The following is a 115,343-nucleotide window of genomic DNA, read 5'->3' as shown; positions in this document are numbered from 1 at the left end:
CAGTCAGGAATAATCCATCTGTTTCCGTAATCCCTTCGTATTCCGTAGGATAATTAATAGATGAAGTGAAAATCAAATGCTTGAACCTGAAGTTATCATCATCTTCTGGTATTAGCTTACGTAAACACGCTTTGAGCAGGCTGCCAATCTCCTCTGACAGATCAATAACGCGTCTTGAAGTTTTATCATCATCTGAACACTCTAAGGAATGGGTGTAGATTACCCGGTTACCGGGAAAACGCAGCGAATATTCCATAATCTCGTTTGCTGCCAGCAGCAGCTTCTCTTTTGGACTGCAGGCTTCATCTCGTAAGATTGACAATACCGTAAGGATATTTTGAATATAGAATTCCTTAACCAGGTTGAGCATTTCGTCTTTACTTCGGAAATAATAATTGATGGCACTCACATTAACATCCGCTTCTTTGGCAATGGTGCGGATCGCGATATTACAGCTTTTGTTCTTCCCCATCAGATACAGCGCGCGGTCCAGGATACGTTCTTCAATATTTTTCAGCTCTCTCATATGATCCCCTCCATTACTTCTCTCTTAGCCATTATACTTTCACGGCTATCTGGCAGCAATTACGGCTTGTCGTTGAAATACAAAAGAAACCCAGAGTCTTTAAAAGACCTGGGTTTCTCCACGCTGCAGAAATTCATCAATCATCGTCTTGTATTTATCAAGACTGTACACGTTATACATCCGGGAAGTAAGCGCGCGGGTGTTTCCGAAGAAAAAGCGCTCAAACTGTCTTTGCCTGCCGCCGAAGGGGCCGATAGCCAGTTCCCAGCTTAGCCGGAAGAGCGAAATCCGGTCACAGGCTGATGAATCCTGTCCTTTAAGATAGAGACGGATAAAGCCGCCGGCATCAGATCCCAGGTCTGTCTCGGAAGGAAGCATCACCAGATTACTGGAGCTGATGTCCTGGAGCATACCCAGCATCTCCTGATAAAAAGAGGAATACTGCATCGTAGCCGCAATCAGCGGCTTGTGGGCCGGCACATAATAACCCTTGGCATCCGGTTCTGCCATCATTTCGGAAGCCAGGCGAAGAGCTTTTAAATTCTCAAGCATGGTCAAAATCCGGGATATCCGCTCCATCGTTACCGCTTCGAGAGCGATATTCTGTTCATCTGACAATTTAGAGATCAGGCCGAGCAGAAATTCCGTCTTGGCAATGTAGCGTGTAAGCACCTGATGGCCGGCATGGCTGTGAAAATTCCCTTCGCTGAACAGCCGCTCTCCAATCTCTTGATTCCCTAAGTAAAAGATACGGTTGCGTGGGATGAAGACGTGATCGAAGATCACCATGGCGTCCATTTCTTCAAATCTGCTGCTCAGCGGATGATCATATTGAGATGAGCCTGAGTAACTCTCACGGCAAATGAAGGTCATCCCTTCCAGATCATTGGGAACGGCAAAAGCAAAGGCATATGGATTATCCTGTTCCATCATGGAAGGGAGAGGTGAAGGGATCACCAGTATTTCATCACAGGTTGCTGCCTGCGTAGCCATCATAAAAGCACCGTTTACCACAATTCCGTTCTCCTTGCGCTCGACAACTTTAGCTGTAATGGAATCCTCCACCTCGTCCACCACTTCGGACAACCGGCTGGCAAACGGCTGAATGAATGCGTGGGATAAGGTAATGTCCTGGCTGCGGCAGTACTCATAGTACTTTTTAAGATTATTTTCATATTCCGGATTGTATTCTTGTAACAGATGCGCAGCGGTATATAAAGACATCAGCGTCGTGTTCATATAATCGGGTGATCTCCCTAAAAACCCGTGGTGCTTCCCAGCCCACAATTCCATCATGATCCTCCGGCGGACCAGGTCTTCCTTGCTTCTCGGGGCCAGGAAGGAAAGTCCGTAGCGCTCCCCATCCGTCCCGCTTTGAAAGGTCATTTGTTCGATGGTTTTCTGCTGATGCTGCATATCATACATTTCAGCTTGGGTCTTCATTAATCCGTTGAAGGCGGGATGGCTGGATAAAGGCCTTTGGATGGTTTTACCCTGGTACCATATTTTGATCTGCTGGCGGTCGATACGCTCGATATATTCCTTGCCGCTCTTAACTGCCATGGCCCACCACCCCATTCATGAACATTCAACGGTTTAGCCAAATTGACTAATACAGTTTCTGTAAAATATGTGGTGGTGTTAAAAGCAGTACATTGTCCTTGTTCAAACATTTACTTTTCTTCATCTATTTCAACGACTTGAGTAAGTTCTTTAGCGGACAATACTCAGACAGCCGCAGGGTAGCGGAGAGTATTGGTTGTTGCACATTTTGCAGGATTTCTCTATGACTGTTGCTGGCTGCGGTACAATGTTGCATTATTTGCACAAATTCCGGTGTAGAGAGCCAGTTAGCGCTGGATTTGTTGCATTTCGTGCAGGATTTCAGCATAGGCCGCTTGTAGGGGGCGGGATTGTTGCATTTCGTGCATGATTTTTTTAAAAAAGTTACTGGCTGTTGAGCATGGGGACCCAATTAAAAAGACTCTATCACTTGACGATAGAGTCTTTCTTTAATATTCATTTCAGACAAATCAGTGGCCCATGCCGTGGCTATTGGTTGTCACTTTTGTGGTCTGAAGTGCAGTGATTTCCTCGGCGCTTGCGGCAGTCAAAATGGTTAATGAGCTAATCAGCAATACGGTTGTCAATAACAAAAGCTTCTTTTTCATAATTTTCATCATTGAACTCCCCTTCTAGAATATTTCGCATTATTGCATGATACTCTTGTAGCTGTGAAATATTGGCCTCAGCTCTAACAAGTTCATAAAAAGCAATAGCTTTTCTAAAGCCTGCTCTATCAAATAGTCTACCACTTAATACGATATTTTCCAGAGTTAGGGTTATTGCAATAGCTGACTTCTTCCGTTTAAACCAATAAATAGATAATAGATGAATATATTCTATGTAGTACCTAACATCTACAGCAGGTGAAGTATCATCAGGTTTCTCAACGTCACTCTGCAGTTCTTCCAATGCCCAGTCCACCTGGTAGTTGTATCTTAAAGCGGAGTCCAAGATATTTAGCAACCCAGCGGTCAATTCTTCCCTCGCACCCAGCTTTAAAAATTTCACGTATTCAGGCAATACCTCCTTCTTTCCCTCAAGTAAGTCAAGAACGAAGGCGTTTGCTCTAGCGGTATTTTTATAATATTCAATTTCTTCCAATGACTCTTCGTCAAAAAGCTGAACCCAGCTCAAATCTGAATACTTTTCTATACACTGTCGAGCACTTTTGTAATCGCCAAGTTTTTGAAGAGCAATGCCCTTCGCACAAAGACTAAACCCAAAGTAATAGACTATAGAACGCTTTAACCTCTGGGCCTCAAATCCTTTGGGGGCTGTAGCATGTATTACTGCGATCATTTCAATAAGCATGTCAGATATATCTATCATTGCTGTAAAATTGTCTAAGGTGAATGAAGCTTTTAGCATAGCTATTAAAGAGTCAGCATCCATACCGTCAAGTTCCAACAACTCCTATTTCACTCCTTACAAACCATTTTATAGAAATAATAAGTCTTTTCCATCCTTTGGTCAATTAATTTGTTGGCTCTTCAATTGCCATTCCCTCTTCTCAACCGAAAAAAACCTGCAATTTGCGCAGGTTTCAGAGAGTTCTATTATACAGACTGATGCATGGCGAAGTGTAAGGCCTGTTTAAAGATTGTTTGAAAGATTAAAAAGTGCCCTTTATTGGAGTGAAACCCAGATAAGGATTTTAAATATTCCATTTTCCATTATGCGATATTATTGCGTGGAAACCTCAAACTTCGTGCCAGCATCTCCGGCGAAAACAATCGTTCCTCCCGCAGGCAGCGTGGTCTGATCCTTGCCGCCGATGACACTGAAGTAGAGGCATGTCCCCATGTCATCATAAACGGCGAAGGAACCATTCGAGGATACGCTCACCTTAAGCATTTTGCCCTCGTCTTTGTCGCTTATCGTATACCACCTGGCGTATCCGCTAGGCGGAATCGTAACAGTTGACTTCTTAGCATAGTTTAATGGCTTCAAGTTGTCCTCGTTCACTAAGACGAATCCACCATGATTCAAGTACTCAACGCCGTCTTGTGTAAAAAACGTAAGATTTGAGAGATCCCGTCCGTTCGATCCCGGAATTTGCAATTCGGAGACAGCCGTATTCGGGCCGGTTATTCGCTTATCCAATACGTACCCCGGCAATTGGTTAGACAGGTTCAATTGGGTGGGCGGGAACATCAAATAACCGAGCGATGTATACTTCTCATTCAGTAAATAATATTTCTTGCCGTCGCGCTGCATCCATACTTCCCGGGTCTGCGCCGGAAGATCTCGGGGCTTGAGCTTCTCAGCGTTGTACATGGATATAGCTACCTGCCCAAGACCCGGCACCGAAGCGTATTGTCGAATCCATTCGTAAGTGCGTCCATTCTCCTCCGTCACAAAGCTGATCATCTCTTTTCCATCCGAACTATGGAACATGCCGTCCGCCGAATATTTGAGCATCCGGTTCGGATTAGCCGATGGCTGCTCCGAAGTGATGGACATGACACCGCCTGTGGATATTTTGATGTTCATTGTTGTACCAGTCGCGCCGTAGATTCCCGCATATTGCAACATGGACTCCGGCATATCAGCCTTTACCCGCACACCGTAAGATTTCTCTGGCTTGAATTCCGTAAGGGTCCCGTTCTCCTTCAGCGCCTGAAGCAGGATTTCGCTGGCCAGAAGCTGGTCGTATGTACTGCTTCCGCCGGAAGAGACGACAGCTGCCGCCATGTCCTGTTCGGGAAGCACAACGAGCGATGTGTGATAGAGAACCGTGTCCCCGCCTTTGGTCAGTGCCTTCATTCCGTATTCTCCGAAGGGATAGAGATCGACGCTGTCCCAGCCGAGACCGTATCCGATGGAGTTGTCCGCATCGTCAGGCCAGAGTGGCGTCTTGTACTCGTCTTGCGCTGCGGCCTCAGCCGATTTACCAGACAAGACCTCTTCCTTTTCCCCTGTGAAAACTTGTGAGAAACGAACCAAATCTTCCGCGGTGGAATAAATGCCTCCGGTTCCGATCACGTTGACCGTCTCGTTAGGAAGTTGTCCTGTATAGGTAGGATAATAGAGCCCCGCCATCTTCGCTTCGTCCGGAGAATCGAGCGGCGTCTTCGTATTAACCATACCTAGAGGTTCCGTAATATATCGACGGATATAAGAGGTGAAGTCCATGCCGCTGACGCGCTCGACCACAATCTGGGCAAGTGAAAAGCCGTCATTGCAGTACACTGAATAAGCACCCGGATCAGCCTTTAAGGTCTCACCGGCTAGTTGTTCCAGCAGTGTGTCGTAGGCGTAAGTATCTTTATCATTGAATAAAAAGGCGTTAGTATACGAGGAACCCTGTAAACCGGAGGAATGATTCAGCAACATACGCGGTGTAATCTGATTGTAACGTTCATCCTTCATCGTAAACTCGGGGACATACTGGACGACCGGTGTGTCGAGACCGATATTCCCTTGCTCGACCAGTTGCATAACGGCAACCGTGGTAAACATTTTACTGGTTGAGCCGATTCCGTACATCGTGTCTTTCGTGAGCGGCCTCTGTCCCTCCTCATCATTCTTGCCGGCTTGGCCGGATACGGTTATGCGGCCATGATCGATAAGGGCGTATTGCACGCTGTTCGTGTCGTACGTATTTGTGAGGAGAGTTGCTTTCTCCTGTGCAGCTTTCAGGGTGAGTTCCACAGGTGGCTTGTCGTTGCAGGCGGTTAACAGCAGAAGCAGACACAACAATAGCATAGCTACATTTATCCAACGGTTTCTTAGCATTTGAACTTTCCCTTCACGATAATTCTTCATTTATTGAATAAAGGAAAAACTAGTATAGTTTCGATTATCGGAACAGCTATAATCGCGGCGGCTATGATCTTACTGCGCGGATTGGCCATATTGATCGCCCAGCCGAAACCGTGATTGTTAGGAATCATCAACGCCGGATCTTCAGGATTCACGTAAAAGAGGCCGAGCCACTTCCAGTGTCTTTCCTCCAACGATGGAACGTCTCTTAGCTGATCCATACCCTTGATCCGTATGTAAAGTATTACGCCGATTAGTGCCACGAAAAGCAATGTGCAGAGCGCCATGCCGGAGAGAAAAAGCAGATTGCCCCTCCAGCCGTACAACGCTATGGCTTGCGCTACTCCATAGAATACAACCATTAGAAGTGAGGCTCCCCAAGCTAAGAGTGAATGGATTTTCTTGAGCTTCAACTGTTTTTGCAGCGAACCTTCCCGGTCCTGGGGATCCAGCGATGTTCTGGCACGGCTGATCAGTAGATTGCAGCAGACGAACACGGTGATATTCAGCGCTTGCACACTGTTCAGCATGAACACGGTCCACACGGATTTGTTGAAGTGGAAATTTCCGAGAATCAACAATTGCGGAATCGTATCCCATCTTGCAATAGCAAAGAAGATGCATAGCGCCATAACGGCAGCATTTGCCGAATACCACCAAGTGCGTAGCACCGGACTATGCATCCGGCTGAGTTTGAGACTTGCAGTGCGCTTCGTTTCCACGTCAACCTGCCAACCTCTGGCAGTCTTCAAGCGTTGCACGGACATCCGGCTGAGCCAAACTGCGAAGGATGAAGCAAACATTAAAAGCAAGATGGATGTTGTCAAAATCAGGAGACCCCGGGCCGGTTGATGGCGCAGCCATAACAAGCAAGCCCACCCGATGACGACCGCAAAACCACTGGTAAGCAAAGCGTAATTCCGGCGAATGGCACGGATGGATGGGTCATTCAGTACCTCTTCCGGCAGAGCAATGCCGAACAGAAAGGTCCTTAATCCGCGATAGGCCTGTAAGCTGAGCATCATAGTAATCATCAAATAACTGCCGAAAATAATAACCATCGGTTCTTGTGTCAATGTTGTTCCCCTCCGCGAATCCTGATTATATCCTGGTACACCGATCTGCTCTCTTGTGCGAATACCTCTTCCGCCATGCCCCGTACCGCAGCTGCAGCAGCAAGAGACCGCAGCTGCCGCCGGAGCTTCTCCGCGAACACCTCTGTCACACCAGGCATCCCGCCCGGCTGAACAATAACGCCCGTCTTCCTGTTCACTTGAAGCAAGCCCTCCTGCTTGAGCAAATTGTAGGCTTTATTGACGGTATGGAGATTGATCCCGAGGTCCTCGGCCAGGCTCCGAATCGACGGAAGCGAATCGCCGGGCTTCAGCTCGCCAGAGGCGATCCCTTCAACGATTTGGTCAACCAGTTGTGTATAGATGGGGGTTTCCGATTGCAGATCAAGCTCTATGAACACGAATAACCCTCCTTCTTTATATGTTATATTACATATATAACAAATATAATAATACTAATCAAGTTAAAGATGAAGATAATTCCATATTTTCTAGTATGGGTCCCTTTCTGGGTAGAAGGGATTGCGTATACACGCCAAAAAACAGCATCCTCTGTAACTGCAGAATGCTGTTCTTCAAGTGTTATATAATAAACTACAGTTCCTTCGTCATAAATCTGCTATTCGGGTCCGGGATATAATCTGCAAACGGCTCACAATACGTGAAGCCGAAATCTTCATACAGCTTGCGGGCGGGGATGAATGAATCCATGGAGCCAGTCTCGAGGCTGATCCGTTTGTATCCGCGTCTTACGGCTACTTCAATAATATGAGCAAGAATAGTTCTGGCTACACCTTTGCGCAAATGCTTCCTAGCGGTCCGCATGGATTTGAGCTCAGCATGCTCTTTGTTTAGTTCCTTGATCGCCCCGCAGCCCAGAAGCTCTTCATCCTCCCAAGCGCACCAGAAGGTAATTTCCGGCTGCTTCAACCCGTCCAGATTAAGGGCATGTATACTCTCTGGCGGAGAGTCCTCTGCCATTCCTTGCAGATGTTCTGCAATTAATCCAATCACTTGTGCCCTGCTCAAATCATCTACAAGAATCTTCACTGCAACCACTCCTAAGTTAATGTTAAGTATGAATTATACCTGTTATCCTACTGTATATCATATTACACCCATGGCAGGTTTTCTGACAAATCTATTATAATAACTGCAAATGAGGATGATTTAAGTACCACTCTACGCATTCTTTTGGCATACCAATGTTGACGATCCTCATTATCGTGCAAACTAGGTGGACACCAAAAAAGCCGCTACATTTAGCGGCTTTGATTGTAGTTTGTTTTTGACAACCTCAGCTATTGTTCCGCGTTCTGGAAATGACTGTTGATTACTCCCTTAATCCTTCTGACTCCCGCAGCAGAAGATTGTTCTTTTGTAATACGGAACGTTCCTAAGTTTGTGGTATCTTCTACATGAGGTCCTCCGCATACTTCCCGGCTCCACACCTTCCCTTCGTGATCCTGGATGGTATACACCTTAACGATATCCGGATATTTATCCCAAAAATTCCCTTCCACATTACTTTCTTTCGCTTCAAGCTTAGGCAGCTCCGAAATAGAGGTAACTGCTTTGGAGGAAATCGCCTCATTCACATACTTCTCCACCTCAGCTATTTGCTCGGGTGTAAGTTTGTCATCATGGTTGAAGTCAAACCGTAATCGTTCGGAAGTAATATTACTTCCTTGTTGGTGGACATGATCACCTAGCACTTCCCTTAAACCAGCAAGCAACAAATGAGATACCGTGTGCAGCGCGGTTGTTTCTATGGAATGTTCAGCTAAGCCACCTTTAAATTTACCCGCAGAAGCAGTTCTGCTCATTTCAGCATGTTTTTTTGCCGCCTCAGTATAAGACGCCTTGTCTTCCATGCTATATCCACTTTCTGTTAGGTACTCTTCCGTCAACTCCAAGGGAAATCCATAGGTTTCGTAAAAATAAAAGGCATCTGCACCCGTAACGTTACCCTTATTCTTCAGATGTTTCTGTATTTCAAATTCTCCCTGCTGTAACGTTCTATAGAAAAGATTCTCTTCCTTATTTACTATTTCGATGACTTTCCTTTTATTGCGGATTAAATCTTCATAAGCTGTAGCTTCATCTATATAAACTTCAGACAACTGCCCCACAAAGCTTCCTTGTATCCCTATTTTTTTACCTGCACGAATTGCCCTTCTTAATAGCCTTCTTGTTATATATCCTGCATCACTATTAGCTGGCTCCGCACCGTCATTAATGAGAAAAGTAGCTGCTCTCACATGATCCAGTATGATTCTAAAGGACTTTAAGTCGTCCGTATAGGATTTACCGCTTAGCTCCATCAATTTGTTCTTGGGGTTATGGAAGAAAGCCGTATTATAAATATCCTTGTCACCATTAAGAGCTGTTGCAACCCTTTCTAATCCGCCTCCATAATCCAGATTGGGATTTTTCATTTTTACAAATCCTGTGTCTCCTTTGGTATAACACATAAATACGTTGTTCCCAATTTCCAGGAATCTGTCGCTTTCAGAAGCAGGATGGTCCAGTGAATCACCGCCCGGTTCAAGATCATAGAACATTTCACTATCAGGCCCACCCGGTTCACCAACCGGCATATGGAGCGGACTTCCGGCCCGGCTCCACCAGTTTTCTTGTTCATCGTATAAGAATATTTTCCCGCCTCTAGATGCCCCGTATTGCCAGGGATCATCTTCAATGATAGGGTCTATCCCGACGGATCTGAATTTTGCTGACCAGAGCTCAATGGCTTCCGTATCTTTAGGTATATTCAGTTCATCACTTCCTGCGAAAGCACTGATATACAGCCTGCCCGGATCCATTCCTAATTCAATGATCTGCCAATGCCAAATAGCGTCGATTTGCTTCTGTCTATAGTTATGTTCGTTGGCTTTGAACTCCCACCGGCCTATCATTTCGAAAAATGTCAGATGCGACGTATCCCCTACTTCCTCAATATCCACTGTCCTTAAGCACTTCTGAATATTAGCAATCTCATTACCTGTCGGATGCTTTTCTCCCAATAAATAGGGAACCATAGGTTGCATGCCACTTCCTGTAAACAACGTTGAGGGATCATTTTCTGGTAACAAGCTGGCAGAAGGCACTTGGCTAGCCCCAATTCCTTTCATAAAATCTACATACGATTGTCTCAACTCATCTGGTGTCATTCTAATACCTCCATCCAATATTATTTATGCTTAAAACAAAAAAGCCCTAAGCTGACATGTTTCTTGTCAACTTAGGGCGAACGATTATGTCCGTGTTACCACCTAACTTCAGATTGCTCTGCGCTCTATCAGTACGGGATTTCTCCGATACTGTTTCCTGAATAACGGTGGAACTCCGTTGAAGCCTACTAAGATTCCTCTGTTCGGTCCACAGCTCCGAGACTGCTTCACTATTAGATCAATGAAGATTCGCACCAACCATCTTCTCTCTGTGAGATCCTTAATAGTTACTATTTCTCATCATAGCCTTTTCGTTTTAAGTTAAAGCAATGCTAGCACAATCCGCTTGCTTCGTCAATTAATGAGTTACCTGGAGCCGGCGTTTACCATCTGCTTAGCCTGCATACGACTGGCCTGTAACAAAGCATCACTGAGCTTCGCATCACTAACTGCCCGTGCCAGTGCAACGGTACCCACCATACTGCTTACCAATGCATAACCATTAGAGGGATCGATCTCAGCCATATTTATAATAAACGCGATGAAACGTTGCAGCTCTTGTGTGTATGCTTGCCTGATATCTGCCGATAGCTGGGAGATCTCCCCCGATAAAGCAGGTAAGATACAACCGGCTTCCGTCTGATCCCGATGCAGGGGGCTTAAGTAAAAATCAATGACGGCCTCAATCGGCGTCTGATTTTCGTTTTTGTTATGGTCTGCAATTCTCTGCAGCATTTCAATGGTGTCACTAATGGCGAAATGACAGGTCTCCATCACAAGCTGATCTTTATTTTCAAAATGGGAGTAAAATCCTCCGTGCGTCAGTCCAGCACCTTTCATAATATGCGGAAGACTGATATTCCGCACGCCGTGGGTGCGAAATGCTTTGGCTGCGCTGGTAATGATATGGTTCCGAACCTTGAGCTTGTGCCCTTTCGGATAAGGCATCCTGCTCCCTCCCCTTTGTATAAGTCTGTATCTATGAATGTCTTTTAAAATATTATAGTTATCATATTATTTAATGTCAATTGGTAATGGAGTGTTGACTCTTATAAAATATGATGACTATAATATATTATGATTAACATATTATAACTTGGAGGTACCCATCATGAACTCATTAGAAGCTGTAGATACCCTGGTTATTGGATCGGGGCCTGGCGGTTATGTAGCTGCATTACGTTCGTCACAACTGGGCATGACAACAGTCCTTGTGGAACGCCACCAGATCGGAGGGGTATGTACGCATGTAGGCTGTATTCCTTCCAAAGCGCTGATTGCTGAAGCGGAGCGTATTCATTTGCGCAGACACTGGTATGCTGTTGACGAAGCTTCTTCTTTTCAGGAGGCTCAGTTGTTTAAGCAAGCTGTGGTGGATAAGCAGTCTGGAGGGGTTCGGTTTTTGCTTAAATCGGCAGGTGTGACTCTTATTGAAGGAGAAGCCAGCTTGATAGATGCGAATACCGTTGAAATTCATCACAATGAACAGAATGAGCGCCGAATAGGCTTTAAGCATCTCATCCTGGCAACCGGTTCCCGTCCGATTGAAATCAGCGCTCTTCCTTTCGGCGGACGGATTCTTTCATCCACGGAGGCGCTATCGCTGGCCGACATTCCTAAGAGCCTCGTTGTAGTTGGCGGCGGTTATATTGGTGTGGAACTGGGGCAGATGTTTGCGAGATTTGGAACCACAGTTACGATACTCGAGGGGGGTGAACAGATTTTACCCGGATTTGAAGCAGAGCTTGTTGCACCTGTCGTTCGTCAACTGAAGAAGGACGGGATAACAATCCTAACGGAAGCTAAGGTTACAGGAGCAGACCCATTTACGAGTCACATTGATCTACAATATATGCGTCAGGATCAACACCATGTTGTTCAAGCTGAATATGCATTAATTACGGTTGGCAGGAAACCGAATACAGATGGAACCTTGGGTCTTGAAAAGATTGGTTTGTCCCCTACTCCGCAAGGCTTGATCGAGATTGACAAGCAGTGCAGAACATCCATTCCGAATATCTATGCCATTGGAGATATTGTTCAAGGCCCTGCCTTGGCCCATAAAGCTTCATATGAAGCAAAAATTGCAGCAGAAGCGATTGCGGGTAAACCCTCTGTCATCGACTACAAAGCTCTTCCGCTGGTTGTGTTTTCTCACCCGGAGATTACGAGCGTTGGTCTTAGCGAAACGGATTGTAAACACAAATCCATTCCTGTTATCGTTGGAAAATCTATTTTCTCTATTAACGGCCGTGCGCTGGCTCTGAAGGAAACCGAAGGATTTGTCAAAATTGTTGCTCATGCTGCGTCTGGACTTGTATTAGGTGCACAGATTGTAGGCGCTGAAGCATCTACGCTTATATCGGAGCTTTCCCTTGCGATTGAGATGGGAGCAACCGTAGAAGATATAGCCATGACCATCCACCCGCATCCAACGTTAGGTGAAATTGTCATGGAGGCTGCAGAACAGGCCCAACGGAGGCTATAACAAACGAAACTGATTTCAAAAGAAACTAAGCGTCCATTCCCCGGTATGTTGGCGAACAAAACGCAGCCGGACCTTTAGCCGGCTGCGTACAGCATCTTCAGCTTCGTGCCACGCACCATCAATAGAGCTCGCTGCTGGACTGGTCATCGAGCTGACTTCAAACGGGCTTCCTCTCGCGTGATATCATCTTCCCAAGAACGGTAGTAGTCAATTTTACCCCGCAGAATATCCAAAGTCTGTTGAATCGTTTGAACCTGCTCAATTAATTTCTGCTCATGCTCTTCTAGAAGTTCTCTGCGCTGCGGAATGCCATCATTGCCAAGTCGCATCATATCAGCGAACTGTTGCATAAGAGCGATCGGCATTCCTGTAGTCTTAAGTTTTGCGAGTAATATAATCCATTCAAAATCATGCTCCCGATATATCCGATGACCATTCCCGGCACGGGGGATGGGGTCCATCAGACCGATCCTTTCGTAATAACGGAGGGTATGTACGCTTAACCCCGTCATTTCAGCTGCCTGCTGAATGGTCAGTTCTTTACCGGTCATAACGAGTCCGCTCCTTTCAATATCTGTTTAATTGATCAAGCTGTTCTGAGCTAATTTGTAGCTTAAGTGCCCCCAAATTTTCTTCTAATTGCGTTAGACCGCTCGCAGCAACAATGGGAAGAGCTCTCGGGTGCTTGTGCAGCATCCAAGCAAGGATAAGCTGATTCGGTGTCGCTCCCAGCTCTCCAGCAACTTTCCTTAGAGTATCCAATCGGGTCATCTGATCTTCTCTCCGGTATGTATCAGGTAGGACAGCATCCTTTCTGTTGTATATGCCTCCAAGGAGGGGCGAATAAGCAAGGAGCGCAAAATTATCGTGTTGCCTGCAGTAAGCAAGTAAATCCTCATCCGTACTGACCTGCACTCCGAAATCCGCTTCCGCTCTAGGCTGCAAATACGTATATCGCTGCTGAATGCAGCAATAGGACGCCCATCCTTTTGACTTACTGATTGCCTTGGCTTCAAGGAGCCTGGACAGCCGGTAATTACTGCAGCCTATAGCCCTTACTTTGCCGGCTTTGACCAAGGAATCAAAGGTCTCCAAGGTTTCCTCGAGTGCAGTTTCGTTATCGTCAACATGAGCATAATATAAATCTACATAATCTGTACCAAGCCTCAGCAAGCTTTCGTCAACTCCCTTCTCTATCGCTTGGCGGCCTAAGCCTTCCATTTTTTCGCTTTTCGGCACTACCGGTTTCGCTCCCACTTTGGTGGCCAAAATGATCTGATGTCTGTTTTTTCTTTCTTTCATCCATTCGCCAAGCAAAGACTCGCTTTCTCCGCCAACACAGCCTTCGTTCCATATCGCATAATTATTGGCTGTATCCAGAAAGTTTCCACCTGCCTCAAAAAAATGATCCAGCAACTGGAATGAGGTTTTTTTGTCGGTTCGCGATCCAAAGTTCAGACAGCCCAAAGAATAAGCACTTACCAGCATTCCTGTATTTCCCAACGAAAAATGCTTCACACGATTTCCTCCCTTTAACAAACTGAATGAACTTTCGCTTGCTTGCATCGTACGTGACCAGTATAAGAGTTTAAGTGCACTCTAAGTCAATACTCCAAAACTTCGGATCTTTCGATACTAAGAACAGAATAACAGGCCAATGATCCTCAAGATCATTGGCCTGTGTGATGTAAATAAGCATTATAGTGAAGTATTGCCTGTTGTATTTACTATTTTCTGGAGACTTTCCTTAATTCGATGAGTAGCTTCGTTACCATGATAGGTGATCACTTTTTTAATATCCAGCTCTAGCAGCTTGGCAATCGACTTCAGCGCAGTAGAATGATCCAACGTGTAATAGTTGTCGAAGGGCAGGAGCTTATCATCCTTTGAGTTTAATGCATCGCCGGCAATTAACGTTTGCGTCGGGATATGATAGAGCGACATATGATCTGGCGTGTGTCCTGGGGTGAAAACGACTTGAATGTCACCGGCCAGGGGCAGAATGTCTCGATCCTTAAGTGCCGTATGAACGTGCACGGACGGTGCAAAAGTTCTACCTCTAACAAGCGGAATGGCTCCCGTCAAATAGGGTACAGTCTCCTCATGTGCGAGTACCGTCAACTCGTTCCCCCTGGCCTGAACTAGCTCCGGCAGACTGCCAATGTGATCGCTGTCTTGATGCGTAATGATGATATGCGTCAGCTGATCTAATCCAAAGCCTTCCCTTTCAAGCAACGTTCGAATCCTATCCAATTGCCCGGGAATGCCAGTATCCACAAGTACAAGATTCCGTTCATCCCACAACAATGTCGGATATACAATAAAAGATCCCATTTGAAGCTCTATTGCTTTAATTCCGGTATTCGGCCGAGACGTGGACATTCCTTCATCTTCCTTTCCTATAAGTAGGTATATTATATTCCTTATAGGAAGCCGCAAGTCAACACTATTTTCACTCTTGAAAGAAGTAGCAATGTTGCACATTTTGCAGGATTTTTTATAAATGTACTGGCAGTGAAGCATGGGACCCATCCCTCGGCGCAGCAGCACCTATTTACTTTGACCACGACAGCGCGCGGTTTGCGCTTGTTAAGGCCGAAGCACATGCACGTTACTTGGAACGGCAAAAACTGACGCAATTAATCGGGCAGTCCCTGAAAAGTATTCCCCCGTGTCAGCTTCTGACTCTGATCGGACCAACGGATCTGAACCGAACGGGAAGTGAAGATGTCTGGCCCGTCCGATACCTGAAAATGCAAGTGTGCTTCGCTGGAATTCCCTGAATTACCGAGATGTCCGACGAGATCTCCCTGTTTAACGGTATCCCCTTTTTTGACGGCTACACTGCCTTTCTTGAGATGTGCTGTGATGCTGTGCTCCCCGTTTCCATGATCAATGACCACAACATTCCCTTCCGGTTCTTCAGCGTTCATCACGCCCGGCGTGTTATCCGGGATGTCATTTTTGACTTCAACCACCTTGCCATCTGCTGCTGCATAGAGCGGTTCACCAAAAGCATAATAGTCCTCGTTGTCCTTTCCCTCTCCTTGATAGCTTGCATCATTCTGAGTGCGGATAATGTCGAGTGCGTAACGCTGGGTTTCATGAGCATAATGATAGTTGGATAACACATCATTCCCGCCCCAGAACACAAACCATTCGCCCTTCAGCGGAAACTGGAATTCAGTTTTGGTCAACGCCTTATCCGTTGCTTCATGTGTTTCAAGCGGCTGAATAAGGAGCCCCACAATCTGGTTATCTTCAGCAAAAGAGGCCTGAATCCCCTTAGTACCACTCTGATCCTTCCACGAACGATCAACCAGCTTGTTCAGTTTAACTTCCGTTACCTTGTTCCATGAAGTAACGCCTTCCATAAAGCTATCGGCAGTCGTCTTGAATTCGTCCAGCGTTATGATTTTCTGTAGCTCCGGACTCATCTGCTCGTAAATGTCCTCCTTCGGTCCATTCATTAAGGTATCCAAGAAATTATCAGGTGTAATCATTGCGTCCTCCCCGGCTACATTTGCAGCTTCCTCTGATGGTGCTGCAGTGGCTGTCTGTGTTACCGGTAATTGCTCTTGTGGTTCAGCTGATTCCGGGGTGCCGCAGGCAGACAACATTATACACATACCAAGCACTGCGGCAAGCCCCTTCCAGCTTTTCGAATATACTCTAGTCATTTCCCTGCACTCCTTTGTTAGAACGGTATTTTTCTAGTTCAGTGTACGAAATCAATCTTACCTGCCGTCTAACCTACTCTTACGTCTATCTTAACTTTGCGGCCTGTTATATCTCCAAAATTAAGCATCCGTTAAGGTTGCCGGCACGCTGTCAGCGTTTCAGAATGGTATGATACTTATAAAAAAGCTGGGAGGCTCTATTTCGTCATGGATGAAGTTTCAATCCTGCTTGTTGATGATGAACAGGCGATTCTGCATATGCTCCGAACGGTATTGCTCAAAGAACAATTCCTGGATATCGATACGGTCACTAGCGGTGAAGATGCGATTGCTGCATGTAAAAAGAAAACCTATCACTGCATCGTGCTGGACGTGATGCTTCCAGGCCGAAGCGGGCTGGAAATCTGCCCTTTCCTGCGTCAAATGACCGATGCCCCTATTCTCTTTCTGACTGCAAAAACAACTGATTACGACAAGCTGACCGGCTTCGCGGTTGGCGGAGACGATTATGTCGTTAAACCCTTTAACCCGCTGGAAGTAGTTGCACGGATCAAATCCCTGCTGAGACGATATTTGCCCAGACAGACGGAAGCAGAAAGACTGCCTCAGGAAGGCATCTATGATTTTGGGCGCTTTCAGGTCATGGAGCCAGCCGGTGAGCTCAGAGTAGAAGGTGAACTGGTGTATTGTCCTGCTCTGGTATACCAGTTACTGCTATTTTTTTGCAAACATCCGAATCGTATCTTTACCAAGTCAGAATTATATGAGCGGGTATGGGGATCGGAGGCCATTTCGGATGACAACACCGTTATGGTACATATTCACCGGATTCGCGAGCGTATTGAGGCTGATCCCTCCGCGCCTGAGCTGTTGGTGAACGTTCGCGGGCTAGGGTATAAGCTCATTCAGTCCGGCATGGGTCCTGGGCGATGAGTGTAAGACGCAGATTGATGACGAGATTCATTGGCTTGCTTGCGGGTACGGTGGTTCTGATCCTGGTTATCGGCGGAAGTATAGCTTACTGGGTCATTCAGCAGTTGAATGAGGCCAGCCTTGTTGAAGATTTTGCCACTGTCGGGCTCGACCAGCTAATCAGTACAGCTGATATTTTGCCGGACGGCAGTGTTAAGTATGATCCCGATCTGCTGAAGCGAATCGAAGAGAACAACGGCTGGCTTCAGATTCTCGATGAGCAGGGCCGTGTGCTGGATGCTTTCCATACCCCTCCCGATGTGCCGGATCACTATAAACCTGGAGAGCTTATATCCTATTGGCAAGGAAAAAAGCCCTTTCCCTTCGAGCTATATCTGCTTATCCGGGAACGGCAAGGGATCAATTTCACCCTGCTGTATGGAGAGAACAACCAGGCCGTAACCATGCTGGATCAAGCATATAACGGGGGCCGTTATGCCAATAACAAGCTTGAACTGGCGTCCGGACAGCAGGACATCATCCGCGCGGCGGATGCCTATCTTCAGATTTTGGACGAACAGGGACAGGAGATGGCTTCTTTCAACAAACCCGCAAGCGGCATCCCGGACAGCTACAGCATCCAGGACCTGATTCTGCGTACACGCTACCCCTCCCGGTATGGAATGACTACAGTGACCAGTTATGATGAGCAGAACCATTCCACCTGGATGCTGAGTGTTCCTCTTGCGGGCAATCCGGCGGGGAGCAACGTGAATCCCTTCGGGTTTATTTTTGGACCTGCCCTGATTGTACTTCTGGTATCCATTATCGGCTTGCTGATCCTCCTTGCTGTCTGGTATGCCAACCTGTTCGGTTATCCCATGCTCCATATGCTCCAATGGCTGCAGCGGCTGGAACGCGGACAATATGAGGAGCCGGCCGGCCCCCGCGGCAGGCCGCTTAGCCGGAAGAAGAACGGGAAATGGCGGCGGAACTATCGGGTATATACGGAAGTGTTACATTCTATACAGACGTTATCCGATACCCTGAAGCAGGATAAGGAACTCCGCAAACAGACCGACTCTCTGCGGGAGGAATGGATTGCTGGAATCACCCATGATTTAAAGACACCCCTATCCTCGCTCCAGGGTTATGCACACATGCTGGAAGCAGAGAAATACGAGTGGGCTTCTAATGAAGTACGCGAATTCGCTGGCATTATGCTGGACAAATCGATGTACATGGACAGGCTGGTAAGCGACCTGGCCATGACCTATCGTCTGCGCAGTGGCGGGTACCAGCCCCCTATTGAGTTAACGGATATCAATGCTCTGCTTCAGGATTTGGTACAGCGTGCTGAACGTAACCCGGCATATGGAGAGGGCCGCATTACGTTCCAGCCTGCCCCGGCTCAGGTACAGGGTTATGTACACATTCCCTCCTTTGAACGAATCGTTGATAATCTGACCGCCAACGCCCTGCTGCATAATCCGCCGGACACGCAGCTGATTGTAAGTGTGCAGCCAGGTAAAGAGGCAGGCGATTTCATCGTTCAATTTGCCGATAATGGACGCGGGATGGATCAGGAGACGGTGTGGAAGCTGTTCGAACGATACTATCGCGGCACAGATACAGGTGCGCCCGATGTCGGCTCAGGCCTGGGTATGGCGGTAACCAAAGGGCTGATCGAGGCCATGCAAGGGCGGATTGAGGTTCGCTCGAGCCCTGAAGAGGGAACGGAAATACGTTTGATATGGGATGTTCGTGCGAGGACTGGAACAGAATAATCCAAATGATATATTATTTGATATAATATGGCAAATAAGAACTGTATACCTTCTCAGTTGGCCATTGCACGACGATCTCCATCGGGGCGCTGCCGATCCTGGGTACAAAGCGTATCAAGTACCTGGAGGAAAATGCGGCCGCTGCTGATGAGCTGTCTACGTCCAAACACCTTTCTATTTTCGTGTCAACGTATTGTATGCTTGTTTCAACACCAGATATTTACCGATTGGAGCCTATGATTATGTGATTATGTTTCATTAATGCAGGACGGAAGCTCTCAACTATAATCAAAAACATCTATGGACATTTTGCGGAACATCTGGGAAACGATATTTGTGTCGGAGAAGACAGCATAATCCCCAATGTCCGGGGAAGTGCTTTCGTGGAGGATAATTCTTTTGGCACGCATGGATTCCTCGATCTCTGTGAGCAGGTCGGATGTTCGCCTTATATAGCCGCTAATGTCGGCTCCGGTACTCCCCGGGAGGTCAGCAAATGGATTGAATATATGACCTTCAGCAGCGACTCGCCTATGGCGGATTGGAGAAGGCAGAACGGCCGGGACAAGCTCTGCATCTCAGTGCCTCTGAACGGGCAGACGGCAGGATTCATGTCACTCTGGCTTACCTGTCCATGGATGAAGCTCAGCCAACCAATTGGAAGCTGGACGGTAAAAGTTTCTCGAATGCCTCCATCCACTGCATCAGTGGTGATATGAACAGTCATAATCAATTCGGGTAGCCGCCTCAGGTAGAAATCCAGGCGTTGCCGGACAGTAAGATACAGGATAATTCCCTGGAGCTTACCCTCCCTGCCTGCTGTGTTGCAGAGATTATTTTGGAATGAACTAAAGAAGAGCTAGACATGAGCTGTGCCTAAGCCATACTCCATAACTTAGGCTCAGTCTTTTCACGTTTTATTCTGATCCTTTAGGATTCGTGTGGTACTAACCAATAAGCAATTTATCCTCTGGATACCGATACTTCTGCTTTACACTTTTTTTGCGCCAATGCAGAGGTTTTTCATCTTGCTAATTGTAAATTTTAAATGAATGAAATATAATATTATTCATAAATTCATAATGAGGGGTCTGGCAAATGCCAAAAAAATTCAGCGAAATTGAAAAAACTCATATCAAACAAAAACTTCTTGAGTCTGCACGAAGCCTCTTTACCCGATATGGAATTAAGAAAACTAGTGTAGAGAAATTAACAAAAGGGGCAGGAATTGCAGTAGGTACCTTCTATGCCTTTTACCAGACTAAGGAAGAACTGTTTTTTGAGCTTCTGGAAGTTGAAGAAAGTAACATAAGGACCGTTCTTTTTAAGAAAACAGAAGAAAGACCTCTAAATAAAGAATCTTTTCAATTATTTTTGTTGGAGTCTTTCAAGCTCATGTCGGAAAATCCAATCATTCAGCAAATTTTATTGACTGATCAATTCGAAGCCTTGATTCGTAAAGTGCCTCCCGAACGATTAGAACGTAATTACAACCAAGATCAGGATTTCTTCTATCCGTTGATTCAGAAATGGCAAGCAGAAGGTTTGCTTAAAAAAAGTCCTCCCGAGCTAATCATTAGTATGATTCGTTCACTCGTATTGCTCTCTCTACACCGGCGGGAAATCGGGGAGAACGTGTATGAGGATACGCTTGAGATGCTTATATCTACTATTGCTGAGGGCTTATCCGTACGAGAGGAGCAAAATCCTAATGATTAAAGTGAAGGAACTATCATATACCTATCCAGGCAAAGACAGCCCTGTTTTAAAGGGGCTCAATTTTAACATCAGGAAAGGAGAAATTTTCGGTTTTTTAGGTCCATCAGGCGCCGGCAAAAGTACGACACAAAATATATTGATTGGCAAGCTAAAACAATATAGTGGTTCGGCTACCGTTTTAGATCAAGAAGTGAAATCGGTGGGTTCGGAATATTTTGAACGAATCGGCGTGGCATTTGAATTTCCCAATTTCTATAACCGTTTTACTGCCCTGGAGAATCTGAGACATTTCGGATCACTATACCGCGAGCGTTGTTCAGACCCTATGGATTTACTCCAGCAAGTAGGTTTGAAGGATGCTGCAAATATGAAAGTTGGAGATTTTTCAAAAGGAATGAAGATGAGACTGAATTATTGCCGTGCTGTGCAGAATAATCCGGACGTATTATTTCTGGATGAACCGACCTCCGGGCTGGATCCTACCAATGCCGATATGCTTAAAAAACTCATTAAACAGCGTAAAGACGCTGGGACGACAATCATTCTGACCACCCATAACATGCAGGCAGCTGAGCAAATATGCGACAGAGTTGCTTTTGTCGTGAACGGTGTAATCAAGTTAATTGACTCCCCAAAGAATCTGATGCTGCGAAGCGGAGAACGTAAACTCAGAATTGAATATCAGATGCAAGGAACAAAAAAAACGGCAGAGTTCCCTTTAACTAATATTGGGGATAACAAAGAATTCCTCTTGATTATTCGCTCATATCCCATTGTCACCATTCATTCCTTAGAGGCTACCTTGGATCAAATCTTTATGGATGTTACGGGGGAATGCTTAGTATGAGAATATGGAGATTATTTCTTTTTGATCTTCGCTTCCAATGGAAGCATGGACTGTATTTTGTATATTTCCTTGTATGTATGGTTTATATAGGAGGGCTCAGCATCGTTCCCGATGCTTACCTAGACAGCACATTGTTATTGCTTACTTTTTCAGATCCAAGCGCACTTGGTTTGATTCTGGCAGGAGGGATTCTGCTCTTGGAGAGAGATCAGGGTATTTTTGAGAATCTTTTTGTTACACCTGTTCATACGCTGGAGTACATTCTGGCCAAATGTTTTTCTTTAAGCTGCTTATCGCTTGCTGTCGCTTATGCTATACACCTGAGTTCTGCAGGATGGCCTGTGTCTGCGGTGCAATATGTTATAGCTATTGTTTTGACCTCTTCTTTTTTTACCTTAATCGGCTTAGCTGCGGCCATTAAAAGCCGTTCGATCAATAGCTTCATATTATTGTCCCAATTATACTCTCTCATCTTTATATTACCTGTACTGGGTTACTTGAATTTATTTATAACATCTCTCTATGCTATCCTGCCGGTTCAAGGAACGTTAATGCTTCTGCAAGGCGCCTCTCAACCTCTGGCCATATCAGATTTCTTATATGCGGTGTTTATCCTACTGTTTTGGATCGGTCTTGCAGTCTGGTGGGTCTATTCCCTAATACAAAGGACCGTGAGAAAACAGGACGGAGGTGGAAAATATGTTTAGGTATAGAACGATGCTCCGGCAAGATTCCCGAAATGCAATAAAAGATCCGATGCTTCTGCTCATTACGCTTGGTCCGCTTCTGCTTACCCTTGTTGTAAGATATGGCTTGCGTCCCTTAGCAGAGTGGATAGCTTTCCTCTCGTCCTTCGATCTTCTTTCCTACTCCAGTTTCATTACTGTTTTTCTAATGCTTCTTGTTCCTCAATTAGCGGGAATAGCAGCGGGCTTATTAATCCTGGATGAACGGGACGAACATTTGATTGGAATCTATGCAGTAACCCCCTTGATGAAAAGTGGGTATCTAGCTTACCGGCTGATTCTTCCGACCTCTATCAGCATAATCATGACAGCTGTTTTTCTACTTTTCAGCGGTGTTTCACGGTATGAACCAGCAAATATCGCAGTACTCCTGTTGCTCTTATTAGAGACACCTATCCTTGCAATGTTCTTGGCTACATTTGCGGCTAATAAAGTAGAAGGCCTTGCCTTATCCAAAATTATTGGACTAACTCTTCTGGGAGCAGTTTTCGCCTATTTTGTTCCTGCTCCCTGGCAGCTAATAGCAGGGGTGTTTCCAACATATTGGCCGGCTAAGCTATATCTTGAAGGCATAGCCGGTAATCCTTCTGCATCTACAATAACCGTGATTTTTATTGTAGGGCTCCTCTTTCACCTGCTGCTCTTACAGCAGATGTCTAAAGTTTTTTGGAAGAAAATTGAGCAATAAGTGTAAAGTTAAAAGCCGGTACCTAGGTCCTCAACCTGCTTCCTTCTTAGATTCCTCACCTTATTCGCAGATTTTGGGCTTATATTCCGAATAAGCATCCTTAAGATGAAAAGGCTTAAGCGGATTGTCATCGATAATTGCTTTTCACTTCGCCTGGAGAATGATCTGTTCCATATCAGTGAAGCTGCAGCCCGCAAACAAAGATGTTGTTAGCTCATGGAGGGGTTCAGCATGCTCAAAATCATCTTTATTTAGCTAGGAAAAAACGCTGGGGATCTTCCCCGTCGGCGGATACAGCCGGGGCAAAGTTCGTGAACTGTCTCTTCTCTTCGTCCTGCTCGTGTTTAAGCTTTAGAAGCTCCTTTGGATCCTGAGTTGTCATAGGCTAACCTCCTGAGAAATCAAGTCATGCGGTTTATCTGCACGATAGAAGTTTTCCCATGAACTCATGATGCTTATGCAGAAATTTCCGTAGTGGAAGGTTATCAGCTCTGCTGTTTGTGCAATATCCCCTGGAGTATCACCTCAATGGCCCAGAAGAACCTCTCCTTGGAGGCGGTATCCCCCGAGAATAAATCAGTCTTCAGACTATTCATCAACGGAAAACGAACCGGATCTGCTTCATTATAGTAACTCTGGGCGGTTTCCATCAACTCGCTTGCTCTCTTAGCCTTCTCCAACGCAACGGAAGACACGTACAAGAGCAACAGGTCCGTTCCCCAGGCAGCGGCCGTAGAGGTGATTCCACCCTTCTGCAGGACTGTAAGTAAATACTCATTCAGACGAAAAGCATGATTTCCAATAGGAATCGTCTGCAGAGACAGCTCAGCTAATCCGGGCTGCTCGATAAGCAGCTCTGCATAAGCATGGAGTGCTTGAAATAACTGCTCCTTCCAGTTATCGTCCGTAAGCTCCGGCAGGTTCAACTCACCGAGACCCAGGTCAAGCACATAAGAGCTCAATTCCTGCAGATTTTTAACATACACATACAGGGAGGAAGGTCCGGTGTCCAGTTGCTTCGCAACCTTCCTCATACTCATGCCGGAGGTCCCTTCCTGCTTCAACAGCTGATACGCGGTCTTGATAATAATTTCATGACTGAGGGGTTCTTTGGCTGGCCGGTTGCGGCGGCTCACAATTTCACGTTTAGGTTTCATCATACTTTCCTTATAACATGCCGGAAGCCAATAGTAAATACACCCGCGGAAGATAACATCAGCCTTGCTGCTCGTACAGGTCTTGATAAGATTGCATGAGTGCTGCAAACTTGGGAGCCGCATTCTCCGAGAAGCTCAGGATGAGATTTTCGTTAGACACATCTGCTTTCTCTGAGGCATACCTGAACATTTTCTCTTCATATTCTTCAATCGCCACTGGTGTCTGCTTGTTCCTTACTATGGCAAGGGCCAACTCCAGCGCATCCAGCATGGCAAGATTCACCCCTTCTCCGGCAAAAGGAGACATGACATGCGCTGCATCTCCAATCAACGTCACACCAGCATTCCGTTCCCAGCGAAACCCGACGGGCAGCATGTAGATCCGTCTGGGTACAACCGCATCTTCCGCATACCGGATATAATTCTTGAGCGGTTCACTCCAATCGTGAAACAGCTCAAGCAGCTTTGCCTTTATCTCCTGTGGCTTATCATTTCGAATTTGGTCTAACCAGTCCCGCTCTACCTTGAAGCTCGCATATACCTTGATCAGTCCGTTGCCGTTCAACTGGCCCAGAATCCCTTTGTGATCGTCCAGTGCGAACATCTTGCCACGTGCATTGAATGCGGCCAGATCCGGGTGATCGGCGGCAATAACGTTAAGCTCCAGCATAGTCAGACCTGAATATTCCACATCTGTATCCGTAAGCAGAGGACGAACGCGGGAAAAGGCACCGTCCGCACCAATTACAAGATCAGCCACAGCGATATGTCCATTCTCAAAATGAAGCTCTGTCTTCCCCTCGCCCAGAGACACAACCTTCTCCAGTTTATAGCCATACTGTATGGTAGACGGATCTAATTTGTTTAAAAGCAAGTCACAAAGCACCCCACGGTCAATCTCCGGGCGTCTCTGCCCTTCCGAGCTCTCTTCGTCGGCCACTTCGTCCAGGTATTGGGTCCCCATCTTATCCATGAGCCGGAAGTCTTCGCCCTCAAACCGTGCTGCCTGCAGAAAAGCTTCATATAATCCGGCTTCCTTCAAAGCGAGCTGCCCGGATTCTTCATGGATATCTAAGGAACCTCCGCGTTCATGGCTTAGATCCACATGCTCACGTTCGTAGATCGTCGAGGAAATAGCATGCTTTTGCAGAATCAGGGCAAGCGTTAGTCCCCCTGGTCCACCTCCAATAATTGCGATCCGGCGTTGTTCGGTAGAATTATTTGTTGTCATGTATAGACATCTCCTTCGTTTGAAAGTTAATAAGCGTATGAATTAGTTAAGGTGATACATTTATAACATAACGAACAGTGTTCGTCAAGAATATCGTTCGTTATTGATTGTGCGTCCCCCCCCCTTCTTCAACGCCCCGAAAGTGAGGCTGCAAATCTAAGTATCGAGGCGTCAGCAATGTCCAAGATGTGCTTTGTACCGACTCGTGTTTATCTGGCTTGGTTGCAATATTCAGACAGCAAGGAATACGAGAATACAATGTCGAATAAGAAACACATGTTGGTCAATTCTTGCTTGTTTACAGTAGCGGACACGAACACCAAACTTCGATGTTCAGCGTATTCTTTCTGAATATATTGACAGGTAGTCCTACTCTAAAAAAGTTGAGAAAGGAAGTGAACTAATGAATATTCGAAAAGCTACGATTGAAGAGCAGTTAACTCTGCAAAACTTACTTCAATTTTATATGTACGATTTTACTGAATACACTGAGGTCGATACTCTATCTAATGGTCTTTACCAAGAAATGCCAGATTTCAATTTGTATTGGAATGAGCCACAAAGCCGCCATCCTTTTTTAATAATGGTTAGTGATAAAATCGCTGGATTTGCCTTCGTGAAAAACAAAGAAACTGGTAAAGATATTCATATCCTGTCACATTTCTTTATATTGAGAAAGTACAGAATGAATGGATTGGGTACAGCGGCAGCCAAACAACTATTTACCCTCTTTAAAGGTAATTGGGAACTCTACCAACTTGAGAAGAATATACCAGCACAAAAATTTTGGCTACGGGTTATTTCTGAAATTACTGACGGCAATTTTGTAGATGAATTTGAGAATGGAAAAAGATATCAATTCTTTTCTGTATAGAAGCAAATAAGCATTTTTTATAAGCCCTTCCATGGGCGGCTTTCCTTTTATCGAAAAATCAAAATTCTAATCTAACATAGCCTAGAATAAAAAATAGAACCCTATAAGGGTTCTATCTTTTATTTATTTGATGTATTTTCTTATATAATTGTCTAAAAGAAGCTCCGCTTTATCCAATTGCTTGACTCCTTCTCCAACCTTATTGTAACCTGCTTTGAATTTGGAATGATTTATTTTGGTTGTCTTCAGACTGTCCCGCATTATAGTCATCCCCTCTAACTGGAGTTTTGCCCCTGCTAGATAATGGCTATGTATTTCTTTTATCTCCGCGTTATTCACTTTTAGGTACTTCAATCCGGATACAAACTTAGTATAGTTCGGTACTACAGTGTTATTTAATGACAGAAAAAATGTTTTTCTTGTTGAGTCTTTTATTCCTAAATCAATTAGCTCATTATACGAAGTGATAGCTTTATTTTCATACTTTCCTATAAGCTGCAATTGCTTGCTATACTCTTCTATATCCTTACTCATGATTTCTTCATGAGTAGGTTCCTTTATGACCACTGGACTTGTTGGTTCAGGAGTTGGTGCAGGAGTTGTTTCAGGTATAACGGTATAATCATCGACCACTTGAACAGTGAACACATAAGGTTCAAACTTTTCTCCAATATTGACAGTTAAGGTGGCAGTCCCTTTATTTAAGGCATGAAGTTCAGACACCCATTTCGTTTTCCGGATAACCTTTATAATATTCTCATCTGAAGAGACTGGAGTAAAATCATGGTCTGTAACGTCTCCATCTGTCCAGTCAGTGATGGCTATTTGGTATTCCTTCCACTCCCCAATTTTAATCTCCGTAGGCTTGGTCACTTTGACAATGTCGGTGATGTTCCGTGCAGCCGCACTTATATTACCAGCCCCTGATACGACCGATAATATAAGTGCTAATAATAGAGAATAAATCAAACTCTTTTGTTTCATAGATGCTTTCTCCCCGCTTGTATACACATAGTAAAGGCCTCAACCAATTTTGCCAGCATAGTTCCATGAGTAGGTTGCACGTAGCAAAAACAGAAAAGTTCTTTCCAAGCTTTATTATACAACTATCCTCTGCTTTGGAAATCCCATCCTCATGACATTTTTTTGTTTTTCCCTCTGCAATCAGTTATCATTATGTCAAAATCGTATAATCCACTAATGAGGTGTAGCCATGGATAAATTCGCCCTGGAGGTATTCTCTGATTTATCCGAAAGACTGAATTATAATCTGCCGGGTTTCCCTCTGTATGCTAAGAAAGGAGCGCTGCATCAATTCGACCGGTTCGCGGCCGCTTATCATTGGCATCCGGATCTGGAGTTCATTGTGGTGCTGGACGGGACAATGGATTTTTATGTGAACGGGCAAACGGTTCATCTCGATAAAGGGAATGGAATTTTCGTTAACAGTAAACGCCTCCACTATGGCTTCTCTGCTGCGAAGAGCGATTGTACTTTTCTGGTCATCGTCATTCATCCTGCACTTCTCGGCGAAAACACACTTGCAGGGAAAGCATATCTGGAAGAAAAATTCGGTTCCGGCACCGGCGATTTTTTACTGTTATCTTCTCAAACGTCTTGGCAGCATGAGATTCTGCTCGCGCTAACTGAGTTGTATGATGAGATGCATAGCCATGAAGGTAACCTGCTCCGCTTATTATCCCAGGCTGTGTCCATATGTGCGGGTATAGCTGATCATATACAGCAAGCACCGGGCAATCCGAATAATGAACAGATATGGATGACTATCCGTAAAATGACCGGGTATATTCACCAGCATTATGAATCTAAACTAACCATTGATGAGATTGCCGCCGCCGGTTCAGTATGCAGAAGCAGATGTTGTGAGCTATTCAAAAAGCATGTTGGCTGGTCACCCAATAATTATTTAACCCGCTATCGTCTTCAAAAAAGCTGTGAGATGCTGAAAGAGACAACGATGCCTGTGGGAGAGATCGCCATGGCCTGCGGGTTTCAAACGGCAAGTTATTTTTCGCATGTGTTCGGTAAACAATTAGGACAGATCCCGCAAGACTTCCGCAAGCAATCTGCTGCTGCCGGCAACGATTTCTAATCGCCGCCTTCTTTGCCGTCAACGTATTCTTGACTGATATAATAAGTGAACCGTTTATCCTGCTGTCTGGCTAGGTTGTCACCCCATTTAGAATGCACTATAGCCCGTATACCGAAAACAGGAATGGAAGCAACAGAATTCCTATAGCAACTTGAAAGATCATAAGCAGCACCCCCTTCTTATTTCTATTCTCAGAATAGTATAAAGAAGGGGGTGCTGCTCCCGAAATCGTTTGTAATTATATCAAAATCGTATATTGTTTCATATTAAAGATCTTCCGGCTTTATAAATTCCACCTCGGGATAGCTGTCGTTTGGACCCTGAAGCAGTTGTCCCCCTTCTCCTTTCAATTCCTTATTAAAGAAATCGAGAACATATTGATTTACGACGTCTGATCCTCTTTTACCATTGATATCTCCTGTGATTCCAGTCAGTTTGATCAGCTCAGAATAGAATTGAAGGTCCGTGAAATTGAAGTGTTGGGTACCCTCTATATAAATCGCAGGCCCTCCCTGATTAATCACATTTTTAATAATGTGCAGCTCTTCTTCAAGTTGTTTAGTGACTTCGTTATCCGGATTAGTATCCTTCTTAAAATCGGTTAACCAGTCTTTAAACACCCCCGATCTTATGAACATAAACGGCTTGTCTAGATCAGCTCTATTGTCCACTTCGATCAGTGACCCGTCCATATTGACTCCGGCCTTGATTCTAGGATCTAAATAAGTTGTGTTAAACGCTGTGGCCCCCCCGAAGGAATGCCCCATTACGCCTAGATGGTTTAGATCGATTTTTCCTTTAAATTGACTTTCGATTGCACCTGAATTTAGCCTTTCCATTTCGTTAATTACAAACTCCACATCTTTCGACCATATATTACCAATTATTCTGCGATCTTCTACGGTAGTCATCTTGGTGGTATAGTCCGTTACACGGCCATCCGGGAAAATAGTAGCAAAGGTGCTATACGTATGATCAATGGTGACCACGATATACCCGTGACTGGCGAGATTCTCGGCCTGTGATGCATGGAGAACCCGGCTGGTTCCCATACCGTGAGATAGCAGTACCACAGGATAAGGACTTGTAGAAGGCAATAGTTCTACATTTTCATAAGAGTTGGTTTTGCTATACTTCCAGTAATCGAAGACAAAGTCTGGAAGGTTTAATGAATTAGAATAGGTCTGGATATACTTTTTGAACATTTCTTTATCTTTTGGAAAAAGAGCTTCACTCTTCTTGTTGCTGCTATTTGCTGTAGGGTACCACACTTGAACCATTAGTTCCCTCTTATCGCTTGGATCTGCAGTTAAGACTTCATCTCTGTTCTGATCCGTAAAATGAAAGGCTTGAGTACCCACTTTCTCCGGACCTTCAAGCTTCGGCAAATGAAAGACTGGCAAATATGCAGACAAGCCGGCAGATATAACAAGCAGAATGACGATGATGGAAGATGAACTATATTTCAACAGCTTCCCTGCTTTTATATTCTCTATATTCCCTATCTTACCTAAATGTCTGAGTATAACGATGAGTATAAGCAGCGCCGTCATCATATATACCAAAAGCAACTGCCATCTGTATCCCTCTACCCATAATTGAACTGTCAATATAACGCTGCTTTCTATCCCCAATACCAGCCCTGTTGTCTTTGCACCTCTTCTTATAAACAATAGATCTGCGAGCAGTGTGAAACAGGATAGAACTAAAAGTATCTCGAATAATCTCATTTTACTCCCTCTCTTTCTACTTCTTCTTTCGCTAAAATGAAATCTTAACCAATGAAAGTGTACTCCCCGTGACGTCAATATGAACTGAATATGAACGTACAAAAGAGATGAATCCAAAGCTAAAAACCCTCAGCACGCTAGGGTCGCGTTCCTGAGGGTTCTTCCATTGTCCAATGTCTAATCATCCATTATAAGGGCGGCTGCACCAGTAACAGCTTCCCGAGCCGGATCACCGTTTGCTCATACCACTCTGGATGCTGCCGGATATGCTCGATACTTCGCTCATTGCCGACTGCCTCGAACACGGCTGCTTTGTCTGTCTTCTCATGATCGATTTCAAAGCGAACCGTATGTTTCCCGTTCGGGAGCTCCGGCAAGAATACATACTGATTACGATTATGATCGTTGTAATGGGTGAACCGATCGATAATAAAGGGTTCCCCTCCATCCACCGACACCTTCAATCTGCCAGAATCCGGCCCCCCGATATCGAATAACCCGATACGGGTTCCTTCGAACTGAACCGTGACCGCCTCTCCAGGATCGGCAGCCTGCCATAGGCCCGGGAACAACCAATTGTACTCGCGTACTACAGCAGATTCCTCGGGCGTCAGGTAAGACCATCCTGCAGTGAAATGGGTATTAGGCAGACTATCCGGTGACAGCATGGTCGCATACTCCCAAGGGTTAGCCGGAACCAACGGATGCCGGGGCAAGTGATGGACTTGCCTTCCCGGATGACTTCTGAGTTCGCGTATGATCTCAAATGACCGGGTGATCGTATCCGTGTATATCTGGTGTCCTTCGGGAATGGTCGGATGGATCGAATCATGCGTGAAAATAACAGCTCCGGGAACGGATAGGTCCTCCCTTGAGGTGAACACGAGCTTCCCCTCAGCTACCAGGCGGCAGACCTCTACGCCCAAGTGAATTGAAGGAATACCATAATAGTCAGCCACTTCCTCTTGCATGATAGCCCCTTTCTGGTATTCTCCCGACTGAAATCCGGCCACATCCCGCTCCTTCACCGTATACACAAACAGGATATCGGTAAACCGGCTCCGCTTGCGGATCTGGCGGACAATTCCTTCGATCCGTGCCTTGGATTCGGGATCTCCGCCATCGTTACCTACAAATTCAACGAATACCAGATCGGGATGATGACGCAGTACATCGGTCTCCAGACGGGCACAGCCCAGATCCGAGCCGGTCCCGTTAATGCCTGCATTCACCGTACGGATCTCCGCCTGGGGGTATTGCTCACGAAGCCAATCCGCCGTCATGACTCTGTAGCCTTCAGAACGGGTATTGCTGCCGCCGAAATAAACGATGGTTACGGTATCGCCATTTTCCAATTTCTGAATGATATTGGGGAGCCCTCTACGAGGGTATAATTCCTTCATCGTGACTTCACCTTGCCTCATTTATCGATTTTCGGAGCAAACCATTTTACAGCAAACACTTCAAAATAAGGCGAACCATACGTTCTGCTGAAATTCATCCGGACTCGGGTTACACGTTCCGCGTCCACCTGATGCTTATTCAGCGTGAGATAATTCCCGCGTGTCAGGATGGTTCTCTCGGCTCCATCTTCTAGAGTCAAGGTCAATTCATAATCTTGCACAAGGGACTCGATCGGGTCGTTGAAATGCTCTAAATCAAGCTGTGAATTGAACACAAGATGAATTTCCTCTATATTTTTAGGGCCTGCAAAACAGAATTCCAGCCATTCCTGTCCTTCCGTACGCTCCGAAATCCAGCCGTTCGGCAGGCCATAAGGTCTGGAGAAGCCGTTGACAACATTCTCGGGAGTATACATACTCTGGGACGGGAGCAGGTCCTTGAAGCAAATGCTCTTATTCATTTTTTTCAGCCTGGACGGCTCTTCCGGCCGATAATGGAAGCTAACCGCACCTGTCAGTTTCTCTTCATTGCCGTATACGGCAAGACTAGCCGGGCCCTCCAAGACAATGTAGATTTTGTCGTCAGCCGGTGTCTTGCAGTCCAAGACCAGCGTAATCCAGTCGTCATGACTGGCAGCAATCTCCAAGCGATAATCTTTTAACCTGCTGGAGGGAATATAATTTTCCTTCCGTTCTCCTCCAAACAGCTTGACATGCATGGTTTCCGGATGACCGGACCTGTTTTTAATTTTGACCCGGACACTTTCCGCCGCGGATGTCTGAATCGGCAAGACCATGCATAACCCGTTCTCCAGAGAGAGCTCTCCGGTTGGCAGAGGATTGTCATAGCTGCGCTGAGACGAGGCACGAATCGTTAATCCATCAGCGAAGTAAGGACTTAGTTCCTCTTGAAGCCCTACAATCGTTTGGCCGTCCCGAAGCAGCAGCGCCTGCAGCTCCTCCATATGAGCTAGGGTGATGGCCGCAGGGTCTGCCTCATATTTCACGCATAACGAAGCAGCCGTTCCAACCGCCTGCCCCATACAACCGCAGGTGGCCATGACCCTTGTAGATCCGAAAGCCACATGTGTAGCGCTTATATTGCGTCCGGCAAACATGAGATTAGGAATATTGCTTGAATATAAACTGCGGAAAGGGATATTGTACAAGCCAGGTACGAAATTCCATGCCGTAGCCGGCCCCTCATCGTACACCCCCTTATTCGCATGTAAATCCATGTACCAGCCACCGACGGATACAGCATCTTCGAAATGCGGCTTGGCTGTAAGATCGTTCTGGGACAACATGTGGTCCCCTATGAACCGCCTCGACTCCCGCTTCCCCGGAATCGGGCATACATAATCCAAGATGAGATTTTCTACATCGTCAAATTCGCCGCTATTTTTGATATAATCCCAAATTCCGTACACCAATTTCCGCAGTTCCAAGGCGATGTCTTCATTATTCTTGACCGTATCCAGATGTCCGCCGTATTCCAGCCACCACAATCCGCCAAGTCCGTTGATTTTTCGGGGGAAAGCCCGATGGTTCAAGCCTTGTCTGATACTGTCGAAAAAATCCAGCTTCGTAATGTCATAGGCAAAGTCAGGCCTTGTGTATGGAACGGAATATTCTACGTCACGGGCTTGAAACAGGATCGTATCGCCCATGGTGTAATGATCCGCCGCGTCAGGAGCCAATTCTTCATTGTATTCATGCTTCGCTTCTCTTCCCCGGCGGAAATCCGCACCTGCCTGATATCCGACCACTCCATCACCAGAGCAATCGATGAAGGTTCGGCTTTCGAACCGGAATTTTCTCTCGGAAGCCAATTGAAGGCCCTCTACCCATTTAATTCTGCCGTTCTCCATGCCCGTATCATGCACGCATGTATTCAGAAATAGAGAAAGGTTAGGCTCCGCATAAACCATGTCGAGCAAGACCATATCCGACAACGACAGCATCAGCTTCTTGTTGTATAACGGGTTATAGTGAAAAATCTTCAGCTTGAGCTCTTCCACTAATCCACCCTCGCGTGCATAATAGGATGGACTGTTTCCGAGATATGCCGACCCGTTGATATGAACCCTGACCTCGCTGCTCGCATTTCCTCCCAGAACCGGCCGGTCATTAATAAGTGAGACCTGCAGCCCTTGGCGTGCGGCAGCAATGGCAGCGCATACCCCGGCAATCCCTCCGCCTACGACGGTTACATCTGCATTAATTAGCTCCATTTTGATAACCTCCATGATTTGATCCTGCTATCATGGTAAGCCATTAGATGTCCTTTTTTTTATAGGATTTCGCGAGGAATTTATACGTTTATTTGGATTCATACCGTGTCATTTTTATCCGGTATTGCTTAGGTGTAACACCTGTGTACTCTTTGAATAATTTGCAAAAGTAACCTTCGTTCACAATTCCCACTTCCTCACACAATTCCAATAAAGAATAATCCTGAATATTTAACAGCTCGAGAGCTAATTGGATTTTTTTACGGTTAATGTAGCTGATAACGCCTTCATTCATTGTTTTTTTGAACAAGCTGCTGAAATATGATGGGGCCAGATTCACTTCCTCGGCAATAGCCTCAAGCGTTATTCTCTGTTTCAGGTTGTGCTCTATATACCGCAAAGCACTCATAATTTCTATACGATGTAAAAGTTGGCCAGCTTGAACATATTCGAAGGTGAAGTCGCCAATATAGGCAAGCTGCTCCCGAAAGGTCATGAATTTTATGGGAAGCTCCGATACATCCGCGGTCACCGCGTTTCGGGATTTAAATTTCGCAGTAATACCTCTGTACAAGTCTTGGAGCATAGGTGCCATGACCGACTTATGAATTTTATAATTCTTCACCCATTGGTTCAGATCAGAGAGTTCTTGCTCCAGCTCTTCCTTGGATACTTGTCGTTGCACCCATCTGAGCCAATCATCCAGCTTCAGCTGAAAGTCCTCTTGTTTGTCATTATGATAATGTAAGCGATGCATGGGCGTTGTGACGACTCTCTCTTCATGATAATAGAAATCCTCACTCACGCTATTAGCTTCCATGTAAGCCTGTTTGATGGATTCCCAGCCCCGGTGGGGGCCTCCAAAAGCGACGGAAACCCTTTGATTCAAATATTGATGTAAATGGGAGATGATTTGAGTCCCCAATGAATGGCAAGCATATTCTGTGTCCATATCGCTGCGATGATTCTCCCAGGACAGAAAGCCGATAAAACGATTATCGGATAGATCCGCAGCTACGCCTCTGCCCCCATTCACCACCGTTTCTTCGATGATATTCGTAATCGCATATTTCAGGATGTTCTGATCTGACGCGGAATAATCGTTCCGGAAGCTCTCATACCGGTTCATTTCCACAATGAAGCAACAATAGCTTGCTTGAAAGAAATGGAATTGCATGCGATTGGCAAAATCCGATGCCCGGTGAGTTGGAATTTCCCCGCGGATCAGCTCGTTAAAAAACTGCTTGCGGACTCTATATTTATTCTCCAGCACGGATATGTGTAACGATTGAAATTCCGCTTCTTTGGACTTCACTTCATTTAAAATCCCCGCTGCCTTGGCCAGAGCGCGATCCAAATCCGCTTCCCTGAGCGGAACCTTAACAATGTACTCCAACACGTTGGCTTGAATGGCCCGCTGTGCGTATTCAAAGGATGAATAGGCAGTCAAAAGAATGTACTGGGTATGAGGAAGCTTAGGCTTTAGCTGCTCAATCATGGAAATTCCATCCATTCGCGGCATCACGATATCAGAGATCACGATATCCGGCTTAAGCTTTACGATCTCCTCTACCCCCTCCACCCCATTATTCGCTTTTCCCACTAAACGGAATCGTTTATCCCTATGGGAGAGCTCCTCAAAAAACAATTCCAAGCGCTGAATGATTAGATCTTCATCGTCAACAATAAAACAGGTGTAGTCTCTCACCATCATGCATCTCCTTTAAACAAGCCTGCCGGGAATTCGGCGCGAACACGGGTGATTTCCTTCGGTATGCTTATGATTTGGAGCCCGAATTGTTCTCCGTAGTGAAGTCTTATCCGGTCATGAATATTATTTAATCCGATTCTTTTCCTTCTCACTTCCACATCACCCGGTTCTGAAACCAGAATATGCTCTATGAGACCGGATGGAATTCCCTCGCCTTGATCAATCACTTCTATGATGACGTTGCTGGTCTCCCGGTAGGCATGAATAGTAATAGGGCCTTCGATCCCCCCTCCGTTATAGCCATGGAAGATACTATTCTCCACAAGGGGCTGCAGCAGCATCCGGAAAACAGGGAAATCTATTAATCCTGCTTCGATCTCTTCAATTAAGCGAAAGCTTCGGTTATAACGGATGTTCTGGATTGCGATATAGTCCGCTACATTTTGCAATTCCTGACGCAGGGAGACCTTCTCCGCAGCATCGGCCATCCCATACTCCAATATTGAAATGAGCGACTCGATGACCACATCTACTTTCTCTATTCGTCCGAGCCGGATGACGTTGCTGATCGAACCCAGCGTGTTATACAGAAAATGAGGGTTTATTTGCGACTGAAGCACTTGGATTTCCAGCTTCCGCTCCAGTTCATGATGAAGCTCCGCTCCCTGGATCAGCTCCACAATCTGCTGCAGCATACGATCAAATGTCCGGGAGAGATCTCCAAACTCATCGTTCCGGTTAATCGGGATTGGAGTTGTAAGAATACCTTGCTCCACCCGCTTCATTTTTGTTTTGAGCGCAAGGAGAGGGGTTCTTATATATTTGGCTATTAACAAAGAAATGAACAGACTTAACACAAAGCCTGCAGCCAGAAGCCCGATATAATAGGTTTCCAATCGGGACAACCCAGCTTTCAAGCGGGATTCATCGTTAATCGAGATCAGCGTCCAGTTGAATTTCTCCGTCGGTTTTTTCAGCAGGGAGACGGGCAGGCCTTCCTTGGTATGCAGTTGAAGGCTGGTTTCTGTAGTATCCAGAATTTGCTCCGCTGATGTATCACCGATTGAAAACGTATGATCTTGAATATTAATGGGTCCTTTATTTTCTGAGAATCCGGCAATGATTTTTCCCGAGGCAGTGAGCAGAGCCAGATTCATTTGTTCTTGGGTATTAATCTTGAACAAGGCTTCTTCAATGGCATTGAGATCCAGATCCACTGCAATGGCCATAGGAAACGGAGCGTTGTTCAGATAACGGACCATCGTAACGGTCCAGCCGGAATATTTAGATTTGTAAGGATCACTGACAAAGGTAATCCTTCTATTCTTGTCAGCCGCGTCAAACAATGGCTCTCTTTCCGCTAAAGATTCATCGAATATCCGGGTAGGCGCACTTCCGCCTAGAATGGATAAATCGCTTTTGATCAGATAAATATTACTGACGTAATTACTGTTGAGTTCATACAGCTCTCTTAATTGCTTTTTAATCACATCCAGATTGCCAATATTGGCTTTCACCGATGACTCGACCGAGAACAGGATCGTCTGGAAGGAGGAAAAATTAACAGTGAAATACTGATCCACCTTGTCAAGTATTTGGTTCGTGTAATACAGGTCAGAGGTTCTTATTTCCTTTTGGACATAGCGGTAAGACAATTGGCTGATCAGGATAATGCAGCTTAATACAAAAGCAAACACGAGTAAAAATAATTTTAAGGGCAAGCTGATTCTTCTTCGCATTGATCCTCTTCCTTTGAAATCCGGATGAAAGAAAGCATAGCCTATGACAATAAAGAGAGGGGCTAAGGATAGCCGCTCTCTTTTTAATAAGACAAGAATGTATATGCTTCGCGCGTTCTACTTGATTAAGCCCGCTTCTGTAAATTGCTTAATGACTGTGTCCTTATACTTCTGCATGTCAAACTTGGTCTCTAGCGTATGGAGGAACTTGTCCCAGTTGTCCAGCGGATCTTTGCCGGTCATAAATTTAACCAGGCTTTCATTAATGAAACGTTGGCGGTCTGTTGCCAATGTATCGTTCGGGTCCTCGGTCAATAAATTCCCGGGTAACGTAGGCGCTACGTATTGCTGATTGTTCTTAAAAGCTTCAGCCGTCTTAGGATTCTGGAAGCTGAAGTACTCAGCATCATCGCCATGACGCGGCATTCTGTAATGATCAACCCATAGATATTTTTCTTTCATTTCCTTCGATAATTCGGAGGTTTTATTCTTGATCTTACCATCTATCACATCCCAGTGAATCCCTTTAATTCCGTAGGCGAAGTTCGGATAGGCTTCCTCGTCCGTAAAGAGATAATTCAGCATGGCCAAGATCCGTATGATTTTGTCCTCATCCGCTTTTTTGGAGATGGCCCATGAATTACCCTGGAACGATTTTCTCTCTACAATCTGATCGCCATAAGGACCTGTCATTGGAGGAATGACGATCCATTCCGGGACTTCTCCGCTGATTTCTTTCATTTTCTGCTGATAATCCGGCTCCAGCCTGCGGGCATCTCTGATCATGAAGCCGACTTTGCCCTTAAATAACTTTTGGTCGAGCAAATCGGGAGTATTCATCGTCACCCAGTCGGGATCTACCACTTTGGCTTCCATCATTTTATGAATATAAGCGAGCGCTTCTTTCATTTTGGGATCGGTGAACAGGAACACCGGTTGATTATCCTTCACATCAATGGCTGAGGGAGGATTAACGCCGAACATCCACATCAGGCTATCGAAGCCGTAGGTTTGCAGATTGCCTTCTTTATTCATACCGCCGATGAATCCGTACGTATCGTTCTTGCCGTTACCGTCCGGGTCCTTTTCTGTAAAGGCTTTCATAACTTCAAATAACTCGTCCGGGGTTGTTGGCACTTCCATGTTCAGCTTTTTCAGCCAATCATTGCGGATAAAAAAGCTTCGGCTGATCCCATTTACGTTATCATAACCTGGAACGCCAATGGTTTTGCCTTGATAGGACATCGCTTCCCATGAGTCGCTGCTGAATCGTTTCTGTAATGCCGGAAATTGATCCAGATACGGTGTCAGATCGGCAAGGACGCCTTGGTCATAATATTGTGCGAGATCAGACCGGCTTTTTAAGAAGATCAAATCTGGAATATCTCCTCCGGCAATCAGCGTATTTAATTTAGTCGTTGCTTGCCCGGATTGCGGAATCATCATTTCAAGGTCGATATTCACTGCTTTTTCCAGCATTTGGCGCTGGATATCTTCATCACGGGGAGGAATCGGAGCAGCAGCGTTGAAGGTGCCTTGGTTAAACATCGAGATTTTTAATTTGGTTCCATAGGGATTAGACTCGTCTTGCGAATTATTCACGGCTGTCGATTTCACTTCTTTTTGTTCCCCGCATCCTGACAATACCGTTCCGACCCCCACGATTGCTGTCAGAATAGCTGATGTAATGACTCTACGCTTCATAATGACCTCTCCTTTGCTTCTATATTATCACGGTTTCCCCGTAACAACTCAGGTTGGAATGCTTTTACCCTTTAACCGATCCCAGGAGCACACCTTTAGTAAAATGCTTTTGCATGAATGGGTACACGATCAAAATTGGAATTGTCGTCACAACAACTGCGGCCATTTGCACAGCGAACGTACTAACCGCCCCGGAATTGGCAAGCGAATCAGCGCTTTGGGTGGCGACATTAAGCAGGATGTTGCGCAAGATCACTTGCAGCGGCATTAAGCTGGAATCATTGATATATACAATAGCGTCGAAATAACTGTTCCAGTGACCGACTGCGTAGAATAAGGAAATGGTGGAGAGAACGGGCAAGGACAAGGGTAAAATGATCCGCCATAACGACTGAAGCTCACTTGCACCGTCTACCCTTGCGGATTCCTCGATTTCAGCAGGCAATTGCTCGAAGAAGCCTTTGATGATCACCAGATTAAATGCACTGATGAGCTGCGGAATAATCAATACCCACGGACTGTTTAGCAAGCCCAGTGAGCGGATTAATAAATAGGTCGGAATTAAACCTCCCCCAAACATCATCGTAAAGACAATGAATAGTAAAAATGGGCTTCGTCCCGGTAAATATTTTTTGGATAACGGATAAGCCGCTATTACCGTAAAAAACACATTCAGCAGGGTGCCGACAATCGTTCGGAACAAGGTGATTTTATACGCCTGCCCGATCCCATGAGAAATGAATACTTCTTTATAGGCTAGAAAGGTAAAGGTCTCTGGAATAATAACAATGCCTCTTCTTAACACTTCCGATTCTGGCGTCATAGACACAGCAACTACATAAAGAAAGGGAAGTAAGCAAAGTAAGGATAGCAAAATAAGAAGACAATAAACGACAGCTTGCCAGACCTTTTCCCCGGTTGTCATATGAATCATATTGAATACCACCTCACCAAATTTGCCCGTCGAATTTTTTTGCAAGCTTATTCGCTGCCAACACTAGACCAAATCCGATGACAGCTTTGAACAATCCCACAGCGGTAGCGAGCCCGATCTTAAGCCGCTCTAGCCCTTCACGGTATACCCAGGTGTCGATAATGTCGATCTTCTCTTGATTAAAGGTGTTAGCGAACATAAATATCTGATCAAAGCCTGCATCCAGAATATGGCTTAATTTAAGGATCAGCATCAGAATCATGACTCCGCGAATACCGGGAAGTGTGACATGCCATAACTGCCTCAGCTTGGAGGCGCCATCCATTCGTGCCGCTTCATATAGACTGGGATCGATTCCTGCTAATGCGGCAAGGTACAATATCGCTCCCCAGCCAATATCCTTCCATATTTCAGATAAGATGATCAGCAGTCTGCCCCAGGCAGGTTCCGTTAGAAAGGAGATGGGTTCAACACCGAAATCCTTCATAATCATGTTAATCAGACCATCGCCTGGGGCTAATAATGCCACCATCATTCCATAAACAATGACCCACGACAGAAAATGGGGCAAATACGTGATCGTTTGGACGATTTTCTTAAACCATTGGGTATAGACTTCATTAAGCAGCAAAGCGAGCAGGACAGGAGCGGAGAAGCCGAACAATAGCTTATACAGCGAGATGATAATCGTATTTCTCATGATGTCCCAGAAATAAACGCCGTTTATGAAATCTGTGAAGTTTCTAAATCCCACCCATGGGCTATCCCATAGACCCAATGCAAGATTGTAGTTTTTAAACGCAATCACGATTCCCGCCATAGGAATGTATTTGAATACGGCAAAGTACACTAATGCCGGGAACAAGAGCGCGTACATCACTCTATACTTTTTTATCGCCCTTATCCATGAATTCCGCTGTTTGGGGAGGGGAATGGCGTCCGCTGCCAATTTTGCTTGCATCTCATCACCTCGTCTTTGTTTATAGGGGTATAATAGCATCCCCCAGCCCGGGTGAATTTCTGTGATTTCAAGAATTTCTTATAAGATATTAATCTGAATTGTGAAGGAAGGCGGATTACGAAAAAACCCTCAGGACGCTAGAATCGCGTTCCTGAGGGTTCATGCATTGTTTATTGATCATATGGAATCAACATTAGGCTGGGTGACTTCATGTTCCTCCAGCAGCCGTTTGAGCTTTTGGCGTTGGCGTTTTTCCCGTTGACGGCGTTCTTTGTCCTCCTCCTTGAGTGCCTTAAGCAGGGAGAAGCACATGCCGATTAATACAATGGCAAAGGGCAACGCTGCTACAATAGAAGCGGTCTGAAGACCGCTTAATCCGCCGCTAAGCAGCAGTACTACAGCGATGGCGGATTGCAGAATGCCCCAGGTTAATTTCACTCTTGCACTTGGATTCAGCTTGCCGTCTGACGTCAGCATACCCAGCACAAAGGTAGCCGAATCGGCTGACGTGATAAAAAAAGTAATAATCAGAAGCGTGGCTATAAACGCTATGATAGTTCCTAAGGGGAGCTGCTGCAGTGTGATAAATAAGGCGGTAGTTGTATCTTGTTTAACAGCTGCTGCTATCTCGGCCGCATTAAACAATTCGAGATGCAGGCCCGTTCCGCCAAATACCGCAAACCAGATAAAACCGAACAAACTCGGTATCAGCAGGACGCAAATAACAAACTCCTTGATCGTCCTTCCCTTGGAAACTCTGGCAATGAATGTTCCCACAAAGGGCGCCCAGGCAATCCACCAGGCCCAATAGAATAATGTCCATGCTCCGATCCAGGTTTGCTTGGAAAAAGGCGTTAATCTTAAGCTCATGTTGATGATATTTTGCAGATAGCTGCCTAACGTGGTGGTAAAGGTGTCGAATATAAACGCAGTCGGACCTGTGATCCATACGAACAGCATCAAAAGAATTGCGATCATCAGGTTGGTGTTGCTGAGAATTTTGATTCCTTTGTCCAGACCGGTAGTGGCAGAGATGAGGAACAGCACAGTCACTACCGCGATAATAACAACCTGAGCTACTTCTGTATTAGGAACTCCAAAGATATAATGCAGCCCTCCGTTTATCTGCAGGGCCCCGAGACCCAGGGAAGTCGCTACCCCAAAAATAGTGGCAATGACCGCCAGGATATCGATGGCCTTGCCCAGCCAGCCGGAAACTACCCGCTCCCCGAGTAAAGGGATAAAGGTTGAGCTGATCAGGCCTTTGTAGCCTTTGCGGAACTGGAAATAAGCAAGCGTCAAGCCGATGACGGCATAAATTGCCCACGGATGCAGTCCCCAGTGGAAAAAAGAATACCGCATGGAGATCCGCGCTGCTGCTGTTGTCCCTCCTTCTACGCCTTCCGGTGGAGACAAATAGTGGGACAACGGCTCGGCTACACCCCAGAAGACAAGCCCGATCCCCATTCCTGCGCTGAATAACATCGACAGCCATGAAATTGTAGAATATTCCGGTTCATCGTCATCATCTCCCAGCCGGATATTGCCGAATCTGCTGAAGGCTAAATAGAAGGTGAAGATCAAGAAGAACAGAGTCGCCAGCAGATAGAACCAGCCGAAATTATGAATGGAGAAAGTGTACGCAGCATTAGCGGTACTGGCCATCTGGTCAGGTGCGACTGCTCCCCATATGGCAAAAATCGCTACGATGGTAATTGAAATGATAAAAACCATAATGAACCTCCAGTGATTATATATGTATAATGGGCAGAACGAAAACCCTCAGAACGCATTAGAGGCTTCCTGAGGGTCTATCCATTGTCTTTTCCTTCAGGGTCCTGCTCAGTTCTGTCTGTTCTCCACCGATTTCATCCGGTTCTGGTCGTCAGGCACCCGGTCATTGCTGAATTCCTGACCTGCTTCCACTTCCCCGCCTTCGGATACAGCCCGGGCAAAGTTAGTGAACTGTCTCTTCTCCTCATCCTGCTCATGCTTCAGCTTCAAAAGCTCCTTAGGGTCCTGAGTTGTCATTGTGCCAACCTCCTGAGAAATCAAATCTTCTTGTATACTTGCACTATATAAGTTTTTGCATTATACCCCTGTACTTATGCACGAAATTCTCCGAAAACTTAGACCCCGGATCTTTCCAATTATTCATTAACCCTATGAAGCAATAAGGAATCAGGAAGACCCAGTAAGAAAGAGCCCGCTCATTGCAGGCTCTCACTCCTTCAAGTGTTCGAGTATAGCACAAGGCCGGCCGTCAAATATAATATTCGATATGGGCTTCATCGTACTTCGTCGGATTGGGCTGCGGAATACAGGTAACGGCCAATGCTGCGAGCCCCATAACGCTTATACAGACGAACGACGCCCGAAACGCGGTAAGTAGTCCTGCCTCCGGGAAAATATTCTGGGCCAGACGGTATAGTGTCCCGCCCAGCGTGACGCCCATGCCCATGCCGATGGTCCGGCTCATATTAAGCGTTGCTCCAGCTACGCCAAGCCGTGCCGCCGGTACGTTGCCCATGACATTACTGTTGTTGGGCGGCGTAAACAGGCCCATGCCTCCGCCCACCAGCCCCAAACCGAGCAGGAGCCGGGCAATGTCGCCATCACTGCGAATCGACGCCAGAGCGGCACAGCCTATCAGTAGCGCAACAATACCGGTAATAGCGGGCAGCCGGATGCCGAACCGGTCCGCGAGATAGCCCGAGACCGGCGTCATTAGCGTCATCCCGATCGGAACAAACGACAGATACAGTCCCGCACGGATAGAATTGGCATGGAAGACAGCCTCCATCAGAAACGGACTGAGCAGCAGCACGCTATACATGACGGTAAAGGCTAAGAACCCTGTCAGATTTCCACGGATAAAGATGCTGCTGCGGAACAACGCCAGGTCCATCAGCGGAACGGGCGCATGCTGCTCTTCCCGGATGAATGAGGTCAAGGCCAGCAATGCACTGAATGACCCGATTAATATAACCGGTGAAGCCCAGCCGAGAGCGGTTCCGTTATTAAGGATATAGACCAGAAAAACCAGAAACGGAATGAGGAATATCATCCCCCAAAGATCGAACGATTCCCTCTTCTTGGCATTATCTTGCGGAAGCAGCAGAATCCCGAGAATCGTCCCGATGATCCCGATGGGAATGTTAATGTAGAATAGCCAGCGCCAATCTCCCATGGCCAAAAGTCCGCCGCCGATAACCGGCCCCAGACTGAGACCGATGCCCTGTGCACTGGCCTGGATTCCGATCGCTTTGCCCCGATGCTGCGGCGGGGTCGCGGCCGTAATGATCGCTACGCTGTTCGCCTGGAGCATCGCTGCGCCTACAGCCTGCAACACCCTGGCAAGCAAAAGAACGCCAAAGGTTGGCGCCAGCCCGCAGAGTAATGAACTGATCAGGAATACTGTGAATCCGCCGGTGTACATCCATTTGCGGCCCAGCATATCTGCTAACCGGCCGAAGGGAATGACAAGCGATGCTAGTGTGAGCAGATATACGAGGCTGATCCACTCCACCGTTGCCATGGATACATTCAACTGCGCAACCAAGGACGGCAGAGCCAGATTGATGATGCTTGCGTCAAGCGCCGCCATGAATGCGCCGATGCATACGGTTGAAACGACAAGCCAGTGATAGCCCTTGCGGGCCGACAGAGACTTAGGAGGGCTATTGTGGATGAACTGGGATGGACTGATCAAGCTGTTATCCTCCTTTTTGTAGTGAATATACCACTTGGATTGTTTTCACACTTTAATGATTTTAACATGAATTACTTTGCATTAGGACTTAAGGAGGAACAAAAGATTGATTATTCCGTCACTTTTAACAGCACGCCATCTTTATTCTCATAGCTCCTCTTTTCATTTTTGACGATCTTATTCATAATCTCTTCTTCCAGGTTAATCCCCAGAATTTCCGCCAGCCCAATCAGGTAGATGGCAACATCCGCCAATTCTTCGCCGAGGTCGTCTTTCTTCTTCCGGTAAGCATCGCAGGCTTCTGACAGTTCGCCGTGGGTCAGGCAGAATTCCTGATAAATATCAGTTACATTGAACCCCTTCTCCAGCTTGTTCTGATACACTCTCTTTTGAAGTTGTAGTAAATCAATCATTGTACCCACTCCTATCTTCTGTCTTATTGAACTAACTTATTGAACTGATCCTATATGCTTGCGTAAATGCACTAACGACATGGGCTGGATTCGCTGAGCTTCGGCGATATTCTCATACAACAGGTGGCTCTTGCCTGCCTGGGCAAACGAATCACGTAAGGCTGCGATCCTTCCTTTTTTGAGATCAAGGAACTGGAAGTCCACCTGCTTCAGATGCTTCATTGCGGTCAAAGGCTCTAACTCCTTCGCAGTCACGGCTGCAGAAATCTCTCTTAGCTGTAACATTTCAAGCTGCGTTGCGGTCCATAAAGGGGCAATGTCATCCAGGGACTTCATCTGATCGAGTTCAAGCTGTATGAGCCCCGGCATATTCGAAAAGTCACACAGAGCCTCCAGCTTCGGCAAGGATAAGTTCAGGTATGTAAGGTTGCTCATGGACTCCAGGGCATCTATCTCTGTTAAGTGACGGATAGCCGCCAGACTCAGCATGGGGACTGTAGAATCTGCAAGCGCATCCAGTGACCCTTTCAAGATGGAGTCATGAATGAAGAGGCACAGCAGCTTCGGCAACCGGCGGACAAATTCCAGCTCATGAATCGTAGTCCGCAAGATTAAGGTATCCAGGCTGGAAGCATCACCTATCGGCGTTAAGTCCTTAAATTGCCCATGCACCGAGAGATATTGCAGCTGCTTGAAGCTTGCGAGGAAGCTTAGGTCAATTGGCTTTTTGGCCGAAATGGATAAAAACTGCAGCCGCGCTAACTTACCAAGTACACTCAGATCCACACTATGAAACAGATTCAACTCCATGGCTGTGATGTGCTGCAGTTCCGCTAGGGTCTGCAGCAATTCCTCCGGATAGCGCACTTTCTTGTCCGCTTGGTTAATCGACAAGACCAGATCCGGGCGTTCGGCAAATACATGCTGATCTAATTCCTGCAGATCCTGAAGCTTGTCCACATCGATGACATACGAAATAAGCGCCCGCTGTCTAAGCGCTTTCACCGCCTGATCCATTGTACCTCTTGTCCAAGGTGCTCCATTCATGGAGTTAGTCCATACTCCCATTCCCGTGATCCCCCGTTCCTTCGGATATAAAAAGTCCCGCCTGTTTGTGGCAGACGGGATTAAGACTAAGTCATACTTATTGAGCGGCTACCTCATAACTTGCGCACCACATAGATGAGATTCATTCCACAATCTAGCGTGCCGGGTAATTTGGTGAACGCAATTTCATGTTCGACAATCAGCTTCCAGAATTCCTGGTCACCCCGGGCATTCTCCAAGGCAGCGTCTCCAGCTTGCGTATATAGTCCGGCAGAGCTTCTCTCCAGAATATTAACCGGAAACTGGGCAAATAAAGCATCTAATTCAGAACTTCTCATCATATGGACGTAATGCTTGCTGGGAACGGGATAATGCTCTTCATCTTGAATCCCTGTGTTCATGATCCACTTGGTAGCCTCAATGCCGAACAGGTCTTTCTCATACCGGATGCCATCCAGATAATACATGGAAGCGCCGATGAAGCTCATCGATCCCAGGATCAATATCCCGCCCGGCTTCAGTACTCTCAGGAGCTCCCGGATGCCATCCGTCTCTCTGTCCAAGAGATAGTTAATGACACCGCCGATACATACCACAGTGTCGAACGTACCCTCTTCAAACACGCTCATATCCAGCACATCTAGTACATGGTATGCCTTGATTTTGTCCGCCAGGGACAGCTCTTGCATTTTGGACTTGTTGAATTCTATCTGATGGCTCGACAGATCAGCAACGGTCAACTCAGAACACATGGTCACCAGGTCCTTAGTATACCTGCCTGAACCTGCACCAATCTCCAGCACTCTATCTGCACTCTTAGTGTAACGCTGAAGAATATCCAGATGCACCTGATACAAAAGCTCGCCTGGCCCATCCTTCGTAAGCCGTGTCCATTCACGGTCACTATAGTTGTCGTACCGGGTTCTCGGGATTTCGGGGTTGTAACTCATGAAAGCCTCTCCTTTTCATATTCAATTGGAACATCGGAGTAATACCGCTAATGTCGCTAATGTCGCTAATGTCGCTAATGTCGCTAATATCGCTAATATCGCCTGCACTCATACAACCACCTCCTCCTTGGAATCCGTCTTCATCTATTATACTAGGCCTCGTTCCATTTGGCATCCTAAATTTCCCAGACCGATCAGCCGGATGATTATCGAAGTTACTACTAGAGCTATACCAGGGAACTGACATGGGCCACTTGCCGAACGGTATCCAGAATAATCGGGGAATGGCTGTCGTTGGTCAGAATGACCAGGGTATCCCCTGCCTGAAGCACGAGGCTTCCGGTAGGAATGATTTCGTCAGTTCCCCTTTTGACGGATACGATCAGGCAATAGTCCGGCCATTGGTATTGGCCTATGCCGGTTCCGTCCAGCATCGAGCCTTGATGCACAGGGATCTCCAGAATGATTTTATTTATTTCTGCATGATCCACAGCGTCCTTCCCGTGCAGGAATCTCTCCAACAGCACTTCATAGACGGGCAAGGAACGGAACCATTCGGCCGTCATATAAGCAGTGAGACATACAATACCGATCGGCAGCAGGTTCGTAAAGGAGCCGGTCATTTCCGTAATCAGAATGATGCCGGTGATCGGAGCCTTCAAGCTTGCCGTCAGCAGGCCGGCCATGGCGGCAATCAGCAAATAACCCTCATCCAGCGAATGTCCTCCCAGCAGGCCGTTGGCAATTTGACAGTATAGGGTGCCTATTAGCCCTCCGAGAACAAGCATTGGCAGGAAGATCCCTCCGGGTGCAGATGAACCGTAACTGACGAGGGTGAACAGGAATTTCACAACCAGCAGAAGCAGCAATACCTTTATAGGATAGGGGCTTTCGACCAAATCGTTGATTACGCCGTTTCCTCCCCCCAGAACTGCAGGGAATGTCAGTCCAAGCACACCGGCCAGCACGAAGGGAACTACCGGCCGGGCTTGTGCCGGAATCCACTTCACTCTGGCGTACAGATCCTGGAACAAGTATAGGCCCTTATTAAAGCCGATGCCTGAAATGCCAACCAACATCCCCAGCAGCACCAGATGATAATAACTGGACAGCGGCAGTGATCCCATCCCTGAGAAGTTGAACACGGGGGCGAGTCCGAAGAACTCTTTGGATATAAAATCAGCCACCAGCGACGAGGTTAAGGCGGAGATCATAATCAGCGGGGAGAAATTCATGTGCACTTCTTCCAGGGCGAAAATAACGCCCGCGATAGGCGCATTGAAGGCGGCTGCAAGTCCCGCGCTGGCTCCGCAGGTAATCAGGATATGTGCCTCCGTCTTAGACTTGTGGAACACCCGGCTGAAGCCTTCGGCCATCAGAGCACCGATCTGAATCGAAGGTCCTTCCCGTCCCAGAGAGAGGCCGGCTCCGATGCTGACCGCGCCGCCAACGAATTTGGCGGTGACCGCCTTCCACCAGTTAAGCTGGAGCCGGTTCTGGAGCACCGCCTTCACCTGAGGAATGCCGCTTCCCGAAATGCCGGGCTGCTTCTTAACAAGCATTCCCGTATACCAGCCGGCCAGAACCAGAACCGCCAGCCATAATGGGACCACCCATAGATGATTTCTCTGATACTGATAAAAGATTAAAGATTGCTTAAGTGACTCCTCCAGCACGAAGCGGAACATGACAACCACCGTACCTGATAGTATGCCTATGGCTATACCGCCTGCCAAAAGCCGGAATTTGAAATCAAACCAAGTATCCAGCTGTTTGCGGATCGAATGCTGATTCAATGCAAGTACCTTCTTTTCTTTTTTTGACATAGCTAATATGGTAACAGTATGAGCTTATAAAATCCATGATTTTTGTGGCGCGAGTCAAAAAAAGCCTGCTGTCAGCAGGCTTTTCCGGTTATCTATATTAGGCTATAACGCCGTATTGCGCTGAAAGCAGCTTACAGGCCATTATTCTGGATTACATCCTTATACCAATAAAAGCTGTCCTTCCGTCTGCGCTCCAGTGTGCCATTTCCGTCATTATCCTGATCCACATGGATCAGTCCATACCGCTTCTCCATCTCAGAGGAGGAGTAGCTGATCAGGTCAATGATTCCCCAGGCGGTATAGCCTATAACCTCTATCCCGTCCAGGATGGCTTCATGCATCTGTTCGATATGGGCGCGAAGGTATTCAATCCGGTAGGGGTCATGAATGGCACCGTCTTCCTCTACCTTATCGTAGGCACCTATTCCGTTCTCTACCACATACAGCGGAATCTGATACCGGTTGTACAGATTATTCATCGTCAGCCTTAGTCCGATCGGATCAATCTGCCAGCCCCATTCGCTAAGAGGGAGGTAAGGATTTTTGATGCCGCCCATCGTATTTCCGCTGACCTTCTCCAGACCTTCACTCTCCGCACTGGCCACGAAGGAATTGTAATAACTGAAGGAGATGAAATCTGCGGTATGATCGCGTAGCACCAGATCGTCCCCTTCGGCCTTCACAATGTCTATTCCTTTATCCTTGAAGAAGCGCTGAATATATCCCGGATAAGCCCCGCGAACCTGAACATCGGTGAAGAACAGGTTGAATTCATTATTCTTATGCGCCGCGAGCACATCCTGCGGATTACAGGTATGCGGGTAATGCAGCAGGCTTGTGAGCATACAGCCGATCTGTGCGCCTGGGATCATCTCATGACAATGCTTCACCGCAAGCGCGCTGGCCACAAATTGATGATGCAGCGCCTGATAGACTGCCTGCTCCACCTGCTCCGCTTCTCCGAACCGGTCTGGCACAATTCCCCCGTTCGTGAACGGATGGCGGACAATCCCGTCAATCTCATTGAAGGTAATCCAATACTTCACCTTGTCCTTGTAACGGTCAAAGACGGTGGTGCAGTAGCGCACGAAGAAATCGACCACCTCGCGGGAGGTCCAGCCGCCGTACTGGTTCACCAGATTCATAGGCATTTCATAATGCGACAGGGTTACCAGCGGCTCGATACCGCGCCCCAGCATTTCATCGAACAGCCGGTCATAGAATGCCAGGCCCGCCTCATTAGGCACTGTTTCATCACCATTTGGATAGATGCGTGTCCAGGCGATGGAGAGCCGCAAGGTCCGGAGGCCCATTTCCTGCATGTAGTCCAAATCCTCAGGGTACCGGTGATAGAAGTCTATGCCTCTTCTTTTGGGATAATCCTGGTCAGACTTGTCTTCAATGGCTTTCTTCAACTGCGCATCGCTTACCGCATTATGCTTTTTATAATCACCTTTGCCCAGGTTTCTCTTGTAAGTAGCCATGTCTGCCGTGGACAGCCCTTTGCCGTCTACGTCCCAGGCACCCTCTGCCTGATTGGCAGCGATGGCACCGCCCCATAAGAATCCGTCCGGAAAAATCCGCTGTGTACTCAATATGACCCCTCCACTATTCTTTTCTATTCATCACCCGGCTGATATGGATAATCAGATAGAGCATCTCCTCACTCGACATGAACCGGTGAAACCTGGCTCCAATGTAGGTATTAATGGATGATACACACTTTCCTTCTTCCGGGTATTTATTAGATATCTGGTCAAGCAGCTCGCTGTCTTGCGATTCAAGCATCTTGTTCTCGATCAGGCGCTGCACAAAAAACTGCAGATGAGTCAAAAAACGTGAATAGTTAATGCTCATCGTGTCAAAATCAACACCGTAATGGATTTTGATAATATTCAAAATATCGTTAACCGTCTTGGTCATCATCAGCACCTGGCTCATGTTGTCCTCGGTCTGCTGGGCATTCACCAGATGAAAGGCGATGTTCGCTGCTTCCTCTTCCGGCAGAGAGATTCCGATCTTGTCCCTGATCATCTCCAGCGCCTGCAGCCCGATCTGATATTCACGCGGGTAGAACTTCTGAACCTCCCACCGCATCCGGTTCTGGATCGTTATATTGGACTTGAAGCGTTTGGTTGCCATATATAAGTGATCGGTCAGAGATACATAGAGGTTCTCGCTAAGATGCCTGGATAGAACGCCTTTTGCATACGATATGATCTCATCGGCCAGAATCAGGTATTCCTTGGGGGTCTCGCGCATTAAGGCGGTCATATCGGAAGCCATGTCCTTGTTCTCGACGATGTAGACCTTCTCGATCTCGTGCTCATTAACGGTATCCCCCGGCTTGCTTTTGAAGCCGATTCCCTTCCCCATCACGATGACTTCCTTGCCATCCTCGCGGTCGGCCAGAACTATGTTTACATTGAGAATTTTCACTACTCTCATCGACCTATACCTCACGTTCTCCAGGGCATCTTAGACCCGATAATGTCTTATAAAACGGTAATTAACGGCATCTCCGGTCCGATCTTCGCGCTGTATTCATGTCCGAGAATCTCCAGGTAATCCGGAGTATTGGTGACGATCACTGGCGTAGTCATATCGAATCCGGCTTCCTCAATCGCCTGCATATCGAATTCAATAAGTAGTTGTCCATGCTTGATCGTATCACCTTCCTGCACCACAACATTGAAGTGCTTCCCCTTAAGCTTGACGGTATCCAGCCCCACATGAATGAGGATTTCTACTCCCTCCACCGATTTCAGACCAATGGAATGCTTCGTTCTGAATACAGTCTCTACGGTTCCGTCGAACGGGGCTACAACCTCGCCCTTGCTTGGCTTAATAGCCATCCCTTTGCCCATCGCCTCCTGTGCGAAGGCTTCATCCTTAACCTCTCTCAAAGGAATGGCTTCTCCCTCAATCGGTGCGAAGATAACCATCCGGGATTGTGGTCTTCCGGGTTCCTGCGGAGCTGCTGGTACATCGGCGGATTTCGTTACGGCAGCTGCTGTCTGCTGTCCGTCTGTGTCCTCTTTGAACCCGATGAAGTACACCGCAATTGGTGTAACGACCAGGGAGATCCCCAGCGTAATCAGGGCGTACATGAAGTTGTTCTTTTCTCCGATAAACATCGGCAGTGAAGCGATACCCGGACCCACAGCAGCGTAAGCCTTCAGATTGACGATCCCGGCGAACAGTCCGGCCGAACCGGCCCCGATCATACAGGCGACCATGGTTCTTTTCAGCTTAAGATGTATTCCGTATAATGCCGGCTCTGAGATCCCGAACAATCCGGAGATCCCTGCTGGTAAAGCGATCTGCTTCAGCTTCTTATCCTTAGCCAGGAACCATACCGCCAAAGCACCTGCGCCTTGTGCAATATTGGAGGAGAGCATGGCACTGTGAATCAGTGTTTCATAACCTGGCGACACCATAGCGGCAAAAATGACCGGGTAGAAGACTTTGTGCATTCCGAACATGACAATGAACGGGAGAATGACCGATAATATCACAACCGTCAGCCAGCCGAACTTCCCTTGAATCCAGAACAGCCCGTCGGACAAGCCTTGACCCAAGTAATTTCCAAGTGGTCCTAATACCACTAATGCAAGTGGAGCCATCACCAGAATGATAATCATGGGCTTCAGGAAGATCTTGACGGGTCCCGGCGATACCTTCTCGGCAAACCGTTCCACATAAGACATCAGCCAGACGGTAAGGATAATCGGGATAACGCTTGATGCATACGAGACATTGGGTACCGGCAGTCCGGCGAAATGGACAGGCACTTCACCTGCCAGCAGGGCGATCAATTTGGGGTGCAAGAGCACTCCGGCCAGAGTAACCGAGATGTATGGATTAGTTTTGAATTTCTGGGAGCTGGAGAAGGCCAGCAGCACCGGCAAGAAGTAGAATGCGGCGTCTGCAATGAAGCTGAGCAGCAGGTAGAGCTGGCTCTCCTTGGTCAGCAGGTTCAGCGAGGTGCTGAGCAGCAGCAATGCCTTCAGCATCCCTGAGGCGGCAATCGCCGGAATGATCGGCTGGAAAATCCCGGTGATGATTCCCGCGAAGCTGTCGAACAGTCCTTTGAAGCTCAGGTCTCTTTTCTTCGGTTCCTCCTGGGCTGGCTTCTTCTTCGTATCTAGTAGTTTAATCAATTCATTGTACACATAACCGACATCGTTACCAACAATCACCTGGTATTGGCCGCCGCTGTATACGGCTCCCATGATGCCGTCTATGGATTTGATTTCATCGGTTTTGGCTTCTTTCGGATGCTTAAGATTCATACGCAGACGGGTAGAACAGTGAATGACTTCATTGATATTATCATTCCCGCCCACTTTGTCAAAAATAGTCTTCGCGGTTTGTTTGTAGTCCATGTTGAGCACCTCACTATTGGAAATAGAAGCATAAAAAAAGGCCCAAATCGGGTAGGAATATCAAGCATTCCCACCCAATTCAAGCCTTGCCTGCCGAACAGTAACACGCTGTAATTGGATGATATGAAATTAATTTTTTGTTTTTCCGGAAATAAAAAATCAATTAACCGTTTACATTGCCACTTTAACATGTCGGGATGAAAAAGACAACACTAAATTTTCTGCTTCTCCACCATCTTGTAATACATTCCCTGTTGTGCCAGTAATTCAACCGGACTGCCCTGCTCTGCAATACGGCCCTTATCGACGACCAGGATCACATCTGCATTCTTGACAGTGGACAGCCGGTGTGCGATCACCAGGATCGTCTGCTTCCCCTTTAGGCTCAGCAAGGTATCGTTCAGGTCACTCTCCGTTAAGGCGTCCAGGGCAGAGGTGTATTCATCCAGCATGAGAATCCGGGGTTCACTCATGAATGCCCGTGCTAATAGAATCCGCTGGACCTCGCCGCCGGAGAGATTGTCTCCATGGTTCTCTACCTGCTTGTCATACCCTTCTGGCATGGCTTGTACGAATGAATTCACATGGGCAAGGTTAACAGCAGCATTGAATTTGCGCCATGTCTCTTCGTTCATGTCTTCCTTTTGCAGAGGATAAATGATGTTGTCCAGAATGGACTTATTCCATAACACTCCCTTCTGCGGGGAATAGCCAACATATCGTCTTAGTTCATGTATGTCCAGTTCTCGGATCGAGACCCCGTCCAGGCAGATCTCCCCTTCATCCGGCTCAATAAACCTGTGGATCAGCTCGAATATCGTAGATTTCCCTGAGCCGCTTAATCCAACAATCCCCACGAAGGCTCCGGGCTGAATGTCCAAAGTAAAGCCGGTGATCCCAAAAGAATCTGCCGGAGCATACCGGTACGAGACATTCCTCATCTGCAGGAGGGGGACACGGTGATAGTCGGGAGCTGTAGCTCCCGATGAAATTTTCTCCAGTTCAAGGATATCATTCAGGTTATTAATAATGACCGTCATGCGGCTCCTATCGATGTTCAGCGTAAACAGCGATTTGAATATGCTATACAGCCTTGGAAGAATTACAATGAAGGCCAGCAATGTGCCTGGTGAGATGTGCCCTTTCAGTATCAGGAACAGACTATAGCCGTAAATGATGCCTGTAATGATGGAAATGACCGTATCCGCGACCAGGTTTAACACCACATGATGAAATAGCCTGGACTGCCGGGATATCTTCCACGCCTCGTCATTCCACTCCCTCCAGCGCTTTTGCTCAACCTGATGTCCGTTACATCTGTGGACCGCCTTCAGATTCGTGAACAAATCATTCAAATAATTGATGCCCTTATCCAAAATACCATGATACTGCTTATCCAGGCGCTCCGTCTTGCTCCTGAAGCGCTTGAAGCCGTACATACATAGAGGAAATGAGAATATGGCCGCGAGTGTAAGCTCGGCACTCATTGAGAACATGATCCACAGGGTAGCGATCAGTAGAATAGCATTCGAGACCATAGACATCAGGGTGTCTACCACGAAAATTTCACACAGCATCCCCACCTGCAAGGTGATCCGGTTAATGATTTCCCCCTTGCCAATGCTGTCCACGTTTCTTGGCCGGGTCTGGAGTACGTCAGAGAACAGCCGCAGGCGCAGATTCTTGGATAAATGGTTGCCAAGCTCATTATTGTAATACGAGGTGACGCTGTTCAAGGCGGCGTAAATAACGGGAATTAGAATTAGCAAAAGCATATAGAATGCAGCCGTACCGATCTGCTTGTCTGGCAGGATGTCGTCGAACAGGTCTTTGAACAGGCGTGGCTGAAGAGTCGAGACAAATGCGGCTAAAATATTGAAGAGTAGGATCATAACAAGAATTCCCTTACTATTAGACAATATCTCCTTAATCAATACCCGGGTCGGATTCATAAGCCTGCAAAACCTCCTTCAAAGAGCAGAGCTTATGTAATCATAACGGATCGGGAAAATGAAATTAACCCGTCTAATAATAGGTGAATACCTGTCAGATTATAGGATTATCAAAACGGAACAAAATTACCCTGCGGATGAAGGGTGCGGGTGCCTTCTCTCACCGGCCGCTTGTAAGGAGCAGCATTGTTGCACTTTTGGCAGGATTCCTACCGAAAAGGTTACGGGTTACGCTACATTGTTGCATTATTTGCACAAATTTCAGTATTTAGAGCACGTTAGTGCTGGATTTGTTGCATTTTGTGCAGGATTTCAGCATAGACCGCTTCTACGTGGCAGGATTGTTGCACTTTTTGCAGGATTTCCTAAACAACCAAATAGGCCAGCGTCCGCTAGGAATCGCTGGCTTCTGACTAACAATATGAATGATTATGAATGATTGCAGAATTACTTCCAATACCCCCGGCTGAAGGCGATGGAACCGTCATAATCGATGTACACACCGGCAATCAGGGGATTGCGCAGAATATCGGCCACATAGTTATGCGAAAGCATGACCGCTTCACTCATCAGCAGCTTCTCTGCCTTGGCATACAGCTGAACCCGCTTCGCGGAGTCGAGGGTCTGCTCAGCCTGCTTAATGAATTCATCATACCGCTTATTCGACCAGCCGGAGTCGTTGTCGGCGCTATCCGTCCGGAAGTAATTCAGGAACGCCGCCGGATCGTTGTAATCTGCGGACCAGCCTGCACGGGCTACCTGGAAGCTGCCGCTTTGCCGGCTGGCCAGGACAGCCTGCCAGCTCTGCACCTTAATGGTGGTGGTTACGCCGAGCTTATCATTCCATTGCTTGACGAGCCTTTTCACCAATGCAGCATGGTCGTCCCCCTCATTGACAAGGACCGTGAATGGCGGCATCTTACTCAGTCCCTCTTGCCCCAGTCCTTTGGCCAGCAGCTCCTTGGCTTTACTCAGATTCTCCCTATAGTAAGCTGCATCGCTAACCTCTGTACGGTACTGTGCTCTGGAGCCAAAGATAGGCGAGGGTACGAATCCGTAAGCGGGTATGGCCATTAGCAGAGCTTTCCGGTCCACGGCCAGGGATAGCGCCTTGCGGATATTGATGTTGCTAAAGGGCTTCTGCCCCAGATTGAACTGATAATAGTAGGTGGAGGCATAAGGTGCTTGCAAGTAGTAATTCTCTGCTACTGTATCCTTGTATTTATAATCCATCATGGTATTGCCGCCGCCCGCCCAATCTACCTGTCCGTTGACAAAGGCTGCTGTCGCATTCTCCGAATTCAGGCCCAGCGGAGACAGCAGATCAACCTCGCTCAGACGGATGGACGCAGCATCGTAATAATGAGGATTTTTAATCAGCTTGATCTCCATGTTGCTCCGTGCTTGCAACTGAAAAGGTCCATTGGAGATGCTTGCCGCTTCCTTTGCCTCCTGCGACACCGGATAATATTCGGGCTCCGCCAGAAGTGTAGGGAAATAAGCGTATTTTCCCTTGAGTGTAACCTGGAGGGTATCGTCATTGATGGCCTTCACCCCAACCTTGGCAAAATCCTTCAGCTTGCCGGTATGATAGCTCTCTGCCCCGGCCACATAGTACATTCTGAATATATTTCCTGCCTTCAGTCCCGGTGTAAGCCCTTAATGCTGGCCGGGTCCAGCAGAACCGGCAGTTCATCCATACCAATGCGCAGCACCTGCTTCTCTGCCGCCGCAGCTACACCACTGCCAGGCACGCTCCCTAGCACAGTTAGCAGAATAACGAGCGTGGCTAACCAAACTTTTCTCATCTGAATTTCCCCTTAGCTATGTAATGTCACTCCCTCCCATATTAGCATATCGGGTAAATTATACTATGTGAACATTACCAGTCAGCTGCTCATTAGCGGAATGTGTTCCTTCGAATGAATGTGCTGCTTTAAGGTAAAAATATAATTTCGTATTGACAAATGTACGACATGTAACTAATATAATGACATGTAACAAACATGGTTACAAGACAAAAACTACATTATAAAGGATGGTACTAATTATGGCTAAAGTATTATATATCACCGCTCACCCGCATGATGAAACACAGTCCTACAGCATGGCTGTCGGCAACTCGTTCATTGAATCCTACAAGCAAGCACATCCGCAGGACGAAGTCGTGGCTGTTGATTTGTATAAAGAGCATATCCCCCATATTGATGCAGATATATTCAGCGGATGGGGAAAACTCCGTTCAGGTACAGAATTCAGCCAATTGTCTACAGAGGAACAGGCCAAAGTAACGCGTCTAGCTGAATTGTCTGATCAATTTATTCAGGCAGATAAATATGTATTTGTAACGCCTTTCTGGAACTTCTCCTACCCGCCTGTTATGAAAGCTTATATTGATGCAGTCTCGGTGGCCGGGAAATCGTTCCAATATACGGAACAAGGGCCTGTAGGGCTGTTGACAGACAAAAAAGCATTGCACATCCAGGCACGCGGCGGGTTCTACTCTGAATCACCAACAGCAGAGCTTGAAATGGGCCATCGTCATCTTGAGGTCATAATGAATTTCTTCGGCGTCCCTTCCTTTGAAGGCCTGTTCGTTGAAGGTCATAATCAAGTTCCGGCTGAGGCGCAAGAGATTAAAGAAGCTGCCATCCGCCGTGCACAAGATCTTGCCCAAACCTTCTAAGGATATGAATGGAGAACAAAGAAAAACTCTGATCTGCATGTATGCAGTCAGAGTTTTTTTTGGAATGCAGGATGTCAAGGAGCAGGCAAACCAGGGTCCACAAAACCTATTAGCTTAGCTGTGAATTCTTCAACTCTCGCTGGAACCGGTTCCCCGGCCCGGGTGATTCTTCCCAGAATGGCCTGATCCAGCGTAAGCTGCTGTAACGGAATAGTAACCAAGTGTTCATGGTAGACTGAAGATAAAGCATTCACTATAAAGTCCGGGGCGATGGTAATCGCGTTCGCTTTAACGACCATTTGGCATAAAGCATCTGTATTGTTGGTTACCAGCGCAATGCGGTTCGACGCATGTGCAGACATCAGATGGCGGGCGATCTTCCCGATATGCTCATCCTTGTAGAGTACAAACACTTCATTCTTCAAATCCTCCGGGGTGATAGTTGAATAGTAGCGCAAGGGAGAAGCGGCATTCACGATTAACACAGCAGTACCTTCTACAAGGGGCAGCCATTCAAAAACAGCATTCTGCTGGGCGCGGCTGTATGAGAGTATCCCCATATTCGCCTCCCCCTCCTGCACATGCTTCATGACGCTTTCAGTATCCCCTTCGATCATCTGCACCTTCAGGAACGGAGACTTGATCATCAGCTCCAGCGTGGCCTGAACCACCTGGTGAACCAGGCCGGGAATGGTCGATATGGTGATGCTCTCTACATGTTCTTCTTTAAGACCGGATAATTCGGTGTGCATCGATTCAATATTTTTAAGGATAGCTGCCGCATGCTGCAGGATGAGCACACCTTCTTTGGTGGGGGCAACTCCCTTTTTGGTGCGGTGAAAAATAACGGTATCCATCTCATCCTCAAGTTGCTTAATGGACTGGCTGATGGTCGGCACTGTCAGATGATGTACGCTGGCCGCTTTGGTAAATGAGCCCAGACTTGCCGCCGACATCAAATATTGCAGCTGTGAAATGTTCATGTGATCGGTCCTATCCTTAATTTTTTGTTTAGATAACTAAAATATATTTAAATATATTTTATCATAATCATCCTGTATTCTAAAGGAAGGAGGTCGATAACATGCGCAGTATACGAAGCTTCTTGGTAGAGCGGCTGCTATCCCTGAATAAAAAGAAAATTAATGCCGGGGAGTACATGGAGCAGCGCCGAGTGATAAACAGTCAACCCTATGAATTGCCCGTGAAGCTCCAGTCCAAATATAAGATCAGCCAGGACAACCGTTTTCCGGTAGACACCTATATCCTGAAATCCGCTTCCCAGGCGGACGCCAAGCAGATTCTCTTTATCCATGGCGGAGGATATGTTGAACAGCCGTTGGTATGGCACTGGCATTTTTTGCACAAGGTTACCCGGCAGTTAAATTGCACAGTGTATGTACCGGTATATCCGAAGGCTCCGAACTATCAGGTGATGGATGCAGTCCAGAGTGTTCTGAGTGTCTATAAGCATCTGCTGGAGAACGGGAAGCCTGAGAATATCGTGATTATGGGCGATTCCGCCGGCGGCGGGCTGTCCCTGGCCTTCGCTCAATATCTGTCTGAACAAGGCTTGCCGCAGCCGGGCAACATCATTCTGTTGTCTCCATGGCTTGACATTACTCTAAGCAATCCCGAAATCGCAGATATGCTGGACGCAGAACCCATGCTGGACTGGGAAACGTTAGTTGAAGCGGGGAAAAGCTACGCAGGGGATCTTCCGGGGACACACTATCTGGTTAGTCCCATCTATGGAAAACTTACGAATCTGGCAACCATTACGCTATTCATCGGGACCCATGAATTCTTCCTGCCGGATGCCCGGAAATTCAGAGAGCTGGCCTCCCTGAATTCCGTTAACATCCATTATTACGAGTATCCGAAGATGAATCATGTGTTCCCGGTGTTCCCTATTCCTGAAGCCAAGAAAGCCTTGAAGCAAATTGTAGACATCATCCAAAGATGAGTTCTAAATCTAAGCATCCCGCTTACGGTGTAACACAACCGCTGCTGTTATGAAGAGCATTGTCCATAATATGGATATGCCTGTCCCTTGCATTCGTGTAAGGACATTGTGGGGATCGGTGGAAGGCGGCGCATACATGTGATAACCAGCTACATCTGGAAGATAGTCAGGCAGATACGCTCCGGCCAATGGACTAATAATGAAATAATAACCAAGCAGGATCACCAGGGCGGGAGCAGTTCTTCGCAAAATAGCGCCTGCCGCTGCACCCAGCAGAGCGGTTAAGGTTAAATAGCCCGTGGCCCCTGCCAAGCTCGCGGCCATTAGATCTGGCTCAATGCCTGCGGAAGTGTCTCTGAGCATCGTTAAGGCATACAGTACACCAGATCCGGCCATAAGAAACGCCGCAGGCACCGCGATCATGGCCAATGCCAGATGCTTCACGGACAATTGCAGCCCGCGCCAGGGGAGTGCAGTGAGCGTCATCCTTATCTGTCCTCCTTTGTACTCTGAAGCTGTGGCTGTTATTCCAAGCATCATGAAGCCTGCTTGAAGATACCGCATGGAGGCCAGTCCTGCATTCAGCATCGTATACGTTCCACCTCCTTCCTGCAGAGCCACAGAAGTATAAGCCGCAGTCACCACGCACTGAGCAACGAATGTCCCTGCCAGAATGAGCCATACCGCGGGCAGGGTGACTAACTTCCCCCATTCTGCACCAAGTATTCTTGTGAACTTCCTGCCAGCCGGGATATTCATGCACCAACATCCCTTCTATGGAAGACAATCGCTGCGATGGCGAGAAGAACGGCTACCCAGGCCAGCATCACCAGCCCGCCTGCGAGCGGGGTGTGAAAGGCATCGCTCATAGACATGAACATATCGATGCCCGCCCTGTCCGGTAAGTAATAGGCCAGCTTTGTCACTTTGGCGAGCAGGACACTGAAGGATACCAGCGATGAATTAATCATAAGCACTGTGAGCGGGATCATGCCGTTCTTCGTCAGAACCGTGAAGCTGAAGGCGATCAGCGCAGTGAACACCCAGTAACCCATGGCTCCGGCCAGTCTCGTCCACTCCATGGCAGGGGCGAATTCTCCGAGAATCAGGCGCGTTACTGGTACAATAGCCGCTATAGCCATGATACACAGCAGGAGGGTGACTACGCTCACTGCTGCTGCTTTTGCAAGGAGCACATGAAGCCGGGAGGATACCGCCGTTAAGCTTATTATGATCTGCTGCCCGTGTCCGGCCTCGCTGCTCTCTGCCGCATACTCACTGCTGACCGCCAGCACCCCCAGAAGAATGACGCCTTGTACCCCGAAGCCTAAGCCAAGAAACCCCACTTCCGGCAGCCGGGTGCTAATACCTGCCAAGATATCCTCCTTCTGAGCGATACAGTCCAGAGCGGCAAAGGCCGCAGGTCCCAAGACTCCTATAAGGCAGGCCAGCCATACGCCTGGAAGGGAGAATAACTTGGATAATTCCGTATGAACGGCCCTCATCGCAGTTCACCCGCTTGTCCCGAGGTCAGGGCGAAGAAGGCCTGCTCCAGTGTGGAGTGGCTGCCGGTCACCTCTTCGAGTGTGCCATCCGCAACGATTCTCCCCTGCTTAATGATCACCACATCGTCAACCGTCTCGGCCAGCTCGCCCATAAGATGACTGGAGAGCAGCACCGTATTCCCGGCCTCTGCACGTTGCCGCAGAAATGTCCGAATCCAGCGGATGCCTTCCGGGTCGAGTCCGTTCACAGGTTCATCCAGAATCAGTATCTCCGGGTCTGCAAGCAGCGCTGCGGCAATCCCCAGTCTTCTTCCCATCCCGAGAGAATACCGCTTGACTCTAGTGCCTGCTGCCTTGGTAAGACCAACGATATCCAGCACCTCTTCGACACGTGAGCGGGGCAGGCCGGCAGCGCAAGCGATCCAGCGCAGGTGTGCGCGTCCTGTCCGCATCGGATGGGCTCCAGATCCATCCAGTGCAGCACCTACGGTTCGCAGCGGATGCTGTAATTCAGCAAAGGGCTTGCCATGAATCAAGGCACTGCCGGAGGTGGCATGATCCAGTCCGAGCAGGATACGGAGTGTAGAGCTTTTGCCAGCCCCGTTCGGCCCTAGGAATCCCGTGACTCTTCCAGGTCTGGCTTCGAAGGTGATCCCGGATAGAATTACCTCCTTGCCGCGGCGTTTGACTAAGTTATTGATGGTAAGCAACCATAACACATCCTTTCGTTATGGTGCTAAGTATACAGATGCAAGGTTACATCCCGGTGTGCAGACCGTTTACTTCCGGGTTAACTTCAGGTTACATTCTGCCAATGACTACCCTCGTCCCCTGCCCGCTGGAGTTGAATTCAGCCTTCAGGTTCATTGTATTCAGCATGTATTCTACGGTCGACAGCCCTATTCCCGCCCCGCCGCCGTATGCGGAATGATCCATCCCTAAGCCTCTGTCAGCGACAAGAATCCATTCCTGCTGTACATCCACGGCGATGAAAGCATATTTCCCGTCCGCTGCATGGCGGATGATATTCTGAAACAGATTATCCAGCACCCGGGTCATCCATTGGGGATCTGCTGTCCAGTGGAAGGTCTCTTCTGCGGGTAGATCAACATCAACCTGAATGTCATGTTCTTCAAAAACCGGATACCACGCAGCAACCGAGGCTCTTACCAGGCGCCCCATGTCTGTGGGTGCAGGCACGAAGGGATATTTTCCTGAAGTAAGCAGGGTATACGAGAGCAATTCATCCATCAGCTCGCCGGTACGAGTAATGGTCTGATTGATCTCGGCTAAGGAATTCTGTCCTTCTGGACTCATGGGCTCTTTGTTCAACCTGGTGACATGTCCCCGCATAATGGTCAGCGGCGTCCGCAGGTCATGGGACATGTTGGCAATGAGCCGTTGCCGCAGCCCGGCCTCTTCCTGCTCGCGCCTGCGGCTGTCTTCCAGCTGCCGGATCATCCGGTTGAAGGAACCGCCCAACTGGTCTATTTCATCCATGCGGTCCTTTTGAATCAGGACAGGCTCAGGCCACGAATCCGCAGCAGCGGGAGTAGCGGACATAGCTTCCTGTAAGCGGGTCAGACGTTTGCGGAGTTTCCAGAAGAACAGCCAGGATAGAACAACGAACGCCACAATAATACCAGTGAACATAAGTATTGTAATGTAAAACAGGTTCAGCGTATTGAACCTTGCTTCTGGCCCGGATGTTCCGAAGAACGATGATAAGACGATCAGCGTGAGGGGCGGAAGAAGGATGAACAGAAAGTGCAGCTTCAGAAAATGCCGGAACAAGGAGCGGGGCTGCTTCATAGCTTCACCCGGTAGCCGATTCCCTTCAGCGTCTCAATAATCTCCGGGGTCTCCGGGTCACGCTCCAGCTTCTGCCGAAGCCGGTGGAGATGTACCAGTAAGGTCTTGTCGCCAGGGATATAGGCTTCCTCCCAGACGGCTTCATAGAGCTGTTCCTTCGGCAGAACCTGATTCGGATGGCGCAGGAAATACATCAGGATCTGATGCTGCTTCCCTGTCAATATAATCTCTTCTCCTGTGCGCTTGTCATAGAGGGTCTGGAGCTTCAAATCGACTTCAATATGAGTGCCCAGTGTAATACGGTCCGGGGAGGCTCCGCCGCTCCGGCGGATTAATACCTCCAGCCTAGCCACCAATTCATCGGTATGGAAGGGCTTCGTGACATAGTCATCTGCGAATTGTAAGCCCTCTACCTTATCGTCAACGGAGGTTCGGGCGGTCAACAGCAGTACAGGAACGGCGGGTGCCGCCTTTTTTAACCTTTTGCCTATAGTGAATCCATCTAAGCCCGGTAGCATGATATCCAGAATAACGACATCAACCAGCGTGACCTCAGCCTCGGCTCCTTCACCGGACAGCAGCCACTGTACCGAATATCCGCGCCGCTCCAGCTCCTCTTTGACCCAAGTGCCGATTTGCTCATTATCTTCAATATAAAGTATGCTAGTTCTCAAGTGATTTCCTGCTCTCTATTAATCTCTGCGGCTCTCCATTCATATTATACTGATTAATCAATTCATCCAATACCATGGATTGCTTAAGGACCGCAGGGTGCTGAAGATCATGATGTTTCTCTGCCAGGATGTGAAGCCGGTTCCGGGCGCGTTCAATCCGGACTTGCACGAGCATGTCTCTACTCACCATAGAATCCTCCCTTTATGCTATCTTAGGGTTTTATGACAGATAATAGGATATCTATTTGATTGCACAGATAACCCCACGAAGTGAGGCTTTAGCTTGATGTTCAATCAGATACTTTGCGGGGACCCCGGAACATATAAAAAAGGCGCCCCCGAGATATCAGGAGCACCCTTGTATATTTTCGCGAAACTGATTAAGTCCCCCAGCCATGCCCCATCGTAGTCACCAAGGTTAACGTCGTTGAAATAACAATTGAAACACTACAGAGCGTCAAGAAGAATAAGATCTTTTTTCGCATGGAGCTGATACACCTCACTTGATAGATTTTTGAATCTTTCCTGCAGTTCCTGATCTGCGAAATCCCTATATTCCTCAAAAAGTGTCATACAAGCAATCATATTTTGGCTGCTATTCATGGCAATGGATATTTCCAAGCCTTTCAGCACAGTGTTCAATGCCTGCTCCTTACTCTTGTTGTGATTGAAAAGATAGATTGCCAGCTCGATGAGGAATTGCGCATAGCTCTCTTGCAGAATGGCCTGTTTGTAATCGCCTAACTCTGTCTTGTTGGATTCATAGGTTATGTATGGCGCGAACCGCTCTAAGATGCTGTCCACATTAAGCTTAAATACATTCGCCGCTTGAACGATATAACGCACTGCCACAAATATTTCATTCTCTTGAAGCGCTATATAGTCTGCATACTCATGTATGACATCCAATTCTCCGGACATTAACCGGTACAGATAGGTGTTCGCAACGGCCCATTCTGTAAATTGTGTAATGATCTGCCGGGATTGTTCATCGCTCTCCTGTACCCAGCGCTCGGGATTTGCATATAGCTGTACAAAAGATAAGGCCCGCTCGTAATCGCCGCACGCTTCGCTGGCTGTAGCTCTGGCTAAGTATGCATACAGGATATAATAGTAGAAAGGACGCTCCGGACGCTTCAACCCTTCTTCTATGGTGTCTGACCGGCGGTTTTCCAGTTCATTTTGAACGGATGCAATCCGGTGCATTTCCTTAGCGAGTTCGTCCACTCTCTTCCACTTGTGTACCAGACCATAAATATGCATAAGCTGTTTCATTGCATCGAGCTGATCGGCTGCGTCTAAGCGGTTTACATACAACTCAAATTGTGCAGCTGCGCGTAATTTCTCTTCCAGATCGTGCTGTTCTTCTATTTCAATCCGAAATATCCGGTACTGGCATAACGCTAACCGTTCGGAATGCTGATACTTCTCGGCTTCGCTCACACCCCGATACAGGATCCTTGCAGCTTGGTGTTTATTGTCCCTATTCAAAAGTTCAGCGAATTCAAACAGTAAAGAGGCATAAGACAAATCCTCCAGCAGACGGTTCACAACCTGTTCAAGGCAATCCAGACGATCTAATTCAGCTGAGCGAAAAATAAAGGGCCGTATCCGCCGCATGGAGACTACAAAAGAAAAGCATTCCTCGATGTAGTCTTCAAAAAAATAGTCCTCCGGCAGCTTCATTCCAGCAGTAATCGCAGCAAGCTGTGCCATGGAGATTGGATGTTTACCTTTTAAGATCCGGCTGAGCGTACCTGAATTGAGACCCGATAACTCTGCAAAATGGGAATGTATCATTTGATTTCTGTTCATATATGTGAGCAGTTCTTCCCGGATAGAATTTACCGATCCCAAACCAACATACCTCCTTCCATATAATAGGATTAAAAGCATACGTATAGCTGATACTAAGGTTGAATCAAACGGCGGTCAATATAAAGGGATATTTTACTATTTAACCCGTTTACATCTATTATTATATCCTTAAAAAAAGTTTACGCAATATATTTCGTGTATTATAAAACGTTAAATTAACGGGTCTCCTCCCCTATCATAAAAACATACCGAAAAGTTGAGGGAGATATTGCATTTTGAGGATAAAGGATGCACGTAAAGCCGCAGGATATACCCAAGAATCCATCGTACATCAGATTAATGACACCATGAAATGCACCTTGCGCAACTACCAGAATATTGAATACGGTGTGGTCCTCCCAAACGTTACATTGGCGCTTCTAATCAGTCATTTGTGTGGCATTGATCCCCGTGAAGTAGATGAATGGAAATACTCTAATCAGCGTGCAGATGCGCAAAAAAATGGCAATTGAATTTCCATGGCAGTCTGCAAAAAACCACCGGATAAGGGATAGCCCTTCAACGGTGGTTTTTCCTTACCTTTTATCAATACAACGCATTAATCCTTATAAATTCTCCTGTAGCTGTTTTAAACTGCATTGCCGGAACTCAAATTCCAGGCTGAGACCATGCTTACTTCGGAAGCTGGCTTGACAGTCAAGTATAAGCTCCTGAAGCGTCCGTCCGCGATTCTCCGGGATTTCCATATACCCGCCGGATCGCATGAAATCGTCAAGCTGGCTGAAGCTGCTTACTTTTCTGGAGGGACTGATGCTCATCACCTCTCTCTCAACATTAATCAATGGTTTCAATAATAACATTCTTTCCGAACTCTTCACTGACAAGAATCTCAATTAATTTAGATGCTGTATATTCCGGCGATTGCAGTCTCCCTTCCTCAGATAGCTGAATGAATTCATTAACATAGGGGAACAGATCAGCGGGAACGGACCGTATTTCTGATTGCAAGCTTGTGTCGATCATACCGGGATACACTGCTGCTGCTTTTACCGGATAGGTAGCCAGCTTCTGTTCTATGTCTATACATTTGGTAAAAGAGTCTAAACCCGCTTTCGCAGTACTGTAGGCGCTTTGTGAGGGTAGTATGTACTTTGCAGAAGCTGAGGAAATATTCAGGATTCTTTTATCCACATTCATATGCTTAGTAAGCCGTAAAAAGTTGGAGGTAATCACCATCGGTGCTAACAGATTCAAGTGGAGGTTCTCTATGATTTGCTCTGTCTCTAACTGATCAATCGGGCTTACAGGAGTCAGTATGGCGGCATTATTGATCAGATAGACGGCTTCATCGTTTGAACGAAGCTCAATTCGGCTGAATATTTCTTCACAAAGCTGCTCGATACCACGGATATCCGTTAAATCATAATTGAAATAATCCAGGTGACAATCCAGTTCCTTCGCACGCGCCAGGAGTCCTTCGTTAGCCGTTCTGGATATGCATATCAGATGATGGGCCGGGTTGATTAATTGATTAGCGAGGGATTCGCCGATTCCTCTGGATGTTCCTGTAATAATAATATGTTTCAAGTGTATCTGCCCCCTGTAAGTTACTGGTTATCTTCACGAAGAATTATTTTTCGGACAGCCTCTTCCCAAATCATCTGATACTCGAGGTCCAGCTTCATCATCTTACATCTGGATAAATTATCTATAAGCAGGGCAAGTATGGCTGCGTTAACCCCGATGGTTAAAGAAGCAATAAGACCCAATTCAGCGCCCTTCGCCAGAAGTTGCTCAAAACCGGTTACAAAATCTTGTTGGATGCTCAGGAATGGAGCTCTAAATTGTTCATCCCGCTCAGCCAGCATCGCAAACTCACTGAGCACCCTTAAAGTGGAACGATATTCTTCTTCGCCGCTAGGCAGCATGTTTAAACCACCGTTGATTAGGATTTCTGCAAAATTGTCTTTATTGGCGGATTCGGTGTCAAAGTACGCCGTAAAATGATGGTCCCGGAAAATATGCTCAAAGGTCCGGCTGATCAGCTCTTCTTTCGTCGCAAAATGATAATAAATAGAGGATTTGGTGATTCCCACTTTTTTGGAAATCAAGCCCAAACTCGTTTTCTCTATGCCACACTCAGCAAAAAGCTCAAATGCGGCCTGGATGATGTAACCGGATGTAATCTCTTTTTTCTTGATAACGCTCAGGCTCCCTTCGATTGAATTAATGTCATTATAAGGAATAGCCTAATGACCTGTCAATAATTTAACGACCGATCGTTTAAAAAAATATATTTGCGCATAAAATAACCACCTGCAAGGATGCAGGTGGCCGTTCTAACCTCTATTCGTTTCGCACCGGGAAATACACCTGATAAGGCTCATACCCGATATCACGGATTCTTCTCAGTTGAATACCTGGATCCTGACGGGTGGTCTTGAAGAAGTAACGCCAGCTTCCCCACTCCCGCTCGTTCTCCATGATAATCTCACCGGCTGCATCGGCTAACGGAGTGTATAGAATCCGCTCATTCTCCGTAATACCGGCCAGCACTTCCGGGCCATAGCGGAACGCGCCGGTCTGCTCATCGTCGGGCAGAGGAATGAAGCGGATGCCTACGGGAAGAATGATGCTGATCCGGTCGCTGTCCTGCCAGTTCCGCAGTATTGTATAGAAGGCGGAGTGATCCGCAGACTTCCCGTGCAGCTCGCCGTTCACATAGATCACAGCTTCTGACATGATCCAGTCTGGAATCCGCAGATGGACGGCAAACTCGCTGGCAGAGCCGGTATGAACGGTGAAGTCATATTTTCTGTAATCCGGCATGTTCTCATGAAGTGCAGTAATCTCATTCAATTCCTGCTGTCCTGCCGTGTTCGAGGAGTTCAGCATGCTTCCGCTCATATGGTCCTGGGATTGCTGAATCCGCACGCTCTCTCCGTGGATCTCGGTGGTCAGCTCCGAACGGAAATACTGGCAGACATAGATATCGTTCTGCTCCTGATAATAAATGCCTCTGTTCAGTGCCGCATTGGCCTGGACCATTGTTCCGTGACAGCAGAAGAAACTATCCGTCTCCGTACTCCAATCCTTGCGCAGCCCGGCCTTCATCGGCAGGAAGTAGGTGAGCAGCCCAGTTGCGGGGTCGCTGTGCTTATTGCCGGTCAGATGATATTCCTGGTAATAGGCCTGTGCCATAATCCCGTTGTACATATTATATTCAATATACTGCGCGTAGGCCGGATTCGAGGTGTGCCGGAAAAGGAATTCGGCCAGACGGATCATATTATATACCGTACAATGCTCCTGGTTCTTATCTCCGAGACGGGCCTTGATCTTCATCTTTGGCATCCACACTTCACCCGCTGTGTTGCCGCCTGTGGCCAGCATTCCGCGTTCAGTTACAGCACATTTCCAGTAAGCCGTGACAATATCCATCCAGCGCTGTTCGCCGGTGACCTCGTAAGCTCTGGCGCAGCCAAGTACCTCGGGTATGGTTGTGTTGGCGTGCATGTTAGTCAGCGGATCTTTATTTTCGAGTAACGGACGGAACAATCTGCTGCGGTAATACCTTTCCAGCAAAATATTGTATTTATCGTTCCCGGTAAGCTCCAGCAGATCGGCCCAAGCCTCCAGCATGCCGCCTGTCTCCATATCCAGAATGTCATCGAACTTCTCTCTGGTGAAGGTACTGCTCCAATCGACGAACCAGTCGGCGAATCGGTCCGCGATGTCAAGCGCCTTCTGGCTCCCGGTGAAATGATGCATATCGACAAGACCCATAAATAACTTATGAATATTATATTGCGGTGCCCAGAGTGCCTTGCCTTGTGCCACCCAGTGCAGATATTTCTCGGGAATCGGCGCGGCCCATTGTCCTCCGTTGTCCTTCTGGCATTCAGCCAGCTCGTCCAGGATAAGGTCGGCCTTCACCTTGATTTCCAGATCCCCGGTCTCATGATACCGGATCGCTGCCGCAGACAGCCAGTGTCCCAGGAAATGTCCGCGGATCTGGCAGACCGGCGTCTCCCAGCCCCCATGTGCATCTTCCGGGATATCCCTGCCGTCATATCTTCCAGCTTCCACCTTATAGTTAAAAAGGAGATTGTCATTCGTCAGTTTCATCAGATAGCGGCGGTTGGCCTCTTCTCTGCGTTTCAAATCATGATCTTGAAGAATGACCTGTTTGCCCTTCAGTTCTCTCATTGCTGCAGCCCCTTAATGGAATGACATTGATTGCACAATGAAATTATAAAGAAGCCTGCGTCTTAATCCAATGATGGATACGAATATAAAGTTGATTCATACTGCTGAGTAGCCAGTGAACGATCATCTTGTGATATACATGTTCAAAAACGATACCTCATCCAGTTGATCAGCTGGTCTTCCGTTCGCTTTAACGATTGCTGGCGTGCCCTTGTAGAGAATATGGCCGTCAGCAGCATCGGCAACTGCCGCGATAGGCATGTTCTTATTCTTAAAATAGTCACCAGTCTGCAGCAGCAGATAAACCTGGCCATTCGCCACCTGTGCTTGACTGATCCTCCCTTTGGCTATTTGACTAGCCTCAATAGTCACTTGGGAATGAGCGAGGTTGGAGGACAGGTCATAGCGGTCTACGGTTACTGCCTTATCCGAGATATGCAAGGTGGTGAATATGTCTCCCTCCAGGACACGGGTTGTCGAAGTAACCGGTTCGTTTCTTAGGGTCCCCGTTACGGACGGCAACTCCTTAAGGTCTTCAGAAGCGTAGCGATACTCAAATGTTTTTTCAGTAAATATTGTGACTTCGTTTGTTGAGACTACATTGCCAGACTGGCCCTCACTCTGCTCTGTCACCACAAACAACACCCGGGAGTTAGCTACAGTCGGCTTTACTTCGGGTATACTTCTTATGCGCAGCTCCTGCCCGGTACCGGATGGTGCGCCTAATGGCAGTTCGACACTGCGAACGGGCTCTCCCCTCCCCATGTCAAACACCTTATCAATGACCTCATTGTTACGGTTTTCTCTGCTGACTTCGGTGAGGACATGCACTTCAGATCCGATTATCTGTACATCTATCACATTAGCGTAGAATGCAGAGCTGGGCTGTTGATCCGTGTAACGGGTTTGCTCACCAGTTGTCAAATCCAGTGAATCTATACTCCAACGAATAGTCCCCTCATGAAGCGAATCTTTCGGTGTAGCATAACTAGCATTAGCAAAAATGAGTACGTCTTGATCTGAGTAAAAGCCATAAACATCCGACTTCCCTCTCATGAACCCCGAATGATCTTCATACAGCGCGTTTAGATCGGAATAAATATGTTCGAGCGGCCCTTTGTCTCTCATCCATTGATCGCTGAACGTTCGCTCGATTCTCTTGCTGCCTGATATTGACACCTCAATGGGATACGAGCCTTTGCCACCGATATAACTACCCGACAACGTTAACTTGGCTGCTATGGACGGGTCTCCTTCTATGGTCTGCAGCCGATATTCCGGCAGGCGCAATTCAGCTCCAAACGCATAATAGGTGCCAAGCGAAACTACTATCAACAAAATAAGCGCACACGTGATCGCATAACGTTTCATAAGTCATTCCCTCCTTACACAGTGATCTTCTTGGAGACTAGCCTGAAGCCCAGCGCAAGAGTTATGCCTAGCGCAGCAAGGTATACCACCAAACGAATGGCTGTGATCTCTCGCGGATAGAAAGAACTGTACGCATTAAGATGTACTGCGAACCCGATGACAGTCCCGCAGGCGGCAACATATAAGATAGCATAAACAACACCTGTCCAGCGGTAGCTTCGTTCTAACAAGATTGCCGTAAAGATAACGCAGACAGCTAGAATGCCGACACCATAATAGACAACAAATTGCATTCCATCCTGTGGTAGTAAGATTTGATTAAACACCAGGTTCGAAGCGACGGCTTCGGCAAACAAGGACGAGATGCGATATTCAGAGGGAACCATCCAGTTGAACAATTGGCGTTCTAACAGAAGGAGCAGCACCTGAAAAGCAACTAAGGCAAAAACGAACAGAAAGATAGCAGTAGCTTTGGCTATATATATGTTCCATCTTGCCGTCGGCAGGGTAAACACCCGGTAGGCAAATTTATCACGGCCGATCCAGTCCCGGTACCAAATCAGAAAGACGTACAGGCCCAATACCGTTATGCTGATCAAAATGGGGATGGTGAACAAGAACTGTGAATCCCCTATGATATCAGCAAATGAAAAGTTGCGCGGTGTTTGATTCTCCAAACGGGCTGCCTCTATCCAGTGGTTAACTCTTATCTGTGCAGCATGCACAAGTCCGATGATTTGAATGACTGCCGTCAAGCTCATTAAGCCGAAAAGCACATACTGGAAGCGCTGGACTTCCAAATGGACAAGCTTAAGAAATCTGATCATGCGAGGTACACCTCTTTCATGACGTCTACGACGGATTTGTTCTCCTCGATGCGGAGCTGTTCGCACTCAAAGCTGCGGGCAACAGTCCCGTCACGCAGCAGCACCGCTTTGTCGATGAGATGCTCGATCTCTCCAACCTCGTGAGTGGTCAGCAGAACACCGCGGCTGCCGACCATTTCGCTGGAGAACACTTCCGCAATCCTCTCACGGCTGATCAAATCAATTCCGGAGAAGGGCTCGTCCATGATTACATAGTCAGAGTCTTGAGCCAAGCCGAGCACCAGATTGAACTTGGCTGCTGTTCCCTTCGACAATCGGCGGATACGCTCCTGGAAATCCAGGTCAAAGAAGCGCATGAGTTCGTCCGCTCTATCCTTGTTCCAGCTGCAATAAAAGTCTTCCATGAACCGGAGAGCGTCAGCTAGCTTCATGGAAGCCGGAATAGACAGATGATCAGGGATATAGGAGACCCGCTCATAGGTATTCCGGTTAAGCGGTTTACCCTCAATCCGAATGGACCCTCCATGAATCGGCGTCAGTCCCATAATCGCTTTGAGTATAGTAGATTTGCCTACACCGTTAAGCCCGATCAGGCAAGTGATCTGTCCCATTTCAGCAGTGAACGTGACATCCTTTAGCACCTTTTTATAAGCGTATCTTTGGCTGACATGTTCAAGTTCAATCATCGCTGTTTCCTCCTTGCTCACTGCCGAGGGGCTCTCCCATTGGCTGCTCTATTTTTACTTGAGCTTTCTCATATTTTCGTTGAACCACATCCAGGACCTCATCTAACGGAACGTCAATACTGCTGATGGAAGCGACAAACGCCTCAACGGCTGTACTGAGCAGCTCCGACCGAATCTGTCTCAACACCTTAAGCTCCATAGTGATGCGGCTTGGGGAGTTGCCTTCCGTTACAATCAACCGCTGATCCTCCATTTCTTTGTAAGCTCTCTGCGCAGTATTTGGATTAATCTTTAGCAGGGCAGCCAGCTCTCGCCTAGACGGTATGGTCTGGCCAGACTGGAGAACGCCGGTTACGATCTTCTCCTTAAACAGGCGAACGACTTGAAGATATACAGGATCACGACTATTGAAGGGGATTGCGGCCCATTCGTTGACTTTGCTCACAAGCGACACCCTCTTATCTTCACATGTGTGTGTACTAAGTGGTGCATACACTACAAGATGTATTATGTGGTTAATACACTCGTTTGTCAATCGGTTGTGGTTCAAAAAAAACCGTTGAATCTTTTCAGATCAACGGTTTCCCCAAAACTCAATTTTTGCCCTATACCTTTTAAAGTGGCGTAATTAACAATTGTGGCTTCTTCCCTGCAGAAACCGCATTTCCTGGGCAACCTCCTCTGGCTTCGCGGTTACGGGAACTGTCGCTTCTACGCTCACTTCACACTTCAGCGGTACGAGCTGGCTGTTCACTTTACGGAGACGTTCTTCATTAACCGGCTGTTTCAGGCCTCTGAATAAGCACTTCCGCTAGAGCCTGAAGCGAATAATCGGAGGTGGAGCATAGCAGAATGCTTCCGGCGTTATGCGGCAGGTGAGCATCGTCATACGGGTTACGCAGCACCAGGTTCAGCAGCGGTCCTGCAGCGGCAAGCTGTGCGGCAAGTTCGAGCTGTCCCTGGAACAGATGGGCATTCAGCGTTCCTTGAATCACGAAATTTCCGGCGGCCTTGGCAGATAAGTCTGCAATCTCCGCAGCTTCAGGCTTCATGCTGCAATACGCAACCTGCACGGATAAGCCCAGGGCTTCCAGTAACGCAGCCAAGCCGATGTCACTACCGCCGGAGTTATCGGCGATGGTGAGCTGCTCCTGGCGCGGCAATATTAGCATATATTGATGCGTGGCAGTCAGCGGCAGCAATTGCTGCGGATCGCGGCTGATCTTGACCGTGCGGCGTGCATATTGCAGGGCCGCCTCATTCCAGCTCTCACGCGGGATGGGACGGGCCGCCGCTTGATACTGCTGGAATTTGGTATAGAGCTGGAGGATACGGTTGACCGATTCGTCAATTCTGGACTCTTCGATAACGCCGTCCAGAACAGCCTTGCGGATGCCGGCCATGACACGCTCCTGGAATTCCGGGGTATGACACATCAGAATCATGTCATTGCCGGCCAGCACCGCCAGCACTCCCACCTCATCTGGATTGAAGTTCTTCTTGATCGCTCCCATCTCGATGTCATCGGTGCAGATGACACCCGCGAAGCCCAGACGCCCCCGCAGCAGCTCTCCGGCGAAGAACGGGCTGAGCGAAGCAGGCAGCCCCTGCGACTCGGGAATAGCCGGAAAGACGAGATGGCCCATCATGATCGAATCGGCCCCTGCTTCGATGGCACCGATGAATGGCAGCAGCGGCCCGTTCATTAATTCCTCTATTGTGAGTTCGCATTCTGGCAGGACAACGTGGGAATCCCCGCTAACTTGTCCATGACCGGGGAAATGCTTGGCCGTCACGGCTACCCCCGCCTCATGCATTCCGCGGATATATGCCTTACCGAAGGCGGCTACCGTTTCAGGGTCTTCGCCGAAGGAGCGCACGCCTACGACCGGATTATCTATATTCGTATTCACATCCAGCACCGGTGCCCAGTTCATCGGAATGCCGAGTGCGTGGAGCTGGCTGCCAATGATTTTACCCTGGAGATAAGCGCTCTCAGCATCCAGGCTTAATCCGGCGGCACGGTTGCCGGGGATGTAAGGATAAAAGGTCTTGAACTTGGAGAGCGTGCCTCCCTCCTCATCGATCGATACATAATAAGGCTGCGGAATGCCGGAGTCTCCGGCAATGGCCTGAACCTCCGCCATCAGCTTCAGCGTCTGCTGCTCATCCTTAACGTTATGGGGGAACAGGCCAATCCCGCCGAACCGGTTCTGGGACATCCGTTCACGGTACTCTGGCTCCGCCGCTGTGGAGGGGGTTCCGACCACACACATCAGGGATATTTTGTCCTCCAGACTCATGGCTGCCGGATCTTGTAGTGAATTTACTTCATTCAGCTGCATAACTGCTCCATCCTCCTGTCGGTTTGTTTGCTAACCCTCGCTGTGGACAAGTCCCAGCTCTTGATAGAGCGTCTGCTCCAGATAATCATGCAGATAAAAGCGTGATTTCACGAAGTGCTCGGCCATATCCCGTGGCTGGTATTGCAAAAGAGCCTCCAGCATCCGGGGCCGGACCGCTTCGCGTCCGTTATGGTTACGTGTGTAATTGTTCAGCAGGGAGCGCCATTCCGCGCTGTCGCCCGGGTACAGCTCCCAGCGGTAGGCATACTTGTGGATTGCCCTGGAGCGGTCGGTCGCTACCTCGAAATCGTGCATGATTGCGATTAGTTCAGCGTAATCCTTATTCTTCTGGACATTATCAATCAGCTTCCAGATGATATCGTAGTAATCCTCCAACAGGTAATTGCCAAGCTGTGCATGGCCTGTATCTGGAGTTATTCCATGGAACAGCTCCAGGAAGCGGTCGATGAACGTATCGGCATCCGCATGCCGGTTCCAGGTGAGATCGGCATGAAGGAGCATCGGGTACCAGGTGGTCTCGAACACGCCATAAGGAACGCCAAGGCTGAAGGGACCAGTCCAGTTCGTTGCCACCATACAGCGGATATCCAATTGCTCTGCGGTCTCTGCCCACTGAAGGAGATTGTCGGTCCGGTTATCAATCACCGGGTAGTTCTGATGCTCCGCCCAGTCGAAGCTGCGGACCGCAGGAGCACCCATCACCTCAATGCCCAGCGCCCTGAACTTATTGGTCAGGGAAGTGACTTCCGCTTGTATGTTGCGGCCGTTATAGATCCAGATCATCGCTGCACTGCGCGGATCAAGCTTCGCCAGCTCTTCAGGCGGACACTTATCCAGCATGTCATGCCAAAAGATCGCCTGCCGTCCCCGGCTGGCCGTGAATTCGATTAGGCGGTTCAGGAAGGAGATAAAAGCCCGTTCCCGCACGCCGCCGAACGCTTCCCGGCACGCTTCACATTCACACAGGCTGTAGACCTCGTCACAGCCGAGATGGATATAACGCGATCCGGGATGGGCATCCATCATCTCCGCCAGCAGGCCGGTGATTAGTTCATAAGTCTGCGGATGGGACGGGCAGATCTCGCCGGTAGACTCCTCGGTCTCCCGCAGATGCTTCCAGGCATCATGGCGCAGCACATACTCGAGGTGGCCGAAGCTCTGCTGCAACGGGATAATCTCGATATAATGCTCATGGGCCGCAGCCTTGAGCGCCTCCAGCTGTTCCCGGCTAAGCGAGTGCTGCGGATGAGCGAATTCCCGGTGCGTGCTGAACGGGAACTTGTCCTCGTATTCTATGAGCACCGCGTTCGTCTTGTAGCGGGAGAACTCAGCCAGATATAGGGTCAGCCGCCCCGGCTTCGAGAAGGTCTGGCGTAGATCGAAATTCATCACTCGCAGCTCCGTATCCGGCCAATCTGAAATAGACACCGCCGGAATATCGCTATCACCATGCAGGCTCTGCAATTGGAGGAGTGTCTGCAGGCCGTAATAGAGCCCGGGGGCGTCCAATGCGCGGATAATGGCTCCGTTTGCACTAACCTCTAGAATGTAGCCTTCCCTCCGGCCCTTCAGCGCGGACAGCTCCGCCTCAGCAAGATTAGAAGCCGAAGCCCCGCCGTTATTCAGACCAGCTTCTCCAGGCGCGGCCCAGGCGGCATCCTGCCTGGAAGCTCCGGGTTCAGTGTGCGTTGAAGTGCTCCCAGTGATCCCAGTGCTTTCAGTTTCCTTGCTTTCCGCAAACCCCTCAATCAGCAGCGAGTATCCCTCACCTGCTTCCGGAGCGGCGGAGGTGACTTCCCGGCCGGGAAAAGCCCGCCGGCAATGAAGCACCAGCCGGGGGTCTTCCACTTCCATAGCCAGCCGCAGAAGGACTTCCCCGCCTGCCCGCCACGGCTTCTTGTCTGTCATCCTTATCTGCTTCGGCTCGGGTATTAAGCTAAGCATCGCTCTCTCCTCCTAGTACCTCGTATGGTTAATCTTATGGATCGGATCAATAAGGCGAAGCTACCGCGCCACCCCGGTCCGACTGTAATCGGCTTTTCGATTACAATGGGCCTACGCGCCGCTCAGAGTCCGACTGTAATCGGTTTTTCGATTACATTTAGCCCATGCGCCGCTTAACCCTTACCGGCCGCTGCAAGCCGGCCGTTCTTCCATACCGCCTGGATCTCCAGGTCTCCGCCGCCGTTCTTGCGGAAGCCGATCAGATCCGCTGGCCTACCTGCGGTAAGTCCGGCAGCCTGCGGAAGTTCCAGCAGTTCGGCCGGGTGAACCGAGGCGCAATCGATGGCGTCCGCAAGCGGCACCAGCCCGGCCCGGGCCAGGTAGGCTACCTGGTCCGCCAGCATCATCGCCGATCCGGCCAGCAGCCGTGGATGGCCGGCCAGATGCAGCCGCCCTTCCGGCGTCAGCACTACGTCGCCGCCGATATGCAGCCGGTAGGCCCCCGGTGCCATGCCGCTCAGCGAGACGGCATCGCTGACGAGAATCGCCCGGCTCTGCTTGACCCGCAGAATCACCTTCAGCAGGGCATCCGGCAGATGGCAGCCGTCGGCAATCATGCAGCCATACAGCTCATCGGCAGCCAGCTGCTCCCACAGATAGTGAGGATGGCGCGGGAGTGTAAGGTGTGTGCCGTTGCCCAGATGAGTGGACATCACCGCGCCTGCGGCCACTGCTTGCCGGATCTGATCCGGCGAGGCGGCCGTGTGTCCGATGGAGACCCGGATGCCGGAGGCGCTACACCGGGAGATGAAGGCTGCGGCTCCCGGCCATTCGGGCGACACAGTAATGATCCGGATCAGTCCCTCCGCCGCTTCCTGCCAACGGCAGAGTGACTCCCAGTCAGGCGGGCAGATATGCTCCAGGGGATGCGCCCCGCGCGGACCATCCTCCGGCGACAAGAAAGGCCCCTCCAGATGGATGCCTGCGATCTGCCCGGCGATATCCGGCTGTATCTGCACGGCTTCAGCAATCGCGGACGCCGCCTGGGTAAGCTGGTCCGGCCCATTGGTTATCAGGGTCGGGCAATACGAGGTGACTCCCCGGGCCAGCAGGCGGCGTGAGAGTCCGGCTACAGTCTCTGGTACAAGCGGCAGCGTATTGAAGTCCAGGCCCCAGCCGCCGTTCACCTGCAAATCGACCAGCCCCGGCGCAAGCCAGGGCCAATCTGCCATATGCGGGTTCTCGGCCAGCGTATGAACCGCTTCAATGACTCCACCGTTAACGTGGACCTCAATCGGCAGTCCGGTTCTGTAATGTCTTCCCGAGATCACACCGTTCATGAGCTGAAGGCATCCCGGTCCGTGAACAGCGTAATGGCGGGATGTGTCCGCAGTACGCTCGCCGGACACGCGGTACTTATCGGACCATGAAGCGCAGCCTGAAGCGCGGCCCGCTTAGCCAAGCCGGGAACAATGGCGAACAGATGGCGGCCTGCCATCAGGGCAGGCACGGTTAGCGTCAGCGCATGGGTAGGTACATCGTCCAGGCTGGCGAAGCAGCCGTCATTTACCTGCTGTGACCGGCAGGCTTCGTCTAATTCGACCGCTTTAACAAGCAGCCGATCGGCGAAATCGGCTACAGGCGGATCATTGAACGCAATATGCCCGTTCTCCCCGATGCCGAGACAGACGATATCAATAGGAGCTTCATTCAGCAGCGCCGCGTATCTCCGGCACTCCTCTTCAATATTGCCCGTCCGGCCTAGCAGCTCGATCCGTCCGGGATTGACTCTGCTGAACAACCGTTCCTGCAGGTAGTTGCCGAACCGCTGTGGCGCATCTTCCGGCAGGCCGATATATTCATCCATATGAAAAGCGTGTACCCGGGACCAGTCAATCCCCTGTTCCTTCACCAGCCCTTCATACAACTCATTCTGTGACGGAGCCGCTGCAAATACGATACGGACCGGAGTCGTGGACTGCTTCTGCAAGTCTCTGATGCTATGCCCGACCGCTCCTGCGGCCGCTGCTCCCATCTGGCTGCGCTCGTTATAGACGAGAACACGAATACGCTCTACTAAATGCTCCTCTGCCGGAATGAACCTCTCTTCCATGATGAGCCCTCCTCCTTATGGGGGCGGGAAGACCGCCCCCTTTCTGTTACATTCCGCTATTAACCAACAAATAAGGCTTGTTATCCGAATTCTCTGAACTGGCCAGCGTTACAACGATTCCCGATGTATTAGGATCACTCCACTGGAAGGTTGGTGTAAGCCCCGCTGCCGTTGCCGTAAGCACATAAGAAGTTACATCCGCACTGTACCACCCAGCCCCGGTGACCCGGACCGTTCCGAGGTTAGTTCCGCCGCTGACGGGACGTTTATTCCACGTAATGCCGTTCTCGGTCCACTGCGCTCCGGTGTACCCTTTCAGTGCAAGGGTAACCGGAGAAGCCGGGGCAGCAGTGACATACACGTTCATAGTTACGGTCTGCACCGCCGTCCCGGAGAGATTCAGCTCAGCCTTCATGAAGGCGATGCGGTCCCCTCCGCCCTGTCCATTCGGCAGATCGGCAATCTCCAGCACAGGCTCCTGCCCGAAATTAACGGAGGGCTGATGCTCATGGACATAAGCATCCATGGTCACCGGAACCACCGGATCTGCCAGAGCACTTTTCTCGATACGCAGCAGATACAGATCCACGGTTCCATCCTCGTGATAGACTAAGACCGGCACATCAACAGGCTCTGACCCGATCGTAACGGACGCAGCCGTTCCCGATGCCACGGTCATCCCGTTAATCCGTACTGCATCCGTTGCCTTGGCGGTAACCGGGGTGACCTGTAACGAAGATACATTGCTTTTGACTGTTACGGTATAGGCCTTGTCACCCGCCGCGAAAGGCTTGTCCCACTCTCCTACAGATAACGTTAATCCGCTAAGCCCGCCATGCGGCAGCAGCGCCGTGGTGTGAGGCAGGTCATGGGCGCTGGCGTAGTAATAACCGGGAGCCTGAACTCTTCTCGGCTCGAGCCCGGCTTGACGGCCGGTCGGAATCGCCTCCGAGGTGAAGGCTGCCCGTCCATCCGCGCCCGTAACTGCCGCTGCATAACGGCCCGCCGAATACGTGAAGCGGCCTTCTATTGCAGCTCCTGTAAGCACTTCCCCTGTCGCATAGTCACGCACCTTCATCGAAGCTTCCGCAGCGGCTCCAGTGTAGGAGAGCTGCATATCCGTCACAATCATCGGCTTAAGCGCCGTACTGCCGGTGACAGCAGACACTTCACCAGATAACGGGCCGATATTGCCCGCCAGATCGCGGGCAGCCACCCGGTAATAGTAGGTGGTGTCCGGGAGCAGTCCCTTGTCCTGATAATTCAGGCCCCGGGCAAGTCCGGCGATATCCGCAGAGGTTGGCGTGAAGCCGGAGACCGTGCTGCGGTAGATGATGTAGCGATCTACCTCTAAGTTGTCAGTCGCCATTCCGTAATTCAGCCGGATGCTCTGATACTCACTGGCAACAGCGGTTGGAGTACCCGCAGGTGCAGATGGGGCTTCATGGTCTTCCGGCGCTGTCCAGAATACGCCGCCCGGTCCCCAATACGAAGGCAATGCCCGGTAGGAATCATAGTGATGGACAGCAATTCCGCCGAAGGAGCTGCTTAGCCCGGAAGCTGCATTGACCTTATCCAGCTCGGCTTCCATATGGGTGCGGCCTTCCTCCTGGAAGGTAATCGTCTCCGGGTCGCCGCTGTTTGCGATATCCAGCGTCTCCACTCCGATGACTACAGAATTCGGCTTGCCGATGGCCTCGGCATAGGCCAGCTCACCGGCAGCCCCGGCAATGATGCCTGCGGTTCCGTCTGCGGAATCGCGGTAATCCATGATCGAGATATAATCGGAGATGTCCTGGATATGCTCAGACAGCCATTTCGTTGTGCCGTTCCACTGGATATTCGCTCCCTGCTCGGAAGAATCGTACCATTTGGGTACAGCCGGGCCGAAGGGCAGCCGGATACCGGCTGTATCCCGACGGTCAATCATTTTGCGCAGACCATCCAGGTATTCGTTCTGCAGGAACTTGCTTGGAGCTTTGAAGTCCGGGGAAATATACGGCTCGATGTCCACGTTGATCCCGTCAAACTTCTCATCCTCCTCCGCCGCTAGATTGTAGTTGATAATCTGCTCAATCTCCCGCACGGCATGATGGTGGTAGCGCTCATAAGCGCCCATATAAGCCGGGGAGGTTCCGCCCGCCACAAGGGCATGAACACTTAAGTTCCGCTCATGCGCCCAGCGCATGAAGGAGCGCAGCTCGTCCTCCTGCTCCTCCAGCGCCCGGTATCCGGCATAATTGCCCACAGCCAGATACAGGGTCGTGACCGGCTCTGATCCAAAGGTCGCGGTGTCCGTTACGAAGGACTCCAGCACCTCACGCGAGCCCGGATTCAGCAGCAGCTTATAGCTCTCCGGCTCCCAAATCCACATGGCCCGGTCCTGATCCGGCAGAGGAACCGCAGGCTCATGGGTACCGGCACCGACCTGCGCATAGACGGTCGCACTGTAGCCGTAGCGTCCGGGCGCATTCGCGGCCCGGGCCTCCAGGCTGATCGTGCGGTCAACGATGCCTGCCGTACTCCATGAATATACATATTCCGTGCCGTTATAGGCGGCTTGCTGCCACGGTCCCCGGTTCACCCGGACCTGCACGTCCGAGACCGGCGTAGCCGATTCTGCCTGAACGGTGACCGCCACCTGTCCAGTCACAGCAATCCCTTCGTCCGGACCGGTAATCGTCACTACTGGCGCAACACCTGCGGGGTTGTTGGCCTCAAGGGTTACGGAGGAACTCCACACTCCGTAGCGGGTGGTGGTATCCAGCCCGCGTGCCACCAGCTCCACCTCACCGCTATACCGGGAGGTGTCGAGCGTATAAGACCAGCTGCCGCTGTCATCCCCGTCCGGGTCCTCCAGCAGCGCTTCGAACTGGGCCGTCCCGTTCACATATAACCGGACATCATACAGTCCGGTATAGGTGCCGCTGACCTCCACCGGCCCGCCGGAGGAGACATATCCCCCGGGCGGTTCATCCAGTGTAATGGTGCCTGCGGCCCGGGCTGTGCCCGGGACCGCCACTGCTGAAAGAACCAGAATCAGACCTACCAAGGGTAGAATCCATCCAAACCGTTTACCAGAGCCGTGCAGCCATTGCTTCATAAGCGGCGCCTCCTTATAATGGTCAAGCGAATACCCTGAATGCCTTGCCTGTGCTTCAGCGGTTCTGCCCTGCAATTACTTGCTGCTTAATTGAATATTCTGAACGCGGTCATACGCCTCCTTGTAAGTCGAGAGCAGTTTGTCGACGCCCAGATTATTGATCTCCTCAACATATTTATCCCAGTCCTCCAGCTTGCGGGAGCCGGTCACGAACTTGGCGAAGCTCTCATCGCGGTGCTTCTTGATCGCCTGTCCGGTGATCGAGATGACTTCATTCTCCTTCTCGGTGAAAGCCGGACGCGGCTGCATGTTGGCCGGATCATACTTGACAGCCTCTTCATAAGCATGCTTCAGGTCAGCCGAGAACAGGGACAGATGGGCATTGAAGTCAATCCACGTATACGTTCCGCTGGTCTGAAGTCCCGTCTGCTTCCGCATTTCAATCACATCGGTGAATTCCGGCTTGAACTTGATCGTCTCGCCTTCCTTCACATACGTCTCGCCTTCCACACCCCAGCTGCTGAGCATCCGGCCTTCTTCCGAATAGAAAAAGTCCATATAACTCATGATATCTTCGATATTCTTGGAGGTTGAAGCTACCGTCAGGCCGCCCTCCATGTAATGGAAGTAAGGGTTCAGCTGCTTGCCGCCTTCAAGCCCTGCGGGAGGAGCCATGAACTGCATATTGAATTCCGGATTCTCCTTGCGCATCGCATTATTGAAGAAATCCACCCGGCTGATGTAATCCACGGTTACAAAAGATTTGCCGGTAGAGACCATATCCTGCCACTGCTTGGTCTGCAAGGACAGGAAGTCCGGCGGAATCAGCCCTTCGTCATAGAACTGCTTCCACATGCCGACCATTTCCTTGTAGTTGTCCTCAGTCGGCCCATAGCGCCATTCTTTTGCATCGAAATCGTAGTAAGCCCCTTCGCCTGTCCCATAGTTGACCGTCATATTCGCATTCATCTCATCCGGGATCTGGCCGTAACGGACCGACAGCGGGTAACTGTCCGGGTATTTGGCCTTCAGCGCCTTAAGGGCCGTATGCAGCTCATCATAAGTAGCAGGAGCCTTAATCCCTTCCTTGTCAAAAACATCCTGGCGGTACATCCAGATCATCCGGTTCGTCTCCCCGAAGCCCTGGTTAGGGAACATATACATTTTGCCGTCGGCGGAGAGTGCCGCCTTCGCCTCATCCGGGTACTGCTTCATCCAGGCGGTCAGATTCGGCAGCTTGTCCATGTACTCCATCAGGTCTACGAGTGCCCCCTGCTGGCCGAACTTGTTCGATTCCTTGCGGTTGGGCATGTACATCAGATCCGGCAGCGCATTGGAGGCCACCGCCAGGTTCAGCGCTTCAGCCAGCTTCCCGGAAGGCGTCTGCACCTCCAGGGTGGCGCCGGTCTGGTCCTTGATCCAGCCCCACACCGGCCAGTCCTTGGAATACGGAAAGGTTGGGTTGTTGTCCAGCAGTGCGGTGAAGGTATGTGCCTGCTTCGTTCCCGCAGTGGCGGCTCCAGCTTCTCCGCCCGGTGCAGCCGTGGCAGCAGGTGAGGCATTATTGTTATTGCCCCCGCTGCAGCCGCTCACCAATATTGCCGCTGCCGCGAGGGGCAGCAGTACAGACTTCCATGTGCTCATTCATCATCTCTCCCTTTAGTAGTGGTTATGGTTCAGGGCCGGATCAGCCCTTGACTGCACCGATCATGGCGCCTTTGACAAAATACTTCTGAACAAACGGATATACCGTGAGGATCGGCAGCGTAGAGACCATAATCGTTGCATATTTAAGCGACTCTTCAACCACCTGGTTGTCTCCCCCGATTCCGGTCACATCCCCGGAGCTTGCGCTTCCCGCCAGCACCAGATTGCGGAGCAGCACCTGGAGCGGGAACAGATCCGGGGTGCGCAGATACAGCAGCGGATAGATGAAGTTATTCCACATTCCCACGGCATAAAACAGGGCAATGGTGGCGAACGAAGCCTTCGACAGCGGAATGATAATGCGCATGAATATCCCGATATCATTGAATCCGTCCATTCGCCCGGATTCCTCCAGCTCCTTGGGAATGCCGGAGAAGAAGGTCCGCATCAGAATCAGATTCCAGGTGCTGACCGCGCCCGGCAGGACCATGCCCCACACGGTATCCACCATATCCAGGGAGCGGACCACAAGGAAGGTCGGGATCATCCCGCCGCTGAAGAACATCGTGACGACGATCAGCATGGTGAAGGTCCTGCGCAGCGCCATATCGCGGCGGGAGAGCGCATAGGCTCCGGTAGACGTAACCACCAGCGAGATCAGAGTGCCGAGCACGGTGTAGATCAGCGTGTTTTTGTAGGCCGTCCAGATCTTCGGGTCTCCCAGCACCAGCTCGTACATCTTCACATTGAAGCCCTTGGGCCAGAACGAAACCGTGTTCTTGATGACATTGACATCGCTGCTCAGAGACACCGCAAGCATGTGCAGGAACGGGTAGAGCGTAATTATCACAACCATCAGCAGAAAGAACGTGCTGATCACATTAAACCAGGAAATTCTCGGTGATCTCATCACCACACCCCTCCTCTACCATAGACTTGTCTCACTGACACGGCGGCTGATGTAATTGGCGCTATAGATGAAGATCAGGCTGATGATGCCCATGAACAGGTCAATGGAGGCACCGTAGCTGAAGTTCCCCTGCTCCATCCCGACCCGGTACACATACGTGCTGATGATGTCGGCCGTATCGTAGATCGCCGGGTTCTGCATGAGGAACACCTTCTCGAAGCCAATCTCCAGCACCTTGCCGATATTCAGAATCAGCGTGATGACAATCGCCGGTGAGATGCCGGGCAGTGTGACATGCCATATTTTGCGCATCCGGCTGGCCCCGTCCATGTCGGCTGCTTCATAGAGCTGCGGATCGATTGCCGTCAATGCCGCCAGATAGATGATGGTCTCCCAGCCGATATGCTGCCAGATCTCCGACAGAACATAGATCCCCCGGAACATTCCCGGCTCATTCATGAAGTTAATGGGTCCGATTCCGAAGGTGCCGAGCAGATTGTTAATCAGTCCGCCCGTCGGTGACAGGAACATAATAACCATGCTCGCCACAATAACGTTGGAGATGAAGTGCGGCAGGTAGCTGACGGTCTGCACGAATTTTTTGAACGCGGCCTTACGGACTTCATTCAGCAGAATCGCCAGGATCACTGGAGCCGGGAAACCGAACACCAGCTTGTACAGGCCCAGGAGCAGAGTGTTCTTCATCAGCGGCCAAAAGTCAGGATTCTCAAAAAACATCCGGTAATACTTGAACCCCACCCAGTCGCTGGCCCAGATTCCTTTAAACAGATTATAATCCTTAAACGTAATGACGAGGCCGAACATCGGTGCATACCGGAAAATCAGATAGTAGAGCAGGCACGGCAGGAACAGCAGCCATAGCGTTTTGTTATGGTTCCAGGTCCGCAGCAGACGCCCTTGACGCCGGTATGGAGTTTTTTCCTTTCGCAGGTTGTCAGGTACTACACTCGTTTGAGCCATAGGCATTCCCCTCTTGTTCTTAATGATGCAGCTCACTTAATGTCAGCTTACTTCCCCTCTGCTTCCGGGGCTTGTCTCCGAATTATAGCGGCAACCCTTTGGAAAGCGCTATCAGCATGTTATATAACTTTTCTCCCGATCTGCATATTTCCCGGTTAAGGTGTATAAATCGGTAAAAGTGCATATTGTGCGTGTCAGCTTTGGGCCGCTATGATAGGATAAAACGATAACCAAGCGGCTGCACCTGAAGGGGGAATACATATGAAGAGACCGCTTACCAGCCAATTTGCCCTTAGCGGCCTGTTCGTTAAGCTCATGCTCAGCTTCCTGAGTGTCATCCTGCTGCTGGCTTCATTCAATCTGTTCTCTCATCTATATCTTAGCGGGAAGGTCTATCAGGAGGTGGTCCGGCAGAACGAGCAGAGTCTGAAGCAAGCGGTGGACGGGTACGAGAATCACTTCCGGCTGACCCAGAATATGATTCTGGCGCTGACCCAGTCGGATACGTGGACGGCCAATCTGGGCATTCTCAGCCATCTGAAGGAGAATCGGCGTTACGATATTGTCAGCGAGGTGAAGTCCGATCTGATGACGCTGAACGGGAACCCTTTTCTGCATATTGAGAATTTCATTCTGCATTTCAAGGCGGAGGGATATGTGCTTGAGAAAGAGGGGCTGAGTACCGCGGCCGATATGTTCGGCAAGTATTATTACAGCGGGGAATATCCGGCGGACTTCTGGAGCGCTCAGACCATGGACAACCAGTATCTGAAGGTCCTGCCCGCCGCCTCCTTCACAGAGACTACGATGAATTCCTCGCGTCCGCTCGGGCGGCTGATGCCGGTCATGATCAAGGCCATTCCTTATGAAGAGGTCTACGGCATTGTGATGCTGAACCCGCAGCGGCTGGAGCAGGCGTACGGGGATTCCGGGAAGAATCCCTTCTATATAATGGATGCGCAGGACCGTCTGCTCTTCTCCACCGCAGAGACGGAGCTGCCGGCTCTGGAGTATGCCGTTACTGCAAGCTCACATGAGCGGATCGGGGACAACTATTATTTCTATCAAAAAGGGGCGCAGACCGGCTTCACCTACGTCCGGGTCACCGAGGTTGCCGCCATCGCGAGCGGGCTGCGCGGCATGCGGGTGCTGCTCGCCGTTCTGCTCACTGCTGCGGTGCTGGTCAGTCTTCTCTTCTCCCTCCTGTTCAGCTACCGGCTGAACCAGCCGCTCCAGCGCCTGATCGCCGCGTTCGACCGCAAATCGGGCGGCGCTCCCGGCAAGGTGAGCAGCGTTAAGGAGTTCGCCATTATCGGCGACCGCCTAAGCTCGATTATGGAGAACAACCGGTTCATTCAGAACGATCTTGCGAATAAGAACTCGCTGGTCCGCCAGTATGCCTATACCCATAAGGTTAAGAATATTCCGTTGAACGCAAGCCTTGGTGAGCTGGAGGATGCCCTGCATTCCGAGCGCCCGTATGCCTCCATCCTGTTCAAGCTCAGCTTCACCCGCCTGCCGGAGGAGCCTGAGGAGCACACGCTGGCCCTATGGCAGTTGATTCAGCGGCTATTCACCGGGGAGGAATCCGAGAACGTCGCCTTGCAGCCGGAGCAGGATCTGCTCTTGCTGCTGCTCTTCGATCCCGGCCCGCAGAGCGGCATTCTTCAAGTGCTGGGCACGCTGCAGGAGCTGCTGGCAGATGAGCCTTCCCTCTACCTCACGATAGCAGTCAGCCCGGTATATTCAGGGGAAACACCGTTTACGGATGCTTACCATAACTTGTCCGGGTTGCTGAAGGAACGCAGACTGAACGGGGAGACACAGATTATTGTAGAGCCGCGGGCCTCGTCGGCCAAGGCCATTCATCTGAAGGTCACACACGGGGAAGAGCTGCATACCCTGCTGCAGTCCGGCAGCGAGGAAGCGTTGTTCGGCTGGCTGGACCGCCAGCTGGAGCAACTGCAGAATAAGGATGCCGCTGCGGAGGATTTCCGGGCTTTTGCTGCGGGTGTATCAGAACAGACAAGCAAAACAGTCATGAAGCTGAATCTGCCGGAGCTTGAAATAGGGCTGGTTGCGGCTCTGTCCGGTGAGCCGTTCGCCGCCTTCTATTCCTCGCAGCAGTATAGTGAATGGCTCCGGGAACTGGTGATTCCGGTCCTTGCGGCGATCCGTAGCGGCTCGGAGACCCGGGACCCGGTCATCAGCTTCGTGCTGGAGTATCTGGACAAGCATTACGGGGAAGACATCAATCTGAACCTTGTCGCCGAGAAGCTGAATCTGACCCCCGGCTATCTGTCGAGCATCTTCAAGGAGAAGACCGGCATCAACTTCAGCGAATATCTGAACACCCTGCGGATCGAACAGGCCAAGGCGCTGCTGATGAACATAGACCTGCGAATCCAAGATATCGCGCTTCAGGTCGGCTACCAGAATGTGAACTCGTTCATCCGTATGTTCAAGCGTGCCTCCGGCTTAACGCCGGGTGAGTACCGCAAGCGGGCTGCCGGGGATCTGCCGGTACAGGCTCCGGCTTCGGGGGAGGAATTATAGTTCTTTCTGAAAATATAAGAATTCTATGTCTCGCTGAAACGGCACCGATTGTATTCGGATTTCCGCATACATTAGGCCCGCCCGTCTCTTTGATAGCAATTGTATTCACTTTTTCACATACAATCGAGTGTCTTAGAATTACGTGGAGGAATAAACAAGCGTGCCCCAATTACTGGCACGCTTCATGGAACAACGATTACGGGCAAGGATCTTCCCCGCCCATATAAATACGGATGACCGCATCGATATATTGCATAACCTCGGTAGTCGTTCCGTACACCCGCGTAGACTGTCCCTCCTGCTCCCATTGTAAACCCTTCACTATACGTCAGGGTCAAGCTTGAGAGTTATGGGATCACCTATCGTCACCTGATTTTTTAGCAAACAAGTGAAAAAACGTACCTTCATTTACCGCTTTCCGTCGGATTTACCGAAGCAAGTGGACAAAATCCAACTGTTTGCCGCTAAGCGTAACGACCCGCGTGCATGCCCCTACCCATGCATGGAGTTCTAATCTACTTGCTATCAAGTCATATCATCCCGCAGCGCATCAATGATATTCTCCCGCTTGATTGTGCTAACCGAATACAGCATGGTCACGAATACGATCAGGAGCACGCTGAACACACTGATGCCGATGCTGGCCCAGGGGAAGATATAGTCAATCTGGTCCGCGCCGCCAATGAACATCCCCCGGTAGATTAGCCAGGAGAAGACCAGCCCGATGGGAATCCCGGACATAAGCGCCCTCATGCCATAAAAGGCACATTCGAAATTCATCATCCGCTGGAAATTGCGGTCAGACATCCCGATAGAGCGGAGCATCGCCAGCTCCCGGCGGCGCAGCTTGATGTTCGTCGAGATTGTGTTGAACACATTGGCAATCGCAATCAGCGAGATCATGATAATGAAGGTATAGGCAAACACGTTGATGATGAAAATCGTATTGCGGCTCTCATCCATCATCGCATACACATTATACAGCTTATATTCATCCGTAATTTGTGCACCTTGGATGGTTTTCTCCATCTCCGCTACCGACTGTGCCGGGTGCTTGGAGCGAAAGGTCAGGCCCTTCACTGCCGGCGGACTGTCCGCTGCTTCAAACTTGCCGATGAGTGAATAAGGAGCAATCACCCGGAAGAAGAAGGGCTGATTGGAACCGGGGCTTCCCGTAACCGGCAGCGTATCCGGCGGTACGGTCTCTACGAACGTAACCGATACGTCATGTCCCTGCTCTATCTTCGACCCGTCCTCTGATTTGGGGGTCAGGGTCAGGATAGAGGACGAACTTTTGAACAAATTACTTAACCCGTCAACCTCCTTCAGCCGTTTATCGTCGGCAGGACTCATCAATTTGGCAACGGCGATGAACTTGGCGTCCGGACCCGTATATTCCGCTGCGGGTAAGCCCAGCCCTTCAAGAATCTTCAGATAGGCGCTGTCATCCAGAAACTGCAGGTCGACGGGCAGAGATACCTGCTCATCCGAGCGGACCGGCGAAGGAACAACTGCATTTCCTGCTTTTCCATCATTTCCCGCTTTTCCCGCGGCTCCCGAAGCCCCCTCTTCGCCCCAATAAGCATCCGAGAGATCGCTTGCCTGAGCTATCCCGGTCACTTTCATGAGCGTCTGGTAGGAGCTTTCCCAGATCCCGCCTGCGGTTCTGAGCTTGTCGTAGAGCGCCAGCATCTCACTGTCTTTCATAGATTGTGTGGCGAAGCCGATATCATAGGTGGTGAACGCAACTGCCCGCTCCGACATTTGCTTCATATATGTGACAAAAGCGCTGGCCGATATAAACAGCACGACGCTTAACATGAGCGACAGCACAATGCTGCGGTAGCGTTTCTTGTTTCTTTTGAAATTCTTAAGCGCAAGGGTGCCTTCGAGGCCGTAGATACGCTGCGCCCGCCCGGATGTCTTCACGGCCTTGGCTTCAACCTTAACCTCGTTCGACTGGCGGATACTCTCCATCACGGGAGTGCCTGCCGCCTTCCTGGCCGGAATATAGGCTGAGATCAGAATCGTGATCATGCTCAGCGCAGCTGCACAGGCAATGGCTGGAATGGACACCTGCAAGTTTAAAGGGACATGGGAATAGAGGATATTCCCGAAGTTCTTGGATACGACCGTTAGTACAAGTCCCATGCTGCCTATTCCCAAGAGAATGCCAACCGGTATTCCGACAGCACCAATACACAGACCTTCGAACAACACGGCGTTACGCAGCTGCTTCGCTGTGGCTCCTACCGATGAGAGAATGCCGAATTGGCGTGTGCGCTCATTGAGGGAGATGGTGAAGGCGTTGTAGATCATGAAGATCGAACCGGTTACGATGATAAAAGCTACAATCCCCCCGACCGTGTACAGCAGAGCGGTGAGCAATTCATCGCTTGAGACGCCCATGAAGCGCAGCACATTATCGTTGTAGACGTAAGCATGGCCTGCGGCGGTGCTGTTTGCGTAAGCCTTCACTTCACGCGGGTGCTTCAGGCTAACATACAAGCTGAAGCTGTCCGCCCGTTCTGACGGATTAGCTCTGGTAATGAGGGTATAGCCTGGGGCAGCGGACTCCTCAAAAGCAGGTCTGGCGTAGATTCCTACAACCTTGTAGGTCTGCTCTGCCCGGGGCACCAAAGCTTCTGCGCCTTTCCCAGACTGGTCTCCCGCCAAAAAGACATCATGCTGGTTCAACTGCTGGTTGCCGTACATCCGGTCTCCGACAGCCAGTGTGAGCGTATCGCCCTCAGCGAACTTGATCCCGCCATTCGCCGCCAGATGGGACGGGACTAGAATTTCTCTGCTGTTATCTGGCATTCGTCCGGAAACCATAGTGACAGGCAAGGTACCCGGGGAAGCTTCATCTTCATTAAAGCCTGCAATAAACAGATAAGGCTTATCCGGGTTCTTCCCGCCACTAAGTGCCGCGTAGCCGATATTCTCGAAGGATGCCGTACTGGATACGGCCTGATCGTGTGCCCGTTCCTGCACGAAGGAGGAATCTACAGCCGGGAACCCGATATGCCAGCCGCCGTATTTGGCGATGGAACCCTGGATCATATAGCTCTGCAAGGACACGGCGAAGGTGGAGACGGCAGTGATCATAGCGGTAGACAGGATGACTCCGATAATCGTTACGATGGTCCGCGTGCGGCTTTTTTTGAGGCTCTGGAGGGTAACCTTGTTGAAAATATTCATGTCCGTACCCGTTCGTCCCGCACAACCCTGCCGTCGGAGATGCCGATAATGCGGTCTGCCTGGAGGGCAATATTCTCGTCATGCGTGACGATGAGCAGGGTCTGCCGGTACTTCTGATTGCTTAATTTCAGCAGATTGATAATCTCATGTCCATTCCGGCTGTCCAGACTGCCCGTGGGTTCATCCGCCAGCATGACCGCTGGGGCATTCATCAATGCGCGTCCTATAGATACACGTTGCTGCTGTCCGCCCGAGAGCTGATTCGGCAGATGCGTTCTCCGGTCAGTCAGCCCCAGCAGCTCAAGCAAGTCGTTCAGCCGTTCCTCGTTGACCTTGCGTTTGTCCATCAGAATCGGCAAGGTGATGTTCTCCACCACATCCAGCGTAGGAATCAGGTTGTGGAACTGGTAGATCAGCCCGACCTGCCGCCTGCGAAAAATAGCCAGCTTGTCATTGCTCTGGGCATACACATCCTGTCCGTCCAAATAGACGTTGCCGCTTGTCGGCACATCGACACCGCCGATGATATGAAGCAAAGTGGATTTGCCGGAGCCGGAGGAGCCAATGATCGCCGTGAACTCCCCCTTCTCAATCGTCAGCGACACCTCGTCCAGCGCCGTAACCCGATTGTCTCCTTTCCCGTAGATCTTACTCAGCTTCTCAATTCTCAAAAACTCCATACTGCAATTCTCCCTTCACCTGATTTATCCCTATCATAGAGCCGCAAGCTTACATCTCTGTGACTTTCAGGTGAGAGATCTGTCACTTAGGGAAACGAAGCCTGAAGAGCGCACCGCCCTGCGGGTGATTATGTGCGGTAACGCTCCCTCCCTGCCGGGTGATAATCAGCTTGCAGAGCGCAAGGCCGATTCCGTAGCCGGTATGGTTAGGGCTGCTGCCGCGATAGTACCGGTCGAACAGCCGGGGGATTTCTTCCTTGCTAAAGCCCGGGCCGTTGTCATGCACCGTAAGCTCGGTGTACAGCGGATTGTCTGAGCAGATCAGCTCAATCTTCCCGTTCTCTCCTGCACTTTCCAGGCAATTCTTCAGGATATTCTGGATCGCTTCCGGGAGCCAGGCCGAATCGCCTTGGATCACTGCTCTAGCGGGGCAATCTATCCGTAAGTCTACATTGCGCAGCTCCATCTGGATTAGGAACGGACGAACAGCGGTGCGGAGCAGGCCGTTAACGGCGATAGGCCCGCTTTGAAATACAACAATGCCCGCATCCAAACGGGATAACTTAAGCAAGGAGGTAATCAGCCAATCCATCTGCATCAGCAGCTCCTCGGTCTCCCGTATAAAAGCTTTCCGCTCCTCTTCCGCAGGACTATTCGCAAGCAGCGTCATAATCAGGTTCACTGAGGTAAGCGGGGTGCGGAGCTGGTGGGCGATGTCAGCCAGTGAATCGGCAAGATGCCCCTTTTCCTTGATCAGCTCGCGGTTCTGATCCCGGATGCGCTGCGTCATTTTGGTGATTTCGCTATGTAAAATGGATAACTCGCCTTCTTCCGCATCAGCGATGAACAGATGGTCCGCATTATGCAGTACCCGGTCAATCTGATTAGAGATGCGCGCAATGCTCTTGTACCGGGCCCTGGTGAACAGCAAAAATGCTGTGCCGAAGGCAACAGCACAACCAGTGGCAAGGAACCCCGCTGCCGTATGTAAGGTGAACCCGATGGTAATCGCACCAGCAGACATGATGATATACAACAGGCTGAAGTGTCGGATCTCTTTATTCCGCAGCATCGCTGCACCCCAGCCGATATCCTGTTCCCCGCACCGTCAGAATGATCTGCGGACTTGCCGGATCACTCTCGATCTTCTCCCGCAAGCGCTTGATATAGACAGTTAGCGTGTTGTCATTAACAAATTCGCCCGCTGCGTCCCATAATTCGTCGAGCAGCCTGCTTCGCGTAATAATATTCCCGGGGTTGTTCACAAACACCAGCAACAGGCGGTATTCCAGCGCTGAGAGGTAGACCTCCTTGCCCTGCCGGGTTACAACACCGCTTGCCGGATCTACATGAAGCCCGCCGATGTCAAAAGCAGACCTGGTCCGTCCGCTCTTCCGCAACGCCGTTCCAATCCGCGCAATCAGTTCACGCGGGCGAAACGGCTTGGTAATATAGTCATCCGCCCCCATGTTCAGCCCGGTAACCACACTTGCCTCATCCCCGGAGGCCGTCAGGAAGATGACAGGCACCTCCCTTGTGGCCTTGATCTCCGTGTACACCGTAAAGCCGTTCCCGTCAGGCAAAGCAATATCGATCAGTGCCAGGTCAAACGGATTTCCGCCGAGCATGGCCACAGCCTCACTCCGCGTAGCGGCATGGGTAACTGTGAAGCCTTCTGAGCGGAGCAGCAGCACGAGATTTCTTGCAATGGCCTGATCATCCTCAACCAGTAATATTTGCGGCATTCTTCAGGGCCTCCATTTTATTTATTGTGCAGGCTGTGCCTGATCCGGCGCCTTTTGCTTCATAATCGGCAACATCATCATTGCGCCCAGGAGGAACAGAATTCCGGCTCCGCTGTAGATGGTACTGAGCGGCAAGGCACTCTTCAACGCACCGGCGAACGACATGGACACCACCATCATCCCGACGAACATCGGATTCAGCACCCCGTTGACCCGGCCGACAATCGAGCTATTAGACCATCTCAGAATCATCGTGCTGATCCCGATATGAATGCAAGGGAACATCAGCCCGTTCAGGAACTGGATCGTGAGCGTAAGCGGAACGCTTGTTGAGAACCCGACGATGGTGGTGCATACGGCACCTGCCAGCATCCCCATGGCGAGCAGCAGCTGGGGCGGAACTTTTTTGGCGAAGGCGGCCACCAGCCCTCCCCCGATCAGCATGGCTGCACCGTTAACCATAAGCATGTACTGGAGGAACTCCTTGCTTCGGCCCAGCCGCTCGGTGACGATGAACAGATTCAGTGCCTGGGCTGCGCCCACGGCAAGTCCCGCCAACACAAACGCAAGTCCGAGCATCCGCAGCACCTGACTCTGCCAGACATACCGGAAGCCCTCGGTGAAGTCCTTACGGAATTGCCCCTTCGCGGTAACTGTCCCTGCTTCCATATGATCCTCCGGCAGACGAATAAGCACAAGTGCTGACAGCAGAAAAGCCACGCCCATTACAGCGATGGAGATCTCAAGGCCGAAGGTGCTGTATACGAAAGTGCCTAACATTGGTCCGAGGACCATGAAGATAGCCATCAGTGATTGGAAGAGCGCCATCCCCTGCTGCAGCTGTTCCTCCGCCACATGGAATTTAAATAACCGCATGCTTGAAGGCTGTGAGAACTGCGACAGAATGGCCGAGATGAACGCGACCAGATACACCGATTCCCAAGAACCGAAGTGAATACTGAGCAGAACGGCGAATACCGATACCGCAGACAGGGAATCACACCAGATCATCGTGCGCTTCGGGCGCCACCGGTCCGCAAAAGTCCCTCCAATGAAGGAAAAAACAAAGATAGGCGCAAATTCAGCAACGCTGATCAGCGAAATGGCGTAGGGATCATTGTTGGTCCTCTCCGCAACATACAGCAGAATAGCAAAATTACGTACCCAGATCCCGATCTGCAGCAGCACGCTGGATAACAGAATCGTCTGGAGGAACTTGTTACGGAACAGGCTCGGTGGATTTGCGCTTTGGTCATACCGATTCAATCGTTTAACCCCCTATTGATTCATAAAATACGCTCAGCTACTTAAGTCCGGGTTCTCCTTTCACTGTCTATATTATACGGAGCGGACCGCGATCTTTAAAGCTATAAATGCGGGGACGGAGTGGATCAATTCACCCCGAAATATTCCTTCAGCCCCGCTACGAGTGCTGCCGCTACCCGGTTCTGGAAATCATCGGAGAACAGGGCGGCTTCTTCGGCAGCATTGGACAAGAAGCCTACCTCAAGCAGCGTAGCTGGCATGTTGGAATATTTCAGTACGATATATTTGTTATATTTAACCTTGCGGTCTGTGAAGCCGGTTGCCCCCAGCAGGTGCTTGTGCATGATATCGGCAAAAGCTCTACTCTCTTGACTGTAATAATAGGATTCGGTGCCGCGCACCTCAGGCCGTCCTTCTACCGAATTGGCATGGATGGATACAAAGGCATCCGCCTGAAGCTCATTGGCCATCTCTGCCCGTCTTTTATTGGCCGGATAGGTATCATCGCGGCGTGTCATTACCACCTGGAAGGCCGGATCCTTCAGCAGCAGGGCTTCCACCTTGAGAGCCAGGCTCAGATTAAAGTCCTTCTCCAGCGTCTTGGTGATTCCGATCGTACCGGGGTCCGCAGCACCATGTCCGGCATCAATAACAATAATCTTCTTGCCATTGCCAGGTTGAACCGGCTGTACAGGAAGAGGCTCCGGTGAAAGAGTGTTCAAGTCAACGACCAGGAGTCTGTAGGCTGCGTCCTCCTCTATGTAAGTGGTGTAACGTGAAACTGCAGTCAAAAACAGGGTGACCCGTACCGTGGAAGCGTCTGTCCCTGACAGCTCGTAAGCCATCCTGCTGACACCCGGGACTCCAGTAATCGCCTGCTCCCCTGATAGAGTACTGCTATCCCACAAGACGGTTTGTAAGAAATCTGCGGAGAATGACGTTAAGGGAAGCTCCACCACGATCTGCAGTGGTTCGTTTCCGGTATGTACGGATGGCTGGACATCGCCGGTAAAAGCAAGCATCAGGCGGTTATCGCTGAAGCTGAGCCCGCTCAGCGTTGAAGTCCCCGTTGCGATGACGGGCAGGGCCGCCGGAGGAGCTGTGCCTTCAGGATTTGCCGGGGCAGCGATCACTGCCGGATCTGTAGCAGGCCCGGAATCCGGCTGCACTGCTGGAGGTCCCGCTGAAGTTAAGCCCACCACCTTGCGGCTGTTGTCCCAGCTCACCTGGACGCCCATGGCTTCGCTGATGAATCTTAACGGGACAAGCGTGGTTCCGCTATGGTTGCGGGGCGCTGTGGACAGCGAATGGGAGGTTCCATCGATCAAAGCCTCCTTGTGGCCAATGGTTAGTTCAACGCTGCCGGATTCCTTCGGAATGGTTACGGTTCCAGCCTGTTGATTCCAGATGACCCCCATCCCCATATTCTCTGCAATGATCCGCAGGGGAACCATTACACTGCCGTTAATAATTTCAACCTTGTCTTTTTTTTGCATAGGGATTGCCTGACCGTCCAATACTATCGTGGGGCTTGTCTTCGCAGCGGCTTTGGCCTGACCGCTGAGCGGGAAGCACAAGAATAGCGCTGCCAGCAGGAGGAACCAATTACATTTTTTCATGCGTGCATCTCATCCATTTCATCTGATAGTAGAATTGCTGATTCTTAAATTAGACTCCAATAATTGGAATTGGTTGCGGAATTGAACATTTACAATTGGGTAAACACAAAAATGCGGCGCCCCGTGGGGTACCGCATAATAATATTCTATACTCTTTATTGGACTTGCTTTAATTGAACGGTCTTCATATATTCCTTGAATTCCTCGGCGATTTCTTTGTACTTCGTATGGTGCAGGTAGTGGGAGCCTACCATTGGGATCAATTTACCCTGTGAAGACTGCTTCGCCTGCTCCTCATGCAACGGAATCCACTGCTTGTTGTGTTCGTTATTGGATTGCGCGAACAACAGCACCGGCAAATCCTGCGGGTAGGTCAGCTTTGAGCCGTTTTTGAAATTGGAACCAAGGTGGCTAAGCTCATTCATCAGCGTTGAATTACTGCCGTGCACGGCAGAGATGAATTTCATCTGTTCTTTGGTATGCTCATCATAGTCAAGCGATTTAAACGAATCTCCGCTGAGCTTCGTTAGCAGCCGCATCACACCTGAATCTTTAGCAAACTTCATCGCTCCGAGAGGCAATTTGACATCCATGCCAGGCTGGTTGGGAACACTACTGTCAATCCCTACAAAAGCTTCAACTTCATTCGGGTATGCATTCACATAAGACACGGCATAAAGTCCCGTGATGGAGTGGCCCATCAGGATGTAACGCTTCAGACCGAGTTGCTGCACCGCTTCATGAATTTCGCTGATGATATTCTCTGTCGTTCTTTCTTTGTCCGTTTCATCACTGAGACCGTAACCGAAAGGTTCAATTGCCACGACTTTGTAGGAAGGTGACAGTTCATCAATCAGCGGCTTAAAGTCCAGTACAGGCGACGGGGTCCCTTGCCCCGGCAGGAGAACGATAGTTTGCTCCCCGCTGCCTTGAATAGACACATTCATCTTTTTGCCCTCTACATTTACGTACTGCCCGTACGTTTCAATCTTCTTCTTATCTCTTCCGTTACTGATTACATTGACAACATACGTGATGCCTATGAGCAATACCAGTGCTGCGACAATGCCCCCGAGTATTTTCAACCATAAGTACCGCTTCTTGCGGCCCTTAGTCTCAGTGTTATTCTTTCCGGCCATCTCTGCCATGTCCATCTTCTCCTGTCTATGTCTCTGTTGATCCACCTTAGCGGTATATGTAGAGTCTACTTGAGCAAGATGTCCTCAACATGACGGCATTATGAACGGAGTATGAACACGGCTTCGTTGATTCAATCCATCCCGGTAATTGACCAGTTATGATCGACCTCCGGTACGATCGTCTGGCGCTCCCGGATGTAATGAACCAGCAACTCGCGGACGCTGCAGTCCGACTCCCAGTGCTTGACAGCGCTGACTAGTCCCGAAGCCTTCAACAGGCTGCTATAGCGGTAATTGTTGACGGCAAGCTGTAGCTCGTCCGTATCGGCAAGCGGTCTGTCCCGGTAGGCCAGATGGATGATCCGCTGGCCTACCGGCTGCGAGATGTCGATCTGATAATTAATCCCGGCGAACATATCGTATAGGTAGCTCGGCACCTCAGGATCGGCAGTAATATTCGTGTCCCCAGGTTGCCACTGCCGGAAATGGGCTGCCGAAGCTTCCATATAAGCTTTCAGCTCCTTGCCGGTGACGGTAACGACATACAGCACATTGTCAAAAGGGTAAATGCGGTAGACGTCTGCATACGTCAGCGGTCCCTGCTTCAGGTCTGCGTTGTCGTTGAACAGGCTTGTAGCGGCAACATCCGCTCCGCTGGCCTCCAGCATAGCGCGCTGGATCAAGGTAATGACCGCCGTATCCTGCACTCGTCCTGCCGGAAGGCCGGCAGTCTCTTCGGGCTGGAAATCGGCGGCTGCATAGCCCAAAATGCCGCCCTCCCCTTCTATGGAAGAGCCACCACCGCCATCGGCGATGAACCGGAGGGTCTCTTCATGCGCCCCGGCAACCATACTGCGCAGTTCCGGGTCCGGCTCCCAGCCGCTCATATCTACCACCGTGACCTCCCGGCTAACGACCTTGGGCTGTCCGCCATCAACCTCAACCGTCAGGTCGAAGCGTACCACTTCCCGCCCCCGTTCCCGGGGCCCTCCAATGACGGTATTTCCTATACACTGGTTCACGGTAATATGCATATGGCCGACCAGCAGCACATCTGCTTCAGGAACAAGCTCCGCAATCCGTCCGGCGGCATCCGAGCCGCCCTCTTCATCGAATTCTGCGACCATACCCGCATGGGCGCTGATCACAATCAGGTCCGCCTTCCCTTCCGCACGGAGAGAAGCCGCTATCGCCTGCGCGGTCTCGGCCATATGACCGAATCTTAGGCCCTCAACCTTGCCTCCGTCCCAGCGCGGAACGTTGGGGTTCGTCAGACCGATAACCGCAATCCTGATGCCGTGCTGTTCTAAGATCACATATGGGTCTGCAAAGGGTCTGCCTTCCGTGTCCCAGACATTGGCAGCAAGCACCGGGAAGCTCAGCTCCTGCCGGATTCGCTCTATCAGGCCAAGGCCGAAGTTAAATTCATGGTTGCCCAGGGTCAGCGCAGCATAGCCCATGGCATTAAGTGCTGACGCAACCGGATGCCTGTCCTCCGGCCGCTTATTGTAGACATCGTCAGTCAGCATATTTCCCTGGAAGACGTCACCGTTATCGATCAGCAGAATCTCCGTTCCGCTCTCTCTAAGTTCGCGGACATAAGCGGCTACTCTGGCGAGTCCGTCATTTACGGTATCGAGTCCGTCTTCATAACGGTAGCCCCACAGATTGCCGTGAACATCCGAGGTAGCGATAATCACAATCTTGCGCAGGTTACGGCTTGCTGCCGGTTCCATCATCTCATTCACCCTTCTTCGTCTCTTATTTCAGAATTGCGCCTGCGGTGAAGCTCTTCTCCATCTGGTCGCTGAACAGCACATAAGCAAGCAGAATCGGCAGCGTAGAGATTACCATTGCTGCGGCCAGCGGTCCCCAGCTAATGCTGTACTGGCCGCTGAAGTTCATCAGCCCGAGCGGCAGCGTCCGCAGCGATTCCTTCTGGATGAAGGTTGCCGCCATCAGCAGCTCATTCCACACGGCGAGGAACACGAAGATGGCAACCGAGGCCAGCGGCGGCTTCAGCAGCGGCAGCACGACCTTGAAGAAGGACTTCACTACCCCGCAGCCGTCAATGAACGCTGCCTCCTCCAGCTCCTTCGGCATGCTCCGCAGGAATGCTGACAGCATATAGACGCCAATCGGCAGATTTACAGCAATGTAAGGCAGGATAATCGACAGCCGGGAGCTGAGAAGGCCGAGATTCTTCAGGATCATGAACAGCGGAATCAGCGTAGCATGAATCGGCACCATGACCCCCATGAGCAGAATGAACAGAATGAGTCCGTTATATTTGAATCTCATCCGTGTCAGCGCGTAAGCCATCATCGAAGCGAACAGCAGCACGCACAAGAGGGTAATCAGCGTAACTGACACACTGTTGAAGAAGTATTGATTCACCTTGGCGCTTACCCAGGCCTCTGAGAAATTGCTAAACCGCCATTCTGTGGGGAGCGCCCAGACCACTCCGCCGATAATCTCCGAATTATCCTTAAACGCACTTACCACAAGCCAGTATAGCGGGAACAACTGGAGGACGGCAATGAGGATCATCAACAGATAGATGCCTGTATTTTTCGTAGTCTTCAGCATGTCCGGTCCTCCTTAATATTCAATTTTTTCACGGGTCAGCACTTTATTGAGCACCCAGGCGATGATCAGACACTCCAGCACCATGAACACGGCAAGCGCACTGCCGTAACCGAAGTTCTGCTTCAGGAACGCTTCCTGGAACATTTTCAGGGCAATCATTGTTGTAGAATGCAGCGGTCCGCCGTTAGTCATCACATACACACTTTCAAAGGTCTTGAGCGCGTAAATGACGTTCAGCACGACACAGATCCGCAGCACATCAGACAATAACGGAAGCGTGATATAACGGACTGCCTTCCAGCCGACAGCGCCGTCCAGCTTCGCGGCCTCATAGTACTGCTCTGAGATACCCTGGATACCGGCGAACAGGATCAGCATATTATAGCCTACATAATGCCAGGTTGTTACGATCAGGACTGATAAGAGAGCTGTCTTGGTATCTCCAAGCCAGGCCTGCGCCCAGCTGCCGAGGTGAGCAGCTTCCAGCAGTGTGTTCAGCATCCCGATGTTCGGATCGTAGATTTTGACCCACAGCAGACTGACCATCGTCGTTGACATGACCACCGGGAAAAAGTAAATATTGCGGAACCATTTGCGTCCCTTCATTTTGCGGGAGACCAGCAGGGCCAGGCCGAACGAGAGCGGAAGCTGGACGAACACGCCTGTCAGCAGGAAGGCCACACTGTTCCATACCGCCTTCCAGAAGCTTTTATCCGCGGTGAACATCTTGGTGTAATTGTCCAGGCCCACGAAGGCCATAGGGTTAATCCCGTCCCACTCCTGGAAGCTGTAATACGCCGTCATGAGGATCGGCACGAAATAGAAGACCAGAAATACGGTTAAGCCGGGCACTAGAAACAAAGCGATTAATTTCTTATCCGAGAGCGCTCTTTCCATCACTATCCACCTATCAGAGTGCAGAAAAGCGATGCGGTCCAAGAGACTGCATCGCCTTTCCCCTATTATATTTGTAAAGCGTGTCTTACTCTGCCGAACGAAGCAATGTTTCCAGCTGGGCCGTGTATTCCTCAGGCGTCAGATTGCCGCCATAGAGCTGCTGCGTCATATCACGGTATTCCTGACCTGTATCTGCCGACAGCAGGCCGAACCACATCGCCTGGGTTTTAGCTGTTTTGCTGATATCAGAAGCATAAGCGGAGAGCTGCTCATTCTGCGACTCCGACTTCACTTCGCTTGATGCATAGCCCGGCAGGCCTTTGCGTACGAACTCATCATTGAGCTTAAGGGACAGCTTGATGGCGAATTCCTTGGCTTTGTCAAGGTGCTTGGAACTGTTGTTCACGAACAAGGAGTAAGGCGCCGCCGAGTTCTGGAAGCCGATCGTCGCACTGTAGACATCTTCTGCACCAGTCTTCGGGAATGCGATATATCCGAGATTATCGCCCATGGCCTTCGACAGCGCGCCGAAGTTGAAGCTGCCATCAATCCAGATCAGAGCCTTATCGTTCTTGAACAGCTCCTGGGCATCCAGGTAAGCCGAGCCGAGGAAGCCCTTCTGGAAGGCATTACTGCTAACCAGAGTGGCTATCTGCTTCGCTGCATCTACAAATGGAGCATCCGTAAACTTCGCTTCGCCTTTAATCGCATTATCGAAGGCGTTAACGTCCTGACGCGCTACGAGCAGATTGTACAGCAGATCGCCCTGCCATCTTTCTTTGCCGCCGAGGGCGATAGGGATGATCCCTTTATCATCGGCCTTGGTTACAAGCGCCTGAAGATCGTCCCAGGTTGCCGGAGGCGTAGCGCCCAGATCGCTCATCAGCTTTTTGTTATAGTAGAAGACCAAGGTTGTACTGATGTTGGAAGGAACGGAATAGATATTGCCGTCTTCCTCCTTCACCAGCTGGTTGTCCAGAAATTTCGCGCCAAGTCCCGTGGAATCCAGGGTGTCGTTCAGTGGGGCTACCGTTTTCGATTGCAGCACTGGTGTCCGGTAGGACTTCCCGGCATGCTGCTGGAAGACATCCGGAAGCTCATTGGCAGCCAGCGCAACACTGATTTTGGTCTTGTAGGTCTCATCCTGTATGTACTCATAATTCAAATCCACGCCGACTTCCGCTGCGGTAGCCTCGGCAGCAGCCTGATACATCGGATCTGCATCGAACATCCATAAGGAGACAGATTCCTTGCCTTCCGCCGCTTTTGCATCCTGTTTCTGAGTTGCCCCTTCGTTACCATTGGCTCCTCCGCAAGCACTAAGCACTATACTGCTAAGTGCGATGGATGCTGCAACTACCCCAAGCTTTTTTCCGAACATTTGTGTTGGACCACCTTTCAATATTTCGGGATTTGACTTACAGGTATCATCTTAACAAGTGAACCGCCGTGTACGAATGGAGATATATTGGTTCTAACAGTAAAATTTTTAGGTATGTCAGATTACTTTACACTCAATTTACGGGGCGTTCCCATGTTTACGGCAGCTTTACACAGGGTTAACTTTAACCGACAGAAAAGCAATCAGGAACAAAATTACCCAGCGGGTGAAGGATGCGGGTGCCTTCTCTGACCAGCCGCTTGTAAGGAGCAGTATTGTTGCACTTCTTGCAGGATTTCTCTATAAATGTTACGGGGTTGAAGTACAATGTTGCATTTTTTGCACAAATTTCGGTGGTTAGAGCGACTTAACGTTGGATTTGTTGCATTTCATGCAGGATTTCGGTATACGTCGCTTCTATTGAGCAGTATTGTTGCACTTCTTGCAGCATTCCTCTATAAATGTTACTGGCTGTGAAGAATGAGGACCACCTCCCGGCGTAGCAGCACCCCTTGTGTTCGGTTTTTTGATTACATTCGCGTACAAACCTATTCGCAGACGGGTAAATCATAATTTCTTAACATAGAAAAGCCCGGCTGCAAAACACCGGGCCCTGCCTACAGTTGCTCTTTATGTATCTAAATAGGAGCCGTTGTATACGGTATTAGGGGTCATTCCGTAACGTTTTTTGAAGCATTTGCTGAAATAGAACGGGTCCTTATAGCCCACCTGCCGGGCTATCGTCGCAATCTTGGGTGCCGGGGCTTCCTCCTCGGAGGTCCCCTGGCTAAGCAGCTTCATGGCTTCGCCAAGACGGACGTTCGTCACATATTCCACAAACGACTCGCCGGTCTCCTTCTTGAACGCATGGCTTAAATAGCTAGGGTTCACAAACAGGGCGCTGGCCGTACTCTGGAGTGACAACGTATCCTCGGCATAATGTGCCGTCACATAGGCGATGGTCTTGCCGATTAAGGCGGTGCTGCTGCTCTGCCGCTTCTGCGCACGGGTATCGCCTGCCTGCGGCGCCTGCACATCCCCGGCTTTGATTCTGAGCCGGTTGATATAGCGCTCTGCCTCCCACTTCTCTGTCAGCTGCGTCCGGATCGTGCGGAGAGCTTGTTCGACAGCATCCTCATCGACGGGCTTCAGCAGATAATGGTCCGCTCCAAGCGAGATGGCCTGCTGTGCATAAGAGAAATTATCGTAGCTGGTGATGAAAATCAGCTTAGCCGCCGAATTCAGCTTACGGACTTCCCCGATGAATTCAAGCCCGTTCATATTTGGCATCTCAATATCCGTAATGATGAGATCGATATGCTGCTCCCCGATGATCTGCAAGGCGGCCGAGCCGTCATCGGCTTCTGCGGCCACCTCGAACCCGGCGGCTTCCCAATCCACCAGACGGATCAGCAGCTGCCTGAAATAATACTCGTCATCCACAATCAGGACGCGGGCTACCGGTGCTGTGTTCATAGTCTGAGCGTCCCCTCTTCCTGTTCGTTCGTCTGCTTAAGCAGCGGCAAGCGCAGCTTCACTTCTACGCCCCGGCCCGGCTCAGAGGTTAGCAGGATTCCATAAGCCGCTCCGAACCGCAGGCGGATACGGTCCTGAATATTCCGGAGTCCGAAGCTGTATCTCTCCGCGCTGTCATGCTCCGACCAGATCAGCCGCTGCTGCTCTTCGCTCATGCCTTTGCCGTTGTCACGGACGGTGAAGCACAGCAGATTCTGTCCGTCCGTGCTTTCCGCTGCGCAGGTAATTTCACACCAGCCGCCGTCCGCCATTCCTCTAATGCCATGGTGTATCGCATTCTCAACCAGCGGCTGAAGCAGCATGGTCGGCACCAGGCAGGCTTCCAGTCCCGGCCCGAACGATATCCGGTAGTTCAGCTTAGGGAATCGGATCTGCTGAATATAGAGGTAGCTCTCCAGATGCTTCTGCTCCTGGGCCACCGTTATCAGCTCCTGTCCGTTGCTAAGCGATATCCGGTAGAACTCACCCAGCACCTTCAGCATCTTACTGATGTCCTTCGCCCCCGACATCACAGCCATCGCACGGATCGTGTCCAGTGTATTGTACAGGAAATGAGGCTTGATCTGCGAATAGAGCAGCCGCAGCTCCAGCATCCTTTTGGTCTGCTCTTCCGTCTCCACCTGGACCATCAGGCGCTGGATGCGCTCCACCATTTCATTGAAGGTAGCTCCCAGCCGACCGACCTCGTCCTCGGAATCGGCGGCCGCGCGCCGCTCCAGATTCCCGCTGCCCACCTCGACTATCACCTCGCTAAGCTGGCTGAGCGGCCGGGTCAGCCGGCGGGCGAACAGAATAGACAGAAGCACTGCTGACAGGATGCTGATCAGGCCGAACCCGGCCAGCAGCAGGGCTATTTTCCAGTACCCGTAGGTTAGCTCTGATATCGTCACCAGCTGGACGATCTTCCAGTCATAGGGAGCGAGACTCTGCATGGATACTAAATAACGGTCTCCGGCGACCTCCTGGGTCCGGGTCCCTTGTGAGACTGACTTGACCCAATCCGTAAGGGATGCCTCCGCGACCGGCTGGTTCACCCTTGAGGCTTCATTCGCAGAGATGATTCTTCCGTTCCGGTTAATGACCAGCGTAGCGCTCTCCGGGTTCTGTTCATTATGATAGAGGCGGGCAAGTGTCCGCTCGTCAATGTTGACATAGATATAGCCCAGCGGGGTACCCTTCTCCATGCTCTTAATGACCCTGCCCACACTGATCATATTCTTGTGCTTCATCCCGGACAGAAAGGCAGGCGTAAGCGAATCCGCCCAGACCGCCCCGCCTCTGGCTGCATCAATCTCCGCCCGGGGATAGATTCCAAGACTCTCCCGGGTCACTCCGGTCAGATTGGAGGTGTAATAAAGGTTGCCGTTCAAGGATTCAATAATAACAGAATCAATATTCGGTTCGGTCACCAGCATCGCAGCCAGTGTATTGTAGATCGACTTCAGTGCAGCCACATCATTGCCGTCACCGGTATCTCTGCTGAGCAGCTTCTGGGTGTCCTGATTGATCAGCACGAACTTCGTGAAATTCTGGACCGACTGGAACACCGTCTCCATCGACTGTTTGACCAGCCTCACTTCCTGCTGTGAGCTTGCCGTGGTTCTCTCCAGGGTCTGATTGAAGACAATCCGCTGAATGCTGACCATGAAGATCACCAGTGCCAGCAGGACAATCAGGAGGTTGCTTAGCAGAATCTTCCGCCGCAGCGGCATACTGCCGCTGAACAGAAAGGGCAGATCCGCCCTTAGCCTCTTCAAGAGGGATGGATATGGCATGAACCGCTTCATCGTTCCCTCCGTTACATGTATGGTTGTACATGTATTATACACAAATTACAACAACAGAAAAGCAGCAGCTCTCCATAACTTAGAGAAACCGCTGCTTGCGGGGAGTTGCGGGTAATCAGATAGATAATCGAATAGCTCAGGGTGTTTCCGGGCAGCACAATTCACTCATCCCTCCGCAGCCAGTGTTGATTCAGCGGGGTGTTCAGGCAACAGCCCCTGCAAAGCTTGCAGCAGCCGGGATTCCGTAGCATCGGTCATGGCTTTGGCCGGAAGCACAAGGGTATATACATATTCATTGCGGAGGACAGATACCGCCTTGAATTGCGGGAAATTCTTGAACTGGCTAATGATCCCCTGCCCGCTCCGGCTGCACTGTTTGATTTCGAACAGCTCGGTAGGAACGGTGAACCCGGTCTGAATCACCTTGGACATCGCTTCCTTAGCTGTCCAGAGTAAGGTCAGAAAGAGCGGCGTTGCAAGCAGGGTACCCGGCTCGTTGTTCAGTTCTTCCTCCTGACTGCTGGTGATTCTTCTGATGGCCTCCACGGCCTTCTCGTCCACAAGCTCCATATCAACGCCTGCCAGTAGACGCGGATCATAATCCACCGCTGCTCCCAGCGTATCGCAATGGGTAATGCTCACCCGGCGGGTGCTTCCCGCTACAAGCGGTTGGCACAGAATGCCGTGTTCGATCTGAATCCCGGCCAGATCCTCCTGCTCACCAGCCACAGCCATTTTGGCTGCCAGCTTACCCAGCAAATAGCTATTGCGTCTTCTGGGATAATGGAAGCCGTAATACTTCTTCTTCTCCTCCGCGCTGAGATAATCGAGTGCCCCCCCCTCCGGCGGCAACGAAACCAGACTCAGCTTCAGCGGGTAACATCCCTCCTCTCCTTCCAGCTCCAGTTGAATTCGTCTCACGGTCTCGGAGAGGAACACATGGTATGACTTTGGCAAGCTAGTAAATTGCATCTTTAGTCCCCCTTAAGGTATCATTCACAATCTCATTCAGCTTCTTCAGCTCGCTGGCCATCGGCGTAATCACTGAGCGGACCTTATGGGCCAGCGGCTTGCCGAGAATATACTTGCTGAAGTTCTCCAGTGTACCCGACGGGCTCAGATCGAGCAGCAGCCGCGGCCCGCCGGCAGTCAGACCTTCCAGTGCCGTGCGGAAATTCATTGGCTTCCTCACCACATCCCACAGGAAGGATTCATCCACCGTATGCACCTTCCCCCCGGTCATGGCCGATACCAGTGTCACTCCCCGAGCAGGCTTCTTGTAATCGAACTTTTGCATATATGTACGGTAAGGCTTTTCCAGTTCATCGATGAATGCGGAATGAAAGGCGTAGTTCACAGGCAGCTTCAGGCTGGCTACGCCCTGTTCTCTGAGGAACTGCTGGATTTCGGCGGTATGCCCGCTTCTGCAAGCGATGGTGAAGTGACTGTCGAAGTTAACTGCGATCAGCTCGGAGCGGGTGTGAAGCTTCGCGTTCCAGTGATAGAGCTGCACATGATCTAGAACAGCAATCATCGCGCCGTTGTCGCAGGTATCCTCGAGTAGCCGTACTTGCGTAACAATCAGCTCCAGCACCTGTTCAGGCGTCAGTACCTTGGCCACCGCCAATGCCACATACTCCCCGAGACTGACTCCCAGCGTGCAGCGCGGGGTTATTCCCTCAGCTTCCAGAGTCTCCGCCAATGCGTATTGCACCATGAAGATTGCAGGGTGGGAATAGACAATATTTTCGAAGCTGGCGCCCTTACCTCGTGAGTTCTGATACAGTTCTTCGATCACGCTCTTGCCGGTCAGCTGATGAACAATCCGGTCCAGGCGTTCCATCGATTGCCGGAATACCGGCTGCTTCCCGAACAATTCAAGCCCCATCTTATTATATTGCGAGCCTTGCCCCGAGAACATAAACACGATTTCGCTGTGCATTTCCGTACCCCCTGATTGTAGAGCGGCTTATTTGAAATCAAGCAGTCTGGCATTATTCTTACGGTTCCTGAATTTCACAAAATGATTGATATCATCAATCTGGAAATACAGATTATTTTTGTAGAGATAGCTCATCTCTTTGCCTGGCGGATCGCCGAAGGAATGTCCCGGGTATACCCGGGTGCTGGGAGGAATCAGCCGGATGAGCCGGTGGATGCTGTTGAACATATCCTCTGCCGAGCCTCCGCTACTGTCACATAAGCCGCAGCCTTCAATAAATACCGTATCCCCGGAGAACAGATGGTCCTGCCCCCAGTAACAGACACTTCCCTGCGTATGTCCGGGCGTCACAAGACAGGTGATTCGTGAATCACCGATACGAATGAGGTCCATATCCTCGACGGTGCGGAGCCTGTTGCAGCGGTATTTATAGTAATCGGCCTCGGTTTTGGAGATGTAGACAGTAGGACGATAGAGCAGTTCAAGCTTCTTCACCATATTGGTATGATCAAAATGAGAGTGGGTCAGCAGAACAGCCGTGACTGTGGCCTCATGCGAATCCAGAATACGGATCATCTGTGATACATCCCAAGACGGATCAACCACAAAAGCTTTGCGGGAGGTCTTGTCAATACCGAGATAAGTGTAGTTCAGGAAATTCATACATTGTGTTTTGATCGTAAACAGATCATAGGTTGCTTCCATGCCTGCCTCCTTGAAGATTTGATAGATCTAATTTCCATAATTTACAGGATGGATCTATTAAATTATCATCTACTTTTTCACGAACTGTCAATGAATGTTATTGCTTCCATAACAAAAAGCCTGCAATCTAACATTGCAGACTTTTTGCTATGGAAGCATATAATTTATTTTATAGCAATTCATGTTTTTTATTGTTATCTACAGATTCTCACCTTGACTGGCGATACAGTCCTTATACCAGTAGAACGAATCTTTTCTGACCCTTCTTAAGGTGCCTTTGCCATCATTGTCTTTATCAACGTAGATCAAGCCGTATCTCTTCTTCATTTCACCTGTTCCGGCACTGACCAGATCAATGCATCCCCATGGAGTGTAGCCAATCACTTCTACTCCATCTTCCAGAATGGCTTTTTTCATCTCATCCACATGACGCCTGAGATAGTCAATCCGGTATGGATCATGCACTGAGCCATCCTGTTCAAGTGTGTCAACGGCCCCGAGCCCATTTTCTACTATAAAAAGTGGTATTTGGTACTTGTCATACAGCAAGTTCAGCGTAATTCTTAGGCCGACCGGATCAATCTGCCAACCCCAATCACTGGCCGGCAGCAGCGGATTCTTGTACCCGCTGATCTCATTTCCCTCGCTCTTGTCCTGGTATGTGGGATTAGCCATCACAACGGAGCTGGAATAATAGCTGAAGCCGATATAGTCTACAGTTCCTTCAGTTAGAATCCTTGCATCCTCCGGCTCTGTCTGGATTTCCAGATGATGCTGCTTCAGGAAGGCATAGTACGCCGGCGGGTACTTCCCTCTGACATGAACATCAAGCAGAAAGTAGGCTTGTTGAAGCTTTTTGACATGAGCCAACACATCATCAGGATCACAGGTCGCAGCGTAAGACGTTGGATGAAGGAACATGCCGCCTATTACGAACCCGGGATTGATTTCTTTTCCCAGCTTGACAGCCCTTGCACTGGCTACCAGCATATAATATGCTGCCTGGTACATTGTCTGCAGCTTATTCTCCCCTTCAGCCCATTTGATACCACCTGGCTTCCAGGGCTTCCGCACAATCATGTTGATTTCATTGAAAGTCATCCAATACTTGACCTTGGTGCAGTATCTGGTATAGATGGCTTGGCAGTAACTCAAGTAGAAATCAATCAATTTGCGATTGCGCCATCCTCCGTATTCCGTCACCAGATGATATGGCATCTCGAAGTGCGAGATAGTGACTACCGGCTGAATTCCGTAGGCTAGGCAAGTATCGAACAGGTCATCATAGAACTGCAGCCCTTCCTCATTCGGCTCTGCTTCATCCCCGTTCGGGAAGATCCGGGTCCAGGCGATACTGGTTCTGAAGCATTTGAACCCCATCTCATGGAACAGCTTGATATCTTCCTTATAGCGGGAATATAAATCACTTGCCTCATGGCTGGGGTAGTGCACATTCTCTTCAATTCCATCGGTAATTCTCCGCTCCACACCATGGGCAGCTGCTGTCATTACATCTGCAACACTGACACCCTTGCCGCGCCGGTTCCAGCCCCCTTCAACCTGATTGGCTGCTACAGCGCCTCCCCACAGGAAGTCTTCTGCTAACTTGCTCATGACGTCCCCTCCTTCAGACTTGAATGCGCAGCAGGTGCTGAGTCGGGGCAACATGACCGGCAGCAACCTGTTCTACACCTTGATAATCAAATGTATTAGAGATAATAATGGGAACGACGGTATCATATCCGGCTGCCCGGATCGCTTCCTCATCATATTCCAGCAGCACATCACCTTGCCGGATAATCTGATCCTGCTGCACATGTGCAGTAAAGTGCTTGCCTTTCAGTTTGACCGTATTGATTCCGACATGTACCAGCATCTCAACACCTTCATCGGACATTAGACCGATCGCATGACGGGTTGGAAATAAGGATACAACCTTTCCGTTAAACGGGGCATATACCTTTCCATCCACGGATTCAACGGCCGCTCCGCTGCCCAGAGCAAAGATCGGATCGTCAATTGCTGAGATATCTTTGATTGTTCCATTAATAGGGGAGCAGATCATAAGGGGGCCTGCCGGACGGGCAGTTCCGCTGGTCACAGGACTAACCGGTGTGGCAGGAGTCCCGGAAGCTGCATTAGCGGTTGCCGGTATATCCTCTTCTATGCCCCAGATCAGCACAGCACCCATAGCAAGAGTAATACTGATTGAAATACCAATTATGATGTGAATGTAGCTGTCCGCAATATACGTTGGCAATGCCAGGATGCCCGGCAAGATTAAGGCGGTAGCACCGCCGCCCCAGAAGTTGATATAAGCGGCTCCAATACCACCGGCTAACATCGCACAGATAAAGGGTCTTTTGTACTTCAGATTGAATCCGAAGATCGCCGGCTCCGTGATTCCAAACAATGCGGTTACACCGCTGGATAATGCACTTGACTTGCTGGCTTTATGTTTCAATAAAAGGAATACCCCAAGACAAGCCCCGGCTTGAGCCAGATTCCCTGTCAGATTCGCCGGAGAAATTACGGAATAGCCGTACTCCGCAATTAGCTGGCTGTTGATAGGTGTAATCGCATAGTGCATGCCGAAGATAATCAGAATCGGTCTGAAGGTTCCGAACAAGAAGGAGCCTATGACACCATTCACGGTATACAAATAGGTAACAACTTCGGCTACACCCTTGCCGATGTAGGTTCCAAGCGGCCCGATGGCAATCAGTCCCAGGGGAACCATAATGAATAGTACAAGCATGGGTACGAATAGAATTTTGAACATATCCGGGATACGTTTATCTACGAATCGGTATACATAACTCATTACCCATACTGAGAGGATGACCGGAATAATGGTAGATTTATAATTCACCAGCAGCAATGGAAGCCCGAAAAAGCTCAAGCTGGTAATTCCTGTCTCCGCTGCTTTGGCCGCACCCTCCATAATAGTAGGGTACATATACGCTCCTGCGAGAGCAACCGCCAGATATTCGTTTGTTCTGAATTTCTTGGCTGCACTAACCGCAAGGAAGAAGGGGAAGAAGTAGAAGATCAGATCACTAATCAGGTTAAATGTTACATACGCGCCGCTTGTTGTCTCCAAGAGCTTCATGGTAGTCAGAATGGCCAGTACAGACTTAACCATCCCGCATCCGATCAATACTGGAATTACAGGCCCGAATATACCTGCAATCGTCTCTACAACCCGTGATATCACATTCTTTTTCTGCTTCACACTCTTGACTTCAATATCTAAATTCTCCAGATTGAGTCGTTCACTAACTGCATCGAATACGATTTTGACTTTGGCACCAATTATGATTTGCAGCTGTCCGCTGTTGAACTGGGCTCTGAGCACACCTTCCAATCGATCAAGCGCTTTCAAATTGACCTGAGATTCATCTTTCACATTGAATCTCAATCTTGTCGCACAATGGGTGGCATACGTAATATTATCCTGACCTATGTTGGCAATAATCTCTTTTGCCAAATCTTCTGTTGTCATAAATTCCCCCGCCTTCTTAGCTGTCTTTACTTGCCCCCGGCCAGATGGTATAACATCTTCTCACGTAGAGCTGAAGTATCCTTACCGAAGATTTCTGCAATCTTATAAGCGAACGGATAAGGCGTTGCCGGCCCCTGGCTCGTAACAAGATTCTGATCTGCTACAACAACCTTGTCTTTGAAAATACCGCCAATCAGCTTTTCCGCATAGCCGACATATCCAGTTACCTCTTTGCCTTCAATCACTTTAGCGTCGGATAAGACAACGGTTCCCGAGCACATTGCAGCAATGTATTTGTTGTTCCGGTTGAAGTCTTGCACCATTGCAATAACATCCGGATTCTCTTTCAGATTCTGTCCGCCTGGCCGGCCGCCCGGTAGAACAACCATGTCGTACGCTTTAACTTCTTCGCCAAAAGGCTTGTCACCCTCCACATAAATACCGTGCATGCCCTTGACCAGCTTGTCTCCGAAATAGAATGTATCACAGGTCAGTCCGGCTCTCCTCAAGATATCTACAATGGTTAATGTTTCGCCTTCTTCATAACCCTCAGCCATCAGTACTGCTATTTTACTCATGATGTGTATTCCTCCTATTCAGCATCAAATGCATTGAAATATACCATGCGGTTTTTAACAGCCATACTATCTCCACCTAGTGCATCTACCAGTGCATAAGCGAATGCATACGAGGTTGCCGGTCCCCGGCTTGTGATCAGGTTCCCGTCAATGACAACAACTTCTTCCTTAAAGGTGCCGCTCGTTTCAATCTTGTCCTCATAACCGGCATAAGCGGTGAAATTCCTATTCTCAAGCACCCCTGCTTTGCCTAGTGCAAGAGGAGCTGCACATATGGCTCCTACAAATTTCCCCGCTTCATTCATCTCTTGAAGCAGTCTGATGACCCGGTCGTCATCACGAAGATTAGCCGCTCCCGGCATGCCTCCGGGCAGTACGATCATGTCGTAGCTTTTAACATCGTCACTAATAATTGCATCTGCTTTGACTACAATGTCGTGACTGCCGCGAATGAGTCCACCTGCTGTACTGAACATATGGCACTCGATCTGCGCCCGTCTCAAAATATCCACAATGGTCAGTGTTTCACTCTCTTCAAATCCTTCTGCCAGTATAACTGCAACTTTGCTCACGTTCATACCCTCCTGTTATTTCAAATGTCTGCAGGACTACAGTGGCCTGCTTACGCTTACAAACGCTAAGGTAGCCGCCTTTACATTCATAATTTAGCACGAAGTTACGCAACCTCAAAGCACATATATGCTGCTTGTATGTAACTATTAGCTGCAGTATGATAATACCGTTACTATCAATTACCATCAAAATCTCGAATGGATCTATTCAGGAGGTACTCATGCTCAATAACTATAAATACTTTCTCGCTCTGGCCGAAGAGCTGAACATTTCAAATGCAGCCAAACGTCTCTATATTTCCCACCAATCCTTAAGCAAATACTTAAAAGGCCTGGAAGAGAAGCACGGTGTTGCTTTTTTTGAGAGGAAGCCCAAAATAACTTTAACAGCCGCCGGAAAAATCATGCAGAACACCTTGCGTCAGATTGAGCTTCTGGATCAAAATATGGAGAATCAGCTCACGGACCTCAAGGAGGATAAATCGGGTACCATCCACTTCGGCATCACTGAAGGACGCTATCCCATTATTGTTCCAAAGCTGTTAAAAGAGTTCTACGATCTTCATCCCAAGGTCGAGTTAAATATTCATCGAAAGACTTCACCGCAGATGCAGGAGATGGTAATGAACAATTCGCTGGATCTGTTTCTGTCTGGTGTTGATAATATTGTTACTTCTCATGTGAAGTACGAGACCATTCTCCATGAGCAAATGTACATTGTGATCTCGGACAATTTGCTGAAGCAGTATTTTTCGGATCAATATCCGGGTTGTATCGATACGTTTACCAAGGGTGCCGACCTTAGACAGTTCCAGCATGTGCCGTTTGTGCTGAATAAGAAAAACTTCAATTCCCGTATTCTGCTGGACAAGCATCTGTCTGAACTGGGGATTTCACTCAACTGCATTAATGAACTGACTCAGCCTGACATCCATCATCTGTTGTGTGCCGAAGACTATGCAGCCAGCTTCTGTCTGACGATGTATCTCAGCGGAATCGACGGGCTTAATGAGTCGGGTAATACGAACTCCCATCTTCATGTGTTCCCTATTTCGGACTTTGCTTACTTTAACCCGCTGGCGCTGATTTATCATCGAAATAAAATTTTCCCGTCCTATACGGAGGACTTAAAAAAAATCGTAAAACGCTACTGTAACCCAGCTTCGTATCTCCAGCAGTCGTAAAGTTGCTTGAATCGCTCTATGCATCCAAAAGTTGAGTTAGTGCAGTTAACTTGTGCTTGAGTAAAACAACACCGCAACCTTATATTTTGTTATGTAAACTTCAGCAAATTGAAGTCAAAATAACGAGGTGGATGGTTGTGAGTTATATGATTGATGAACTGGCGGATTATGTGGCCCGTCTCCGGTATGAGGATCTATCCGCAAGGGCTATAGAGGTTGGTAAACAGGTGATCCTTGATGCTTACGGGAATATGGTGTTCGGCCGTTACTCCGAAACAAGTGAGCGCATTATGGAGTACGCGCATATGGCAGATAGCATCAATATGAAAGAGGAACCGGTTACTCTTATCGGAGAGCAGGAGGTCCGCACCAGTTCAGATACCGCAGTGTTCGTACATACGATGCTGGCGCGCTGCGCAGATCTGGATGATGGATACCGCCACGCTATGGGGCACCCCGGCTCTGTGCTGGTTCCCCTCCTGCTTACTATGGCTGAGTTGTACCACAACGACGGCAAACAGATGATTACGGCAATTGTGGCAGCATATGATGTGTACGCCAGGTTAGGCGAGGCGATTAATCCCTTTATGTACAGGGAAAGGGGCTTCGATGCTACGGGGGTATGCGGTGCGGTCGCGGCTGCAGCTTTGGTAAGCAAATTAACGGATGCTGATGCCGTCCGGACCAAGGATGCCATGGGGATTGCTTCGATGTTCACAGGTGGACTAATAGAATATCAGAACGACGGGACTTCCGGTAAAATTCTGTGCAGCGGCTGGGCTGCGCTAACAGGG

General features: G+C 49.4%; 96 protein-coding genes, 1 pseudogene and 1 other annotated feature (2 of these 98 cut by a window edge). Of the genes and pseudogenes, 16 read left to right on the top strand and 81 right to left on the bottom strand.

Going from position 1 to position 115,343, the window contains the following annotated elements; genetic code table 11:
• The 9 genes from MKZ07_RS07460 to MKZ07_RS07420 all read right to left on the bottom strand — a co-directional run.
• On the bottom strand, positions 1–526 hold the 5' portion of the coding sequence (locus MKZ07_RS07460; protein ID WP_341025411.1) for a TetR/AcrR family transcriptional regulator. The gene continues 59 nt to the left of window position 1, outside the view; 526 of the gene's 585 nt are visible here — the first part of the coding sequence; its start codon is at positions 524–526; the stop codon falls past the left edge of the window.
• Positions 527–625: 99 nt separating this feature from the next.
• Entirely contained in the window at positions 626–2,089 is a 1,464-nt protein-coding gene (locus tag MKZ07_RS07455; RefSeq protein WP_341025410.1) for a 4-hydroxyphenylacetate 3-hydroxylase family protein, read from the bottom strand.
• A 564-nt stretch (positions 2,090–2,653) separates the two neighbouring features.
• Entirely contained in the window at positions 2,654–3,502 is an 849-nt protein-coding gene (locus MKZ07_RS07450; RefSeq protein WP_036701424.1) for a hypothetical protein, read from the bottom strand.
• Between the two features lie 273 nt (positions 3,503–3,775).
• The gene (locus tag MKZ07_RS07445; protein ID WP_341025406.1) at positions 3,776–5,830 is read right to left on the bottom strand and encodes a serine hydrolase domain-containing protein; all 2,055 of its coding nucleotides are present in this window, start codon (positions 5,828–5,830) and stop codon (positions 3,776–3,778) included.
• A 26-nt stretch (positions 5,831–5,856) separates the two neighbouring features.
• Positions 5,857–6,933 carry a DUF5808 domain-containing protein gene (locus tag MKZ07_RS07440; RefSeq protein WP_341025405.1) on the bottom strand — a complete coding sequence of 359 codons (1,077 nt, stop codon included), beginning with the start codon at positions 6,931–6,933 and terminating at the stop codon, positions 5,857–5,859.
• Positions 6,930–7,331 (bottom strand): GntR family transcriptional regulator, encoded by a 402-nt coding sequence (locus tag MKZ07_RS07435; RefSeq protein ID WP_036701419.1) that lies wholly within the window; start codon positions 7,329–7,331, stop codon positions 6,930–6,932. Before MKZ07_RS07435 ends, MKZ07_RS07440 begins: the two co-directional genes overlap by 4 nt.
• 193 nt (positions 7,332–7,524) lie before the next feature.
• Positions 7,525–7,980, bottom strand: coding sequence for a GNAT family N-acetyltransferase (locus MKZ07_RS07430; protein WP_036701417.1), 456 nt, complete (start codon positions 7,978–7,980; stop codon positions 7,525–7,527).
• Between the two features lie 251 nt (positions 7,981–8,231).
• Positions 8,232–10,103, bottom strand: coding sequence for an alanine--tRNA ligase (locus MKZ07_RS07425; protein ID WP_341025403.1), 1,872 nt, complete (start codon positions 10,101–10,103; stop codon positions 8,232–8,234).
• Positions 10,104–10,172: 69 nt separating this feature from the next.
• Positions 10,173–10,416: a binding site (T-box leader), on the bottom strand.
• 53 nt (positions 10,417–10,469) lie between these two features.
• Complete coding sequence (locus tag MKZ07_RS07420; RefSeq protein ID WP_076153767.1) at positions 10,470–11,051, bottom strand: TetR/AcrR family transcriptional regulator; 582 nt, start codon at positions 11,049–11,051, stop codon at positions 10,470–10,472.
• A 163-nt stretch (positions 11,052–11,214) separates the two neighbouring features.
• On the opposite strand from MKZ07_RS07420, the gene lpdA reads away from it, so the two are divergent.
• Positions 11,215–12,591, top strand: coding sequence for a dihydrolipoyl dehydrogenase (gene lpdA / locus MKZ07_RS07415; protein ID WP_341025402.1), 1,377 nt, complete (start codon positions 11,215–11,217; stop codon positions 12,589–12,591).
• A gap of 143 nt (positions 12,592–12,734) precedes the next feature.
• Here lpdA and MKZ07_RS07410 read toward each other — a convergent pair whose 3' ends face one another.
• The 4 genes from MKZ07_RS07410 to MKZ07_RS07395 all read right to left on the bottom strand — a co-directional run bounded on the left by MKZ07_RS07410 (position 12,735) and on the right by MKZ07_RS07395 (position 16,271).
• Positions 12,735–13,142 carry a MerR family transcriptional regulator gene (locus MKZ07_RS07410; protein WP_341025401.1) on the bottom strand — a complete coding sequence of 136 codons (408 nt, stop codon included), beginning with the start codon at positions 13,140–13,142 and terminating at the stop codon, positions 12,735–12,737.
• 16 nt (positions 13,143–13,158) lie between these two features.
• The gene (locus tag MKZ07_RS07405; protein WP_341025399.1) at positions 13,159–14,109 is read right to left on the bottom strand and encodes an aldo/keto reductase; all 951 of its coding nucleotides are present in this window, start codon (positions 14,107–14,109) and stop codon (positions 13,159–13,161) included.
• 180 nt (positions 14,110–14,289) lie between these two features.
• On the bottom strand, positions 14,290–14,973 hold the full coding sequence (locus MKZ07_RS07400) for an MBL fold metallo-hydrolase (RefSeq protein WP_341025397.1): 684 nt from the start codon (positions 14,971–14,973) through the stop codon (positions 14,290–14,292).
• Positions 14,974–15,230: 257 nt separating this feature from the next.
• Complete coding sequence (locus MKZ07_RS07395; RefSeq protein ID WP_341025395.1) at positions 15,231–16,271, bottom strand: M23 family metallopeptidase; 1,041 nt, start codon at positions 16,269–16,271, stop codon at positions 15,231–15,233.
• Positions 16,272–16,478: 207 nt separating this feature from the next.
• Here MKZ07_RS07395 and MKZ07_RS07390 point away from each other — a divergent pair, with 207 nt between their 5' ends.
• From MKZ07_RS07390 to MKZ07_RS07360, 7 genes and pseudogenes are all read left to right on the top strand, one after another.
• Positions 16,479–17,204 (top strand): response regulator transcription factor, encoded by a 726-nt coding sequence (locus tag MKZ07_RS07390; protein WP_341025394.1) that lies wholly within the window; start codon positions 16,479–16,481, stop codon positions 17,202–17,204.
• Between the two features lie 17 nt (positions 17,205–17,221).
• A complete protein-coding gene (locus tag MKZ07_RS07385; RefSeq protein WP_341025393.1) occupies positions 17,222–18,970 on the top strand; it encodes a sensor histidine kinase in 1,749 nt (582 codons plus the stop codon).
• A 257-nt stretch (positions 18,971–19,227) separates the two neighbouring features.
• A pseudogene (locus MKZ07_RS07380) lies at positions 19,228–19,533 on the top strand (alpha-N-arabinofuranosidase); the annotation flags it as partial.
• Positions 19,534–20,068: 535 nt separating this feature from the next.
• Positions 20,069–20,689 carry a TetR/AcrR family transcriptional regulator gene (locus MKZ07_RS07375; protein ID WP_341025392.1) on the top strand — a complete coding sequence of 207 codons (621 nt, stop codon included), beginning with the start codon at positions 20,069–20,071 and terminating at the stop codon, positions 20,687–20,689.
• Complete coding sequence (locus MKZ07_RS07370; protein ID WP_341025390.1) at positions 20,682–21,536, top strand: ABC transporter ATP-binding protein; 855 nt, start codon at positions 20,682–20,684, stop codon at positions 21,534–21,536. Before MKZ07_RS07375 ends, MKZ07_RS07370 begins: the two co-directional genes overlap by 8 nt.
• Positions 21,533–22,243 carry a fluoroquinolone export ABC transporter permease subunit gene (locus MKZ07_RS07365; protein ID WP_341025389.1) on the top strand — a complete coding sequence of 237 codons (711 nt, stop codon included), beginning with the start codon at positions 21,533–21,535 and terminating at the stop codon, positions 22,241–22,243. The genes MKZ07_RS07370 and MKZ07_RS07365 overlap by 4 nt, the downstream gene beginning before the upstream one ends.
• Positions 22,236–22,970, top strand: a complete 735-nt coding sequence (locus tag MKZ07_RS07360) for a hypothetical protein (protein ID WP_341025387.1) — start codon at positions 22,236–22,238, stop codon at positions 22,968–22,970. The genes MKZ07_RS07365 and MKZ07_RS07360 overlap by 8 nt, the downstream gene beginning before the upstream one ends.
• A 247-nt stretch (positions 22,971–23,217) precedes the next feature.
• Here the strand turns inward: MKZ07_RS07360 and MKZ07_RS07355 are convergent, their stop codons facing one another.
• From MKZ07_RS07355 to MKZ07_RS07345, 3 genes are all read right to left on the bottom strand, one after another.
• Positions 23,218–23,352: a hypothetical protein gene (locus MKZ07_RS07355; protein ID WP_341025385.1), complete on the bottom strand. Its 135-nt coding sequence runs from the start codon at positions 23,350–23,352 to the stop codon at positions 23,218–23,220.
• A 103-nt stretch (positions 23,353–23,455) separates the two neighbouring features.
• The gene (locus MKZ07_RS07350; RefSeq protein ID WP_341025384.1) at positions 23,456–24,130 is read right to left on the bottom strand and encodes a TetR/AcrR family transcriptional regulator; all 675 of its coding nucleotides are present in this window, start codon (positions 24,128–24,130) and stop codon (positions 23,456–23,458) included.
• Between the two features lie 55 nt (positions 24,131–24,185).
• Positions 24,186–25,358, bottom strand: a complete 1,173-nt coding sequence (locus MKZ07_RS07345; protein ID WP_341025383.1) for an FAD-dependent oxidoreductase — start codon at positions 25,356–25,358, stop codon at positions 24,186–24,188.
• Between the two features lie 403 nt (positions 25,359–25,761).
• Here MKZ07_RS07345 and MKZ07_RS07340 point away from each other — a divergent pair, with 403 nt between their 5' ends.
• Positions 25,762–26,232, top strand: a complete 471-nt coding sequence (locus MKZ07_RS07340; protein ID WP_341025381.1) for a GNAT family N-acetyltransferase — start codon at positions 25,762–25,764, stop codon at positions 26,230–26,232.
• Positions 26,233–26,355: 123 nt separating this feature from the next.
• On the opposite strand, the gene MKZ07_RS07335 is transcribed toward MKZ07_RS07340, so the two are convergent.
• Positions 26,356–27,216 (bottom strand): hypothetical protein, encoded by an 861-nt coding sequence (locus tag MKZ07_RS07335; RefSeq protein WP_341025379.1) that lies wholly within the window; start codon positions 27,214–27,216, stop codon positions 26,356–26,358.
• Between the two features lie 229 nt (positions 27,217–27,445).
• On the opposite strand from MKZ07_RS07335, the gene MKZ07_RS07330 reads away from it, so the two are divergent.
• Entirely contained in the window at positions 27,446–28,345 is a 900-nt protein-coding gene (locus tag MKZ07_RS07330; RefSeq protein ID WP_341025378.1) for an AraC family transcriptional regulator, read from the top strand.
• 266 nt (positions 28,346–28,611) lie between these two features.
• On the opposite strand, the gene MKZ07_RS07325 is transcribed toward MKZ07_RS07330, so the two are convergent.
• The 21 genes from MKZ07_RS07325 to MKZ07_RS07225 all read right to left on the bottom strand — a co-directional run bounded on the left by MKZ07_RS07325 (position 28,612) and on the right by MKZ07_RS07225 (position 56,857).
• Positions 28,612–30,075: an alpha/beta hydrolase family protein gene (locus tag MKZ07_RS07325; protein ID WP_076153800.1), complete on the bottom strand. Its 1,464-nt coding sequence runs from the start codon at positions 30,073–30,075 to the stop codon at positions 28,612–28,614.
• Between the two features lie 188 nt (positions 30,076–30,263).
• On the bottom strand, positions 30,264–31,478 hold the full coding sequence (locus tag MKZ07_RS07320) for an SGNH/GDSL hydrolase family protein (RefSeq protein WP_076153801.1): 1,215 nt from the start codon (positions 31,476–31,478) through the stop codon (positions 30,264–30,266).
• A gap of 17 nt (positions 31,479–31,495) precedes the next feature.
• Positions 31,496–33,727, bottom strand: a complete 2,232-nt coding sequence (locus MKZ07_RS07315; RefSeq protein WP_341025376.1) for an FAD-dependent oxidoreductase — start codon at positions 33,725–33,727, stop codon at positions 31,496–31,498.
• A 73-nt stretch (positions 33,728–33,800) separates the two neighbouring features.
• Positions 33,801–35,426, bottom strand: coding sequence for an AraC family transcriptional regulator (locus MKZ07_RS07310; RefSeq protein ID WP_341025374.1), 1,626 nt, complete (start codon positions 35,424–35,426; stop codon positions 33,801–33,803).
• Positions 35,423–37,162 (bottom strand): sensor histidine kinase, encoded by a 1,740-nt coding sequence (locus MKZ07_RS07305; protein WP_341025372.1) that lies wholly within the window; start codon positions 37,160–37,162, stop codon positions 35,423–35,425. The genes MKZ07_RS07310 and MKZ07_RS07305 overlap by 4 nt, the downstream gene beginning before the upstream one ends.
• A 117-nt stretch (positions 37,163–37,279) precedes the next feature.
• Positions 37,280–38,866, bottom strand: coding sequence for an extracellular solute-binding protein (locus MKZ07_RS07300; protein WP_341025370.1), 1,587 nt, complete (start codon positions 38,864–38,866; stop codon positions 37,280–37,282).
• Between the two features lie 64 nt (positions 38,867–38,930).
• A complete protein-coding gene (locus MKZ07_RS07295; RefSeq protein WP_076153806.1) occupies positions 38,931–39,800 on the bottom strand; it encodes a carbohydrate ABC transporter permease in 870 nt (289 codons plus the stop codon).
• 13 nt (positions 39,801–39,813) lie between these two features.
• Positions 39,814–40,761, bottom strand: coding sequence for an ABC transporter permease (locus MKZ07_RS07290; RefSeq protein WP_076154114.1), 948 nt, complete (start codon positions 40,759–40,761; stop codon positions 39,814–39,816).
• A 177-nt stretch (positions 40,762–40,938) separates the two neighbouring features.
• Entirely contained in the window at positions 40,939–42,495 is a 1,557-nt protein-coding gene (locus MKZ07_RS07285; RefSeq protein WP_341025368.1) for a glycine betaine uptake BCCT transporter, read from the bottom strand.
• Positions 42,496–42,603: 108 nt separating this feature from the next.
• Positions 42,604–42,792: a hypothetical protein gene (locus MKZ07_RS07280; RefSeq protein WP_076153808.1), complete on the bottom strand. Its 189-nt coding sequence runs from the start codon at positions 42,790–42,792 to the stop codon at positions 42,604–42,606.
• Positions 42,793–43,024: 232 nt separating this feature from the next.
• A complete protein-coding gene (locus MKZ07_RS07275; protein ID WP_076153809.1) occupies positions 43,025–44,473 on the bottom strand; it encodes an MFS transporter in 1,449 nt (482 codons plus the stop codon).
• A 110-nt stretch (positions 44,474–44,583) separates the two neighbouring features.
• Entirely contained in the window at positions 44,584–44,886 is a 303-nt protein-coding gene (locus MKZ07_RS07270) for a MazG-like family protein (RefSeq protein WP_341025366.1), read from the bottom strand.
• A gap of 36 nt (positions 44,887–44,922) precedes the next feature.
• On the bottom strand, positions 44,923–45,954 hold the full coding sequence (locus MKZ07_RS07265) for a hypothetical protein (protein WP_341025364.1): 1,032 nt from the start codon (positions 45,952–45,954) through the stop codon (positions 44,923–44,925).
• A gap of 92 nt (positions 45,955–46,046) precedes the next feature.
• Positions 46,047–46,883: a class I SAM-dependent methyltransferase gene (locus MKZ07_RS07260; RefSeq protein WP_076153811.1), complete on the bottom strand. Its 837-nt coding sequence runs from the start codon at positions 46,881–46,883 to the stop codon at positions 46,047–46,049.
• 227 nt (positions 46,884–47,110) lie between these two features.
• Positions 47,111–48,679 (bottom strand): ClC family H(+)/Cl(-) exchange transporter, encoded by a 1,569-nt coding sequence (locus tag MKZ07_RS07255; protein ID WP_341025362.1) that lies wholly within the window; start codon positions 48,677–48,679, stop codon positions 47,111–47,113.
• Positions 48,680–48,840: 161 nt separating this feature from the next.
• Positions 48,841–50,307, bottom strand: a complete 1,467-nt coding sequence (locus tag MKZ07_RS07250) for a glycoside hydrolase family 1 protein (protein ID WP_341027914.1) — start codon at positions 50,305–50,307, stop codon at positions 48,841–48,843.
• Between the two features lie 10 nt (positions 50,308–50,317).
• Positions 50,318–51,157 carry a BglG family transcription antiterminator LicT gene (licT, locus tag MKZ07_RS07245; RefSeq protein WP_036690877.1) on the bottom strand — a complete coding sequence of 280 codons (840 nt, stop codon included), beginning with the start codon at positions 51,155–51,157 and terminating at the stop codon, positions 50,318–50,320.
• A 47-nt stretch (positions 51,158–51,204) separates the two neighbouring features.
• A complete protein-coding gene (locus MKZ07_RS07240) occupies positions 51,205–53,097 on the bottom strand; it encodes a beta-glucoside-specific PTS transporter subunit IIABC (RefSeq protein WP_341025360.1) in 1,893 nt (630 codons plus the stop codon).
• Between the two features lie 212 nt (positions 53,098–53,309).
• Positions 53,310–55,049, bottom strand: a complete 1,740-nt coding sequence (locus MKZ07_RS07235) for an ABC transporter ATP-binding protein (RefSeq protein ID WP_051493157.1) — start codon at positions 55,047–55,049, stop codon at positions 53,310–53,312.
• A gap of 447 nt (positions 55,050–55,496) precedes the next feature.
• Entirely contained in the window at positions 55,497–56,669 is a 1,173-nt protein-coding gene (locus MKZ07_RS07230; protein WP_341025359.1) for a peptide ABC transporter substrate-binding protein, read from the bottom strand.
• Positions 56,670–56,689: 20 nt separating this feature from the next.
• Positions 56,690–56,857 carry a hypothetical protein gene (locus tag MKZ07_RS07225; RefSeq protein WP_341025357.1) on the bottom strand — a complete coding sequence of 56 codons (168 nt, stop codon included), beginning with the start codon at positions 56,855–56,857 and terminating at the stop codon, positions 56,690–56,692.
• Positions 56,858–57,099: 242 nt separating this feature from the next.
• On the opposite strand from MKZ07_RS07225, the gene MKZ07_RS07220 reads away from it, so the two are divergent.
• Positions 57,100–57,735: an FMN-dependent NADH-azoreductase gene (locus tag MKZ07_RS07220; protein WP_036690869.1), complete on the top strand. Its 636-nt coding sequence runs from the start codon at positions 57,100–57,102 to the stop codon at positions 57,733–57,735.
• Between the two features lie 74 nt (positions 57,736–57,809).
• Here MKZ07_RS07220 and MKZ07_RS07215 read toward each other — a convergent pair whose 3' ends face one another.
• Positions 57,810–58,718 carry a LysR family transcriptional regulator gene (locus MKZ07_RS07215; protein ID WP_341025355.1) on the bottom strand — a complete coding sequence of 303 codons (909 nt, stop codon included), beginning with the start codon at positions 58,716–58,718 and terminating at the stop codon, positions 57,810–57,812.
• 101 nt (positions 58,719–58,819) lie between these two features.
• Between MKZ07_RS07215 and MKZ07_RS07210 the strand changes: the two genes are divergently transcribed.
• Positions 58,820–59,701, top strand: a complete 882-nt coding sequence (locus MKZ07_RS07210; RefSeq protein ID WP_076153818.1) for an alpha/beta hydrolase — start codon at positions 58,820–58,822, stop codon at positions 59,699–59,701.
• A 9-nt stretch (positions 59,702–59,710) separates the two neighbouring features.
• Here the strand turns inward: MKZ07_RS07210 and MKZ07_RS07205 are convergent, their stop codons facing one another.
• The 7 genes from MKZ07_RS07205 to MKZ07_RS07175 all read right to left on the bottom strand — a co-directional run bounded on the left by MKZ07_RS07205 (position 59,711) and on the right by MKZ07_RS07175 (position 65,549).
• Entirely contained in the window at positions 59,711–60,460 is a 750-nt protein-coding gene (locus tag MKZ07_RS07205; RefSeq protein WP_341025353.1) for an ABC transporter permease, read from the bottom strand.
• A complete protein-coding gene (locus MKZ07_RS07200; protein ID WP_235218330.1) occupies positions 60,457–61,077 on the bottom strand; it encodes an ABC transporter permease in 621 nt (206 codons plus the stop codon). The genes MKZ07_RS07205 and MKZ07_RS07200 overlap by 4 nt, the downstream gene beginning before the upstream one ends.
• Before the next feature lie 125 nt (positions 61,078–61,202).
• A complete protein-coding gene (locus MKZ07_RS07195; protein WP_036690856.1) occupies positions 61,203–61,916 on the bottom strand; it encodes an ABC transporter ATP-binding protein in 714 nt (237 codons plus the stop codon).
• Positions 61,917–62,007: 91 nt separating this feature from the next.
• Positions 62,008–63,018, bottom strand: coding sequence for a HAMP domain-containing sensor histidine kinase (locus tag MKZ07_RS07190; protein WP_341025351.1), 1,011 nt, complete (start codon positions 63,016–63,018; stop codon positions 62,008–62,010).
• A complete protein-coding gene (locus MKZ07_RS07185; protein ID WP_036690851.1) occupies positions 63,015–63,692 on the bottom strand; it encodes a response regulator transcription factor in 678 nt (225 codons plus the stop codon). Before MKZ07_RS07185 ends, MKZ07_RS07190 begins: the two co-directional genes overlap by 4 nt.
• Positions 63,682–63,882: an aspartyl-phosphate phosphatase Spo0E family protein gene (locus MKZ07_RS07180; protein WP_051493156.1), complete on the bottom strand. Its 201-nt coding sequence runs from the start codon at positions 63,880–63,882 to the stop codon at positions 63,682–63,684. Before MKZ07_RS07180 ends, MKZ07_RS07185 begins: the two co-directional genes overlap by 11 nt.
• Positions 63,883–64,139: 257 nt before the next feature.
• Positions 64,140–65,549, bottom strand: coding sequence for a hypothetical protein (locus MKZ07_RS07175; RefSeq protein WP_051493155.1), 1,410 nt, complete (start codon positions 65,547–65,549; stop codon positions 64,140–64,142).
• A 236-nt stretch (positions 65,550–65,785) separates the two neighbouring features.
• On the opposite strand from MKZ07_RS07175, the gene MKZ07_RS07170 reads away from it, so the two are divergent.
• Positions 65,786–66,022: a helix-turn-helix transcriptional regulator gene (locus MKZ07_RS07170; protein ID WP_036690848.1), complete on the top strand. Its 237-nt coding sequence runs from the start codon at positions 65,786–65,788 to the stop codon at positions 66,020–66,022.
• A 322-nt stretch (positions 66,023–66,344) separates the two neighbouring features.
• On the opposite strand, the gene MKZ07_RS07165 is transcribed toward MKZ07_RS07170, so the two are convergent.
• The 15 genes from MKZ07_RS07165 to MKZ07_RS07095 form a co-directional block, all read right to left on the bottom strand.
• Positions 66,345–67,097, bottom strand: a complete 753-nt coding sequence (locus MKZ07_RS07165; protein WP_036690842.1) for a (S)-benzoin forming benzil reductase — start codon at positions 67,095–67,097, stop codon at positions 66,345–66,347.
• Positions 67,098–67,117: 20 nt separating this feature from the next.
• Entirely contained in the window at positions 67,118–67,678 is a 561-nt protein-coding gene (locus MKZ07_RS07160; protein WP_268748790.1) for a TetR/AcrR family transcriptional regulator, read from the bottom strand.
• 178 nt (positions 67,679–67,856) lie between these two features.
• Positions 67,857–69,719: a beta-L-arabinofuranosidase domain-containing protein gene (locus MKZ07_RS07155; RefSeq protein ID WP_341025348.1), complete on the bottom strand. Its 1,863-nt coding sequence runs from the start codon at positions 69,717–69,719 to the stop codon at positions 67,857–67,859.
• Positions 69,720–69,842: 123 nt separating this feature from the next.
• On the bottom strand, positions 69,843–71,090 hold the full coding sequence (locus tag MKZ07_RS07150) for a hypothetical protein (protein WP_341025347.1): 1,248 nt from the start codon (positions 71,088–71,090) through the stop codon (positions 69,843–69,845).
• A gap of 14 nt (positions 71,091–71,104) precedes the next feature.
• Entirely contained in the window at positions 71,105–71,917 is an 813-nt protein-coding gene (locus MKZ07_RS07145) for a hypothetical protein (protein WP_036690832.1), read from the bottom strand.
• A complete protein-coding gene (locus MKZ07_RS07140) occupies positions 71,914–72,603 on the bottom strand; it encodes an ATP-binding cassette domain-containing protein (protein WP_036690830.1) in 690 nt (229 codons plus the stop codon). The genes MKZ07_RS07145 and MKZ07_RS07140 overlap by 4 nt, the downstream gene beginning before the upstream one ends.
• On the bottom strand, positions 72,596–73,048 hold the full coding sequence (locus MKZ07_RS07135) for a GntR family transcriptional regulator (RefSeq protein WP_063828970.1): 453 nt from the start codon (positions 73,046–73,048) through the stop codon (positions 72,596–72,598). The genes MKZ07_RS07140 and MKZ07_RS07135 overlap by 8 nt, the downstream gene beginning before the upstream one ends.
• Before the next feature lie 328 nt (positions 73,049–73,376).
• Positions 73,377–74,948, bottom strand: a complete 1,572-nt coding sequence (locus tag MKZ07_RS07130; protein WP_341025345.1) for a glycoside hydrolase family 3 protein — start codon at positions 74,946–74,948, stop codon at positions 73,377–73,379.
• Between the two features lie 30 nt (positions 74,949–74,978).
• Positions 74,979–76,913, bottom strand: a complete 1,935-nt coding sequence (locus MKZ07_RS07125) for a DUF4838 domain-containing protein (RefSeq protein ID WP_341025344.1) — start codon at positions 76,911–76,913, stop codon at positions 74,979–74,981.
• A gap of 173 nt (positions 76,914–77,086) precedes the next feature.
• Positions 77,087–78,253: an N-acetylglucosamine-6-phosphate deacetylase gene (locus tag MKZ07_RS07120; RefSeq protein WP_036690825.1), complete on the bottom strand. Its 1,167-nt coding sequence runs from the start codon at positions 78,251–78,253 to the stop codon at positions 77,087–77,089.
• Complete coding sequence (locus MKZ07_RS07115; RefSeq protein WP_036690823.1) at positions 78,250–79,026, bottom strand: glucosamine-6-phosphate deaminase; 777 nt, start codon at positions 79,024–79,026, stop codon at positions 78,250–78,252. The genes MKZ07_RS07120 and MKZ07_RS07115 overlap by 4 nt, the downstream gene beginning before the upstream one ends.
• Before the next feature lie 46 nt (positions 79,027–79,072).
• Entirely contained in the window at positions 79,073–82,129 is a 3,057-nt protein-coding gene (locus tag MKZ07_RS07110) for a CBM96 family carbohydrate-binding protein (RefSeq protein ID WP_051493154.1), read from the bottom strand.
• A 75-nt stretch (positions 82,130–82,204) separates the two neighbouring features.
• On the bottom strand, positions 82,205–83,773 hold the full coding sequence (locus MKZ07_RS07105) for an extracellular solute-binding protein (RefSeq protein ID WP_341025342.1): 1,569 nt from the start codon (positions 83,771–83,773) through the stop codon (positions 82,205–82,207).
• A gap of 43 nt (positions 83,774–83,816) precedes the next feature.
• Positions 83,817–84,686, bottom strand: a complete 870-nt coding sequence (locus MKZ07_RS07100) for a carbohydrate ABC transporter permease (protein WP_341025340.1) — start codon at positions 84,684–84,686, stop codon at positions 83,817–83,819.
• Positions 84,687–84,701: 15 nt separating this feature from the next.
• Positions 84,702–85,667, bottom strand: coding sequence for an ABC transporter permease (locus MKZ07_RS07095; RefSeq protein ID WP_084648785.1), 966 nt, complete (start codon positions 85,665–85,667; stop codon positions 84,702–84,704).
• A gap of 261 nt (positions 85,668–85,928) precedes the next feature.
• Here MKZ07_RS07095 and MKZ07_RS07090 point away from each other — a divergent pair, with 261 nt between their 5' ends.
• Complete coding sequence (locus tag MKZ07_RS07090; protein WP_341025338.1) at positions 85,929–88,223, top strand: helix-turn-helix transcriptional regulator; 2,295 nt, start codon at positions 85,929–85,931, stop codon at positions 88,221–88,223.
• Positions 88,224–88,748: 525 nt separating this feature from the next.
• On the opposite strand, the gene MKZ07_RS07085 is transcribed toward MKZ07_RS07090, so the two are convergent.
• The 20 genes from MKZ07_RS07085 to MKZ07_RS06990 all read right to left on the bottom strand — a co-directional run bounded on the left by MKZ07_RS07085 (position 88,749) and on the right by MKZ07_RS06990 (position 113,365).
• Positions 88,749–91,424, bottom strand: coding sequence for an ABC transporter permease (locus MKZ07_RS07085; protein ID WP_341025336.1), 2,676 nt, complete (start codon positions 91,422–91,424; stop codon positions 88,749–88,751).
• The gene (locus MKZ07_RS07080) at positions 91,421–92,104 is read right to left on the bottom strand and encodes an ABC transporter ATP-binding protein (protein ID WP_036690812.1); all 684 of its coding nucleotides are present in this window, start codon (positions 92,102–92,104) and stop codon (positions 91,421–91,423) included. The genes MKZ07_RS07085 and MKZ07_RS07080 overlap by 4 nt, the downstream gene beginning before the upstream one ends.
• 82 nt (positions 92,105–92,186) lie before the next feature.
• The gene (locus MKZ07_RS07075; RefSeq protein WP_341025334.1) at positions 92,187–93,176 is read right to left on the bottom strand and encodes a sensor histidine kinase; all 990 of its coding nucleotides are present in this window, start codon (positions 93,174–93,176) and stop codon (positions 92,187–92,189) included.
• Positions 93,163–93,849, bottom strand: coding sequence for a response regulator transcription factor (locus MKZ07_RS07070; RefSeq protein WP_341025332.1), 687 nt, complete (start codon positions 93,847–93,849; stop codon positions 93,163–93,165). The genes MKZ07_RS07075 and MKZ07_RS07070 overlap by 14 nt, the downstream gene beginning before the upstream one ends.
• Positions 93,850–93,870: 21 nt before the next feature.
• Positions 93,871–95,115 (bottom strand): MFS transporter, encoded by a 1,245-nt coding sequence (locus tag MKZ07_RS07065; protein WP_341025331.1) that lies wholly within the window; start codon positions 95,113–95,115, stop codon positions 93,871–93,873.
• A 125-nt stretch (positions 95,116–95,240) separates the two neighbouring features.
• Positions 95,241–96,734, bottom strand: coding sequence for an N-acetylmuramoyl-L-alanine amidase (locus tag MKZ07_RS07060; protein WP_036690804.1), 1,494 nt, complete (start codon positions 96,732–96,734; stop codon positions 95,241–95,243).
• 155 nt (positions 96,735–96,889) lie between these two features.
• Entirely contained in the window at positions 96,890–97,882 is a 993-nt protein-coding gene (locus MKZ07_RS07055; RefSeq protein ID WP_341025329.1) for an alpha/beta fold hydrolase, read from the bottom strand.
• A gap of 122 nt (positions 97,883–98,004) precedes the next feature.
• Entirely contained in the window at positions 98,005–99,612 is a 1,608-nt protein-coding gene (locus tag MKZ07_RS07050) for a bifunctional metallophosphatase/5'-nucleotidase (RefSeq protein WP_341027909.1), read from the bottom strand.
• A 22-nt stretch (positions 99,613–99,634) separates the two neighbouring features.
• A complete protein-coding gene (locus MKZ07_RS07045) occupies positions 99,635–100,462 on the bottom strand; it encodes a carbohydrate ABC transporter permease (protein ID WP_036690803.1) in 828 nt (275 codons plus the stop codon).
• A 12-nt stretch (positions 100,463–100,474) separates the two neighbouring features.
• Positions 100,475–101,359, bottom strand: coding sequence for a carbohydrate ABC transporter permease (locus MKZ07_RS07040; protein ID WP_036690801.1), 885 nt, complete (start codon positions 101,357–101,359; stop codon positions 100,475–100,477).
• Positions 101,360–101,444: 85 nt separating this feature from the next.
• Positions 101,445–102,740, bottom strand: coding sequence for an ABC transporter substrate-binding protein (locus MKZ07_RS07035; RefSeq protein WP_036690797.1), 1,296 nt, complete (start codon positions 102,738–102,740; stop codon positions 101,445–101,447).
• 630 nt (positions 102,741–103,370) lie between these two features.
• Positions 103,371–104,216: a response regulator transcription factor gene (locus tag MKZ07_RS07030; RefSeq protein ID WP_036690794.1), complete on the bottom strand. Its 846-nt coding sequence runs from the start codon at positions 104,214–104,216 to the stop codon at positions 103,371–103,373.
• A complete protein-coding gene (locus tag MKZ07_RS07025) occupies positions 104,213–106,063 on the bottom strand; it encodes a cache domain-containing sensor histidine kinase (protein ID WP_084648784.1) in 1,851 nt (616 codons plus the stop codon). Before MKZ07_RS07025 ends, MKZ07_RS07030 begins: the two co-directional genes overlap by 4 nt.
• A 165-nt stretch (positions 106,064–106,228) precedes the next feature.
• Entirely contained in the window at positions 106,229–107,035 is an 807-nt protein-coding gene (locus MKZ07_RS07020; RefSeq protein ID WP_341025327.1) for a 4'-phosphopantetheinyl transferase family protein, read from the bottom strand.
• Positions 107,022–108,005, bottom strand: coding sequence for an acyltransferase domain-containing protein (locus MKZ07_RS07015; RefSeq protein ID WP_341025325.1), 984 nt, complete (start codon positions 108,003–108,005; stop codon positions 107,022–107,024). The genes MKZ07_RS07020 and MKZ07_RS07015 overlap by 14 nt, the downstream gene beginning before the upstream one ends.
• Positions 108,006–108,032: 27 nt before the next feature.
• Entirely contained in the window at positions 108,033–108,710 is a 678-nt protein-coding gene (locus MKZ07_RS07010) for an MBL fold metallo-hydrolase (RefSeq protein ID WP_341025323.1), read from the bottom strand.
• Between the two features lie 198 nt (positions 108,711–108,908).
• A complete protein-coding gene (locus MKZ07_RS07005) occupies positions 108,909–110,324 on the bottom strand; it encodes a 6-phospho-beta-glucosidase (protein WP_341025321.1) in 1,416 nt (471 codons plus the stop codon).
• Positions 110,325–110,337: 13 nt separating this feature from the next.
• Entirely contained in the window at positions 110,338–112,215 is a 1,878-nt protein-coding gene (locus MKZ07_RS07000; protein WP_341025319.1) for a glucose PTS transporter subunit IIA, read from the bottom strand.
• Between the two features lie 26 nt (positions 112,216–112,241).
• Positions 112,242–112,793, bottom strand: a complete 552-nt coding sequence (locus MKZ07_RS06995) for a DJ-1 family glyoxalase III (RefSeq protein ID WP_341025317.1) — start codon at positions 112,791–112,793, stop codon at positions 112,242–112,244.
• Positions 112,794–112,807: 14 nt separating this feature from the next.
• Positions 112,808–113,365, bottom strand: a complete 558-nt coding sequence (locus MKZ07_RS06990) for a DJ-1 family glyoxalase III (protein ID WP_076153846.1) — start codon at positions 113,363–113,365, stop codon at positions 112,808–112,810.
• Positions 113,366–113,586: 221 nt separating this feature from the next.
• Between MKZ07_RS06990 and MKZ07_RS06985 the strand changes: the two genes are divergently transcribed.
• Both MKZ07_RS06985 and MKZ07_RS06980 read left to right on the top strand, forming a co-directional pair.
• The gene (locus tag MKZ07_RS06985) at positions 113,587–114,549 is read left to right on the top strand and encodes a LysR family transcriptional regulator (RefSeq protein ID WP_036690744.1); all 963 of its coding nucleotides are present in this window, start codon (positions 113,587–113,589) and stop codon (positions 114,547–114,549) included.
• 146 nt (positions 114,550–114,695) lie between these two features.
• Positions 114,696–115,343, top strand: partial view of an MmgE/PrpD family protein gene (locus MKZ07_RS06980; RefSeq protein WP_235218332.1) — the 5' end (the start) only. It continues 729 nt past the right edge of the window; 648 of the gene's 1,377 nt are visible here — the first part of the coding sequence; it begins with the start codon at positions 114,696–114,698; its stop codon lies off the right edge, out of view.

This window comes from Paenibacillus sp. FSL P4-0338, assembly GCF_038002365.1.
Taxonomy (GTDB): domain Bacteria; phylum Bacillota; class Bacilli; order Paenibacillales; family Paenibacillaceae; genus Paenibacillus_AQ.
The sequence above is the reverse complement of the archived record's forward strand: the minus strand, read 5'-3'. Positions and strand labels throughout refer to the sequence as shown.

Bases quoted from the DNA above. Each gene is read 5' to 3' on its own strand.
- MKZ07_RS07455 (WP_341025410.1), bottom strand. From the start codon at position 2,089: ATGGCAGTTAAGAGCGGCAAGGAATATATCGAGCGTATCGACCGCCAG.
- MKZ07_RS07445 (WP_341025406.1), bottom strand. From the start codon at position 5,830: ATGCTAAGAAACCGTTGGATAAATGTAGCTATGCTATTGTTGTGTCTG.
- MKZ07_RS07425 (WP_341025403.1), bottom strand. From the start codon at position 10,103: ATGACACCAGATGAGTTGAGACAATCGTATGTAGATTTTATGAAAGGA.
- MKZ07_RS07420 (WP_076153767.1), bottom strand. From the start codon at position 11,051: ATGCCTTATCCGAAAGGGCACAAGCTCAAGGTTCGGAACCATATCATT.
- lpdA (WP_341025402.1), top strand. From the start codon at position 11,215: ATGAACTCATTAGAAGCTGTAGATACCCTGGTTATTGGATCGGGGCCT.
- MKZ07_RS07410 (WP_341025401.1), bottom strand. From the start codon at position 13,142: ATGACCGGTAAAGAACTGACCATTCAGCAGGCAGCTGAAATGACGGGG.
- MKZ07_RS07400 (WP_341025397.1), bottom strand. From the start codon at position 14,973: ATGTCCACGTCTCGGCCGAATACCGGAATTAAAGCAATAGAGCTTCAA.
- MKZ07_RS07395 (WP_341025395.1), bottom strand. From the start codon at position 16,271: ATGACTAGAGTATATTCGAAAAGCTGGAAGGGGCTTGCCGCAGTGCTT.
- MKZ07_RS07390 (WP_341025394.1), top strand. From the start codon at position 16,479: ATGGATGAAGTTTCAATCCTGCTTGTTGATGATGAACAGGCGATTCTG.
- MKZ07_RS07385 (WP_341025393.1), top strand. From the start codon at position 17,222: ATGACGAGATTCATTGGCTTGCTTGCGGGTACGGTGGTTCTGATCCTG.
- MKZ07_RS07375 (WP_341025392.1), top strand. From the start codon at position 20,069: ATGCCAAAAAAATTCAGCGAAATTGAAAAAACTCATATCAAACAAAAA.
- MKZ07_RS07370 (WP_341025390.1), top strand. From the start codon at position 20,682: ATGATTAAAGTGAAGGAACTATCATATACCTATCCAGGCAAAGACAGC.
- MKZ07_RS07365 (WP_341025389.1), top strand. From the start codon at position 21,533: ATGAGAATATGGAGATTATTTCTTTTTGATCTTCGCTTCCAATGGAAG.
- MKZ07_RS07360 (WP_341025387.1), top strand. From the start codon at position 22,236: ATGTTTAGGTATAGAACGATGCTCCGGCAAGATTCCCGAAATGCAATA.
- MKZ07_RS07355 (WP_341025385.1), bottom strand. From the start codon at position 23,352: ATGACAACTCAGGATCCAAAGGAGCTTCTAAAGCTTAAACACGAGCAG.
- MKZ07_RS07350 (WP_341025384.1), bottom strand. From the start codon at position 24,130: ATGATGAAACCTAAACGTGAAATTGTGAGCCGCCGCAACCGGCCAGCC.
- MKZ07_RS07345 (WP_341025383.1), bottom strand. From the start codon at position 25,358: ATGACAACAAATAATTCTACCGAACAACGCCGGATCGCAATTATTGGA.
- MKZ07_RS07340 (WP_341025381.1), top strand. From the start codon at position 25,762: ATGAATATTCGAAAAGCTACGATTGAAGAGCAGTTAACTCTGCAAAAC.
- MKZ07_RS07335 (WP_341025379.1), bottom strand. From the start codon at position 27,216: ATGAAACAAAAGAGTTTGATTTATTCTCTATTATTAGCACTTATATTA.
- MKZ07_RS07330 (WP_341025378.1), top strand. From the start codon at position 27,446: ATGGATAAATTCGCCCTGGAGGTATTCTCTGATTTATCCGAAAGACTG.
- MKZ07_RS07325 (WP_076153800.1), bottom strand. From the start codon at position 30,075: ATGAGATTATTCGAGATACTTTTAGTTCTATCCTGTTTCACACTGCTC.
- MKZ07_RS07320 (WP_076153801.1), bottom strand. From the start codon at position 31,478: ATGAAGGAATTATACCCTCGTAGAGGGCTCCCCAATATCATTCAGAAA.
- MKZ07_RS07315 (WP_341025376.1), bottom strand. From the start codon at position 33,727: ATGGAGGTTATCAAAATGGAGCTAATTAATGCAGATGTAACCGTCGTA.
- MKZ07_RS07310 (WP_341025374.1), bottom strand. From the start codon at position 35,426: ATGATGGTGAGAGACTACACCTGTTTTATTGTTGACGATGAAGATCTA.
- MKZ07_RS07305 (WP_341025372.1), bottom strand. From the start codon at position 37,162: ATGCGAAGAAGAATCAGCTTGCCCTTAAAATTATTTTTACTCGTGTTT.
- MKZ07_RS07300 (WP_341025370.1), bottom strand. From the start codon at position 38,866: ATGAAGCGTAGAGTCATTACATCAGCTATTCTGACAGCAATCGTGGGG.
- MKZ07_RS07295 (WP_076153806.1), bottom strand. From the start codon at position 39,800: ATGATTCATATGACAACCGGGGAAAAGGTCTGGCAAGCTGTCGTTTAT.
- MKZ07_RS07290 (WP_076154114.1), bottom strand. From the start codon at position 40,761: ATGCAAGCAAAATTGGCAGCGGACGCCATTCCCCTCCCCAAACAGCGG.
- MKZ07_RS07285 (WP_341025368.1), bottom strand. From the start codon at position 42,495: ATGGTTTTTATCATTTCAATTACCATCGTAGCGATTTTTGCCATATGG.
- MKZ07_RS07280 (WP_076153808.1), bottom strand. From the start codon at position 42,792: ATGACAACTCAGGACCCTAAGGAGCTTTTGAAGCTGAAGCATGAGCAG.
- MKZ07_RS07270 (WP_341025366.1), bottom strand. From the start codon at position 44,886: ATGATTGATTTACTACAACTTCAAAAGAGAGTGTATCAGAACAAGCTG.
- MKZ07_RS07265 (WP_341025364.1), bottom strand. From the start codon at position 45,954: ATGGGAGTATGGACTAACTCCATGAATGGAGCACCTTGGACAAGAGGT.
- MKZ07_RS07260 (WP_076153811.1), bottom strand. From the start codon at position 46,883: ATGAGTTACAACCCCGAAATCCCGAGAACCCGGTACGACAACTATAGT.
- licT (WP_036690877.1), bottom strand. From the start codon at position 51,157: ATGAGAGTAGTGAAAATTCTCAATGTAAACATAGTTCTGGCCGACCGC.
- MKZ07_RS07240 (WP_341025360.1), bottom strand. From the start codon at position 53,097: ATGGACTACAAACAAACCGCGAAGACTATTTTTGACAAAGTGGGCGGG.
- MKZ07_RS07235 (WP_051493157.1), bottom strand. From the start codon at position 55,049: ATGAATCCGACCCGGGTATTGATTAAGGAGATATTGTCTAATAGTAAG.
- MKZ07_RS07230 (WP_341025359.1), bottom strand. From the start codon at position 56,669: ATGTACTATGTGGCCGGGGCAGAGAGCTATCATACCGGCAAGCTGAAG.
- MKZ07_RS07225 (WP_341025357.1), bottom strand. From the start codon at position 56,857: ATGAGAAAAGTTTGGTTAGCCACGCTCGTTATTCTGCTAACTGTGCTA.
- MKZ07_RS07220 (WP_036690869.1), top strand. From the start codon at position 57,100: ATGGCTAAAGTATTATATATCACCGCTCACCCGCATGATGAAACACAG.
- MKZ07_RS07215 (WP_341025355.1), bottom strand. From the start codon at position 58,718: ATGAACATTTCACAGCTGCAATATTTGATGTCGGCGGCAAGTCTGGGC.
- MKZ07_RS07210 (WP_076153818.1), top strand. From the start codon at position 58,820: ATGCGCAGTATACGAAGCTTCTTGGTAGAGCGGCTGCTATCCCTGAAT.
- MKZ07_RS07205 (WP_341025353.1), bottom strand. From the start codon at position 60,460: ATGAATATCCCGGCTGGCAGGAAGTTCACAAGAATACTTGGTGCAGAA.
- MKZ07_RS07190 (WP_341025351.1), bottom strand. From the start codon at position 63,018: ATGAAGCAGCCCCGCTCCTTGTTCCGGCATTTTCTGAAGCTGCACTTT.
- MKZ07_RS07180 (WP_051493156.1), bottom strand. From the start codon at position 63,882: ATGGTGAGTAGAGACATGCTCGTGCAAGTCCGGATTGAACGCGCCCGG.
- MKZ07_RS07155 (WP_341025348.1), bottom strand. From the start codon at position 69,719: ATGAGAGAACTGAAGGGCAAACAGGTCATTCTTCAAGATCATGATTTG.
- MKZ07_RS07150 (WP_341025347.1), bottom strand. From the start codon at position 71,090: ATGAAACGTTATGCGATCACGTGTGCGCTTATTTTGTTGATAGTAGTT.
- MKZ07_RS07145 (WP_036690832.1), bottom strand. From the start codon at position 71,917: ATGATCAGATTTCTTAAGCTTGTCCATTTGGAAGTCCAGCGCTTCCAG.
- MKZ07_RS07140 (WP_036690830.1), bottom strand. From the start codon at position 72,603: ATGATTGAACTTGAACATGTCAGCCAAAGATACGCTTATAAAAAGGTG.
- MKZ07_RS07130 (WP_341025345.1), bottom strand. From the start codon at position 74,948: ATGCAGCTGAATGAAGTAAATTCACTACAAGATCCGGCAGCCATGAGT.
- MKZ07_RS07125 (WP_341025344.1), bottom strand. From the start codon at position 76,913: ATGCTTAGCTTAATACCCGAGCCGAAGCAGATAAGGATGACAGACAAG.
- MKZ07_RS07120 (WP_036690825.1), bottom strand. From the start codon at position 78,253: ATGAACGGTGTGATCTCGGGAAGACATTACAGAACCGGACTGCCGATT.
- MKZ07_RS07115 (WP_036690823.1), bottom strand. From the start codon at position 79,026: ATGGAAGAGAGGTTCATTCCGGCAGAGGAGCATTTAGTAGAGCGTATT.
- MKZ07_RS07110 (WP_051493154.1), bottom strand. From the start codon at position 82,129: ATGAAGCAATGGCTGCACGGCTCTGGTAAACGGTTTGGATGGATTCTA.
- MKZ07_RS07105 (WP_341025342.1), bottom strand. From the start codon at position 83,773: ATGAGCACATGGAAGTCTGTACTGCTGCCCCTCGCGGCAGCGGCAATA.
- MKZ07_RS07100 (WP_341025340.1), bottom strand. From the start codon at position 84,686: ATGAGATCACCGAGAATTTCCTGGTTTAATGTGATCAGCACGTTCTTT.
- MKZ07_RS07095 (WP_084648785.1), bottom strand. From the start codon at position 85,667: ATGGCTCAAACGAGTGTAGTACCTGACAACCTGCGAAAGGAAAAAACT.
- MKZ07_RS07090 (WP_341025338.1), top strand. From the start codon at position 85,929: ATGAAGAGACCGCTTACCAGCCAATTTGCCCTTAGCGGCCTGTTCGTT.
- MKZ07_RS07085 (WP_341025336.1), bottom strand. From the start codon at position 91,424: ATGAATATTTTCAACAAGGTTACCCTCCAGAGCCTCAAAAAAAGCCGC.
- MKZ07_RS07080 (WP_036690812.1), bottom strand. From the start codon at position 92,104: ATGGAGTTTTTGAGAATTGAGAAGCTGAGTAAGATCTACGGGAAAGGA.
- MKZ07_RS07075 (WP_341025334.1), bottom strand. From the start codon at position 93,176: ATGCTGCGGAATAAAGAGATCCGACACTTCAGCCTGTTGTATATCATC.
- MKZ07_RS07070 (WP_341025332.1), bottom strand. From the start codon at position 93,849: ATGCCGCAAATATTACTGGTTGAGGATGATCAGGCCATTGCAAGAAAT.
- MKZ07_RS07060 (WP_036690804.1), bottom strand. From the start codon at position 96,734: ATGAAAAAATGTAATTGGTTCCTCCTGCTGGCAGCGCTATTCTTGTGC.
- MKZ07_RS07055 (WP_341025329.1), bottom strand. From the start codon at position 97,882: ATGGCAGAGATGGCCGGAAAGAATAACACTGAGACTAAGGGCCGCAAG.
- MKZ07_RS07050 (WP_341027909.1), bottom strand. From the start codon at position 99,612: ATGATGGAACCGGCAGCAAGCCGTAACCTGCGCAAGATTGTGATTATC.
- MKZ07_RS07045 (WP_036690803.1), bottom strand. From the start codon at position 100,462: ATGCTGAAGACTACGAAAAATACAGGCATCTATCTGTTGATGATCCTC.
- MKZ07_RS07040 (WP_036690801.1), bottom strand. From the start codon at position 101,359: ATGGAAAGAGCGCTCTCGGATAAGAAATTAATCGCTTTGTTTCTAGTG.
- MKZ07_RS07035 (WP_036690797.1), bottom strand. From the start codon at position 102,740: ATGTTCGGAAAAAAGCTTGGGGTAGTTGCAGCATCCATCGCACTTAGC.
- MKZ07_RS07030 (WP_036690794.1), bottom strand. From the start codon at position 104,216: ATGAACACAGCACCGGTAGCCCGCGTCCTGATTGTGGATGACGAGTAT.
- MKZ07_RS07025 (WP_084648784.1), bottom strand. From the start codon at position 106,063: ATGAAGCGGTTCATGCCATATCCATCCCTCTTGAAGAGGCTAAGGGCG.
- MKZ07_RS07020 (WP_341025327.1), bottom strand. From the start codon at position 107,035: ATGCAATTTACTAGCTTGCCAAAGTCATACCATGTGTTCCTCTCCGAG.
- MKZ07_RS07015 (WP_341025325.1), bottom strand. From the start codon at position 108,005: ATGCACAGCGAAATCGTGTTTATGTTCTCGGGGCAAGGCTCGCAATAT.
- MKZ07_RS07010 (WP_341025323.1), bottom strand. From the start codon at position 108,710: ATGGAAGCAACCTATGATCTGTTTACGATCAAAACACAATGTATGAAT.
- MKZ07_RS07005 (WP_341025321.1), bottom strand. From the start codon at position 110,324: ATGAGCAAGTTAGCAGAAGACTTCCTGTGGGGAGGCGCTGTAGCAGCC.
- MKZ07_RS07000 (WP_341025319.1), bottom strand. From the start codon at position 112,215: ATGACAACAGAAGATTTGGCAAAAGAGATTATTGCCAACATAGGTCAG.
- MKZ07_RS06995 (WP_341025317.1), bottom strand. From the start codon at position 112,793: ATGAGTAAAATAGCAGTACTGATGGCTGAGGGTTATGAAGAAGGCGAA.
- MKZ07_RS06985 (WP_036690744.1), top strand. From the start codon at position 113,587: ATGCTCAATAACTATAAATACTTTCTCGCTCTGGCCGAAGAGCTGAAC.